110 protein-coding genes, 4 tRNA genes and 1 riboswitch (1 of these 115 cut by a window edge) are annotated in these 112,737 nt (G+C 64.0%); of the genes, 46 read left to right on the top strand and 68 right to left on the bottom strand.

The genetic code is table 11. The annotated features are described in order from the left end of the window. Positions 1-172: 172 nt before the first annotated feature. The 6 genes from JJB99_RS02120 to JJB99_RS02095 all read left to right on the top strand — a co-directional run bounded on the left by JJB99_RS02120 (position 173) and on the right by JJB99_RS02095 (position 8,383). A complete protein-coding gene (locus tag JJB99_RS02120) occupies positions 173-2,326 on the top strand; it encodes an ATP-binding protein (protein ID WP_200497173.1) in 2,154 nt (717 codons plus the stop codon). A 53-nt stretch (positions 2,327-2,379) separates the two neighbouring features. Beyond that, entirely contained in the window at positions 2,380-4,338 is a 1,959-nt protein-coding gene (locus tag JJB99_RS02115) for an ABC transporter ATP-binding protein/permease (protein WP_200497172.1), read from the top strand. A gap of 103 nt (positions 4,339-4,441) precedes the next feature. Beyond that, positions 4,442-5,266, top strand: coding sequence for an FkbM family methyltransferase (locus JJB99_RS02110; protein WP_200497171.1), 825 nt, complete (start codon positions 4,442-4,444; stop codon positions 5,264-5,266). A 24-nt stretch (positions 5,267-5,290) separates the two neighbouring features. Next, positions 5,291-5,677, top strand: a complete 387-nt coding sequence (locus JJB99_RS02105) for a VOC family protein (RefSeq protein WP_200497170.1) — start codon at positions 5,291-5,293, stop codon at positions 5,675-5,677. A gap of 69 nt (positions 5,678-5,746) precedes the next feature. Next, positions 5,747-5,989 (top strand): hypothetical protein, encoded by a 243-nt coding sequence (locus JJB99_RS02100; protein WP_200500015.1) that lies wholly within the window; start codon positions 5,747-5,749, stop codon positions 5,987-5,989. Between the two features lie 186 nt (positions 5,990-6,175). Next, on the top strand, positions 6,176-8,383 hold the full coding sequence (locus tag JJB99_RS02095; protein WP_200497169.1) for an OmpA family protein: 2,208 nt from the start codon (positions 6,176-6,178) through the stop codon (positions 8,381-8,383). Between the two features lie 180 nt (positions 8,384-8,563). Here the strand turns inward: JJB99_RS02095 and argG are convergent, their stop codons facing one another. The 6 genes from argG to JJB99_RS02065 all read right to left on the bottom strand — a co-directional run bounded on the left by argG (position 8,564) and on the right by JJB99_RS02065 (position 14,632). Beyond that, positions 8,564-9,901, bottom strand: a complete 1,338-nt coding sequence (gene argG / locus JJB99_RS02090; protein WP_200497168.1) for an argininosuccinate synthase — start codon at positions 9,899-9,901, stop codon at positions 8,564-8,566. A gap of 94 nt (positions 9,902-9,995) precedes the next feature. Then, positions 9,996-10,772, bottom strand: a complete 777-nt coding sequence (locus JJB99_RS02085) for a phosphatase PAP2 family protein (protein WP_200497167.1) — start codon at positions 10,770-10,772, stop codon at positions 9,996-9,998. Between the two features lie 214 nt (positions 10,773-10,986). Continuing rightward, a complete protein-coding gene (locus JJB99_RS02080; RefSeq protein ID WP_200497166.1) occupies positions 10,987-11,481 on the bottom strand; it encodes a hypothetical protein in 495 nt (164 codons plus the stop codon). Positions 11,482-11,609: 128 nt separating this feature from the next. After that, positions 11,610-12,812 (bottom strand): 23S rRNA (adenine(2503)-C(2))-methyltransferase RlmN, encoded by a 1,203-nt coding sequence (rlmN, locus tag JJB99_RS02075; protein ID WP_200497165.1) that lies wholly within the window; start codon positions 12,810-12,812, stop codon positions 11,610-11,612. A 199-nt stretch (positions 12,813-13,011) separates the two neighbouring features. Continuing rightward, complete coding sequence (locus JJB99_RS02070) at positions 13,012-13,674, bottom strand: invasion associated locus B family protein (RefSeq protein ID WP_200497164.1); 663 nt, start codon at positions 13,672-13,674, stop codon at positions 13,012-13,014. Between the two features lie 118 nt (positions 13,675-13,792). Continuing rightward, complete coding sequence (locus JJB99_RS02065; protein ID WP_200497163.1) at positions 13,793-14,632, bottom strand: SDR family oxidoreductase; 840 nt, start codon at positions 14,630-14,632, stop codon at positions 13,793-13,795. Positions 14,633-14,881: 249 nt separating this feature from the next. Here JJB99_RS02065 and JJB99_RS02060 point away from each other — a divergent pair, with 249 nt between their 5' ends. Further along, positions 14,882-15,856 (top strand): NADPH:quinone oxidoreductase family protein, encoded by a 975-nt coding sequence (locus tag JJB99_RS02060; RefSeq protein WP_200497162.1) that lies wholly within the window; start codon positions 14,882-14,884, stop codon positions 15,854-15,856. A gap of 183 nt (positions 15,857-16,039) precedes the next feature. Here JJB99_RS02060 and JJB99_RS02055 read toward each other — a convergent pair whose 3' ends face one another. Next, on the bottom strand, positions 16,040-16,426 hold the full coding sequence (locus tag JJB99_RS02055) for a YkvA family protein (RefSeq protein ID WP_200497161.1): 387 nt from the start codon (positions 16,424-16,426) through the stop codon (positions 16,040-16,042). 128 nt (positions 16,427-16,554) lie between these two features. Then, complete coding sequence (locus JJB99_RS02050; protein ID WP_200497160.1) at positions 16,555-16,845, bottom strand: 4a-hydroxytetrahydrobiopterin dehydratase; 291 nt, start codon at positions 16,843-16,845, stop codon at positions 16,555-16,557. A gap of 153 nt (positions 16,846-16,998) precedes the next feature. Between JJB99_RS02050 and JJB99_RS02045 the strand changes: the two genes are divergently transcribed. Both JJB99_RS02045 and JJB99_RS02040 read left to right on the top strand, forming a co-directional pair. Continuing rightward, positions 16,999-18,441: a TAXI family TRAP transporter solute-binding subunit gene (locus JJB99_RS02045; protein WP_200497159.1), complete on the top strand. Its 1,443-nt coding sequence runs from the start codon at positions 16,999-17,001 to the stop codon at positions 18,439-18,441. Positions 18,442-18,561: 120 nt separating this feature from the next. Continuing rightward, on the top strand, positions 18,562-20,109 hold the full coding sequence (locus JJB99_RS02040; RefSeq protein WP_200497158.1) for an alkaline phosphatase D family protein: 1,548 nt from the start codon (positions 18,562-18,564) through the stop codon (positions 20,107-20,109). Between the two features lie 24 nt (positions 20,110-20,133). Here the strand turns inward: JJB99_RS02040 and JJB99_RS02035 are convergent, their stop codons facing one another. After that, positions 20,134-20,517, bottom strand: a complete 384-nt coding sequence (locus JJB99_RS02035) for a response regulator (RefSeq protein ID WP_200497157.1) — start codon at positions 20,515-20,517, stop codon at positions 20,134-20,136. 184 nt (positions 20,518-20,701) lie between these two features. Between JJB99_RS02035 and JJB99_RS02030 the strand changes: the two genes are divergently transcribed. Further along, the gene (locus tag JJB99_RS02030; protein WP_200497156.1) at positions 20,702-21,466 is read left to right on the top strand and encodes a Crp/Fnr family transcriptional regulator; all 765 of its coding nucleotides are present in this window, start codon (positions 20,702-20,704) and stop codon (positions 21,464-21,466) included. A 73-nt stretch (positions 21,467-21,539) separates the two neighbouring features. Here the strand turns inward: JJB99_RS02030 and JJB99_RS02025 are convergent, their stop codons facing one another. Beyond that, complete coding sequence (locus JJB99_RS02025; protein WP_200497155.1) at positions 21,540-21,746, bottom strand: hypothetical protein; 207 nt, start codon at positions 21,744-21,746, stop codon at positions 21,540-21,542. A 2-nt stretch (positions 21,747-21,748) separates the two neighbouring features. Between JJB99_RS02025 and typA the strand changes: the two genes are divergently transcribed. Together typA and JJB99_RS02015 are read left to right on the top strand one after the other, a co-directional pair. Continuing rightward, positions 21,749-23,575: a translational GTPase TypA gene (typA, locus tag JJB99_RS02020; protein WP_200497154.1), complete on the top strand. Its 1,827-nt coding sequence runs from the start codon at positions 21,749-21,751 to the stop codon at positions 23,573-23,575. A gap of 241 nt (positions 23,576-23,816) precedes the next feature. Beyond that, positions 23,817-25,064, top strand: a complete 1,248-nt coding sequence (locus JJB99_RS02015; RefSeq protein WP_200497153.1) for a flavin monoamine oxidase family protein — start codon at positions 23,817-23,819, stop codon at positions 25,062-25,064. Here JJB99_RS02015 and JJB99_RS02010 read toward each other — a convergent pair. The 5 genes from JJB99_RS02010 to JJB99_RS01990 form a co-directional block, all read right to left on the bottom strand. Next, a complete protein-coding gene (locus JJB99_RS02010; RefSeq protein WP_200497152.1) occupies positions 25,061-25,960 on the bottom strand; it encodes an HNH endonuclease in 900 nt (299 codons plus the stop codon). The genes JJB99_RS02015 and JJB99_RS02010 overlap by 4 nt on opposite strands. Before the next feature lie 65 nt (positions 25,961-26,025). Continuing rightward, complete coding sequence (locus JJB99_RS02005) at positions 26,026-26,433, bottom strand: thiol-disulfide oxidoreductase DCC family protein (RefSeq protein ID WP_200497151.1); 408 nt, start codon at positions 26,431-26,433, stop codon at positions 26,026-26,028. Then, positions 26,433-27,752 (bottom strand): SDR family oxidoreductase, encoded by a 1,320-nt coding sequence (locus JJB99_RS02000; protein ID WP_200497150.1) that lies wholly within the window; start codon positions 27,750-27,752, stop codon positions 26,433-26,435. Before JJB99_RS02000 ends, JJB99_RS02005 begins: the two co-directional genes overlap by 1 nt. An 8-nt stretch (positions 27,753-27,760) precedes the next feature. After that, the gene (locus JJB99_RS01995; RefSeq protein WP_200497149.1) at positions 27,761-28,228 is read right to left on the bottom strand and encodes a DUF2269 family protein; all 468 of its coding nucleotides are present in this window, start codon (positions 28,226-28,228) and stop codon (positions 27,761-27,763) included. Next, a complete protein-coding gene (locus tag JJB99_RS01990; protein WP_200500014.1) occupies positions 28,225-29,124 on the bottom strand; it encodes a dienelactone hydrolase family protein in 900 nt (299 codons plus the stop codon). The genes JJB99_RS01995 and JJB99_RS01990 overlap by 4 nt, the downstream gene beginning before the upstream one ends. A 268-nt stretch (positions 29,125-29,392) precedes the next feature. Between JJB99_RS01990 and JJB99_RS01985 the strand changes: the two genes are divergently transcribed. Both JJB99_RS01985 and ppa read left to right on the top strand, forming a co-directional pair. After that, positions 29,393-29,902, top strand: a complete 510-nt coding sequence (locus tag JJB99_RS01985) for a GNAT family N-acetyltransferase (RefSeq protein ID WP_200497148.1) — start codon at positions 29,393-29,395, stop codon at positions 29,900-29,902. Between the two features lie 178 nt (positions 29,903-30,080). Further along, complete coding sequence (ppa, locus tag JJB99_RS01980) at positions 30,081-30,617, top strand: inorganic diphosphatase (protein WP_200497147.1); 537 nt, start codon at positions 30,081-30,083, stop codon at positions 30,615-30,617. A gap of 141 nt (positions 30,618-30,758) precedes the next feature. Here the strand turns inward: ppa and folD are convergent, their stop codons facing one another. The 3 genes from folD to JJB99_RS01965 are packed head-to-tail and all read right to left on the bottom strand — an operon-like array spanning position 30,759 to position 32,304. Continuing rightward, positions 30,759-31,643, bottom strand: a complete 885-nt coding sequence (gene folD, locus JJB99_RS01975) for a bifunctional methylenetetrahydrofolate dehydrogenase/methenyltetrahydrofolate cyclohydrolase FolD (RefSeq protein ID WP_200497146.1) — start codon at positions 31,641-31,643, stop codon at positions 30,759-30,761. Positions 31,644-31,653: 10 nt separating this feature from the next. Then, positions 31,654-31,998, bottom strand: coding sequence for a DUF167 domain-containing protein (locus JJB99_RS01970; RefSeq protein ID WP_200497145.1), 345 nt, complete (start codon positions 31,996-31,998; stop codon positions 31,654-31,656). A gap of 15 nt (positions 31,999-32,013) precedes the next feature. Next, the gene (locus JJB99_RS01965; RefSeq protein WP_097660567.1) at positions 32,014-32,304 is read right to left on the bottom strand and encodes a YggT family protein; all 291 of its coding nucleotides are present in this window, start codon (positions 32,302-32,304) and stop codon (positions 32,014-32,016) included. A gap of 202 nt (positions 32,305-32,506) precedes the next feature. Here JJB99_RS01965 and JJB99_RS01960 point away from each other — a divergent pair. Next, positions 32,507-32,582: transfer RNA gene (locus JJB99_RS01960), tRNA-Ala, on the top strand. Positions 32,583-32,688: 106 nt separating this feature from the next. Here JJB99_RS01960 and JJB99_RS01955 read toward each other — a convergent pair. From JJB99_RS01955 to JJB99_RS01925, 7 genes are all read right to left on the bottom strand, one after another. Continuing rightward, positions 32,689-33,501 carry an enoyl-CoA hydratase gene (locus JJB99_RS01955; protein WP_200497144.1) on the bottom strand — a complete coding sequence of 271 codons (813 nt, stop codon included), beginning with the start codon at positions 33,499-33,501 and terminating at the stop codon, positions 32,689-32,691. Between the two features lie 96 nt (positions 33,502-33,597). Then, the gene (locus JJB99_RS01950; protein WP_200497143.1) at positions 33,598-34,392 is read right to left on the bottom strand and encodes a glutamine amidotransferase; all 795 of its coding nucleotides are present in this window, start codon (positions 34,390-34,392) and stop codon (positions 33,598-33,600) included. A gap of 142 nt (positions 34,393-34,534) precedes the next feature. After that, the gene (locus JJB99_RS01945; RefSeq protein WP_200497142.1) at positions 34,535-35,314 is read right to left on the bottom strand and encodes an SDR family NAD(P)-dependent oxidoreductase; all 780 of its coding nucleotides are present in this window, start codon (positions 35,312-35,314) and stop codon (positions 34,535-34,537) included. Positions 35,315-35,569: 255 nt separating this feature from the next. Then, positions 35,570-36,070, bottom strand: a complete 501-nt coding sequence (locus JJB99_RS01940) for a TerB family tellurite resistance protein (RefSeq protein WP_200497141.1) — start codon at positions 36,068-36,070, stop codon at positions 35,570-35,572. Between the two features lie 224 nt (positions 36,071-36,294). After that, positions 36,295-37,704 (bottom strand): adenylate/guanylate cyclase domain-containing protein, encoded by a 1,410-nt coding sequence (locus JJB99_RS01935; RefSeq protein WP_200497140.1) that lies wholly within the window; start codon positions 37,702-37,704, stop codon positions 36,295-36,297. Positions 37,705-37,752: 48 nt separating this feature from the next. Next, positions 37,753-39,120, bottom strand: a complete 1,368-nt coding sequence (locus JJB99_RS01930; RefSeq protein WP_200497139.1) for a cytochrome P450 — start codon at positions 39,118-39,120, stop codon at positions 37,753-37,755. A gap of 33 nt (positions 39,121-39,153) precedes the next feature. Next, the gene (locus JJB99_RS01925) at positions 39,154-40,515 is read right to left on the bottom strand and encodes a hydrolase (protein WP_200497138.1); all 1,362 of its coding nucleotides are present in this window, start codon (positions 40,513-40,515) and stop codon (positions 39,154-39,156) included. A gap of 141 nt (positions 40,516-40,656) precedes the next feature. Here JJB99_RS01925 and JJB99_RS01920 point away from each other — a divergent pair, with 141 nt between their 5' ends. Beyond that, positions 40,657-42,345: an MFS transporter gene (locus tag JJB99_RS01920; protein ID WP_200497137.1), complete on the top strand. Its 1,689-nt coding sequence runs from the start codon at positions 40,657-40,659 to the stop codon at positions 42,343-42,345. A 102-nt stretch (positions 42,346-42,447) separates the two neighbouring features. Here JJB99_RS01920 and JJB99_RS01915 read toward each other — a convergent pair whose 3' ends face one another. Continuing rightward, the gene (locus tag JJB99_RS01915) at positions 42,448-42,663 is read right to left on the bottom strand and encodes a hypothetical protein (RefSeq protein WP_200497136.1); all 216 of its coding nucleotides are present in this window, start codon (positions 42,661-42,663) and stop codon (positions 42,448-42,450) included. A gap of 175 nt (positions 42,664-42,838) precedes the next feature. Next, entirely contained in the window at positions 42,839-43,132 is a 294-nt protein-coding gene (locus JJB99_RS01910) for a hypothetical protein (protein WP_200497135.1), read from the bottom strand. Positions 43,133-43,385: 253 nt separating this feature from the next. Here JJB99_RS01910 and JJB99_RS01905 point away from each other — a divergent pair, with 253 nt between their 5' ends. Further along, positions 43,386-44,447, top strand: coding sequence for a polysaccharide deacetylase family protein (locus tag JJB99_RS01905; protein WP_200497134.1), 1,062 nt, complete (start codon positions 43,386-43,388; stop codon positions 44,445-44,447). 71 nt (positions 44,448-44,518) lie between these two features. Here the strand turns inward: JJB99_RS01905 and JJB99_RS01900 are convergent, their stop codons facing one another. Further along, the gene (locus JJB99_RS01900; protein WP_200497133.1) at positions 44,519-44,917 is read right to left on the bottom strand and encodes a hypothetical protein; all 399 of its coding nucleotides are present in this window, start codon (positions 44,915-44,917) and stop codon (positions 44,519-44,521) included. A gap of 362 nt (positions 44,918-45,279) precedes the next feature. Between JJB99_RS01900 and JJB99_RS01895 the strand changes: the two genes are divergently transcribed. Further along, on the top strand, positions 45,280-46,509 hold the full coding sequence (locus tag JJB99_RS01895; RefSeq protein WP_200497132.1) for a tyrosine-type recombinase/integrase: 1,230 nt from the start codon (positions 45,280-45,282) through the stop codon (positions 46,507-46,509). A 181-nt stretch (positions 46,510-46,690) separates the two neighbouring features. On the opposite strand, the gene JJB99_RS01890 is transcribed toward JJB99_RS01895, so the two are convergent. The 7 genes from JJB99_RS01890 to JJB99_RS01860 form a co-directional block, all read right to left on the bottom strand. After that, the gene (locus tag JJB99_RS01890; protein ID WP_210347637.1) at positions 46,691-47,074 is read right to left on the bottom strand and encodes a hypothetical protein; all 384 of its coding nucleotides are present in this window, start codon (positions 47,072-47,074) and stop codon (positions 46,691-46,693) included. Between the two features lies 1 nt (position 47,075). Next, positions 47,076-48,515, bottom strand: a complete 1,440-nt coding sequence (locus JJB99_RS01885; protein WP_200497130.1) for a virulence-associated E family protein — start codon at positions 48,513-48,515, stop codon at positions 47,076-47,078. Positions 48,516-48,527: 12 nt separating this feature from the next. Then, positions 48,528-49,016 (bottom strand): hypothetical protein, encoded by a 489-nt coding sequence (locus tag JJB99_RS01880; RefSeq protein ID WP_200497129.1) that lies wholly within the window; start codon positions 49,014-49,016, stop codon positions 48,528-48,530. A gap of 652 nt (positions 49,017-49,668) precedes the next feature. Next, the gene (locus JJB99_RS01875; RefSeq protein WP_200497128.1) at positions 49,669-50,121 is read right to left on the bottom strand and encodes a hypothetical protein; all 453 of its coding nucleotides are present in this window, start codon (positions 50,119-50,121) and stop codon (positions 49,669-49,671) included. Next, positions 50,118-50,867 carry a hypothetical protein gene (locus JJB99_RS01870; protein ID WP_200497127.1) on the bottom strand — a complete coding sequence of 250 codons (750 nt, stop codon included), beginning with the start codon at positions 50,865-50,867 and terminating at the stop codon, positions 50,118-50,120. Before JJB99_RS01870 ends, JJB99_RS01875 begins: the two co-directional genes overlap by 4 nt. Positions 50,868-51,028: 161 nt before the next feature. Further along, positions 51,029-51,517, bottom strand: coding sequence for a hypothetical protein (locus JJB99_RS01865; protein WP_200497126.1), 489 nt, complete (start codon positions 51,515-51,517; stop codon positions 51,029-51,031). Between the two features lie 28 nt (positions 51,518-51,545). Next, complete coding sequence (locus JJB99_RS01860) at positions 51,546-51,875, bottom strand: hypothetical protein (protein ID WP_200497125.1); 330 nt, start codon at positions 51,873-51,875, stop codon at positions 51,546-51,548. A 283-nt stretch (positions 51,876-52,158) separates the two neighbouring features. Here JJB99_RS01860 and JJB99_RS01855 point away from each other — a divergent pair, with 283 nt between their 5' ends. Further along, positions 52,159-52,476, top strand: coding sequence for a hypothetical protein (locus JJB99_RS01855; RefSeq protein WP_200497124.1), 318 nt, complete (start codon positions 52,159-52,161; stop codon positions 52,474-52,476). Between the two features lie 23 nt (positions 52,477-52,499). Here the strand turns inward: JJB99_RS01855 and JJB99_RS01850 are convergent, their stop codons facing one another. From JJB99_RS01850 to JJB99_RS35975, 5 genes are all read right to left on the bottom strand, one after another. Next, positions 52,500-52,769, bottom strand: a complete 270-nt coding sequence (locus JJB99_RS01850; RefSeq protein WP_200497123.1) for a cold shock domain-containing protein — start codon at positions 52,767-52,769, stop codon at positions 52,500-52,502. A 444-nt stretch (positions 52,770-53,213) separates the two neighbouring features. Next, on the bottom strand, positions 53,214-53,819 hold the full coding sequence (locus JJB99_RS01845) for a hypothetical protein (RefSeq protein ID WP_200497122.1): 606 nt from the start codon (positions 53,817-53,819) through the stop codon (positions 53,214-53,216). Continuing rightward, positions 53,810-54,052: a helix-turn-helix domain-containing protein gene (locus tag JJB99_RS01840; RefSeq protein WP_200497121.1), complete on the bottom strand. Its 243-nt coding sequence runs from the start codon at positions 54,050-54,052 to the stop codon at positions 53,810-53,812. The genes JJB99_RS01845 and JJB99_RS01840 overlap by 10 nt, the downstream gene beginning before the upstream one ends. Before the next feature lie 1,271 nt (positions 54,053-55,323). Next, positions 55,324-55,962, bottom strand: coding sequence for a hypothetical protein (locus JJB99_RS01835; protein WP_200497120.1), 639 nt, complete (start codon positions 55,960-55,962; stop codon positions 55,324-55,326). A gap of 547 nt (positions 55,963-56,509) precedes the next feature. Then, complete coding sequence (locus JJB99_RS35975) at positions 56,510-56,905, bottom strand: hypothetical protein (protein ID WP_210347636.1); 396 nt, start codon at positions 56,903-56,905, stop codon at positions 56,510-56,512. A gap of 1,265 nt (positions 56,906-58,170) precedes the next feature. Between JJB99_RS35975 and JJB99_RS01825 the strand changes: the two genes are divergently transcribed. From JJB99_RS01825 to JJB99_RS01815, 3 genes are all read left to right on the top strand, one after another. Beyond that, positions 58,171-58,261 (top strand) — tRNA-Thr (locus tag JJB99_RS01825). A gap of 132 nt (positions 58,262-58,393) precedes the next feature. Beyond that, positions 58,394-58,633: a hypothetical protein gene (locus JJB99_RS01820; protein WP_200497119.1), complete on the top strand. Its 240-nt coding sequence runs from the start codon at positions 58,394-58,396 to the stop codon at positions 58,631-58,633. A gap of 367 nt (positions 58,634-59,000) precedes the next feature. Further along, entirely contained in the window at positions 59,001-59,879 is an 879-nt protein-coding gene (locus JJB99_RS01815; protein ID WP_210347635.1) for a hypothetical protein, read from the top strand. A gap of 73 nt (positions 59,880-59,952) precedes the next feature. Here the strand turns inward: JJB99_RS01815 and JJB99_RS01810 are convergent, their stop codons facing one another. From JJB99_RS01810 to JJB99_RS01775, 8 genes are all read right to left on the bottom strand, one after another. Beyond that, positions 59,953-60,579 (bottom strand): hypothetical protein, encoded by a 627-nt coding sequence (locus JJB99_RS01810; protein WP_200497117.1) that lies wholly within the window; start codon positions 60,577-60,579, stop codon positions 59,953-59,955. A 4-nt stretch (positions 60,580-60,583) separates the two neighbouring features. Further along, on the bottom strand, positions 60,584-61,624 hold the full coding sequence (locus tag JJB99_RS01805; RefSeq protein WP_200497116.1) for a ParA family protein: 1,041 nt from the start codon (positions 61,622-61,624) through the stop codon (positions 60,584-60,586). Positions 61,625-61,991: 367 nt separating this feature from the next. Next, positions 61,992-62,363, bottom strand: coding sequence for a hypothetical protein (locus JJB99_RS01800; RefSeq protein WP_200497115.1), 372 nt, complete (start codon positions 62,361-62,363; stop codon positions 61,992-61,994). Continuing rightward, positions 62,360-62,605 (bottom strand): hypothetical protein, encoded by a 246-nt coding sequence (locus JJB99_RS01795; RefSeq protein WP_200497114.1) that lies wholly within the window; start codon positions 62,603-62,605, stop codon positions 62,360-62,362. The genes JJB99_RS01800 and JJB99_RS01795 overlap by 4 nt, the downstream gene beginning before the upstream one ends. 309 nt (positions 62,606-62,914) lie before the next feature. Further along, positions 62,915-62,990: transfer RNA gene (locus JJB99_RS01790), tRNA-Thr, on the bottom strand. 100 nt (positions 62,991-63,090) lie between these two features. Then, positions 63,091-64,881: a heme biosynthesis protein HemY gene (locus JJB99_RS01785; RefSeq protein WP_200497113.1), complete on the bottom strand. Its 1,791-nt coding sequence runs from the start codon at positions 64,879-64,881 to the stop codon at positions 63,091-63,093. Between the two features lie 35 nt (positions 64,882-64,916). Further along, the gene (locus JJB99_RS01780; protein WP_200497112.1) at positions 64,917-66,128 is read right to left on the bottom strand and encodes a COG4223 family protein; all 1,212 of its coding nucleotides are present in this window, start codon (positions 66,126-66,128) and stop codon (positions 64,917-64,919) included. A 64-nt stretch (positions 66,129-66,192) separates the two neighbouring features. Then, positions 66,193-66,939, bottom strand: a complete 747-nt coding sequence (locus JJB99_RS01775; RefSeq protein ID WP_200497111.1) for a uroporphyrinogen-III synthase — start codon at positions 66,937-66,939, stop codon at positions 66,193-66,195. Between the two features lie 142 nt (positions 66,940-67,081). Between JJB99_RS01775 and tsaD the strand changes: the two genes are divergently transcribed. Genes tsaD through JJB99_RS01760 form a run of 3 tightly spaced genes read left to right on the top strand, consistent with a single transcriptional unit; the run spans position 67,082 to position 69,554 of the window. Next, complete coding sequence (gene tsaD / locus JJB99_RS01770; protein WP_200497110.1) at positions 67,082-68,155, top strand: tRNA (adenosine(37)-N6)-threonylcarbamoyltransferase complex transferase subunit TsaD; 1,074 nt, start codon at positions 67,082-67,084, stop codon at positions 68,153-68,155. Positions 68,156-68,157: 2 nt separating this feature from the next. Next, positions 68,158-69,138 carry an NAD(P)H-dependent glycerol-3-phosphate dehydrogenase gene (locus tag JJB99_RS01765; RefSeq protein WP_200497109.1) on the top strand — a complete coding sequence of 327 codons (981 nt, stop codon included), beginning with the start codon at positions 68,158-68,160 and terminating at the stop codon, positions 69,136-69,138. A gap of 2 nt (positions 69,139-69,140) precedes the next feature. Then, positions 69,141-69,554, top strand: coding sequence for an EVE domain-containing protein (locus JJB99_RS01760; protein WP_200497108.1), 414 nt, complete (start codon positions 69,141-69,143; stop codon positions 69,552-69,554). 75 nt (positions 69,555-69,629) lie between these two features. On the opposite strand, the gene JJB99_RS01755 is transcribed toward JJB99_RS01760, so the two are convergent. Further along, positions 69,630-70,724 (bottom strand): adenylate/guanylate cyclase domain-containing protein, encoded by a 1,095-nt coding sequence (locus JJB99_RS01755; protein WP_200500013.1) that lies wholly within the window; start codon positions 70,722-70,724, stop codon positions 69,630-69,632. 101 nt (positions 70,725-70,825) lie between these two features. On the opposite strand from JJB99_RS01755, the gene JJB99_RS01750 reads away from it, so the two are divergent. Further along, complete coding sequence (locus JJB99_RS01750; protein ID WP_200497107.1) at positions 70,826-71,281, top strand: SRPBCC family protein; 456 nt, start codon at positions 70,826-70,828, stop codon at positions 71,279-71,281. Between the two features lie 8 nt (positions 71,282-71,289). Here JJB99_RS01750 and JJB99_RS01745 read toward each other — a convergent pair whose 3' ends face one another. Then, positions 71,290-72,459, bottom strand: coding sequence for a DNA topoisomerase IB (locus JJB99_RS01745; RefSeq protein WP_200497106.1), 1,170 nt, complete (start codon positions 72,457-72,459; stop codon positions 71,290-71,292). A 413-nt stretch (positions 72,460-72,872) separates the two neighbouring features. On the opposite strand from JJB99_RS01745, the gene acs reads away from it, so the two are divergent. After that, positions 72,873-74,819, top strand: coding sequence for an acetate--CoA ligase (gene acs / locus JJB99_RS01740; protein WP_200497105.1), 1,947 nt, complete (start codon positions 72,873-72,875; stop codon positions 74,817-74,819). Positions 74,820-75,235: 416 nt separating this feature from the next. Then, a complete protein-coding gene (locus JJB99_RS01735) occupies positions 75,236-75,751 on the top strand; it encodes a L,D-transpeptidase (RefSeq protein WP_200497104.1) in 516 nt (171 codons plus the stop codon). A gap of 54 nt (positions 75,752-75,805) precedes the next feature. On the opposite strand, the gene JJB99_RS01730 is transcribed toward JJB99_RS01735, so the two are convergent. Together JJB99_RS01730 and JJB99_RS01725 are read right to left on the bottom strand one after the other, a co-directional pair. Continuing rightward, a complete protein-coding gene (locus JJB99_RS01730) occupies positions 75,806-76,396 on the bottom strand; it encodes a thermonuclease family protein (protein ID WP_200497103.1) in 591 nt (196 codons plus the stop codon). Positions 76,397-76,632: 236 nt separating this feature from the next. Next, entirely contained in the window at positions 76,633-77,625 is a 993-nt protein-coding gene (locus JJB99_RS01725) for a methyltransferase domain-containing protein (protein WP_200497102.1), read from the bottom strand. A 789-nt stretch (positions 77,626-78,414) separates the two neighbouring features. Between JJB99_RS01725 and JJB99_RS01720 the strand changes: the two genes are divergently transcribed. The 4 genes from JJB99_RS01720 (at position 78,415) to cysC (ending at position 84,090) form a co-directional block, all read left to right on the top strand. Then, entirely contained in the window at positions 78,415-80,055 is a 1,641-nt protein-coding gene (locus tag JJB99_RS01720; protein WP_433995746.1) for a methyl-accepting chemotaxis protein, read from the top strand. Between the two features lie 152 nt (positions 80,056-80,207). After that, positions 80,208-81,227, top strand: coding sequence for a sulfotransferase family protein (locus JJB99_RS01715; protein ID WP_200497100.1), 1,020 nt, complete (start codon positions 80,208-80,210; stop codon positions 81,225-81,227). 44 nt (positions 81,228-81,271) lie between these two features. Beyond that, positions 81,272-82,195 (top strand): sulfate adenylyltransferase subunit CysD, encoded by a 924-nt coding sequence (cysD, locus tag JJB99_RS01710; RefSeq protein ID WP_246775360.1) that lies wholly within the window; start codon positions 81,272-81,274, stop codon positions 82,193-82,195. Then, a complete protein-coding gene (gene cysC, locus JJB99_RS01705) occupies positions 82,195-84,090 on the top strand; it encodes an adenylyl-sulfate kinase (protein WP_200497098.1) in 1,896 nt (631 codons plus the stop codon). Before cysD ends, cysC begins: the two co-directional genes overlap by 1 nt. A 33-nt stretch (positions 84,091-84,123) precedes the next feature. On the opposite strand, the gene JJB99_RS01700 is transcribed toward cysC, so the two are convergent. Then, positions 84,124-84,315 carry a DUF1674 domain-containing protein gene (locus JJB99_RS01700; RefSeq protein ID WP_200497097.1) on the bottom strand — a complete coding sequence of 64 codons (192 nt, stop codon included), beginning with the start codon at positions 84,313-84,315 and terminating at the stop codon, positions 84,124-84,126. Between the two features lie 189 nt (positions 84,316-84,504). On the opposite strand from JJB99_RS01700, the gene JJB99_RS01695 reads away from it, so the two are divergent. Together JJB99_RS01695 and JJB99_RS01690 are read left to right on the top strand one after the other, a co-directional pair. Next, positions 84,505-85,851, top strand: coding sequence for an RsmB/NOP family class I SAM-dependent RNA methyltransferase (locus JJB99_RS01695; RefSeq protein WP_200497096.1), 1,347 nt, complete (start codon positions 84,505-84,507; stop codon positions 85,849-85,851). Between the two features lie 156 nt (positions 85,852-86,007). Beyond that, positions 86,008-87,726 (top strand): heparinase II/III family protein, encoded by a 1,719-nt coding sequence (locus JJB99_RS01690; protein WP_200500012.1) that lies wholly within the window; start codon positions 86,008-86,010, stop codon positions 87,724-87,726. Positions 87,727-87,847: 121 nt separating this feature from the next. On the opposite strand, the gene JJB99_RS36040 is transcribed toward JJB99_RS01690, so the two are convergent. Further along, the gene (locus JJB99_RS36040) at positions 87,848-88,165 is read right to left on the bottom strand and encodes a hypothetical protein (protein ID WP_246775124.1); all 318 of its coding nucleotides are present in this window, start codon (positions 88,163-88,165) and stop codon (positions 87,848-87,850) included. Here JJB99_RS36040 and JJB99_RS01685 point away from each other — a divergent pair. Together JJB99_RS01685 and purH are read left to right on the top strand one after the other, a co-directional pair. Next, positions 88,146-89,285 (top strand): alpha/beta fold hydrolase, encoded by a 1,140-nt coding sequence (locus JJB99_RS01685; RefSeq protein WP_246775123.1) that lies wholly within the window; start codon positions 88,146-88,148, stop codon positions 89,283-89,285. The two genes, JJB99_RS36040 and JJB99_RS01685, sit on opposite strands and share 20 nt — an antisense overlap. 95 nt (positions 89,286-89,380) lie before the next feature. After that, positions 89,381-89,462, top strand: a riboswitch (ZMP/ZTP riboswitch). Between the two features lie 24 nt (positions 89,463-89,486). Continuing rightward, positions 89,487-91,079 (top strand): bifunctional phosphoribosylaminoimidazolecarboxamide formyltransferase/IMP cyclohydrolase, encoded by a 1,593-nt coding sequence (gene purH / locus JJB99_RS01680; protein WP_200497095.1) that lies wholly within the window; start codon positions 89,487-89,489, stop codon positions 91,077-91,079. 208 nt (positions 91,080-91,287) lie between these two features. Here purH and JJB99_RS01675 read toward each other — a convergent pair whose 3' ends face one another. Further along, positions 91,288-92,673, bottom strand: a complete 1,386-nt coding sequence (locus JJB99_RS01675; RefSeq protein ID WP_200497094.1) for an MFS transporter — start codon at positions 92,671-92,673, stop codon at positions 91,288-91,290. A gap of 103 nt (positions 92,674-92,776) precedes the next feature. Here JJB99_RS01675 and ggt point away from each other — a divergent pair, with 103 nt between their 5' ends. Together ggt and JJB99_RS01665 are read left to right on the top strand one after the other, a co-directional pair. Further along, entirely contained in the window at positions 92,777-94,525 is a 1,749-nt protein-coding gene (gene ggt, locus JJB99_RS01670) for a gamma-glutamyltransferase (protein WP_200497093.1), read from the top strand. Between the two features lie 95 nt (positions 94,526-94,620). Continuing rightward, positions 94,621-95,916, top strand: a complete 1,296-nt coding sequence (locus JJB99_RS01665) for an MFS transporter (RefSeq protein ID WP_200497092.1) — start codon at positions 94,621-94,623, stop codon at positions 95,914-95,916. A 13-nt stretch (positions 95,917-95,929) separates the two neighbouring features. Here JJB99_RS01665 and JJB99_RS01660 read toward each other — a convergent pair whose 3' ends face one another. Continuing rightward, positions 95,930-96,595 (bottom strand): glutathione S-transferase family protein, encoded by a 666-nt coding sequence (locus JJB99_RS01660; protein ID WP_200497091.1) that lies wholly within the window; start codon positions 96,593-96,595, stop codon positions 95,930-95,932. A gap of 167 nt (positions 96,596-96,762) precedes the next feature. Between JJB99_RS01660 and JJB99_RS01655 the strand changes: the two genes are divergently transcribed. The 4 genes from JJB99_RS01655 (at position 96,763) to panE (ending at position 100,487) form a co-directional block, all read left to right on the top strand. After that, complete coding sequence (locus JJB99_RS01655) at positions 96,763-97,344, top strand: DUF2239 family protein (protein WP_200497090.1); 582 nt, start codon at positions 96,763-96,765, stop codon at positions 97,342-97,344. Between the two features lie 82 nt (positions 97,345-97,426). Next, the gene (locus JJB99_RS01650; protein WP_246775122.1) at positions 97,427-98,761 is read left to right on the top strand and encodes an MATE family efflux transporter; all 1,335 of its coding nucleotides are present in this window, start codon (positions 97,427-97,429) and stop codon (positions 98,759-98,761) included. 103 nt (positions 98,762-98,864) lie between these two features. Continuing rightward, positions 98,865-99,473, top strand: coding sequence for a 2-hydroxychromene-2-carboxylate isomerase (locus JJB99_RS01645; RefSeq protein ID WP_200497088.1), 609 nt, complete (start codon positions 98,865-98,867; stop codon positions 99,471-99,473). A 90-nt stretch (positions 99,474-99,563) separates the two neighbouring features. Then, entirely contained in the window at positions 99,564-100,487 is a 924-nt protein-coding gene (gene panE, locus JJB99_RS01640; protein ID WP_200497087.1) for a 2-dehydropantoate 2-reductase, read from the top strand. A 15-nt stretch (positions 100,488-100,502) separates the two neighbouring features. Here panE and JJB99_RS01635 read toward each other — a convergent pair whose 3' ends face one another. The 4 genes from JJB99_RS01635 to JJB99_RS01620 all read right to left on the bottom strand — a co-directional run bounded on the left by JJB99_RS01635 (position 100,503) and on the right by JJB99_RS01620 (position 104,006). Continuing rightward, on the bottom strand, positions 100,503-101,084 hold the full coding sequence (locus JJB99_RS01635; protein ID WP_200497086.1) for a c-type cytochrome: 582 nt from the start codon (positions 101,082-101,084) through the stop codon (positions 100,503-100,505). Positions 101,085-101,267: 183 nt separating this feature from the next. Then, positions 101,268-102,545 carry a PQQ-dependent sugar dehydrogenase gene (locus JJB99_RS01630; RefSeq protein WP_200497085.1) on the bottom strand — a complete coding sequence of 426 codons (1,278 nt, stop codon included), beginning with the start codon at positions 102,543-102,545 and terminating at the stop codon, positions 101,268-101,270. A gap of 323 nt (positions 102,546-102,868) precedes the next feature. Beyond that, positions 102,869-103,855, bottom strand: coding sequence for an NAD-dependent epimerase/dehydratase family protein (locus JJB99_RS01625; protein ID WP_200497084.1), 987 nt, complete (start codon positions 103,853-103,855; stop codon positions 102,869-102,871). 76 nt (positions 103,856-103,931) lie between these two features. Next, positions 103,932-104,006 (bottom strand) — tRNA-Gly (locus JJB99_RS01620). A gap of 274 nt (positions 104,007-104,280) precedes the next feature. On the opposite strand from JJB99_RS01620, the gene trxA reads away from it, so the two are divergent. Continuing rightward, positions 104,281-105,204, top strand: coding sequence for a thioredoxin (trxA, locus tag JJB99_RS01615; RefSeq protein ID WP_200497083.1), 924 nt, complete (start codon positions 104,281-104,283; stop codon positions 105,202-105,204). A gap of 105 nt (positions 105,205-105,309) precedes the next feature. Then, complete coding sequence (locus JJB99_RS01610) at positions 105,310-105,987, top strand: LON peptidase substrate-binding domain-containing protein (protein WP_200497082.1); 678 nt, start codon at positions 105,310-105,312, stop codon at positions 105,985-105,987. A 17-nt stretch (positions 105,988-106,004) separates the two neighbouring features. Here the strand turns inward: JJB99_RS01610 and JJB99_RS01605 are convergent, their stop codons facing one another. The 7 genes from JJB99_RS01605 to JJB99_RS01575 all read right to left on the bottom strand — a co-directional run bounded on the left by JJB99_RS01605 (position 106,005) and on the right by JJB99_RS01575 (position 111,364). Then, positions 106,005-106,424: a hypothetical protein gene (locus JJB99_RS01605; RefSeq protein ID WP_200497081.1), complete on the bottom strand. Its 420-nt coding sequence runs from the start codon at positions 106,422-106,424 to the stop codon at positions 106,005-106,007. Then, positions 106,414-107,229 (bottom strand): FAD:protein FMN transferase, encoded by an 816-nt coding sequence (locus JJB99_RS01600; protein WP_246775121.1) that lies wholly within the window; start codon positions 107,227-107,229, stop codon positions 106,414-106,416. The genes JJB99_RS01605 and JJB99_RS01600 overlap by 11 nt, the downstream gene beginning before the upstream one ends. 70 nt (positions 107,230-107,299) lie before the next feature. Beyond that, on the bottom strand, positions 107,300-107,770 hold the full coding sequence (locus JJB99_RS01595; RefSeq protein ID WP_200497079.1) for an FMN-binding protein: 471 nt from the start codon (positions 107,768-107,770) through the stop codon (positions 107,300-107,302). A gap of 64 nt (positions 107,771-107,834) precedes the next feature. Continuing rightward, positions 107,835-109,373, bottom strand: a complete 1,539-nt coding sequence (locus JJB99_RS01590) for a hypothetical protein (RefSeq protein WP_246775120.1) — start codon at positions 109,371-109,373, stop codon at positions 107,835-107,837. Positions 109,374-109,911: 538 nt separating this feature from the next. Next, the gene (locus tag JJB99_RS01585; protein WP_200497078.1) at positions 109,912-110,505 is read right to left on the bottom strand and encodes a cytochrome b/b6 domain-containing protein; all 594 of its coding nucleotides are present in this window, start codon (positions 110,503-110,505) and stop codon (positions 109,912-109,914) included. A 35-nt stretch (positions 110,506-110,540) separates the two neighbouring features. Next, on the bottom strand, positions 110,541-110,819 hold the full coding sequence (locus tag JJB99_RS01580) for a PepSY domain-containing protein (RefSeq protein ID WP_200497077.1): 279 nt from the start codon (positions 110,817-110,819) through the stop codon (positions 110,541-110,543). Between the two features lie 194 nt (positions 110,820-111,013). Next, positions 111,014-111,364: a hypothetical protein gene (locus tag JJB99_RS01575; RefSeq protein WP_200497076.1), complete on the bottom strand. Its 351-nt coding sequence runs from the start codon at positions 111,362-111,364 to the stop codon at positions 111,014-111,016. A 91-nt stretch (positions 111,365-111,455) separates the two neighbouring features. On the opposite strand from JJB99_RS01575, the gene JJB99_RS01570 reads away from it, so the two are divergent. Together JJB99_RS01570 and JJB99_RS01565 are read left to right on the top strand one after the other, a co-directional pair. Next, a complete protein-coding gene (locus JJB99_RS01570) occupies positions 111,456-111,986 on the top strand; it encodes a TetR/AcrR family transcriptional regulator (protein WP_200497075.1) in 531 nt (176 codons plus the stop codon). A gap of 60 nt (positions 111,987-112,046) precedes the next feature. Then, complete coding sequence (locus JJB99_RS01565; protein ID WP_200497074.1) at positions 112,047-112,244, top strand: Trm112 family protein; 198 nt, start codon at positions 112,047-112,049, stop codon at positions 112,242-112,244. 54 nt (positions 112,245-112,298) lie between these two features. Here the strand turns inward: JJB99_RS01565 and JJB99_RS01560 are convergent, their stop codons facing one another. Beyond that, positions 112,299-112,737 carry the end of a ubiquinone biosynthesis hydroxylase gene (locus tag JJB99_RS01560; protein ID WP_200497073.1) on the bottom strand. The gene runs 782 nt beyond the window's last position, so the window shows 439 of its 1,221 coding nt (coding positions 783-1,221); its start codon lies beyond the right edge, outside the window; it ends in the stop codon at positions 112,299-112,301.

The raw sequence follows: 112,737 nt of genomic DNA, 5'->3' as shown, positions 1-112,737 counted from the left end.
ACCCCGGCCAACGTGGCCGGGGCATTCCACGATCGATCGAAATTTGAGTAGAATTTGCCCCGACCCGCGTTGCGGGCGAATTGACGGAACGCAACCAAAGGTTCCCGTCACAAGCCGCTTCCTTCCCGGCTGGAAATTCAAGTAAGCTCTCCGGCCAGGGACCGGAGCGGCCGTGCAGGGCGCACAACGTAACTCGCTGAGACTGTTGCAGTGGATGATGGCTGCATCCCTGGCGCTTCCGATTGCGCTGTTCGTCTTCGCATCCACGATCTCCTACACATCGACCAGCGACACCGCCGACCGCGAGATCGAGCGCACGCTCGATGTCGCCCATGAGCACGCGCTGAAGGTGTTCGAGACCATCGACCGCAGCCTCGCCGAGATCAACGAGGTCGTGCACGGCCTGTCCGACGACGCCATCCGCGCGCGCGAGCCGGCACTGCACCGGCGCCTGAAGCGCCTCGCCGATTCGCTGCCGCAACTCAAATCGGCATGGATCTTCGATGCGGACGGGCGGTCGCTGGTCAACAGCCTCGTCTCGCCGCCGCCCGAGCAGAGTTTTGCCGATCGTGACTATTTCTACGCACATGTCGACCAGAGCATCGGCACCTTCATCGGCACGCCGCTGACGCCGCGCCAACCCTATCAGGGCGCACGCTTCTTCGGGGTGAGCCGTCGCCGCGAGACCGACGATGGCCGCTTCATTGGCGTGATCCAGGCCTCCGTCCTGCCGGAATATTTCGAGAGCTTTTATGCCAGGATCGGCGCCGATCCCGGCAGCTTCTTCGCCTTGGGGCGCACCGACGGCGTGATGCTGGCCCATTTCCCGCAGCTCGACCGTGACCTCCAGCTCGACCCGGGCGGACCGGTCGGACGGGAGATCGCCGCTCACCCCGCGCACGGGCTCATGACCATCGCCTGGCCGTCGGACGGCATCGAACGCCGCATCGGCTATCGGCGCGTCGCCGAATATCCGATCTATGTCAGCGCGGGCCTCGAGACCTCGGCGATTCGCGCGCGCTGGTACGCCACCATGGGCCAGCATCTGGTGTTCGGCGTGCCCGCCACCGCGCTGCTGTTCGTGCTGCTGGTGTTTGCGTTCCGCCGCACCCAGCATCTCCAGGCCGAGGCCGCCGCGCGGCGCGAAGCCGAGGAGGCGCTGAAGCACAGCCAGCGTCTGGAGGCGCTTGGCCAGCTCACCGGCGGCGTGGCGCACGATTTCAACAATCTGCTGACGGTGATTCGCGCCTCGGTCGACCTGTTGAACCGGCCGCAGCTGACGGAAGAGCGGCGCCAGCGCTACATCACCGCCATCGCGGACGCGGTCGCACGCGCGGCCAAGCTGACCTCGCAGCTGCTCGCCTTTGCGCGGCGGCAGACGCTGAAGCCGGAAGTGTTCGACGTCGGCGAGCGGATGCAATCGCTGCACGACATGCTCGCCACGCTGCTCGGCCCGGCGATCGAGATCGCGATCCGGCTGCCTGCCGAGCCCTGCCTCGTCAACGCCGATGCCAGCCAGTTCGAGACGGCGCTGATCAACATGGCGACCAATGCGCGCGATGCCATGCAGGGCAAAGGCCGGATCAGTTTCTCGGTGCAGGTCGCGACCGGCGTTCCGGACACGCTCGCGCAGCTCACCGACAGCCAGATCTTGAACAATTTTGGTTTTGTCAGCATCGCGGTCAGCGACACCGGCATCGGCATTCCTCCCGCGCAGCTCGGGCGCATCTTCGAGCCGTTCTTCACCACCAAGCAGATCGGCCACGGCACCGGGCTCGGCCTGTCCCAGGTGTTCGGCTTCGCCCGGCAATCCGGCGGCGAGGTGACCGTGATGAGCGAGGTTGGCCAGGGCAGCACCTTTTCGCTTTATCTGCCGCGCGTGCCGCCGGACCTGCTGCCGCAGCGGCAGGCGCCGAACACCGCGCCGGCGCTGACCGGCAGCGGCATGTCGGTGCTGGTGGTCGAGGACAATATCGAGCTCGCCAATTTCGCCGCCGACGGCCTCACCGAGCTCGGCTACAGCATCACCCTGGTCGACAATGCAACCGACGCGCTGGCCGAGCTCGTCGTCGATGCGGAGCGCTTCGACGTCGTGTTCTCGGACGTGGTGATGCCCGGCATGACCGGGCTCGACCTGGCGCGCGCAATCCGCGACCGCAGCATCGGCGTGCCGGTGGTGCTGACGACCGGCTACAGCGAGGCGCTCGCGCAGGAGGGCAGCCTCGGTTTCGAACTCGTGCAAAAGCCCTATTCGATCGAGGAGCTGTCGCAGGTGCTCTACAGGGCTGCGCGGCTGCGCCGGGTGCGCGACGGCGCGGCGGAGTGAGCGGTACCGCGGAACCCGATGGAACCGGTTGATTTCCTTCGCGTTGTCCGCTCATGCAGAAGCCGGCCGCACAGCGCGAACAGGGCGATAAGCCGCCCATCGTCGAGATCACCGGCGAGAACGGCGATGAAGTCGCCCCGCCCCCGCCGGAATCGCTGGAGCCCGATCCCGAGCTATCGCCGGAGGAGGCCGAGCAGGCCCGCAAGGACTATCTGCTGACGCGCTTCTGGATCAGCGCGCGCGGCTTCTGGAGCCGCAATGGCGACCGGCTGGCCTGGCCATTCTCGATCGGCCTCGTCGTGCTGATCGTGCTCACCGTCGGCTTCCAATACGGCATCAATGTCTGGAATCGCGCGATCTTCGACGCCATCGAGACGCGCGATGCGAGCACCGTTTTCCATCTCAGCGCGATGTTCTTCCCGCTCGCGATCGGCAGCATCGTGCTCGGCGTCGCGCAGGTGTTCGCGCGCATGGCCATCCAGCGGCGCTGGCGCGCATGGCTGACCGCAAGCGTGCTGACGCGCTGGCTCAAGAACGGGCGCTACTATCAGCTCAACCTCGTCAGCGGCGACCACAAGAACCCCGAATACAGGATCGCCGAGGATCTGCGCGTCGCGACCGATTCGCCCGTCGATTTCCTCGCCGGCGTGACCGCGGCACTGCTGTCGGCGGCGACCTTCATCGTCGTGCTCTGGACCATCGGCGGTGCGATCACCGTGACGCTCGGCGGCGCCACCATCACCATTCCCGGCTTCCTCGTGATCGCCGCGATCCTCTACGCCGCGATCGCCTCGGGATCGATCGTGGCGATCGGCCGCCGCTTCGTGCAGGTCTCCGAGGACAAGAACCAGGCGGAAGCCGATTTCCGCTACACGCTGACGCGCGTGCGCGAGAACGGCGAGAGCATCGCACTGCTCGGCGGCGAGGAGGAAGAGCGCGACGGCATCGACCGCAACTTCACCAACGTGCTGCGGCAATGGGCGCGTCTCGCCGGGCAACACATGCGTACCACGCTGGTGTCGCAGGGCTCGAGCCTCGTTGCTCCCGTGGTCCCCCTCTTGCTCTGCGCGCCAAAATTCCTCGACGGCAGCATGACACTCGGCCAGGTGATGCAGGCGGCCTCCGCCTTCACGATCGTGCAGAGCGCGTTCGGCTGGCTGGTCGACAATTATCCGCGTCTTGCCGACTGGAACGCCTGCGCCCGCCGCATCGCCTCGCTGATGATGTCGCTCGACGGCCTCGAGCGCGCCGAGCAGGGCGAGGGGATCGGCCGCATCAAGCGCGGCGAGACCGGCAACGAGGCCATGCTTGAGCTGAAGGATCTCTCGGTCACGCTGGATGACGGCACCGCGGTGGTCGGCGAGACCGAAGTGGTGATCGAGCCGGGCGAGCGCCTCCTGGTCGCCGGCGAATCCGGCACAGGCAAGAGCACGCTGGTGCGCGCCATCGCAGGGCTCTGGCCGTGGGGCGGCGGCAGCGTCAACTTCCATCCCGACCGGCGGCTGTTCATGCTGCCGCAGCGGCCCTACGTGCCCTCCGGCTCGCTCCGTCGTGCCGTCGCTTATCCCGGCGCGGCCGAGAATTGGACCGAGGCGGAGATCGGCGAGGCCCTGCACAAGGTCGGTCTCGACCATCTCAAGGAGAAGATCGAGGAGGAGGGACCGTGGGATCAGACGCTGTCGGGCGGCGAGAAGCAGCGCCTCGCTTTCGCGCGGCTGTTGCTGCACAACCCCGACATCGTCGTGCTGGATGAAGCGACCTCCGCGCTCGACGAGAAGAGCCAGGACAAGATGATGCAGATGGTCACCGACGAATTGCCAAAGGCGACCATCGTCAGCGTCGCGCATCGCGCCGAGCTCGAAGCCTTCCACAGCCGCAAGATCGTGCTGGAGCGCCGCAAGGGCGGCGCCAAACTCGTCAGCGACGTCGACCTGATCCCGCGCAAGGGCAGGCACAGGTTGCTCGGCCGCTTCTTGCGCCAGCGGAAGGCCCCGCCGAAGAAGGCGGCGTGACGATCCGTCGTCCCCGCGTTCGCGCGGACGACACCGGTTTGGAGCGTTGGAGTCCCCACCAAAACCGGCTATGCATGCGCCGCTTGCCACGAGGACCGCCTGCTTGACGCCCGACAACGCCCCATCGACCGCGCCGTTCGGCGCGTTTGCGCCGAATGCTGCGCAGGCCGCGATCATTCGCCTCGCGAGCCAATCGGGGCTGAAGCGCGGCGCATTCCGGCCGTGGCTGTCGCGGCTGGTGAACCTTTTGCGCGGCGGTCCGGTCGACGTGCAGTACCAGGGCGCCTCGTTCCGACTCTATCATCTGGGCAGCGCCACCGAGCGCGGCGCGCTGTTCAATCCCGACTACAATCTCGATGAGCTCGATTTCCTGCGCCGGCACACGCCTGAAGGCGGCACCTTCGTCGATGTCGGCGCCAATGTCGGCACCTTTGCGCTGGTGATGGCGAAGCAGGTCGGCACTCATGGCAAGGTGGTGGCGATCGAGCCGCATCCGCTGACGTTCGGACGGCTCGCGTTCAACCATGCCGCATCGAAGGTGGCGCAGGTACGCCTGGTGCAGGCCGCCGCCGGCGATCACGACGGCGAGCTCATGATCGAGAGCGGCGGCGGCAATCTCGGCGCCACCCATGTCGTCACCGGCACAGCCGGTACCGATGCAATCAAGGTGCCGTCGTTGCGCCTGATCCGCATTCTCGACGAGGCCGGCGTGACGCAGGTCGATTCGCTGAAAATCGACGTCGAGGGCTTTGAGGACCGCGTGCTGATCGGCTTCTTCCGCGACGCGCCGCAGACGCTGTGGCCGCGCGCGGTGGTGATCGAGCACCTGTCACAAAACGAATGGCAGCAGGATTGTATGGCCGACATGGTCGCGCGCGGCTTTGCGATCGTGCGCAAGACGCGGAGCAATACGTTCCTGTCGCGCTGACGGGAACGAACAACGGAGGTTACGATGATCGACCATCTGGGTTTCTCCGTCTCCGACTATGAACGCGCCAAGGCGTTCTACACCAAGGCGCTGGCGCCGCTCGGCTACAGCCTGGTCATGGAGGTGACGGCGGAGCAGACCGGCCACGCTGCTGCCGCGGGCTTTGGCGCCAACGGCAAGCCGGATTTCTGGTTTGGGGCCGAAGGCGCGATGAACAAGCCGGTCCATGTCGCCATTGCGGCGAAAGACCGCGCCACGGTCGACGCCTTCTACAAGGCGGCGATGGCGGCCGGCGGCCGCGACAATGGCGCGCCCGGCATCCGGCCGCATTATCACGCGAACTACTATGGCGCCTTCGTGCTCGATCCTGACGGCCACAACATCGAGGCCGTCTGCCACGCGCCGGAATAGGACGGCGCGACGCGGAACATCGGCGCGACATCATCGTTGTCACCCTCTGGACAACCGATCCCGATGCCGATGCCGATCGAACCGCCCGAGATTCCACCGTCGACGCCGGGCACGCCGAGCGAACCGCCGCCGGGAATTCCGCCGGGCAATCCGCAGCCTGAAATCACGCCACCGGTGCGCGAGCCCGGCTCGCCACCGCGACCCGACGAACTGCCGGGTCGTATTCCCGAAGAGATTCCACCACGCGGACCGAACGGGCCGCTCACGCCGAATCCCGCGACCGATGCAAATTCGTCGCGGGACCAGACATGAGACGAACCATCACATGTGAGGCGATTGCAACCAGGGTCTGAATGCGCAATGAACGTCGCCGTAGTGACGTGATTTCCATGCAGAAATAAATCGGGCGGCGGCCGCTTCGCCCGCCACAATCCGGCCTAACGCATAGCCGTTCATCCAAGCACTCCGTCAAAGAACCTTCCGGGGAAATTCACCGCCATGACCAACCTTCGTCTCGTGCTGCTTGCCACCACGGCTCTGACCGCGATGCAATTCGCAAGCTCCGCATCGCATGCGCAAAGCGCGCCGCCGCTCGTGGTCGCGCAGGCGCAGCCACAGCTGCCAGAGAACGACAAATCGAAGCAGCCTTCGAAGGAAGCGCCCAAGGAAGCGCCGAAGGGACCGCCACCGGCTGCGCGTCCGGCCACGCCGCCTCCGCCAGCCGCAGCTCCGCCCGCGCGCCCGACCGCGCCGCCGCCCGCGGCTGCACCGCCGCATCCTCCGGCCGCGCCGCCGCCGGCTGCCGCGCCGTCACGCCCGGCACCACCACCTCCGCCACCTGCAACGCATCAGGCACCGACACCGCCGCCCCCGCCAGCCGCTCCCAAGCAGCCGTCGCCGCCTCCGGCTGCGGCTCCGCAGCAGCATGCGCCCGCGCCAACTCCACCGCCTCCGGCCACGCAGCAGCACACGCCGACACCGCCTCCGGCTGCAGCTCCGCCCGCCGCGCGTCCTGCTCCGACGCCACCGGCAGCAACACCGCCGGCTCCTGCGGCACGCCCAACGCCGGCGCCTTCGCCAACGCCGTCTCCTTCGCCGGCTGCGCCTGCGGCCCGTCCTGGCGCGGCCGCGCCGACCGCAACACCTGCGCCAGCGGCAACACCTGCACCGAGGGCGACACCTGCACCAACGGCAACACCTGCGCCGACCGCAACGCCGGCGCCTGCCGGCACGCCGCCTGCTGGCCGCCCCGGCGCGCCACCGCCCGGCGGGCGTCCCGGCACGCCCCCTCCGGCTGCGGGATCGCCGTCGCCGGCTCCCGGGGCCACGCCCGCTCCGACGGCCACACCCGGCCCTGCAGGCACTCCGACCCCGCCGTCCGGACGCCCCGGCGCGGCCCCGACGCCGACGCCCGGCGCGACCCCGTCGCCGACAGCAACACCGGCGCCCGGCGGCGCTGTGACGTCCCCGCCCGGACGTCAGGGCGGAACGCCTCCTGCGGGCGCACCCGCCGCCGGAGCTCCGCCGGCCTCGCCGCAGGCGGGCGCGCCGGCACGGCCGAACCCTCCCGCCGGCGCCGCGGCGCCGACCGTCGTCCCCGGCTCGCCGGCCGCAGCGCCGCCGCCCAACCGGGCACAATATGCGCCGCCGACGGTTGCACCGGCTTTCCGCGCCGCGCCCACGGTTGCGGCCCCCTTGCCGCCCCCGCCGCGTCCGCAGCAGCGTGACTTGACCCCGCTCGCAATCGGTGCAGGCGTGGTGGCCGGTGCCGTGATCGGCGCCACCATCGCCGACCTCCATAGGGAGCGACGCGAGACCGTCGAAGGCGGCCGCACCGTCTACACCGAGCCGGATCGCATCATCATCCGCGATCCCGGCGGGCAGGCCTACGTCCGCGGCAACGACCTCTATCGCTTCCGCTACGGCGCCCGCGATATCCGCACCGACACCGTCGGCGGCGATACCCGCACGATCGTTGTTCGTCCCGACGGCAGCGAGATCGTCACCGTGGTCGGTCAGGACGGTCGATTGCTGCGACGGATCCGCAGGGATCCCCGCGGGCAAGAGATCATCATCATCGACAACACGTACCGCGATCCGCGGGCGGTCGGCGGCTTCTATGTCGACGTGCCACCGCCGGTCGTGAACATTCCCTATGATCGCTACATCGTCGACGCCGAGGAGGCCTCGCCGGACGTGATCTACCAGACCATGGTGGCACCGCCGGTGCAGCGGATCGATCGGCGTTACTCGCTCGACGAGATCCGCTACAGCCCCAATGTCCGCATGCAGATGCCGAGCATCGACGTCAACACGATCAACTTCGAGACGGGATCGTGGACCATCCCGCCGGACCAGGCGGCCCGGCTGCAGGTGATTGCCGACGGCCTCAACCAGGCGATCCAGCGCAACCCGCGTGAGGTGTTCCTGATCGAGGGACACACCGACGCGGTCGGCAACGATGTCGACAATCTGTCGCTGTCGGACCGCCGTGCGCAGGCCGCGGCCGAATTGCTGACGCAGCAGTTCGGCGTGCCCGCGGAGAACCTGACCTCGCAAGGCTATGGCGAGCAGTATCTGAAGGAGCAGACCGACGGTCCGAGCCGCATCAACCGCCGCGTCACCGTCCGCCGCATCACGCCGCTGCTCAACGGCGGCCAGGCCTCGCTGCCGCCGCCCCCGCCCGGCACCGCGCCGCCGCGCTGAGGCAAAGCACGATGCAAAATGGCCGGGAGCGATCCCGGCCATTTTTGTATGAACGTTCTGGTGCCCCGGACGCAGCGCAAAGCGCTGCAGAGCCGGGGCCCAGAAGCTGCGAATGGTTTATGGGTCCCGGCTCAGCGCCGCAACGCTTGCGCGTTGCAGCTTGTCCGGGACACGAGAGTCTCAGCCTTTATCGCTCCCGAGCCGGAAGATCTGCGAGCCTTCGCTGCCCGACAGCAAACCCGTGTCGCTGTAGAGCTTCAGCTTCGTCCGCGTATCCGCGATATCGAGGTTGCGCATGGTGAGCTGGCCGATGCGGTCGGCCGGGGTGAACGCGGCGTCCTCGACCTTCTCCATGCTGAGCCGCTCCGGCGCATAGGTGAGGTTGGGGCTTTCGGTGTTGAGAATCGAATAGTCGTTGCCCCGACGCAGCTCCAGCGTCACCTCGCCGGTAATGGCGCGCGCGACCCAGCGCTGCGCGGTCTCGCGCAGCATCAGGGCCTGCGAATCGAACCAGCGGCCCTGATAGAGCAGGCGCCCGAGCCGCATGCCGCTGATGCGGTACTGCTCGATGGTGTCCTCGTTGTGGATGCCGGTGACGAGACGCTCATAGGCGATGTGCAGCAGCGCCATGCCGGGCGCTTCATAGATGCCGCGGCTCTTGGCCTCGATGATGCGGTTCTCGATCTGGTCGCTCATGCCGAGGCCGTGGCGACCGCCGACCGCGTTGGCTTCGAGGAACAGCGCGACGGGATCGCTGAAGGTCTGACCGTTCAGCGCGACCGGCTGGCCGTCCTCAAACCGCACCACGACCTTCTCGGCTTTTACGTCGCAGTCGTCGCGCCAGAACGGCACGCCCATGATCGGGTTGACGATCTTGATGCCGCTGTCGAGGCTCTCGAGATCCTTGGCTTCATGCGTGGCGCCGAGCAGATTGCTATCGGTCGAATAGGCCTTCTCGGCGCTCATCTTGTAGGCAAAGCCCTGGGCGGTCATGAACGCCGACATCTCGGCGCGGCCGCCGAGCTCGTCGATGAACTGCTGGTCGAGCCAGGGCTTGTAGATGCGCAACGACGGATTGGTGAGCAGGCCGTAGCGGTAGAAGCGCTCGATGTCGTTGCCCTTGAAGGTCGAGCCGTCGCCCCAGATGTTGACGCCGTCCTCCTTCATCGCCGCGACCAGCATCGTGCCGGTGACGGCGCGCCCCAGCGGCGTGGTGTTGAAATAGGTGATGCCGCCGGTCGAGATGTGGAAGGCGCCGGACTGGATCGCGGCGATGCCTTCATGGACCAGCTGCGTGCGGCAATCGACCAGCACGGCCTTCTCGGCGCCGAACGCTTCCGCCTTGCGCGGAATCTCGTTGTAGTCGGCTTCATCGGGCTGGCCGAGATTGGCGGTATAGGCGTAGCAGCGCGCGCCCTTCTGCTTCATCCAGAGCAGCGCCGCGCTGGTGTCGAGTCCGCCGGAAAACGCGATGCCGACTTTCTCACCCTTGGGCAGGCTTTTCAGGATCGTGGTCATGAGGCTTCCAATCGGGTCTCAAAGGGCTGGTGTCAGGGAGGAGCTTGACCGGGCGAATATCAAATTTCGCACGGCCGGGCACGCATTTAATGCCTCAGACCGAGGGCTCTGGGCCCGTCCTGCGGCCGAACAGTCGCTGGCGGAGCCGGTAGGCCGGCATGTTCAGCCGGGTCAGGGCGGCATCGACCGCCGCGTCCGAGAACCGGGTCCGCGGCCAGCGATAGATCAGCGCGTGGGCAAACCAGATCACCAGGAAGGTCACGAGACCCGCGATCGAGACGTCGGTGAAGAAGTGCCCGCCGAACGCCATGCGCAGGCCGCTGGTGACGAGGCCGAACACAACCGCGCCGGCATAAGCGAGCGGCCGCCATGCCGGGGGCGCGAGCGCAGCCGGCGCCAGCGTCCAGAACGCGGTCGCGCCCTCGCCCGAGAAGAACGAGCAGTTGCGCGTGCAGTCGCCGCGCGGATCCCACCACGGCACGAATTGCTGGTCGCCGGCGAACTGCGTCACCACGACTGGGCGCGGCCGGCCCCAATAGGTCTTGAAAGTGAGATTGGTCAAAATGCCGGCCGACAGCGTCAACGTCACCAGCAGGAAGATGATCGCGCGCCCCGACACCATCAGCGGCCGGTCGGGCCTGATCATCTTGACCACGAGCGCAACCAGCGGGGGTAGCGCGAACGCCCAGGCGATCCACATGGCGGCGTCACGCGCAACGCCGGCCCACTCATTCAGCTTGAGCGGAAACGTCTTCGTCTCGGGGTCGAAGAACAACGCGGCGAGCTTGAGATCGAGCTCGGGGTAAAGGCCGAAAACCACGCCGATCACGAGCCACAACGCCAGGGCGATGAAGAGTCCAGTCCGGTTCATGGCGCGCGGTTTAGCGGAGTGGGAGGGGGATGAAAACCCCAACGGAAGTGCCCATCCTCCCCTGGAGGGGGAGGATCGGTTCGCATGTCGCGAAGCGGAATGCGAACCGAGGTGGGGTGAAGCGACGCGCACCGCCATCGCGGATAGTCCTGTCACCCCCACCCCGCTCGCGCTATGCGCGATCGACCCGCCTCCTCCAGGGGAGGGTAAAGCGTCACCGCACATCCGGCCGCGAATGCGACGGCAGCGGCGGGGGCGGTTTGTGCGGGGGCGGCGGATTGCGCCAGGCGCCGGCGTTGCGGCCGGCGATCAGCCAATAGACGACGCCGGCGACGATACCGGCGCCGGTCATGATTTCCAGGTGCCGCCGCACGATGCCTTCGAACTGCAACGTGTCGGAGTGGAAGGGAATGAGGCCGAGATAGCAGGCGAGCCCGACGATGCCGCCGCCGACGGCGTAGGCCAGCGCGCTGCGGATGTAGAGCGCTTCGGTGATCGCGACGATCACCGCTGCCGGCACCAGCGCAAAGCCGGAGACGAAGATGAAGCCAAAGCCCAGCAAAATGTCGATCGCGCCCTGATCGACGGGACCGGCGCCGAGATCGGCGAATTCCGGAAACAGCAGCGCAACGACCACGATCATGCCGCCAATGAAGCAGGCGGCGAGGAAGCCGACGAAGATGACGATGAGGCGGCCGATCAGGGACATGATGCCAGTTCCGCCGTCATTGCGAGGAGCTCTTGCGACGAAGCAATCCAGATTGTCTCCCCGGAAAGATTCTGGATTGCTTCGCTTCGCTCGCAATGACGAGGAGGCGAGAGCGCGCACATGACAAGCTAATCCGTCATCGCCATGGCGCGCAGCGCCTGGCGTTCACGGGCCGAGAGCTTTTCCGTCTCCGACTTGAGCTGGCCGCAAGCGGCGAGGATGTCGCGGCCGCGGGGGGTGCGCACTGGCGAGGAATAGCCGGCATTGAAGATGTATTCGGAGAACTTTTCGATCTGGTCCCAGTCCGAGCACTCATAGGCCGTGCCGGGCCAGGGATTGAACGGGATCAGATTGATCTTGGCCGGAATGCCCTTGAGCATCTTCACCAGCAGCTTGGCATCGTCGAGCGAATCGTTGACGCCTTTGAGCATCACATATTCGAAGGTGATGCGCCGCGCGTTCGAGGCGCCAGGATAGTCGCGGCAGGCCTGCAGCAGCTCCTTGATCGGGTATTTGCGGTTGAGCGGCACCAGCTCGTTGCGCAGCTCGTCGCGCACCGCATGCAGCGAGATCGCGAGCATGACGCCGATCTCCTCCCCGGCGCGCACGATGTTCGGGACGACGCCGGAGGTCGACAGCGTGATGCGGCGGCGGGAGATGCCGATGCCTTCATTGTCGCCGGCGATCAGGAGCGCATCGCGTACCGCGTCGAAATTGTAGAGCGGCTCGCCCATGCCCATCATCACGATGTTGGTGACGCGGCGCGTGCCGTCCTCGCGGTCGGCCCAGTCGTTGAGACGATCGCGCGCGACCATCACCTGGCCGATGATCTCGCCGGCGGTGAGATTGCGCACCAGGCGCTGCGTGCCGGTGTGGCAGAACGAGCAGTTCAGCGTGCAGCCGACCTGCGAGGAGACGCAGAGCGTGCCGCGATCGGTCTCGGGGATGTAGACGCACTCGACTTCATGCGCCTTCTGGACATTGTCGCCGCTCGGCAGGCGCAGCAGCCATTTGCGGGTGCCGTCGCTGGATATCTGCTCGGCCACGACTTCAGGCCGGTCGACCGTGAAATGCTGGGCGAGATCGGCGCGGATGCCCTTCGAGATCGAGGTCATGTCGTCAAGACTCTGGGCACCGCGGAAATAGATCCAGTGCCACAGCTGCTGCACGCGCATCTTGCGCTGCGCCGGTGCAACGCCGATCTCGCCAAGGCGATCGGCAAGCTCGGCGCGCGACAGCCCGATCAGCGACGGTTTTGCCGGCGGCACATAGATTTCGAGCGGAGTTTTCTCCACCAGTGTTGCGTTGTGCGGCTCGGTCGTCGGTTGCATTGGTTGCCTGAGTAGTTGCTGTCTCGTCATGCCCGGGCTTGTCCCGGGCATCCACGTTCTTTTACGCCTGTGGCTAGCTTTTACGCCTGTGGCTAGCGCGTGGATGGCCGGGTCAAGCCGGCCATGACGACCGAGATTGTGGAACGGCCCTTATATAGCAACCGGAATTGCCGATTGCGACCGCGGCCACTACTTAGCCTTACCGCCTGCAATCCTGGGCGATCTTGTCGAGCGCCTGGGCGAGGCCCTTCAGCGAGAAGGTGTCGGTGGTCTCCGTCCCCTTGGCCGAGGTGCCCTTGACCACGAGATCGGCGGATTTGCGCATGGCCTCGACCATCCGCTCCTCCTCGGCCGCGTTCTTGATCCAGAGGCCGTCGCCCTGCGTGTACATGGCGAAGGCGGCGCCGCCGACCTCGACGGTCGATTCCGAGCCCGGCTTCAGCGCATAGCCGATCATGACCGAGACTTCGTTGTTCACCTTCTCCGCCGGCCGGGTCGAGACGAAGGCATAGGCCGGATCGCGCGGGCGATTCGGCGGATTGGTCTTCGACGACGAGGGTTTTGCCAACGCGAAGCAGACCTTCTTGCCGTTGGGCGTCGCAGAATAGGCGCCCCAGGTGCCGAACTGGCCGATCAGGGTCGGTTCCGCGCCGCCCGCAACCGCAGCGGGCGGGGCCGCCGGTTTGCTCTCTGGCTTTGCAGCCGTTTTGGCATTGGTATGGGCAGTCGGCGCGGGCGGCTTTGGTGCCGCCTCTTTTGGTCCAGCCTTGGGCGCCGGTTGCGCCGTCTGAGCCCGCGCGGAACCGGTCATTCCGACGGCCGCTACGCCAGTCATCAAAGCTAAAGTCAGCACCCGCCACATGCTGGAGTGGTTCCCTCAATATTGTGACTGGAAGATGGCCCGGCCGCGCTTTGTCCCCACGGCAGGGATAGCCGGGAAAGTCCAATTTGGGAAGGCAGTTAGCGGGTCAGCCGGTTCGTCATCCCCGGGATCGCGCGGCGCGTTGCGCGGCCCATTGCGCATCGCTCCAGCCAAGCAAATCCTCGGCGCCGGAACTGCGCAGATGCGCGCCGCCGTCGATCACCACCATCTCGCCATTGATGTAGCCGGCGCGGTCCGAGACCAGGAAGCTGGCGAGATCGGCAAGCTCGCTGTGCTCGCCGGTTCGGCCAAGCGGGTTGCGCGCGGTCCAGCCCTCGTTGCGGGCCTCGGGACGGAGCTGCCCCGATGCGCCGGCGGTCGGGAACGGGCCCGGCGCGATCGCGACGGTGCGGATGCCCTTCGGGCCCCATTCGACTGCGAGGCTCTTGGTCATCGCCAGCATCGCCGACTTCGCCATCGCGGACGGCACAGTGAAGGCGCGGCCGGTGATGGTCGATGTCGAAAGGATCGAGAGCACGACGCCTTTGTGCTGGCCCTCAATCCAGCGCTTGCCGGCGGCGAGCGTGCAATACATCGCGCCGTGCAGGGTCGGTGCGAGGATCGCATCTGCCGCGCGGAACGACAGATGCTCACTCTGTGCGATGAAGGTCGCAGCGGCGTTGTTGACGAGGATGTCGAGCGGCGCCTCGCGCCAGATCGCATCCATCATGCCATCGACGGCGGCGCCGTCGCGAATATCGCAGGCGATCGTCGTAACCTTTCCTCCGCTCTGCGCGCGCATCTCGCGCGCTGTTGCGTCGAGCCGGTCGAGCTTGCGGCCGCAGATGACGAGCTCGGCGCCGAGCGCAAGGAAACGGCGTCCCATCGCAGCGCCGAGGCCCGAGCCTCCGCCGGTGACGAGGATGCGCTTGTCCCTGAGCAGACCTGTTTCAAACATCGTTTGAATCCTTTCTCCGGGGATTCGTCATTGCGAGCGAAGCGAAGCAATCCTGACTATTTCCGCGGGACGGATTCTGGATTGCTCCGCGGAGCCTGTCATCGGGCCGCGCTTCGCGCGGACCCGGTGGCTCGCAATGACGAGGATAGGCCGAACAGGACGACCAGCAAAGAATCCGGATTGTCGCCCGTGTCTAAATCCGGCAAAACCGACCCAACTAATTCCACTCGAAACGCTCAAGGTGCCGCAATGAAAGCCATCCTCTGCTCGCAATATTGCCAGCCCGACGATCTCGTGCTGGCCGATGTGCCGGATCCGGTGGCGGGGCCCGGCGAGGCCGTGATCGCGATCAAGGCGGCGGCGCTGAATTTTTTCGACCTTCTGATGATTCAGGGCAAGTACCAGATCAAGCCGCCGTTCCCGTTCTCGCCGGCCGCGGAAGTTGCCGGCGTGATCGAGAGCGTCGGCCCCGGCGTCACCGATCTGAAAGTCGGCGATCGCGTGGTGGCGTCCTGCGGCCATAACGGCGCGCGCGAGAAGATCGCGCTGCCGGCCGCATCCATCGTGAAGATCCCCGACAATCTCGACTACGACCGCGCGGCCGGCATCATCATCATCTACGGCACCGCGCTGCATGCGCTGGAAGACCGCGCGAGCCCCAAGCCGGGAGAGACGCTCGCGGTGCTGGGCGCGGCCGGAGGCACCGGCCTCGCTGCCTGCGAGCTCGGCAAGCTGATGGGACTCAAGGTGATCGCCTGCGCCTCGTCGGACGAGAAGCTCGAATTCGCCAAGGCGCATGGCGCCGAGCTGACGCTGAACTACGCCAAGGAGGATTTGAAGGAAGGCTTGCGCAAGCTGACAGGCGGCAAGGGCGTCGACATCATCTTCGATCCCGTGGGTGGCGCTTACGCGGAAGCCGCGCTGCGCTCGATCGCCTGGGAGGGCCGCTTTCTCGTGATCGGCTTTGCAGCCGGCGACATTCCGAAGATGCCGCTGAACCTCGCGCTCTTGAAAGGCTGCGACATCCGCGGCGTGTTCTGGGGCGCCTGGACCCGGCTCAACCCGGAGAAGAACCGCGCCAATCTCGAGAAGCTCGTGAGGTGGACCGCGGAAGGAAAGATTTCATCTCATGTCGACCGCACCTTCCCGCTGGCGCAGACGGCGGATGCGCTCAAGGTGCTCGCGGGGCGGCAAGCGATGGGCAAGGTGATCCTGCATCCGTGAGGTGATGCGGGCGACGTCAGCTTTGCCGCGACATGCGCGCAGCACACTCCGCTGTCGTCGCTCGGCTTGACCGGGCGACCCAGTACTCCGTGACGCCGGTGGTCGAATCGAGAGGCCGCGGCGTACTGGATTCCCCGCCTTCGCGGGGAATGACAGCGGAGTATGTGGCTGAGGCCGAGTCGACTACGCCGCTTCCGCCTCCGCCTCATCCACGCCGCGCTTCAGCGCGGCGCGGGCGGCTTCGCGGTGCTCGGTCGTGATGTGGCTGGCGACCATGCGGATGGCGGTGGCGAGCACGGCGGCATCATCGGTGAAGCCGAGGATCGGCATCACGTCGGGAACGAAGTCGAAAGGCAGGATGAAATAGGCGATCGCGCCCAATAGCGAGGCCTGGACATGGCGCGGTGTCTGGCGGTCGAACGCGCAGTAATAGGCCGCGAGCAGATCTTCCGCGAACGGCAGCTGCGCGGCGACGCGCTTCAGCTTGCGCCAGAAGCGGCGGCCAACGCTCTCGCGATCTTCCGCGAGCCGGTCGGCCGGCTCGAAACCCACGCTGTGTTCGGCAGCCATTTCGACAAACTCCCCGCTCAGCCAAGAGCGACGTCAGCAAAGAGCGGCAGATCGCCACATCCCTGCGGATCACAAGATGGGGACTTGGCCAGCTCCGACAAGATGTCAGGCAAATGTCAGCTAGGGTGTCAGCCGGCGATGGCGTTCATCGCCTTGGCGAGCTCGATATCGAGCTTGGTGACGCCGCCGGCGTCATGGGTCGACAGCACCACCTCCACGGTCTTGTAGACGTTCCGCCATTCGGGGTGGTGGTCCATCTTCTCGGCGACCAGCGCGGCGCGGCTCATGAAGCCGAATGCCTCGTTGAAATCCTTGAAGACAAAGGTTTTCCCGATGGCCTCGCGGCCCTGAATCTCGGTCCAGCCCGGTAGTCCGCCCAGCACCTGCTTACGTGCTTCCGCCGTCAGCCGCTCTGCCATGATCGCCTCCGTCGTTCAGGGGAACTTTACCCTAACACCGTGCCTGCGGCCCGGGTTCATCCAGGATTTCGTCCATCCCGCTAACCATGACGGAGATGTAACCCCGCCGAACAAGAATTTTGCTACAATTGCGGGCGTAAATCGCCGGCCAAGATGAAACTGAGCCTCAAGCGCCTGTTCGGGAGATCGATGACCGGGGGATCGGACCTGGCCGAAACGCCCACCTCGTCGCCGCGATCAGCGGCGCGGCGAACGGCGCTCGTCTCGCTTGCATTGGTGCTCGCGATCATCGGCGCGCTCGCGGGCGGCTATTATTTCGCGATGCGCCCGGTGACGTTGAAGATCGCGGTCGGTCCCGCCAACAGCGACGACGTCAAGGTCGTGCAGACCCTGACGCAGGCCTTTGCGCAGAACAAGAGCTATGTGCGGCTGCGGCCGGTCCAGACCGACGGCGCCACCGCGAGCGCGGAGGCACTCGCAGAGAGCAAGGTCGATCTGGCCATCGTGCGCGGCGATCTGGACGTGCCGAAGAACGCACAGGCGGTCGCGACCCTGCGCAAGAACGTGGTGGTGCTGTGGTCGGTGCCCGGCAAGGGCAAGAAGAAGGGCGCCAAGATCACCAAGATCCCGCAGCTCGCCGGCCATCGCGTCGGCGTGGTCGGCAAGACGCAGGCCAATGTCAATCTGCTCAAGGTGATCCTCCAGCAATACGGCGTCGATCCCGCCAAGGTCGAGGTCGTACAATTCCCGGCCAATGAAGCGGCCGAAGCGATCAAGGCCCAGAAGGCCGATGGCTATCTCGCGGCGGGTCCCGTCAACAGCAAGATCACGTCGGATGCGATCGCGGCCTCCGCCAAGGATGGTGGCGCGCCGATCTTCCTTGCGATCGATTCCGCCGATGCGATCGCGCAGAACCACCCGGTCTACGAGGCCTCGGAAATTCCCGCCGGCACTTATGGCGGTTCACCCGATCGCCCCGACGACGAGGTCAAGACCATCAGCTTCTCGCACCATATCGTGGCGCGCAAAGGCGTGTCCGAAACCACCATCGCGGCCTTCACCCGGCAGCTGTTCGCCGTGCGCCAGCAATTGCTGACGGATTTCCCGCAGGCCGCGAAGATCGAGACGCCCGACACCGACAAGGACGCCGCGATCCCCGTGCATCCCGGCGCCGCCGCCTTTGTCGACGGCGAGGAAAAGACCTTCCTCGACAGGTACAGCGATTACATCTGGTGGAGTCTGATGGCGCTCTCCGCCATGGGCTCGCTCGGCGCCTGGTTTGCGGGCTATTTGAAGAAGGACGAACGCGACAGCAACAGCCATCTGCGCGACAGGCTGTTCGACATGATTGCCGCAGCACGCAAGAGCGAGAGCACCGAGGAGCTCGACCAGATGCAGGCCGAGGCGGACGAGATCCTGCGCGATACGCTGCGTTGCTTCGACCAGGGTGTGATTGAACAGGCTGCGCTCACCGCCATCAACATCGTGCTCGACCAGTTCCACGCTGCGGTAGCCGACCGCAAGGCGGTGCTCTTCAGCGTTCCGCAGAACCCGCAACGCTCGGGCCCGCAGTTCAGAGCCGCCGGCAACGCGTGAACGCCTCCGCGCGTAATTGCTGCGTCACATTGCCTCCCTATAGCTTTCGCTATCATTCCGGCTTCGCGCTTCGCGCACTCCGGAATGACAGCGAAAGATGCGCCAGCACGCGAGCCAGCCATGAAACTCAAATTCTCCCGCCGCCGCTTTCTCACCACCAGCGCCGGTGCGCTTGGCGCAATCGCGATGCCGCATCTGTCGCGCGCGGCCGACCGGCCGGCAGTGACGCATGGCGTGCAGTCGGGCGACGTCACCGTCGACGGCGGCGTGGTGTGGGCGCGCACCGATCGGCCCGCGCAGATGCTGGTCGAGGTGGCGACGACCGAGTCGTTCAAGGATGCCCGGGCGCTGCCGCCGATTACGGCGCTGCCCGAGAGCGATTTCACCGCAAAAATGCTGATCGAGAATCTGCCGGGAGGCCAGGACATCTTCTATCGCGTCCGCTTCCGCGATCTCTCGCACAGCGCGATCGAAGGCGAGCCGGTGGTCGGCCGCTTCCGCACCGCGCCGGCCGACCGCCGCGACGTCAGCTTCGTCTGGGGCGGCGACGTCGCAGGACAGGGGTGGGGCATCAATCCCGACGACGGCGGCATGTTCACCTTCTCCGCCATGCGCAAGCATCGGCCGGATTTCTTCCTGCATTCCGGCGACACCATCTATGCCGACGGTCCGATTCAATCCGAGGTCAAATTAGCCGACGGCAGAACCTGGAAGAACATCACCATCCCGGAGAAGGCCAAGGTCGCCGAGACCCTGGACGAGTACCGCGCCGCGCACAAATACAATCTCACCGACGACAATGTCCGCGCCTTCAATGCCGAAGTGCCTGTTTTCGTGCAGTGGGACGACCATGAGGTGACCAACAATTGGTCGCTGTCGAAGGAGCTGCCGGCGTCTTACAAGGTGCGCGACATCAGGCTGCTCGCGGCCCGGGCGGGCCGTGCCTTCCACGAGATGTATCCGATGCGCGAGAGCATCGTTGAGCCCGGCCGGGTCTATCGCCAGATCTCCTACGGCCCGCATCTCGACGTGTTCGTGCTCGACGAGCGCAGCTATCGCGGCCCGAACGGTGCCAATCTCGAAACGGAATATGGTCCCGCCAGCTACTTCCTCGGCCCGGATCAGATCGCCTGGCTCAAGCGCGGCCTGCTGAACTCGCGCGCGACCTGGAAGGTGATCGCGTCCGACATGCCGCTCAGCATCCTCGTCTATGACGATGCCGCAAACAAGAAAGGTTCGGAGGCCTTTGCGCAAGGCGATGGCCCGGTGCGCGGCCGCGAGTTCGAGATCGCCGACCTGCTGCGCTTCATCAAGATGGCACCGGTCGCGAACACGGTTTGGCTGACGGCCGACGTGCACTACGCGGCCGCGCACTACTACAACCCGGACAAGGCGCAGTTCCAGGAATTCGATCCGTTCTGGGAATTCGTCTCGGGCCCCCTGCACGCCGGGACGTTCGGGCCCGGCGAGATGGACAACACGTTTGGACCCGAGGTGCGCTTCGTCAAGGCGCCCGGCCCGGACAAGCAGAACCTGCCGCCGTCGGCCGGCATGCAGTTCTTCGGTCACGTCAAGATCGACGGCGCCTCCGGCCAGATGACGGTGACGTTGCGCGACCGCGCCGACGTTGCGCTGTGGTCGACGACGCTCGATCCGAAGCTTGCCTGACGCCGCGAGAACGCGGACGGGCGATCAGGTGCCGCGCGAGCGTAGCGCAATCTCCAGCGCTTCGCTGGAGCAGGGCTTTTGCAGTCGGGGACGCATCTTGAATTCGGCCGGGATCCGGGTCTCGGCGCCGTAGCCGGTCACGAAGACGAAGGGAATTTGTGCTGCCGCCAGCCGTTCGGCGACGGCAAAGCTTTTCTCGCGGCCCAGCTCGACGTCGAGCAGCGCGAAATCCGGCGCGCGCGCCGAGATCGTGGCCAGTGCCTGCGCGACCGATCCCACGGAGCGCACGCTCGTCACGCCAAATCCGAGCAGGCGATCCTCGAAATCGATTGCGATGATTGGATCGTCCTCGACGATCAAGACATCGCTGGGAATTTCGGCCGAGCCGTCCGGAGAGGCAGGTATCATGGTGCTGGCTATCGAGGCTGGATGTTTGTTCGTTAAGGACAGCCTCAGCCCAATGCCTGCGCCCAGCGCATCGGAGGGTTCCCGGAACGAAACTCACCACAGAAGAGTTTCAACGTCTGTCCAGTTGTGCACACAGCCGACGAGCGGAGCTCGCTAGTGTCGAAAGGAGAGCAGGGGATCGACGATGGACGCGCGCATCAGCAAGGCAACCGAGGTCGACAGCCGGCCGGCCAACAACCTGCTGCGGCGCCTGAGTGCGGCGGATTACGCGCTGCTGGCGCCGCACGTCATCGTTGACGAGGCCGCGGCGAGCGAGCTGCTCTACAGTCCCGGCGACAACGTCCAAATCGTGCACTTCCCCTGCGGGCCGTCGCTTGCGACCTTTCTCGTTCCCAATGAGGACGGCCGCGATGTCGAGACCATTCTGGTCGGCCGCGAGGGCGCAGTCGGCGGCATCGTCAGCGAGGGATTTCTGCCGGCCTATACCCGCATCTGCGTGAAGTTCGGCGGACCGTTTGCGCACATTCATGTCGGCAAGCTCGAAGCGGCCAAGCAGCGCTCGGCCTCGCTGCGCAACATCTTCGCCCGCTACGCCGACTGCATGCTGGCGCAGATCTTCCAGTCCACCGCCTGCAACGCCATCCACTCCATCGAGCAGCGCACGGCCAAATGGATTTTGTCGGCGATGGAGCGCACCGGCGAGGAGACCAGCGTGCCACTGACTCACGAGCAACTCGCGACGCTGCTCGGGGTGGGACGCAGCTACGCCAGCCGCGTGCTTCAATCGTTCAGGGCGGAAGGCGTGCTCGAGACGCGTCGCGGCTCGATCCTGGTCCGCAACCGCGACGGCCTGCGCCTGCGCGCCTGCCTGTGCAATGACGCCGTGAAGATGCACTTCGAGGAGGTGCTGCGGGGGGTCTATCCGACCGAGGAGCAGGAGGCCGGGTAGTGGGTCTTGCTCGAAAGGCCCGGACCGGTCTGGAACGATAGCTAAGCCCCGGGGATTTCCGGACAAAATTCAGTCAACCAGGGCCAAAGAACACATTGTTTTTTGGCGTTTTTTGCTTATATTGCGCCGCAAACGCGTAGGGTGCCCGGTCGATATGGCCGGGCTTCCTTTTTGGGCGAAGCAGGCCCCGTTTTCCACGTTTCAGCGTTGTCCGAAAAGAGGTCCCGGCTTGACCGGCGAGATCGCGCTTAACCCATTGTTCGACCGCAAAGAAGCTCACTCATGAACCTCCGTAACGTCGCCATCATCGCCCACGTCGACCACGGCAAGACGACCCTGGTCGACAAACTCCTCCAGCAATCCGGCACGTTCCGCGAGAACCAGAAGGTGACCGATCGCGCCATGGACTCCAACGACCTGGAGCGCGAGCGCGGCATCACCATCCTGGCCAAGGCGGCCTCGGTGCAGTGGAAGGACACCCGCGTCAACATCGTCGACACCCCCGGCCACGCCGATTTCGGCGGCGAGGTCGAGCGCATCCTGAACATGGTGGATGGCGCGCTGGTGCTGGTCGACGCCGCCGAAGGCCCGCTGCCGCAGACCAAGTTCGTGGTCTCCAAGGCGCTCAAGGTCGGCCTGAAGCCGATCGTCGTCATCAACAAGGTCGACCGCCCCGACGCGCGTCCGACCGAGGTCATCAACGAGGTGTTCGACCTGTTCGCCGCGCTCGATGCCAGCGAGGAGCAGCTCGACTTCCCGATCCTATACGGGTCGGCCAAGCAGGGCTGGATGGCCGAGAGCCCGGAGGGTCCAAAGGACAAGGGCATGGAGCCGCTGTTCGACCTGATCCTGCGCCACGTCGCGCCGCCGAAGGTCGAGGAAGGCCCGTTCCGGATGATCGGCACCATCCTGGAGGCCAACCCCTATCTCGGCCGCATCATCACCGGCCGCATCTCCTCGGGCGTGCTCAAGCCGAACCAGCAGGTCAAGGTGCTCAACGCCGACGGCAAGCTGGTCGAGTCCGGGCGCATCACCAAGATCCTGGCGTTCCGCGGTCTCGAGCGCATCCCGCTCGACGAAGCCGAAGCCGGCGACATCGTCGCGATTGCGGGCCTGACCAAGGGCACCGTCGCCGACACCTTCTGCGACCCGACCGTCGAGGTGCCGCTACCGGCCCAGCCGATCGACCCGCCGACCGTGTCGATGTCCTTCATCGTCAACAACTCCCCGCTCGCCGGCACTGAAGGCGACAAGGTGACGAGCCGCATGATCCGCGACCGTCTGTTGCGCGAAGCCGAGGGCAACGTCGCGTTGCGCGTGGTCGAGGCCGCCGACAAGGACGCGATGGAAGTCTCCGGCCGCGGCGAATTGCAGCTCGCGATCCTGATCGAGACCATGCGCCGCGAGGGCTTTGAGCTCTCGGTGTCGCGCCCGCGCGTCGTGTTCCAGAAAGATGAAGCCACCGGCGCCACCTTGGAGCCGATCGAGGAAGTCGTGATCGACGTCGACGAAGAGCATTCCGGTGTCGTCGTGCAGAAGATGAGCGAGCGCAAATCCGAGCTGATCGAAATGAAGCCGTCGGGCGGCAACCGCCAGCGTCTGGTGTTCTACGCGCCGACCCGCGGCCTGATCGGCTACCAGGGCGAGCTGCTCACCGACACCCGCGGCACCGCGATCATGAACCGCCTGTTCCACGGCTATGCGCCGTACAAGGGCGAGATCCAGGGCCGCCGCAACGGCGTGCTGATCTCGAATGACCAGGGCGAAGCGGTGGCCTACGCCATGTTCAAGCTGGAAGACCGCGGCCCGATGATGATCGAGCCGGGCTGGAAGGTCTACAAGGGCATGATCGTCGGCGAGCACACCCGCGACAACGATCTCGAGATCAACGTGCTCAAGGGCAAGCAGCTCACCAACATCCGCACGACGTCGAAGGACGAAGCCGTGCGCCTGACCCCGCCGATCCGGATGACGCTGGAAAAGGCGCTGGCCTATATCGAGGATGACGAGCTCGTCGAGGTCACGCCGAAGTCGATCCGCCTGCGCAAGAAGCACCTCGACCCGAACGAGCGCAAGCGCGCGGAAAAGTCCAAGGAAGCGGTGGCGTAAGCTACCGCTCTTAACGACTGTCATGCCCCGGCTTGCTGTCTTCGCTGAAGCTTCGCCGGCCGAGCGCCCGTGTAGGCCCGGCGTAGCCTAGCGGAGCCGGGACCGGAGCATCCAGTACGCTGCGGCTTCTCGGTTCTAATCTCGCTGTCTCTGGAATACTGGATCGTCCGGTCAAGCCGGACGATGACAGCTCGGCTTGTGGCGCCTTTAGCACGTATCGCGAACGTGCTAGAGCCCACCCATGAGTTCCCTCCCCTCCTCCGTCGACGTCGCGATCATCGGGGCCGGTGCCGCCGGCCTCGGCGCGGCGCATGCGCTTGATGGCTCCGGCCTCTCCGCGATCGTGCTGGAGGCGCGAGACCGGCTCGGCGGCCGCGCCTGGACCGTGCAGGCGTCGCCCGAGGTCACCTTCGATGTTGGCTGCGGCTGGCTGCATTCGGCCGACAAGAACTCCTTCGTTCCGATCGCAAAACAGCTCAATTTCGAGATCAACACCGACCTGCCGCCCTGGGGCGATCGCGCCTTTGGCGATGCGTTTCCCGAGGCCGAGCGCATGGAGTTCGTGCGCGCGATCGACGAATTCTACGAGCGCCTCTGGGACGCCGCGGAGGAAGGCGAGGATGCACCTGCCGCCCGTTATCTCGAGCCGGGCAATCGCTGGAATCCGATGATCGACGCGATCTCGACCTATGTGAACGGGTGCGAGCTCGACCAGGTCTCGCTGCTCGATATGGGGGCCTATGAGGACACCTATTTCAATTGGCGGGTGCGCGCCGGATACGGAACGCTGATCGCCGCGTATGGCGCGCCGTGCCCGGTCGCGCTGAATTGCGAGGTCACGCTGGTCGACCATTCCGGCAAGCGCATCCGCCTCGAGACGCCGCGAGGGATCATCGAGACCGCGGCCGCGATCGTCACCGTCCCGACCAATCTGATCGCCGATGAGGCCATTCGCTTCTTCCCGGCGCTGCCGGCCAAGCTCGATGCCGCGCGCGGCCTGCCGCTCGGGGTGGACGACAAGGTGGTGCTGGCGCTGGCGGACGCGGACGAATTTCCGGTCGAGGGAAATCTGCGCGGCGCCACCATGCGCACCGCAATGGGCACCTACCACATCCGCCCGTTCGGCCAGCCCTGCATCGACGGCTTTTTCGGCGGCCGGTTTGCCCGCGAGCTGGAGGACGCAGGCGATGGCGCCTTCGCCGCGCAAAGCATCGATGAGATCGCGAGCTTCCTCGGCAACGACATCAGGCGCAAGCTGAGGCCGCTACGCGAATCGCGCTGGGCGCAAGATCCATTCGCCCGCGGCTCCTATTCGCACGCGCTGCCCGGCCATGCCGGAGATCGCGCCGTGCTGGCGGCGCCGGTCGATGGCCGGCTGTTCTTTGCAGGTGAGGCCACTTCGCCGAACTTTTTCTCGACTGCCCATGGCGCGCGGGACAGCGGCGAGCGGGCGGCGAAGGAAGTGCTGGCGGCGATCGGGAAGCGCTAGCCTTTGAATATCTTGTCTCTGTGAAACTTCAGAAAGAGTGCATTTGGGTAGAAGGCCGGGTCAGCCGGGAGATTGATCATCCGGCTTTGATTGAGGAGCCGCAGGGCATCGTCCGGAACGTGGCTCTCCGCAGTTAGGATTTTGTAATCGTCTCCTATCGAGATGAGGCCTCGGTCAAACATCCAGTGCACCGTGCCGGAAAGAGCCAAGCCGTTGCGGACGGAGTCCGGCCCCTTCTCCGCGACGGGTTGAATGTGCGCCGCCTGGACCTCAGGGCGTCCACCTCCATTGATGAGCCGAAGTCCTGTCATCGCGCATCGATTCTCGTACGCGGCGCGAACGTTGTACATAAATGATCTCTCGCGAAATGGCCGCGAAACTGTCATCTCGACAATCGGACGCTCAAAGGCAATGTTCGGCTCAGATATTTCGAATTGAGACGGCTGATGGCGAGGCGTCTCTTCACCAAGAATAGGGGCGAACCCGGCCTTCAAAATCTGGTCAAATTCAGCATCAGGGATCAGCCTAACGGCACGGCCAAAAGCACCCTTGTTAGTACTTCCATCTGCTTTTCTAAGAGCGCTTTCGTAGTAGCGGCTGCCTTCGGCGAAAGGGACGGGTCGATCGAAATCCAAGTAGTCATCCACGAGTGCGTAATAATGATCTGCTTGGTCCCTGTCTTCGATGAGACCTACTACGCGAGCGACTCCAAAGTAGGATTGCCGCCCACCGAAACTCGACAGCTCTACGGTCGTTCGCCTGGGCTCGTAGTAAAGAACATGGTCACCGACCGCCTGCCGAATCTGATTTAGATAGGTGCGAGGAAAATGGTAGCGGACCTCGGGCAGGTCTTTATACCCGGGCATCACTTTCGTAGTAAGAACCGCCTTCGACATTCCTTGACTTTATCGCTCCCGAGGCTTGTCTTTAAGTTGGAGGCAGCCTCTCTGCACAACCAAAATTACTCAATCACCCTTGCCCGCAGATCCGCATCGGGCACGAAGCACGAATCGTACTTGCCGAAGATGCGGTAGCGGTTGCGGGCGATGAGGCTGTAGACGGGGTCGCGCAGCGGCTTCGGCACGGCAAACAGCGCGCGCACGCAGCTCCATCCCGGTAACAGCGACAGCACCGTCAGCGCGGCGTCCGACTTCGTGAACGCCTCACCGCCATGGACGACGGCGTTGGTATCGGGATCGTCGGGGTCGATGCCGAACGTTCGCGCGAGCTCCGCGCCATAGTGCGACTGGATCGGCGTGAACCGAAACCGCTTCGCCGTATCGCGCTCCGCGACGAAGCGGATCCAGCGCGAGCAGAAGATGCAAACGCCGTCATACAGGATCACGTCGTCGTCGGGCCATTTTGGCATCAGCGATTATCCAGCATGAGCAACGCTACGAGCATCAGCACGATCGCCGGCCCGGTCTTCACCAGCGCGCCGAGCGGCTCGATCCAGAGATCGGGCGCGAGGATCGCCGCGCCGAGCATGTAGCCAAGCGAGGCCATGATGCCCGCAACGAGCCCGATCGCCGCGGTGCGGCGAACGGCGATGAGCGCGCCGATGCTGATGTCCATCAGGCTGGTGCCTATGGTGATGGGATCGACCAGCGCCGGCGGGAAATTGTGCGCGGTCAGGATGCCCGCGGCGGCGCGGTAGGACACGAACAGTGCGATGAAGCCGGAGACGAGCCAGAACGCGGCCAGGCTGGCAACAATCAGCGCCTTCATCAAAAACAGCCGGGCGAACCATTTGTCCTGGATGGTGGCGGGATGGCGCCCGATCGTCTCGGCCAGCGTCTTCGGCGCGAGGCCCGTGGTGGCGATCCATGCGGAGGGATCGCCGCTCACGCCGCGGCGCAGCTCGGCGATGGCGGTGGAGCGCATCGGCGGCATCCAACCGAGATAGCTGGCGAGATCGCCGATTTTCGCGCAGAGACCGAGCATGAGGGACGGTATGGCGACATGAGGCCAACCCTCCGTGCCGAAGGCCCGGCGGAATTGCTTGACGACACCGGCCATGGTGACCGGCTCGGCCTGCATCAGATCCCAGGTCACGGCTTTCGCATTCGCATCGTCGACGTCGCGCGCGGCGAGCCAGGCGATGGTCGCCGAAATATCCTCGATCGCCACGAAGTGGAACGGCGTTGCCATCTCCTTCGCAGGCAAGTCGAGCGGGAAGGCGGCGAGCGCGCGCAGCATCGCGCTGCCGCCATAGGCTGATGGCGCGATCACCAAGCCGGGCCGCAGGATGGCGTGGGGAATGCCGGAGGCCGCGATCAGGCGCTCGGCCTCGCGCTTGGTGGTTGCGAAGGCGGTGCGATCGGCCGCTGCGGTGCCCGGAATAGAGATATGGACCAGCCGGATCGCCCGGCCGCTTCCGGCAACAGCTTGAAGCAGCCGCGCGACGAAATCGCGATGTACGGCATTGGTGTCGCTGCCGGGTCCGTCCTGGAGCACGCCGAGGCAATTGACGATGATGTCCACCGCATGCTCGCCGAAGAATCGCGTCAGCGCGGCTGCATCCATCGACATGATCGGCAGCTCGAGATCCAGCGCGCTCATCTTCTGCGCCGGCGACAGGCTGCGCGCGACGCCAACGACGCGAAAGCCCCGCGCGCGAAGATCGTCGGTGACGAAGCGGCCGATCAGGCCGGAGGCGCCGAGCACCAAAATGGTTCGTTGGTTCATTGCGTTTCTCAAAATGGCTTCGCGATCATCAGCCAGAGAATCAGCATTGTCGCGCCGAAGCCTGGGAAGCCGAACGCGAACCAGCGGCGGAACAGGATGAAGTAGCGCTCCGGCAGCGCGCTGCACTGTTCGGCGGCCTTGCGCGCGAGATCGCGCATTTCGATCTGCATGAAGATGACGGGAACCCAGAACAGGCCGGCAAAGACGTAGAGCGCGAGCGAGGCCAGCAGCCAGCGCTCGGTGATCGGCGTCGCCGACAGCATCATCAGCAGGCCGCCCGTAAGCGGCTGGAGCATCACGGCCGACAGCGTGAAGAGCGCGTCCGCGATCACCACCACCGAAGCGGTGCGCGCGATAAACGCGGCGTCATTCGTGCGATGTGCCATCAGCATGAAGAAGGCGATGCCTGTTCCGGTGCCGAGAATGACAACGGCACCGAGCACATGGAAAAATTTGACCAGGAAATAGAACGTCATGGTTTCTTGGTCGCCACAGGCTTTGGCGGGTTCAGGGCGCGCGCGAGCTCGCTGCTTGCAGCATTGACCCCCGCGTCAAGCTCGATCATCCAGTGGCCCTCGCTGCCGACGGCCGGCAGCGTGCGGAAATCGACCTTGCCGCCGCTGCCGCGAAACGCGTCCGCCAATTTTTGCGAAAAATCCGGTGCGAAGTAGCTGTCATTGACCGCAACCAGCCAGGTGACCGGAATCCGCGCGCTCTTGCCGAATTCAGCTGCCGCTGCGAACAACATATGAGGCGCGCAGAACCGGTTCGGCTCATCATTGGCATGGCCGCCGCGCCCGGGCGCAAACGCGATGATCGCGCCGATGGTCCTCGGATCGGCATTGGCCAGCGCCAGCGCACCCCAGGCACCGGCGGAATGGCCGATCACGACCGCTCCATCCTTGCGAATAGAATCCTGCTTTCGCAGGAATTCCAGCGCGCGCGAAATTTGGTCCGCCGTTGCGCGGCCGGCGCGCGCGTAATCCGCTTCGTCACAGCCGCCCTGGTCCTCGACATAGCGGCCGCCCGTCGCGCCATGGCCGAGCCGCTGGGGCACCAGCACGGCAAATCCTCGCACGACGAGAAAGGCTGCTAGCGCGCGGTATTCCGGCTGCGGCATTTGCGCGCGACGCAACACGTTCTGCGTCGAGGCGTGCGCGATGATTGCAAGCCGGAACGGACCGGGGCCTGCGGGGCGAAACAACAGCGCGTGCGCGGCAATACCGGTATCCGATGAGGGCACACGCCATTCCTGCCGGCGAAACGGTTCGCCTTCCTCGCCCCGCGCGCCGAACGTGACCTGAGCACACACCGGCGCCGCGGTCAGCATGGCCAGCACAGGCAGGAGAGCGAGGGCGTTGAAGAGCCGCATGAATTGCCAAAGGCGAACACGGACAGCGAGGGACCACACTAGTAGGAACGAATCATCCTGGGCGGACTTTCTGCGCTGCCATTGCCGTTCATTCGTTGTCGCAAAACAGTTTTGCACCGACGTATTGGCAGTACGACGCCGTTCGAACTGGCGTCTTGTCTTTTTTCGGTACAACATGGCCAAAATACTGATGCACAAAGTCCACAGGTTAACCGATAATTAACGATAGGTCTTGCCGCCGGCGCGGCGACTTGGTTTGATTGCGTCCATGAGCACAACCCTGATCGAGGTCCGGCCGGCCAAGGCTGCAGATGCATCTGCGGTGGCGTCCACCCATGACGAAGCCTGGCGTTCGGCCTATCAGGGCATCATTCCCGGCGCCGAGTTGGAGAAGCTGATCAACCGCCGCGGCCCGCAATGGTGGGATAGCGCGATCCGCAAGGGCAGCCGCGTCAGCGTGCTGGTGTTCGGCGACAAGATCGCAGGCTATGCAAACTACGGCCGCAACCGCGCCCGCAGCCTGCATTTCGACGGCGAGATCTACGAGCTCTATCTGCGCCCCGAATTCCAGGGCCTCGGCTTCGGCCGCCGCCTGTTCACCGCGGCCCGCCGCGATCTGATGCAGAGCGGCCTGAAGAGCATGGTGGTGTGGGCGCTCTCGGACAACGATCCCGCCACCGAGTTCTATCGTGCCCTCGGCGGCCGCATGGTGGCGCGCTCATCAGAGCGGTTCGGGCCGAAGGCGCTCGATAAGGTTGCCTTCGCCTGGACCAATTGAGCTGCTGAAAGCTGAGCTGGTAGCCTTTCCCTCCGCCGATACCGCCAGCCTTTTCCGCCGGTGATCGCCGGATTCATTATTTCACAAAAACGCGATGGATCGGCGGGCCAAGCCCGCGTATGACAGCGCCAAAATCGCTGCCGGGCGCGATTTAACCTCGGCAACAACGGAGCCTTGAATGCGTATCGATGCGGTCTCGATCGGGAAAAACGTCCCCCACGATGTCAACGTCATCATCGAAGTCCCCGTTGGCGGCGAACCGATCAAATACGAGATGGACAAGGAGGCCGGCACGCTGGTTGTCGACCGCTTCCTCTACACGCCGATGCGTTACCCCGGCAATTACGGCTTCATCCCGCATACGCTATCGGACGACGGCGATCCCTGCGACGTGCTGATCATCAACACTCGCGCCATCATCCCCGGCGCCGTCATGAGCGTGCGCCCGGTCGGCGTGCTGTTCATGGAAGACGAGGCTGGCGGCGACGAGAAGATCCTGGCGGTGCCGTCGTCGAAGCTGACGCAGCGCTACGACAAGGTAAAGTCGTATTCCGACCTCCCCGACATCACCCTGCAGCAGATCCAGCACTTCTTCGAGCACTACAAGGATCTCGAGAAGGGCAAATGGGTCAAGATTTTGCGTTGGGGCGGCCCGGAAGACGCGCACAAGCTGATCCTCGAAGGCATCGAGCGCGAGAAGAAGAAGAGGGGCTGAAGCATCCCTGTCCCGGACGCGGCGCGGCATGAAATGACGCGACGCTGAGCCGGGACCCATGGTGCCACTTGCACTGGGCCCCGGCTCAGCAACGCACCGCTAAAGAAGCGCTGCGCTGCGTCCGGGGCACGAGAGCCCGACCTACACCGCCGGCTTCGGCAGCCCCGCGATCGCACAGGCGGCGCGCAGCGTGTTCACCAAAAGGCACGCTACCGTCATCTGGCCGACGCCACCGGGCACCGGCGTCACCGCACCGGCCACGGCCAGCGCTTCCTGATAGGCGATGTCACCGACCAGGCGGGTCTTGCCGTCGTCCTTCGGGATGCGGTTGATGCCGACGTCGATCACGGTTGCGCCCGGCTTCAGCCAGTCACCACGGACCATCTCAGGCTTGCCGACCGCGGCATAGACGAGGTCGGCGCGCTTCACCAGACCGGGCAAGTCGCGCGAGCGCGAATGCGCGATCGTCACCGTGGCGTTCTCGTTCAGCAGCAATTGCACCAGCGGACGGCCGACCAGATTGGAGCGGCCGATGACGATGGCGTTCATGCCTTCGAGCGAGGCGTGTACGCTCTTGGTCAGGATGATGCAGCCGAGCGGCGTGCAGGGCGATAGAGCCTCGAAGCCGCCAGCGAGCCGGCCCGCATTGTTCGGATGCAGGCCGTCGACGTCCTTGGCGGGATCGATGGCGTTGATCACGGCCTCGGTGTTCAGGCCCTTCGGCAGCGGCAGCTGCACCAGAATGCCGTGCACGGCGGGATCGCGATTGAGCTTTCCGATGAGCGCCAGGAGATCCGCTTGCGAGACATCGGCCGGCAGCTTGTGCTCGAACGAGGCCATGCCGGCGCCTTGCGTCTGCGTGTGCTTGGAGCGGACATAAACCTCGCTCGCGGGGTCATTGCCGACCAGCACCACGGCGAGACCCGGCACCAGATTGTGCTCGCGCCTGACGCGGGCGACCTCGTCGGCAACGCGCGCGCGGAGTTCCGCGGCAATGATTTTTCCATCGATGATTTTTGCGGTCATGTCAGTTCTTTCAGTCTTTCGATTGGGCCGAGGCGAGCTTGCGCAGCGCTTCGCCAAGCCGCGCCGGATCGCCGTCGATCGCGATCTGCTTCAGCCGCGAGGTGGCTCCGGATAGCAGCTTGACGCTGGCCGTGGGCACGCCAAGCGATTTCGCCAGCAGCACCAGAACGGCCTTGTTGGCCTCGCCGCCATCGGCGATCGCACGCACCCGCACCTTGAGCACGCTGCGGCCGTCGGCCAATTGCTCGATCCCGTTGATGTCGTCGCGGCCGCCGCGCGGCGTTACCCGCAGCGCGATGCTGATCCCAGCGGCCGAGTAGCGCCAAGGCTCCCTAGAGGCTTCTCTTGCAACCAAGGCGCTCCCGCCTGCTCAGATCACGTTCGGGTAGATGTAGTACAGGATCACCCGCTCGATAAACATGATGAGCAGGATCAGGATAATCGGCGAGATATCGAGGCCGCCGAGACTGGGCAGCAGATTGCGAATCGGCGCCAGCACCGGTTCGGTGATCCGGTACAGGAACTCCGCCACCGCCGACACGAACTGGTTGCGGGTGTTCACGACGTTGAAGGCGATCAGCCAGGACAGGATCGCGGAGGCGATCAGCAGCCAGACGTAGAGGTCGAGCACGATGATGACGATGTCGAGAACGGCACGCATGGCTTTTGCAGACTCTGGCTTTTGAAAACTCTGGCTTCGGTCGGGACTGACGCCGTTGCTAGATATCGGTTCCCCCCGCCCCAAACAAGGGAAGTCGGCGTCCGGAGGGCTAAAACCGGGTTACACCCGTCCTTGACTTGACCTTGGCGGGGACTTAAATGGCGCCCGGTTGTCGGCCGTGTTCACCAGAGCGGCCAGCAAAGGGGCCATAGCTCAGCTGGGAGAGCGCGTCGTTCGCAATGACGAGGTCGGCGGTTCGATCCCGCCTGGCTCCACCAGCCTTCGCTCGCTTCGCGAGCTACGGCTAGGCAAGCCCTCGCGTAGCGAAGGCTGTCCCGCCCGCCATAGCCCGAAGGGCGACGGCGGACCTTCACCATAAATCTTCTACTTCCCCGTAAATCGCGGCGGCCGCTTCTCCATGAAGCTCGCCACCCCCTCGCGGAAGTCACTCCCGTTCAGCGCCACCAGCATCTCGCGATTGGCTTCGATCGTGGCTTCGGCCAGCGTCTGGAACGGCACCTCGTAAAGCTGCCGCTTGATCACCGCCATCGCACTCGGCGAGACGAAATCGGCGAGGTCGCGCGCATAGGCATAGGTTTCCTCGCGCAGCTTCTCGGGCGAGCACAGCCGGTTCACCAATCCGATCCGCAGTGCCTCATCGCTCGAAACACGCCGCGCCGACAGCAAGAGATCCATCGCGTTGGCATGGCCGACGATGCGCGGCAGCATCCAGGAGATTCCATGTTCGGCGATAAGCCCGCGCCGCGCGAAGGCTGTCGTGAACACCGTGTTATCAGCGGCAAAGCGCAGGTCGCAATAGAGCGCGTGGACGAGGCCGATACCCGCCGTCGCACCGTTGAGCATGGCGATGACGGGCTTTCCGATCGACGGATAGAAGCCGTAGCGCGTCTGCCAGTCCGGGCGCCGGTTCATGTCGAACGGCGGCAGGTTCGATGCGCGCCTGACATCGTTGGGATCGAGCCCCTTCAATGCATCCATGTCGGCGCCGGCGCAGAAGGCGCGGCCCGCGCCTGTCAGCACGATGACGCGGACGTTCTCGTCGGCGCTGGATGCTTCCATCGCGTGGCGTACGTCGCGCTCCATGGTCGGCGTCCACGCATTCATGCGGTCGGGGCGATTGAGCGTGATGGTGGCGATCTTGTCGCTCACCTCATAGAGAATGTGTTCGTAGGCCATCGCGCTCTCCCGTTGTTTGCCGGCGCGTTCGCGCGCTCGTTGGCGGCGAGCCTAGCATATTCAGGGATCAGGCAAGGACTTCGTGCGTGTGCGCGATCACTCGGCGGCTTGCGCCAGCACCGGCCGGCGCGCCAGCCAGCCGCCGATGAAATGATCGAGCCAAGCGCGTTCGGCGGCATCGTACACGGCGCGGTCCGCGAAATGGTGATGCCGCTCGCGCGCACCGGGCGCGCTGAGGCCCTCGTAGCCGCGCGTGGTCCAGCAATGCATCATCGCGTAGGTCACGTCGGGATGGAACTGCACGCCGAAGGCATTGCCGGTGCGAAACGCCTGGATCGGAAAATCATCGCCTTCCGCCAGCAGTTCGGCACCGCGCGGCAACTGAAAGCCCTCGCGGTGCCAGTGATAGACCCGCTCGGGCCAGTCCGGGCAGAGCGCGCGGCCCGCCGCGGTCGGTCGGATCGGGTAGTAACCGATCTGAGTCAGCGCATCCGCGTGCGGCGCGACGCGTGCCCCAAGCTGCATCGCGAGCATCTGCGCGCCGAGGCAGATGCCGAGGAATGGCCGCTGTTCGCGGAGCGGAATTTCGATCCAGTCGATCTCGCGGCGGATGTAATCGTCGGGATCGTTGGCGCTCATCGGGCCGCCGAAGACCACGGCGCCGGCATGTCGGTCGAGTGTTTCAGGGAGGGGATCGCCGAAGCGGGGCCGACGGATGTCGAGGCGGTGGCCGAGCGTGCGCAGGGCATTGCCGACGCGGCCGGGTGTCGAGGATTCCTGGTGCAGGACGATCAGAACCGGCAACCGGGCTTCCGAGGCAGCGGCGCCCGGCGCCCTCTTTCGGAAGGGCACCAGTTCTGCGCCACCAAACCTGTCCGTCCGGAACGACATGGCCTTTGCGAGTGCTATCGGTTCAGCTCGCCAGCATAGCTAAGCGAAGGTTAACATCGTGTGAGTTCGCGCACACACGCCCCGAAACTCACGCCAGATGTCGAAGCAAGCTCCGGGCCACTACGGATGTTGGGAGTTTTCTTCAGTGCCGCTGCCGCTGAAACCGGCTGGTGGCGAACAGGATGAAGCCGCGCGGCAAGAAACGCAGCGCGAACGGCACGATCTTGGTGCCGAGGCCGGGCAGCACTGCCCGCTTGTTGGCCATCAGGCCGCGATAGGCTTCACGTGCAACCTCGGCGGCAGAGACATTGAGGAGGGCGGTGTCATGTCCGGAGCCGACGCCGGCGCGCGCCTGGAATTCGGTGGGCACCGGACCCGGGCAAAGCACAGTGACGCGAACGCCGCGCGGTGCGAGCTCCGCCCGCAAGGCTTCGGTGAGGGAAATCACGTAGGCCTTGGACGCGTAATAGACGGCCATGCCCGGGCCGGGCAGGAAGCCGGCGACCGATCCGACATTGAGCAGACCGCCCTTATTCCGGATGAGCTGATCGGCAAAGCGCAGCGACAGGTCGGTCAGCGCCCGGACGTTGACGTCGACGATGCCGACCTGCTCGTCGCGGTCGCGCTCGACGGCATCGCCGAACACGCCGAAGCCGGCATTGTTGACGAGATGATCGAGCTCGACGCCTTCAGCCGCAAGCGCCGCGGCGATCCTGTCGCCGGCGTCCGTTTCCTGAAGATCGCAGGCAATCACGATCGGCTTCTTGCCGCACTTGGACGAAAGCTCGTTCGCGAGCGCCTCCAGCCGGTCAGCCCGGCGCGCCGTCAATGCGAGGCGGTGTCCGTTGGCGGCAAACACGCGCGCCAGCTCCGTGCCTATCCCCGCCGAGGCACCGGTGATCAACGTTACCCGCTCAGTCACGATCCAAGTCTCTTGATCAACGTCTCTTGATCCATGTCTGTTGATTGAAGTGTTTTGGCCCCGCAATGGTGGAACGAGAGCATAGGCCGCGCGCGACATGCAAGCGGCGGTGGCAGCATGGCTGCTTGAACGGGCGACGGGGCCGCAGGAAAGCCGCGGAATTTGCAGGTGAATTCGCCGCCGGCGCGGCCGCGATGACATTAAAGTTTCGTCATGTGCTCGATAAAACGGGCAAGCCGCCGGAGCTGAAACGGCTCAGCGGCCGAGGGCGTCGTCCCTGACCTGACCACCATTCCGGCCACCGGCATGCTCGGCAACGGCATGCTTCAGGTCGATCCGGTCGCGCTGGGAGATGCCGAGCAGGTCGGAGGCGCGCCAGACCACGTTGTCCTCGAACTCGGTGACCTCGCCATCGGCATAGACCAGCTCCCACATCATCCGGACGATGCGCTTGCGGGCTTCTTCATCGAGCGAGCGCATGATGACGCTGGTGAAATGATAGAGATCGACCGCCTCGCCCTCGACCTGAGTGGCATCCGCGATCAGACGATCGGCGGTGCCGCGATCCAATCCAAAATGGCTTTCGATCAGGCTGTGCAGCTTGCGCTGCTCGGCCGCCGTCGGCGCACCATCCAGCGAGACCACGTGGACCAGCAACGCGGTCGCCGCCAGCCGATAGTCGCTCTCGTCGAATGCGCGATTCTGGTCATGCGGGGCGACAATGTCGGCGATGAATTGGCGCAGGCCGTCGAGCATATGGGGTCCTACCGAAATCGATGAAGCCGCGAGACGCGCGGTGGCTACCAGCATTATATGGGCGCGAAACTCAACCGGCGCAACGTGCGTCAGTTCCGCGCGCTGCATTACGTTTCGGCAATCTGGGCGCTGTTGTCGACGTGCAAGTGCCAACCAAGCCCCCGGCTGTCGTCCCCGCCTAGTGCGCAATTGCGCACGGGCGCGGGGACGACAGCGGAAATCCTTCACGGAATCTCGTACACCACCATTTTGTCGGCGATGCCGCGCAGCGCGGCCTGTTTCTGGATCGGTCTGATCTCGCGCTGCTGGAGGATTTCGGCGACCGCGGGCGCATCCAGCACCGGCCCGGTGATGTGGATCTCCTGCGCGGTCGACAGGCTCTGCACGCGCGCGGCGATGTTGACGGTCTGGCCGAAATAATCCTGCCGCTCGTTGAGCATGACCGCGAGGCACGGGCCTTCATGGATGCCGATCTTGAGAACGAGATCGTTGGCGCCACGCTGCTTGTTCAATTCATCCATGGCTGCGCGCATGCGTAGTCCCGCGGTGATTGCGTGCTCAGGTTTGATGAAGGTCGCCATGACGGCATCGCCGATCGTCTTCACAACCGCACCCTTCTCGGCGGCAATGATCTCCAGCAGCGCGCGAAAGTGCGCGCGGACGAGGTCAAAGGCACTGAGATCGCCGACCCGCTCGTACAGCGCCGTCGACCCCTTCAGATCGGTGAAGAGGAAGGTCAGCGACGTGATCTTCAATCGCTGGTCGACATTGAGATTGTCGGCCTTGAAGACATCGCGGAATGTCTGATTGGACAACATCCGCTTGGCGGTCAGGATCGGCTTGCGCTTGCCGATCATCTCATGCAGCGCGTCGGCGGCAATCCAGACCGAGGGCAGTACGCGATTGTCTGATTGATTCTCGAGCGTGAGGCGCAGCGGCCCGGGACGCATCACCGTGGTTCCCGTGGGCGCCTCCAGCTTGTTGAACATGATCGAAAGCTGCTGCCGTTCGCTGGTCGGCTCGCCCTGAACGTCCAGGAAATGAGCAGAATGGGTGACAGGCTCGAAGATGATGATGAACTGGCCGGGCAGGTTCAGCGAGAGGATCGCCTTTTCGCCGGCAGGCAATTCGAGTGCTTCGAGCGTCACTTCGTTGATCAGGCGCGCAAACGATTCCTCGTTGATGTCGACGCCGGAGCTCCAGAACATCTGCCGCACATACTCCCAGATCGGCAGCGTGTCGGGATCGTGAGCCCCGATGCGGCGGACTCGCGGACTGACGGTGAAAGCGACCTCGACCATCTCGTCGACGGACGCCTCGTATCCAGCTGCACAGAGTGCGCAATTGTAATCCTCGTGCTTCAGCGATTTCAACGTCGCATGCGCACCCAAGACTCCGCCGCAGCCGGGACACAGCACGTTCCAGCTCATGTCGAACAGGCCGAGCCGCGAGGCGTGCAGGAATCCGGAAATGACCTTCTCCTGATCGAGCCCGGTACGGTCGGCAAAATCCAGCGCATTGATGCGGTTGAGATCGCGATCATGACCATGGGCGATCAGCTGCGCGATGGCCTCGACGACGGCCGAATCGGCGGTCTGCTTCAGAACGGATAACTGGGCCTGGATGTCGCTCATGACAGGACTCTGCTGGTTGAATCGCGCCATCGACCAGGCGAGCGCCTGTCACCGACGCGTGATGCGGAACATAGGTGAGTGGTCCGGCTGGGTCGTGACGACACCATGCGGGATCACGGGAATGCGGTCGGCCAATTCGACGCGGAACGCACCGATCAGGCGCGCCAGCGCCAGCACGGATTCGGCCTGCGCGAACGGCGCGCCGATGCAGACGCGCGGCCCCGCGCCGAACGGCAGATAGGCGAAGCGGTCGGGCGGCTCCTTCGACATGAAGCGCTTGGGGATGAACGCGTTCGGCTGATCCCACAGCTTCTCGTGCCGGTGTAAGAGCCACGGTGCGATCATGATGATGTCACCCTTGGCGATCTCGACGCCGGCGGCATTGTCCTTCTCGCGCGCGGCCCGCGCGATCAGGAAGGCGGGCGGATAGAGCCGCATGGTCTCATCGATCACGGCACGGGTGAATTTCTGGCGATCGATGTCGGCCATGCTGTCGAGATGCTCGCCGCTTGTCTCGGACGCCACCTCCTCCTGGGTCTCCGGATCGAGCGCGAGCAGATAGAGTGCCCAGAACAGCGCGGTCGCGGTGGTTTCGTGCCCGGCGAGGATCATGGTTGCGACTTCGTCGACGAGCTGCTCGTCGGAAAAGCCCTTGCCGGTCTCGGGATCGCGCGCCTCGTCCATGAGATCGAACAGGTCGCGCGGCGGCGCGCCGTCCTTCTTGCCGACCTTGCGCCGCTCGGCGATCAGCATCGCGACGAATTCGGTCCAGCGCTTGCGGAATCGCGCTCGCGCAAAATCCATCGGGCTCGGCCAGGATACGGGCAGCACCATATCGAGAAAATACGGCCGTCCCAATCGCGCGGCATATTCCATGATGAAGTTGCGCAAGGTCGTGCCATGCCGATCCATGCCGAACGAGAACATGGTGCGCCCGGCGATCTCGAGCGTCATGCGCTGCATGATCTCGCGCAGATCGACCGGGTTGCCTGTTTGCGCATCTAGCTTCGCAATGGTCTCGTCGAGTACGGCCGTCATGTGCGGAACGAGGTTTGCGGTCGCGCGCGGCGTGAAGGCCGGTGCCAGCGTGCGGCGCTGAAACGTCCAGGAATGCCCTTCCGCAATCAGGAGGCCGTCCCCGAGCACCGGACGCAGCATGCGGATGCCGGCCGGCGTGCGCGAATAATTCTCGTAGTTGCTGAGCAGGACATGCCGGATCGCATCCGGCTGGTTCAGAATAAAGCTGTCGCGGAGGAAAAAGCGGCCCTTGATGACCTCTTCCTCATAGGCGCGCTGCCCCCAGGTTGCGATCATGTTGTGCCGGATCACGGCAAGCCGGCCAAAGAACGACATGTCGTCGGGCGCACGCGGCGGTGCCGGAGGGATGATGGGCCGACGCACGCTGGCGATATTCATGGCTCCCTCCCGAGAGGTGACGCAGGCAAATAGCTAGTAAGTCAATTCGGCAACCGCAATCCTGTTCTCGGCGGCCGGCCAGGCGCGGGCCACAATCCGCTCTTCGCCGAACTGAGCCACGATGTTACGCCCGATTTCGCTGGCCGGAAGGCGCAGTGTTGCTGTCGAATCCGTAGGCACGCCCGGCTTGACGTCGGCTGGCTCCTTGCCGTCGAGCAGCACCACATCCCGCGGCAGGCCGAAATAGCCGCGCGGTCGCGACATGATGAGGACCGCACCGGCGTCCTTGTCTGCCGGTCCGAGCGGGCGCGCGGGGCGCAAATGGACGAGGTCGGACGAGCGCGGGAATGGCGAGCGATAGATGTGCGTCGTCGGCGCGTCCGGCGACGTCAGCACGAATTCGAGCGACCAGGAAGGATCGACCTGCACCGGTCCCCAGCGTCCGTCGGCGCCGGTCTTGGCGCTGTGCACCGCGCCGCCATTGCGCTCACCGGTATCAGGGTCGACGCGGAATATTTCGACGGTTGCACCCGCGACCGGACGATTGGTCGGCACGCCGCCGGGCGTGCCCGTGACGAGGCCGCCCAGCCTGACGCTCTGCTCCGGCACGATCGCGATCCGGACGGGCTCACGGCCGGCGATGAATTTGTAGATCTCGCGGAAGGCGCGCGGGTGAAACGCCAGTTCGCGATGGTCGAGCGCGCCGAGCACGAGATTGGTGGCGCCCTTCAGCTCTGGGCCTTCTGCGGTGATGCCGGTCGGCATGCCGGGCTTGCCGATGAAACGGCCGTCGGGTTGTGCATATTTGTCCATGCCGTCGCTGCGCAAGGTGAGGAAGGCAACGCCCGGTGTCACCTCGCTCTCGCCCTCGTTCAGGCCGCGCAGGAACGCGCCGCGACCGTTGAACTCGCTGTTGGGCTGATCGTCGGTTGCGAACACGCCGTGATTGGGCGTGCCGCACAAGACGGCATGGCTGACATCGCCGGCCCCGCCGTTCTTGATGACGTTGCGGATCGCATAGCCGCCGCGCGAGCTGCCGACCAGCGCCACGCGAGGTGCTCCGGTGCGGCGTTTCAATTCCGCGATGGCAGCAGCGAGCTCGCGGCGCTGATCCTCGGTCGAGGAGCGGTTCGCCTCCTCGACCTTGTCGTCCGTCCTGGCAAGAGGATCGGTGAAATTGATCGCCATCATGCGATCTCGTGCGATGGCGTTGGATTCCATCCGCCACAGGGTCGTGATCCAGAGCGCGTCGTAATCGCCATTGCCGTGGACGAACAGGATCGGCGGCACCTCGCCATCCGGCGCCGCCTGGGCCAGCGCGCCCTTCCGCAAGCTCGCAACGGCGAAAGGCAGGCTGCCCGCCCCCTGCAAGATCATCCGTCGCGACAGCTTCATCTGTTCCTCCCGGCGAAACCTTAGGTCTTTGCACCGCTTATACCGGCCTAAGCACTGGACAGCGAAGGACTTTCGCGGGCATCACTGACCTTTGCCGGAATCGCCCAAAACGACGTCTGCCAGCCCAATATGGAAGGGGATATGACCGAGCAGCCGAACCGCCAGAAAATTGCGGCCGACGGCATCACCGCGCCGCTGCGCTACACCGTGTTCCGTCGCATCTGGCTGGCCAGCCTGCTCTCCAATCTTGGCCTCCTGATCCAGGGCGTGGGCGCGGCCTGGGCGATGACGCAGATGGCGGCCTCGGCGGACAAGGTGGCGCTGGTGCAGACCGCGCTGATGCTGCCGATCATGCTGATTTCGATGCCGGCCGGTGCCATCGCCGACATGTATGACCGCCGCATCGTGACGCTGATTTCGCTGCTGATTGCGCTGACCGGCGCAACCGCGCTGACGGTGCTGGCCGGACTCAATCTCATCACGCCGGAGACGCTGCTCGCCTTCTGCTTCGTCGTCGGCAGCGGCAATGCGCTGTTCGGACCGGCCTGGCAATCCTCGGTCAGCGAGCAGGTGCCGCCCGACGCATTGCCGTCGGCCGTCGCGCTGAACGGCATCAGCTACAACATCGCGCGCAGCTTCGGCCCCGCGGTCGGCGGCGTCATCGTCGCCGCACTCGGCGCGGTCGCGGCGTTTGCCTGCAATGCGGTGCTCTATCTGCCGCTGCTGGTGGTGCTGCTGCTCTGGCGGCGCAGCACCGAGCCGTCGCGCCTGCCGCGGGAAAAGCTCAACCGCGCCATGGTGTCCGGCTTCCGCTACATCACCAATTCGCCGCCGATCAAGATCGTGCTGCTGCGCACGCTGGTGATGGGCCTGATCGGCGGCGCCATTATGGCACTGATGCCGCTGGTCGCCCGCGACCTGCTGCATGGCGGCGCGCAGACTTACGGCATCATGCTCGGCGCCTTCGGCATGGGCGCCGTGATCGGTGCGCTCAACATTCACGAGCTGCGCAAGCGCATGAGCGGCGAAGCCGCGATCCGCGCCTGCACCATATCGATGGCGTTCGCGATGGCCGCGCTTGCCGTCAGCAGGGAGCCGGTGCTGACCGCGGCGGCGCTGGTGCTCGCCGGCGCAGTCTGGATGGCGGCGGTGGCGCTGTTCAACATCGGCGTCCAGCTCTCGGCGCCGCGCTGGGTCGCCGGCCGCTCGCTCGCCGCGTTCCAGGCCTCGATTTCAGGCGGCATCGCGATCGGCGCCTGGGGCTGGGGCCATCTCACCGACTACGCCGGCGTCGAGATCGCGCTGCTGGTTGCCGCTGGCTTGATGCTGATCTCGCCGCTACTCGGGATCTGGCTCACGATGCCGCGCGTCGGCGCGCGCAATGAAGATGCCGACGTGCTGGCCGATCCCGAGGTGAAGCTGTCGATCACCGGGCGCAGCGGCCCGCTGGTGGTCGAGATCGAATACCGCGTCGCCCAGGAGAATGCGCGCGCCTTCCACAACGTGATGCAGGACGTGCAGCTCTCAAGACAGCGCAACGGCGCCTATGGTTGGTCGATCGCCCGCGACATCGCCGACCCGGAATTGTGGACCGAGCGCTATCACTGCCCGACCTGGTTCGATTATCTGCGTCAGCGCAACCGCTCGACCCAGTCCGAACGCGCGCTGCATCAGCAGGCGATCGATTTCCACATCGGGCCCGAGCCGGTGCGGATCCGCCGCATGCTGGAGCGTCCGTTCGGCTCGGTGCGCTGGAAGGAAGAGACGCCGGATCGCGCAAGCGCCGAGGTGCTGCCGGTGGTCGCGACCGCGGCGGGAAGCAGCACGTAGGTCTCGGCTGTCGTAGCCCGGACGGAGCGAAGCGCAATCCGGGGCCGCACATGCCGATAGATTCCCCGATTTCGCTGCGCTCCGTCCGGACTACGGGAAATACTACTGCCCGTGCTCCGTCAGCACCTTGTCGCAGGCCTTGCTGAGACGGGAGCGGTTCTGCTTCAGGCAGGCGAGCACCGCGCCATCGCCATTGTTCATCACCGCGCGGCAGTGGCGCGTGACATCGCGCGCACAGGCATCGTGTCCGGGCTGCTGTTGCGCGGACGCAGCCGATGCGCACAGGAGCAAAGGAAGCATGAAAAGAAATCTGGTCATCGCGTAATGCCTCTTACCCGGAAGAATGAGCGGGCGAAGCTAGTGCGACGATCCCTCAGCCGCAACGGCTTTATTGGCAGCAGACATTTTCGCCGCCACGTGGCCCCGGCTTGACGCCGGGGCGCATCGCGAGGGGAGCTCGTCAATCGCAACGCTTGCGGCGTCGCACGGTCTCTTACTGACTGTCCTGCGCGTCAGCGACCTTGCGTGAGGCGCCCTTGGCGAGGTCCTTGTCCATCACCGCGCGGCAGCCGGCGCTCAGGTCCGAACGATGCTTCATCATGCACGCCGTGATCTTCGGGATGTTGGGGATTTCCGACGAGCACAGGCGGAAGGCATCGCCCGTGCACATCTGCTGCGCTTCGGCCGAGAAGGCGAAGCTCGAGGTGGTCGACACGATCGAGACGATGGCGGCAAAGCCCAGCGCCAGGCTGGTGTCACGAATTTTGGCCGAGAAAGATTTGGTCATTTGAAGCTCCCATTGGCACCGCGGAAGGCGGGCCCGTTGTTGATGGGAACTACGATGCTCCGACAAAACAGTTTGCACTGTGATGACGGTCACGGGCCGCTCGTCCTCTGTGACATCGGTCACTTTGGCGCACCCGTCTGAAATTCCTCCGCAACCGCTGTCGCGTTGGTGTCACGTTAACTGTTCCTTCGCATTAATGGCTCGTCGCGCGGGAAATTCCGCAAGTTTGGTTGCGTCATTGGAAAGAGTAGCGATGCGTAATGCGTTGGGCCTGATGCTGGCCAGTGTCCTTGCGGCGGTCGTGATCGCCGCCGGCGGTTGGTTTTATTATTCCTTGCGCGCCGATCAGGGCGCGCCCAAGACAGTTGCCGCCCGTGCCGCCGATCGGCTGCCGGCACCGGCGAAACTCGCCGCCAAGGACGATGTCGAGACCACCGCCACGGTCGCGGCCAAGCCGGCAACGCTTGCTCAAGCAACGGCGCCTGCGCCCGCCCCGGTCATGCCGGTGCAGCCGAAGCAGGCCTGCGCCAATCCGAACGCGCTCGGCGTCTCCCGCGTGGTCGAGATCGACACCACCGGCGGCCCCGGCTTCGGCTTCGATCACTTCAAGCAATTCGACTTCCTCACCGACAAGGAGGTCGTGCTGACCTTCGACGACGGTCCCTGGCCGGTGAACACGCCCGCGGTGCTGAAGGCGCTCGCGGATGAATGCACCAAGGGACTGTTCTTCTCGGTCGGCAAGCATGCGACCTATCATCCGGAAATCCTGCGCCAGGTGCTGGCCCAGGGCCACACGGTCGGCACGCACACCTGGTCGCACGTCAATCTGAACGGCAAGAAGATGACCGAGCAGATGGCCAAGGACGAGGTCGAAAAGGGCATCAGCGCGGTGAAATACGCGCTCGGCACCGACCCGGCGCCGTTCTTCCGCTTCCCGCAGCTTCAACACAATCCTGCGATCGTGACCTATTTCGGCACCCGCAACGTCGCGATGTTCTCGACCGATATCGACTCCTTCGACTTCCGCAAGGGCGCCACGCCGGAGAAGATCATCGAGACCGTGATGGGAAGGCTCGACAAGCTCGGCAAGGGCATCATCCTGATGCACGATTTCCAGAAGCACACCGGCGAAGCCATGCCGGCGCTGCTCGCGCGGCTGAAGGCCGGCGGCTACAAGGTCGTGCAGATCAAGGCCAAGACGACCCTTCAGTCACTGCCGGAATATGACGAGGCGTTGCTGAAGGAGTTGAAGGTGCCGACCGCGAGCACGAGCCTGCGTCCGATATCGAGCGTGGTGCAGACGGTTTCGCAGTAAGCGCGACACCGCTTCAATATGCGCATGGCCGGGCTTTCGCCCGGCCATTTGCTTTTGAGATCGACGATCGCTTACCAGTAGATGCCGTGGCGATGCAGCTCGCTGATGATGCGGCGCTCGGTCGATTCGCGTTTGTGCTTCGCCTTCGTTGCGCTTGCGGTCTTCGCCGGCTTGGTTGTTGCGACTGGAGCTGAGGCCGCCGTGGCCGCGGTCGGAGCGATCGCCGCGGCGGGCGCAGGGGTCGCAACAGGCGTCGTAACAGTGGTGGCAACGGCCGGCGGACGGTCGACATATTTCGGTGCTTCGGTGGCCGGCGCGACTTCGCTAAGCTGTGTGGCCGTGCTCGTTGTCGCGGCCACCTGCGGCGCGGAGGCCTGCTCGCTCACCGCAGACAGCGACAGACTGCGGTCGCCCGCATGGGCAGATACCGAAGCCAGCACCATGGCGGCAACCAGAATGATCTTGCGCATGTGAAATCTCCCCGTGTTTGCGTAACCGGGACATTACGGAGCTTGCGTTGAGGACGATGTGACCGGGATCACTCAGGCTGCGGCGCGATTCGAAGCTGCGCACGTTCCTCCCGGCCGGATGCCCCGGGGCCAAACGGTTTGTAACGATTGGATGATCTGAGCGCTGGTGCCGCAAGAGGGATTCGAACCCCCGACCCCGTCATTACGAAACACGCATTCGGGCCTCTCAGCGTCAAACGGCGGTTAACGATTCTGGGCGATTCTGCTGTGATCACAATAGGTTCGTTCGGTATCGTTTGACAGCGTTGGCCACACCGACTAACGCTTCCGGCAGCGGATTTTCCTACCCCGGACCTACCCTGATGAACCGCCCCAGATTCTTGACCAAGGATACTGCCGCCGAAGCCAAGGGCGATCCGCGCGGCCGTTATGAGATCAGAGATAAGAAGATCATAGGCCTTCGGCTTTCGGTGACACCTACCGACCAGAAATCTTGGGTGCTCCGGTACATGCGCGATGGCCGCTATCGGAAGCTGACGCTGGGCAGATATTCAGAGGCGCTTGGGTTGGCTGAAGCCCAACGCATCGCCAATCGCAAACTGCGGGAGGTCGCAGACGGCGCCGATCCGGCGGCAGAGAAGGCGGAGGCGCGGCGCAAGGCCGCTGCCGGGATCGATGCATCCCAGCTGTTCCCTGCCGCGTGGCAGGCGTGGAAAGACGCCCCGAAGCCGAAGAGCCGCAATCAGAAGGGATGGCGCCAATCCACCGGAGACCGCGTTGATCGGCTGTACGAGACCCGCTTCGGACCTGTGTGGGGCAAGCGCCGGCTCACCGAGATCGCCAAAGCGGACGTAACCACTCTGCTCAACCCGATCGCACGGAAGCACCCGCATAGTGCCGCGCGCATGCTCAGCGTGCTCTCGACGTTCTTCAATTGGTGCGTCTCGCAGGGGCGGTTAGAGCGCTCCCCCTGCGATGGAATCGACAAGGCAAAGGGTAACAAGCGCCGCCGGAAGCTCACCGACAGCGAGTTCAAATGGCTTTGGAAGGCTTGCGATCGCGAGCCGTACCCAATGGGCTATCTGGTCAAGCTTCTGATCCTGACACTGGCGCGACGTACCGAGGGCTCAGCAATGCGCGCCCGGGAAATCCACAAGAGTAATCGCCGCGTGTGGATCATTCCGGCGGAGCGGGCCAAGAACAACCGGGAACACGAAGTTTTCCTAACCGATGCGATGCTCGCGCTTTTGGACGCCATCCCTCGCGTCAAGAACAAGGCGGGCTTCATCTTCTGCACCAACGGTGAGAGCCCATTCACTGGTTACAGCAAGGCGAAGAAACGCCTAGATGCGGCCATGCTGGAGATCGCCCGTGAAGATGATTCAGACATAACCTCAATTCCAAATTGGACGTTGCACGATCTCCGGCGATCCGGCGCAACGCGCATGCAGAAGCTTGGCTTCACCACCGAGACGGTCGACGGTTGCCTGAACCACGCTGACGATGACGCCTATAAGCAGCATGACTTCGAGGACGAGAAGGCTCGCGCCTTCGACGCTTGGTCGCGCGAGGTGCTGCGGCTCGTCACTTGATAATGACGGGCTTATTCTCGACTAGCTTCACGCGGGAATTGTTGAGCTGGATTTTCGAGACCCTTCGGGATCAGCCAGCTCGAACGATGACGCGAAAGTAATAGGGCCGGCCTTGATGCAGTCGGCGCTTCGGGTTTGGGATTGCCCGGCCTTCGCGATATCTCGATCCGGTGCCATTGTCCTAGACCGCGTTAGATAGCGACGTGTCGCCGAACAGGATGGCGTCTAGCTCTGGGTCCTGGTCCGGCCCTTGCAGACGAACCCATGGCTCGTGCTGCAACTCGACTTCACTGGGTCGTGCGCGGCCGTTCATGCGAGAGCTTCGCGCAACGCGGTTATTGAGCGCGCGGGCCAGCGTCGCCGCCGTGTCACGGTCGAGATAGTCGGTGACGGCTTCCAGCGGCGCTTGTTCGATCAACGATGCAAGGAAGGCATCTTCAAATGCAGAGGAGTCCGGATTAGCGCCGTTAGTCGCCTTGTAGGCTTCATAGATCGCGCTATCCAATAGGCTGCAAAGCCATTCGGGCACATCGTAAGAAAAACGGGGGAGGGGGCAACTCCGCATTTCACGCTCCTAGTAGGTCAGAGAGGTCGTCGCGATTTCGCGCGTAGCCACGCTCGACGGACCCGGTCCGCCGGTCTCGCACGGCAACCCAGCCCAACTTGCGCATAGCGGCTGCGATGCCCTTACCGTCGTTTTGGCGACTTGAAGGAACACGATCGGTCACCTGCTTTGCTGAGACCCAAATCTCTGCATCAGTGATGAAGGCGGCGGCCTTGGCTTCGTCGCCGATCGTCAGAAGCTTGCCGCCGTTGTGATCCGCGACCGAGACCTCAGCGCCGTTTGGGGCGACCTTGTCCTGCAACATTTTCAGCGCGGCTGCGTCGACATCTGAGAGGGTATCTGCAAGCGGGTCAACCATCTCGCGTCGAGCCGCTTCGCCACGCGCCTCCACTTCAAGTGCCTTGTCGAGATACAGCGGCATGGCGAGATCGTAGGCGACTACAGCTTCAGCTAACAGTTGATCGCGGTCGCGCTGAAGCGCCGCGATGTCGACATCACCAACGCGGACAGGCCACCATCGGCGCTGATCTCCGGGATTCAGGTATTCGACCAACTCGCCAGTGGTTGCATCAGTGTTGAACGTGCCGATAAAGACGCACGTCCGCGGCTGCTCTGTTACAAAATGAGCATAGGCGGCGCGAGCGCGTTCAGTCTGCTTGGTGACGAAATTTTTCAACGCATATTGATCTGCCTTTCGCAAGCCAGCCAGTTCAGCCAGCTCATAGAACCATTTGCCAGTCGTGAGTTCCTGTTGCTTGCGTTCGTCCTCGCCGAGAATTTTGGATTCCGAAAAGTTTTCGTCCCCGTCAAATGTGCCGTTGGCGAGTATTCGCACCGCGCTCGACTTGCGCGCGCCTTCTGGACCTTCGAGCACGAGCACGTGATCATATTTGGTGCCGGGCTTCATGATACGGGCAACCGCCGCAGTCAGCACGATCGCACCTTGCGCTCGCACAAGCGGCGTATCCTTCACCCCGAGATACGTCGTCAGCCATGTGTCGAGCCGGGGCGTCCCGTCCCAGCGATTGCTTTTCAGGTAGTCTTTAACCGGATGGAATTGGTTCTCTTCGCATTCACGGAGAAGGCCGCTCCGATATGCCTTTTCACTGAGTTCATAACCGGTCATCTGCCAACCGATCTCTACCAGCTTTCGCACAACATGATCCTGAAGCTTCCCGCCGAATTGCGAGAGCGCCGAGCCATTGACGAGATATTCCTGATGAAAGACATCAAGACGGCAATCCAGTCGCAATGCCTGTATGACTGCAACCGCGTTGAGCTGGGAGTTTTTGTCGGGTTTGCCCTTGCCAATGATCACAGGCCAGTTGATCGGCAACGGCTCGATGGGATTAATGCGCGAGCCTTTCGGCACGACGATGGCATTGGCCGCAGCATCAGCCTTGGCCAATTCTTCCTCCGTCGGTCTCTTGCGGCGAGCCATGGGTGCGGTTCCTTACTGGCGGGGGCGCCGGTAGGTCACGCCGCGGAGCGTGACGAGATTCTTGCCGGCACCTTCGTCAGCCTCAGCTTGCCGACGTGACGCGAAATACTTTCGTGTTGAGATTTTGTGTCGGCCTTGCGCCAACTCAAGGGCGGCGCGAGCGTCAAGGAGCTCTCGGGCTGTGATCGCTGTGATGAGTTCGAATTGTGCTTGGTCCACCTCGTCGCGCAGGCGTTTGGCATCCTGGTACCGAGGCGTCTGCTTGCTGAGTTCAAGCTTTCGCAACAGGTGCCACATCCGATCGCGCAGCGCGACCTGATACATCACTTCAGCGTCTTGGCGTTCGAGGCGCCAGTCAGGCAGGCGCGCGCATTGGTCGAGCTTGTCGCCCAGCTTGGCAATCTGAGCCGACGCAAGGGGCGCTGGTGCGTCACAGCAGCGAGGCAACGGCCCCCAAAAATAGAGGTGGCCATTGAGGAGGAGTTTCGATGGTTCACGCATGAGCAGCGCTCCTTGTTGCGAGTGAAGGATGCCGCAGCGGAGGCACATCAAGACGCGCGAAAACATCGCGCCACTGGATCAGCGGCGACGACATTTCGGTTGAATCGAATCTAGTTTTCGTGTATGAGAGCAGCACGTTCAATCCACCGTCTTGAGCGTCACGCCAACGGGCTTCGCGAAAAGCCGCCGCGGCACAAATTCGGACTTCACGAGAGCCCTTACCGGAGATCAGGCCGGTGGGGCTTTTCGTTTGGGTCCAGAATTCCGCTTTCGGAATGAAATGCTGCTCGACCTGCCGCTCTGTGAGCTGGCGCGCGAGGGCCTATACCCGCCCGGCGCATGGTGCGACCGCTGTTGTCCTTATAGTCCGATTTCGGGCGAAAGTCACCTCTGTTACCGCTTGTGGAAAGGAATTTCATTAGATGTCTCATAGTGATACGAGGAATTGTCGCAGATCAGGACAGCCGCTGTATCAAACTGGACATGTGGGCACGCTTCCTAGTTGCGGGGTCAAATCGGACCGAATCTTTAGTTTAATGGGCCGCTCCGGCTTGCAGCGGCGGCCGTGGATTCGTTTTTCGGAGGTCCCGGCTGTCTGGTGAAGGTGCGCCGACGGTCCCTCCGCGGACTCCGCTGAGTCGTGGCGCCCCGGTCATGCTTGCCCTCTGTTCCGGCCGGTAGAGTGCTTCGGGCGCGTCCAAACGATTGGCGCGTCTTCCGACTTTGGCTTCGCGGTGAATTCCGAATCGGACACTGCGCCCGCCCACGCTTCGGCAAGCCGCTCGCGCCACGGTTCGAAGGCCTCGCCTAGACGTTGCGTGACGCACGCGAAAGCCTCGTGCTCGTCGGGTGGCGAAGCCAATCCCATTGCATTAGCAAACTCGCGTGCATTCGCCAGCGCGGGCTCTTGCGTCGCTTCATCGGTCTCGACGAACATGACGAGATAGGCAGTCGGGCCGGCCGCAAGAAACGCTTGTTGCTCTGTCAAGAGAAATTGGCCATTCGGAGCATGCTCTGGCACGATCAGCGATCCGCCCGATGCAGCTGCGTCAGCTTCGTCAGAGTCGGCACCGGGGCTCACGAGGTTATCGAAGAGGTCGGTCATAGAATTTTGACTCCGCCCTCGCGGGGCTGTCCGGGGCCCACGCCGTCTTCAAAGTTGTCGACAGCGCCGGTCGTTCGCACAGGTGCTGAGCGAGTGGCGCCGGGTCCGGCTTTGAGCCTACCTAACAACTCACGCTGTAGCTCGGTCAATCCTTGCGCGGGAGTTGGAGGCGGCGGCGGTTCGGGCTTAGCCTGCACGACCGGTGCGGGCTCTTCCTGCATGACTGGGTCCGGCCCGACTGCTTCGAGTTCGGCGCCGAGCAGGTCGGAGAGATCGTCATCATCTTCATTGTCGACTGGCGATGGCGGTGTGAGCGCGGGCGCTTGCTGCACGACTTCCACCGGGACGGGCGCCTTTGGCTTCGGCTGACCGTATTCGTGGCGAATGACTTTCACGCCTGAAGACTTTTGATTGACCTCAAGCGTGCTTTTCGCTCCCCACGTCCTAGGATATTCCGACGCCAGAAAAGCGAGAACCGCGGCTACCGGAGGCTCGACGTGCTGTGTCTCCTTAATGAAGTTACCTTCTGCGTCCTTGAGATAGCGCGTTAGGATGCCTAGGTCTTCGAGGTCCTGATCCGAAAGATGATCGAGAGCAGGATCGCGGCGATAGATCGTACGTCCTTGGTAACGGCAGACCTCTTCCGTCCCGTGCAAAAGACGGTGCCGGAACCGATCCAAGATGCTCGCGCCGATAAGGCGCGTCGCCTGCTTCGCCGCGACGTGCAGCGGAATGGTTTCACCCATCCACTCGACATCGAATCCGGGCTCCCCTTTGGCGGAGGACGAGAGCCAGCTCCACACCGACGATACCGAGCAACGGCAGACCCTCGCAGCGGCAGCGATCGAGCCAGTCTCTGCGATTGCGGCGACAAGCTCCGCAAAGAACTCGGGACCTCTCTTCGTCATTAGCGAATGCCCCGCACCCGACGCACATTGCCGGTCACATCGCGACCGCCGCGGCGCGGTGCGCCCGCCATGACTTCGTCAAGCTTGCACCGATAAACATGGGCGACCGGTTCAACCACATTGCCGGTCGTAGCGTGCTCAGCGGCACGCCGAAGATGTTCGCGGATCGAATCTTCCACGCTCGGCGGAGCCGATCGGCGAGCGATCTCCTGATGAACATCGGCAAGCACCCTATTGGCCTGCTTATACCTCGCCTTCAGCTCGGCAACCGTTTGTATTTGACTCTGGACGGCGAGCGCTGCAACGGAGATCGCGTGAGCATGATCAACGCGCTGCTTAGGCGCCGGAGGATTGGAGCGCGTGATACCCTTAAGATCGGCGCGCGTAAGCTTCGGGTTCGAAGTCAACTGGCGAGCGACATCGAGACGGGGGAGACCATCTTCAGTCCAGTGATTGTCGTTCGATGGATTTAGATCGGTAAGAGCCATTGCTCAATTTCCTTCAGAACGGAGGACTTCACGAATTCGCGGCGATCACGGCTGCATGAGCTGTGCGGAAGTCCTGTGCGGAGCCCGCCTTCGCAGCGGCAATGGTTGCGGCATCCTCCGCGGCCTGAAACCGACGCAGCTCGCGCTCTGCTTCGTGCAGCTCGTCGCTAATCTCTTCGCAGTCCAGCGCAGCCGCCAAAAACCGGGTAGCGAGGTCTCGCTCTGTCTCGGGAAGAGCCAGAAGCTCTTCCGAGAGCTGATCGTCTCGCCTCACTCGCGATCCTGAAGCGTCGAATATATTTATCATGTTGTTATTCCTCGTTCGGAAGATGGGCGCTCGTTTCAGACAGGAGATCATCGACAGGCGCCGTCAGCGGACCCACCATGAGTTGGGTTCCGCCTACCTTCGAATAGTCCTTGGAGGAACCTTCGCTGCCGCATCGTCACTCCGATTGCGCATGCCGTGAGCCGGCGCGACTTCGGGGCGCGCATCGATCTTGCGAAGCTCCGGATTGCTTGCCACACCTTTCGCACAGACTTGCTCGTGTGCATCCGACAATGGCGGCGCGTAAGGCGACCGCTCCACATCCTGATCCGGTGTGAGCGATGACGGAGCGGCTGATTGGTTTCGGCCGTAGTCGGTGAGCGATATTTTAGCCATCGGTCTGGCTTCCCTGTTTGCGCGCGTTGTACATCGCCGCTTGAAGCGCGCCGCGCTGACGCTTGCTCTTCGGCATCTCGGGATTGAAAAATCCCGGTGCTTCCGTCCCGACGCTCGGCGCATCATGCCGACGAACCGGCGGGCGGCCGTTGCCGCGGCGTTCCTGCCGGGGCGGATTCCGTTTGTGCGACATCAATCGCTCCCTCGAATTGACACCGGATCGAGCACCCCTCGTGCCGATCCGGTGAAATTGGCCGACTATGACGCACGGGGAAGCTACGTCACGACCGGCCTATGATCCGCGCCGCCGTTCGGCGCGGATCAGCCCTTTAGTCGCGCCGCTTTCGAGCGCGACCGTTGTTCCTCAAAGCTCGCTGCACCCACGACCGCGACCCGCGCCGCTCTTGGCTTCAATCCCTTCCGGACGGCGGGCGCGAGATCGAACGCGATCCTTTGACCAACGCCAAGACGAGCCTTCTCGCTCTGGTCGACGAGAAAATCTGAATGCACGAACACATCGAACGCCAGCGCGTCGGGCTTTGCGAAGCCGAACGAGTTTTCCTCAAACCACTTCACGACGGTTCCGATCATGACCAACTCCAGAAGGCGCGATCCGTGCATTGCCACACGAACGGATCGGCCGCTTTGCTGTTGCCCTTGAACGCAACCCCCGTCGCGCCGAGCACGCCAAACTCCAGAAGCGCGGCTCGGTGCTGTTGGAGCGACACCGAGCCGGCTGTGCTCTGGCTGAGACCCTGCTAAGAACTCGCCAGTGCTAGGCCACTAAACGCGCCGACTCTTCACCGCGCCCGGCGCGTTGCGGTCGACGATCGCTGCCGGCGTTACGGTGCCAGCGGCGGAATCTGCATTACGATCGCGACAACCCGGGTTGATCGAGGCAGGCGCGAGAGCCTTGCCACGCGACGGGATGGCGACATTGCCGCCGGGAACGTGGCGCATGTGTGGGTGAGCTGTCGGCGGTGTGGGCGCCTTCGGCGCTCCATCCAACAATGTCGACTTGCGAATAGCCATAGCTCAGCGCCTCAAGGGTTGGCCACCGAGCGTGACGCCCGCCGACTTTGCCATGCTGACAGCCATTTTTGACGACATCCGGATGATCGAAGTCTGGGCCGCGATCCGATCGCCCTTGAACGACTCATGCCACGGGTTGTTGCGGGTCTCTGCGGTCGGCTTTTCGTCGCGATCTTTCTTTGCGGCAACGGAGCCGGGGCGTTTGCCGGGTTTCAAGCTTACGCCGTCGCTACCCCATCGCTCAGCCATTTCGAGAAACGCCGCGTGAGACCCCAGCTCTTTCGCGAGCTGACCGCGTGCGGTCAACGACGGATGCTCACCGAAAGCGGCTTCAGCGAGGACCGCAATCTCGTCAGCTTCAGCGTAGAAATAATGCGGTCGGGTTTGCTTCAGCGTCGCGATGGCTTCTTCGAGGCTCAAGCCTTTCCACGCAGGATCGCTCCCGCGATAGACCAACTCGCTCGACTCGCTCGCAGCGTCGTAGACGTGAACGAATTGGGGAGCGTGCTGATCGAGGAATTCGAGCGCCGCGCTGGGGCGCACTCCGGCGTCTCGCAGCTGTGCCTCAGCTTCGACGCGTGCATCACGATAGGTGTGCTCTACTGGCATTGGTCTTCCTTTCGTGCGCGCGGCGTGCGCGATTTGGGGGGCTGTCGCGGCTTCCAATGTTTGCGAACCCACTCCGCAAGATCGGCCGTCAACACGCGCACCGCGACGCCGCGTTGATAGGCCGGCAGCTCGTGCGAGCGGACCGCGTTCAGGACGTGGCGCTCGTGCACGCCGAGTAGTTCGGCCGCCTGCAAGAGACTCACTGCGATGGGTTGTGTTTCAACTTTGATCATGTCACCATTTTACATCCGCACGCTTGATGCGAACAACTGGCAGTTCCCGGCTGAATTACCCACCGGTTAGCCAGGCGTTCAGAGCTATAATTTAAGGGGGTTCCGTGCAAGACAGCCGGCATTCGCCGGCCGTTGGTCGTTGCGCCGCGAAGCGTTTCAGGCTCCCCGCAGCGGACATTCCGCAGTGGCGAACCTAGGTCAGGCGGTTCGAGAACTATTGCTCTGACAAGGGGGCGGTGTTGGGTTAAAAGCCGACATTGCAGCGGAGGCCGCGATAGGTCTGCTAAGGGCCAGAAGCTGACTTAATGATCTGCAAACCCTAATCGTCGGAGAGCTGCCAGCTAAGAGAGTCCTCGTGCGACTTTAGCGGGTATGTCGCCTTTCACCATTCGTTCCACCCTTATACTCATCCTCGTCGTCGGGGGCACGTCAAACGCCTACATGTTCCTCGGCCTCAGCCTCGTCGTGGTACTGATAGCGTTGAGCCTAGCCTGCCTTGTGTACGTTCCGGTCGCTAAGCGCTACGGATGGGGCAATGAGGGGCGTCTCACGAGACATCTCAGTCGTCCGCCATTCGAAGACGAAAGCCGCAGAGCCAGTTAAGCGCGAGAGCGTACGTACCTGAAGGAACAGCGATGACTGTTTCAGAGGAAGTCCGAGTTTGGCGGTTTCGAGTGCGAGGCTTTGCGGTTGCTGGAGCTGTATGTCTCGTCCTGATTTTCTTGCTGAAGATTCTCGATCCAACCGAGTTCGTGAAAAGCTTCATTCGTCCGCTTGTTCTGCTTGTGGTCTTCCTTTGGCTGTGCGGGCTATATTGCACGTACCGGTATTGGAAAGATTTTAGAGAAGATGAAATACGGCGCGGCGGATCAGAGGAAACCGCTCGCGCAAAATGGCATAAACTGCACCCGCCCCCCGGCTAGATGCTGGGTGGGCTGCTTTGGGTCAATCGCGTCCGTTTGTCCCTCAGCCAAGCACTTCAGGTCTGCCCCAGATCGCGCACTTGATCTTAATCGAAGCAGCTTCAGAAATTCCGTTAGTCACGTAAATCAGTTCCTCCGAGCAGAGCCGGTTGATGCACAACGTGCTTGTGAGAACTCCGGGCGCTTTTGCCACGCAGGTGTTGCCCACCGGCACTGAGACCGCTTTGGGTCAAAAGCGGGGCTTGAGGCAGGCGTCGTGGGGCGTCCGGTCTACTGCCGAAAGCCGACATCACACTAGGATCAGCATGGTTCGGCTAAGGGCCAAAAGTTGACTTACGCAGACCGCACTTATCGGGACATGGCGTGGTTCAGCTGGTGTGAGTTCAGCTCCAAGATGATACGCGCGAATTGATCAGAATTCCTGAAACCATAAAATCCGATCAGTGGCGGCCAGCTCCAAGGTAACGAGAGCCAGGCCGTACCGTGGCCATTCGCTGCGATCAAATCGATGGGTGCTCGCGCTCGCGTCTCTCGGCGTCGGTCCAAGTATACGCTGCCATAGTTAGGACCGTACGTTGCCACTCGTACGCTCTTGATGTCGTGTATGGGAACGCAGAGATGCCACGCTTCCATGCCAAATGGCCTAAATCGAATGCCGACGTCCGTGCGAGTTGCAACAAAGGTCAACCCTGTTGCGACCAGCAAAACCACCACAAGAAAGAGCAGAAGCAGCATGCTATCGATCAGCAAGGTGAGCTTCACCAGAAAGATCAATGAGACGTGTTTAAAAAAATATAGGCTCAAGACCTGCACGACATTGAGGCAAAGTATGAGTAAGACGACGATCCTCGTGGCTTCGAGGCTGTAAAGGATCACATTTGGCTTTTCGTAAAATGTGACCACGTCATCCGCTGAGAGCGGGGCGCGTTGGTCCAGCACTAATGTCGTCATCGTTCCCGCGTCTACCCTGGCGTTGGCCTTAGTCACTCATCAGTACGCCCCACTCGCTAAGGTTTGGTATTTGAAAGCACTCAATTTAGTAGGCTGCATCGGAGCGAAACAATAAGTTGGATCGAAAGTCCGTTCAGGGTCAAAAGCCGACCTCGTCCCAGTAGTTCGAAGCCGTCCGCTCGGGAGCTAAGAGCCGACGTTGCGGCCCGGGCCACGCGCGGCTAGTAAGCCGCAATGAAGTTGATTCCGAATTGGTTCCGCCGGGCGGATGTCGGGCTGCGACCGAACGACGGCACTGCGGTCGATGTGCAACCGTTATCGGACCGGGGCCGTGCCTGGCTGAAGCAGAACCTGTTTCGCTTCCCGGGCGCCGTGTGGTCTCGCAAGCGTGAATGTCTGGAGCTGTCAGATGGCGACGTGATCGCGCTGCATCTCGTGGTCGAGCGCATCACGTCGGCCGGGCTGAAGGTGCGGTTCTCCGGGCGCCTTCGAGGCTGGGACGGCAGCTCGCCTGTCTGGACCATGCTGGCGCGCGCCAAGCGCCAAGCCATCAGCTTAGAAGGCGGGCGGCGGGCGAGCTGCTTCAGCGCGATGCCGGTCGTTTGTCTGCCATCTTGCATTTGCTGCACACAAGCCGGCCGGCAAGGTCGTGGATGAATGTCGTCGATGGCCTCTTCAACTCGGCAAGGTCGACGGTGCGCGCCGTGCGGCATCGGGAGCACTCAATCTCGAGCAAGGGGTAGCCGCCGTTAAGGGCCTGCGTGATGTAAGGGCTGGGATCAACCGGACCGCCTTTGCTCCACATCCGTTCATTCCAGCTTTGGCAAAGCAGGTTATCGGCCTCACGGATCAGACGCTCGCCTTGCTCTCGCAGTTCGGCGGATCGCGCCGCGTAGATCGTAGTCATGGCCTCGGAGCGACGCAGCTCTTTGGCTACGGCCTTCCTGTCACCGCCGCTGAGAGGCGTGGGTCGCTTCATGCCTGTGAGGGTAGCCGGGCTGAGGGACGTGGTCGAGCGGATCACTGCGGCCGTGACGCCGTGACGGCTGTGACACCTATCTCTACAGAGGCTCAAACGAAAAATGGCATGACGATAGGGAAACGCAGTAGGCGTCTGGGAAATGGGGGTCACAGGTGTCACAGCCGTCACAAGGGCTGGCCGCACTATGGTTTTCGGACGAAATGGAGTGCTAAAATCGGCGATCGGCCGGCCGGGCAGGGTCAAAACGGGGCGCCAGAGGGCCGTTAACCTTTACAATTAACCATATTCAACCGTTAACACCACATCTGCGGGTGGCCTGCTTGCAATCCCCATATATTGGGGTCCCGTCGCGACGTTAACCCCAAGGAATCAGCGTTAACGGCCGTGCTCGGCCTTCCAACAATTTGAATTAATTACACTACTTCGGATGGCCCGAACACGCGTGCATGCTTCGATATTGCCGAATTCCGCCGAGGCCCTTCGTATGCACACGACGCAACCTGCGCGAGCGTTAACGAATCACTAATGCGCCGGGCACATGGCTTCGGCCCTTTCGCTGGAGCTATGCATTTGCCCACGAAAGAGGCTGGCACGCGACTTGCGCGACCTCGAAAAGATTCCATAACGGGTGCTATGCGAACCCGGTTAACCACGATCGGCCATGCTGCCCATCGCTTGCGCAAGATCATGGTGAAGAAAGCGTTGACGCGAACGAACAGCGATCTCGGATCGGGAACGGTGCGCGGCGGTGGAGGACGGAGGGACGCGAGCGCGAGTGAATGGAGCTACCGGGTAGGACCCTAAATCGCGGGGAGTGCCTAACTCGCTATGGGCCTCCGGACGCGCTCGCGCTCGGAGCTGAAAATCCGCTTTCTGAAAACTAGAAGAGCCGGGGAGAACCTAAAACTTGGCCGGGATGAAATCGCCTCCGTGACCGCGTGCAGTGGACCTAGCGGTGGAGATAAAGAAAGAGAGATCTGTGAATAGCGAGCAAGGCGACTTTCGACCGAAGCAAGCGCGTATTTCTAAGGACGGAATTCCTCAGCACTTGCCATTAGTTAGCTCCACAGCAGGCGTGCGCTCGCCCCCAATTATCCCCCACAATCCACCATATTTAGTATTTGATTCAGCTGCTCGGACTAGTCCTTGACCCGGCAGGACGAGGCAACCTAAGTTCGTCGGGTGTTCGCAAGGTCGAGTCGCCGCGCGAATCGAAAACGCCCCAACCTTTCGGAAGGGGCGCTCTCAAAACTAGAAGCTTAGGGGACGTAGCTGAACTGGAAGACCGCCAAGTCGCACAGCACCCGATTTGTAATCGGGAGAATGTGGGTTCGAGTCCCACCGGCCCCGCCAAACCTCAGGGCTCCCTCGTAAGAGGGGGCCCTTTTTCTTTACACGGCTAGACTCGCATAAGTCGAATCACTTGGCAAGAAAATTGTACATCGATGTACATCGCCAGCTACTTTGATGTACTTTGGTTGGCGCATGGCTAAGAGCAAAACAGGATCGCGGTTTAACTTAGGGGAACCCTATTCGGGGCTTCTGAGGGATTTCTGCGAAGCGAACTATGGCGCGCCAGAAACGCGGATTATCCGTGAGGCGATCAAGTTTTTCATTGAGCACCAACTGGCCGCTGAACCGCGTTTAAAAGCACGGTTCGATGAGGCGAGAGAAAAACGTTTGGCCGCTCAGGCGGCCCCGGTCCGAATGGTCTCGGGCAATTAGGCTGATCAAGAGGTCGCTTGCGCCCAACTTGTAACCTTCCGAAAACTGAATTCGCTTATGTTCGGGTCTCGCAGGAGCGCATGTCCGAACTTAAAAATCAGCGCACAGGAGAAGCACATCCGTGCCGAGTTAGATCGCGCCGCACGAGCGGAGACTGCTCGCAAAAAGAAAGAGCGAGCAAATGCACTTGCGGACGCGCTCAAAGCCATCGAGTTTGGGGAGCCACCCCCTGAACTGGAGGCCAGGATCGCGAAAGTCCAAGCTATAAGAGTGCCGCGTCCATTATTGCCTGAAGCGCGGACGAAGAAAGCAAAAACGAGTCGCTAAGCGCCTGAGACGATCGCCAGACAGGGAAGAGAGAAAGAGAGTGAGCGGACCATTGAAGCTGAAAAAAGCAAACCCGCAGCGCCTTCGATCGCTTGGGCTGAGCGAGGCATGGCTGCAGCAGCAAATTGCCGCCGACCCCACGTTGCTCGGTCTCGGTGACTTGACCGTTTTTCAGCGCGAGAAAACACAGCCTACCGGCGGTCGTATCGACTTCATCATGTCCGACGCGCTCAACGAAACGCGGTACGAAATCGAGATCATGCTTGGCGCGACCGATCCGAGCCATATCATTCGCACTATTGAGTACTGGGATATGGAGCGGCAGCGTGCGCCGACGATCGAGCACCGCGCAGTGATCGTCGCGGAAGAGATCACGAGCAGATTCTTCAACGTGATTCGGCTGCTCAACCGCGCTGTCCCGTTGATCGCAATCCAATTAAGTGCGTTTCAGTTTGGCGACGAGGTCGTACTTCAATTCGTTCGCGTGCTCGATACATACGAATTTGGCGGTGACGAAGAGGAGGAGAGCGGCGCGACCGAACAAACGGATCGCCCATACTGGGAGAAGCGGACCCCCGCAGAGGCGCTGTCTGCCGTGGATGCAATTGTCTCATTGATCGCAGCAGGCGGGAGCGAGCCGAAAGTCACATACAATCGAACCCACATCGCAGTGGGTACATCGGGATACTACTTCGGATGGTTTTTCCCACGCAAAATCGCGACGCACTGCCCGGTTCGTTTCAAAGTAGGACCCGATCAACGGGCCGCGCTCGTCACCAAGCTTGAAGAGGCTGGCCTCGAAGCCGAGAACAAGGGTCAGAGCTCGATACAAATGTTTCTGAAGCCCGAGCAGGTGAAGCAAAACCCCGGGCCGATTGGTGAGCTTCTAAAGGCCGCTGAGCAGTGGTCGCATCGCTAGCAACGGAGCCTTCTCTCGTGAAGGTAACCTGTTTGGCGGTTCTGACGGTCAGCCTCTCGCTACTGCACATGCGTTAAACGACTGAGTCGATCGCGCGCACGATAGACTCAATGTCCGTCGCGACGACGCGCAGATCACCCTGAGAGATCGGCCATGGCTGACGTGGAATGGTGGGTTGCAGGTCGCCTTCGTGCGCTATCTTGTTGCGCCGCTCGAATGCTAGGGATAGGCCTTTCTTTATCAACTTTGCTTGCGCAATTTTATTTGACTGATTGGCACCCAGCACAAGTGCTACCTCGTTCCATAGCTCGACTTCTGAGACCAGTCTGACGCCTTCTGCGATTTTTTCCGGGTGCTGATAGGTAACTGTGCTCAACTGGCTTCGTATCTCTAGATCAAACGCCGCGAGCTTTGCCGCCGCGTTGGTTGAGCTGTTGATCCGCGACACTGTTTCGTTGGAGATTTGGAATCGAAGATAGGCAGGCGTGGGTGTGCGACGTCCCTCAAAAATTTCTACCATGCCTTGAAAAACAAGTTCATGAATATAGAGGTCGAGCGCACTGAACCGCGAGACCCATTCGACGCGCAATAGTTCATCGGCGTGGAACGCTGCGGCTACGTTGTTGGCGACGTAGGCCTGAATATCGGTCAGGTGAGCGCAGCGAGACCACACGTCGTTGAAATGAGCGATGGGTGTCACAATATCACTTGGTCAGCGCAAATACCTTATCTGCACAATCAGAGAACGCTTGCTCAAAGATCGTCATGTTTTCCTTAGTCTGCTTCCAAACCGCACCAGCCTGATCAATCTGCTCCGCCGTCAGCGCGTAGATCGGAGTCTGGTGCTCTTGCGACAAGGCGATCAAGCTATTGAAGTCGGCTACTTCGAGAATCGGCGTCCACGGCTCGGTCTGAGTAGCCTTTACAAAGGACTTAACGTCAAGCATTCCCGCCCTTTCGAGCGCGGGGCATAGCGTATTCTTCAGGCCCTCGACGAGTTGATCAATCCATCGCTGAAACGCACTACTCGCGCGGCCGCTGCGCGGTCGGTACTTTTGAATCACGGCGCCAATGAACTTCGAGTGCGGCTGCGGGAATGGATAGTCGGCTTTTATCAACGCTTCAATGCTATGAGCAGTGTGTGCCCATGCGTTCCACCGCGGAAGCGTCGCAGCCAATGAATCGAGCGCCATTGATGAGAAGTAATCAGGATGGAGTGGTACGATGAAGTAATCACTTGTCGTCAGCAGATTTTGATTAAGTGGCCCTAGGCTGGGGCTCATGTCGACGAGAATATAGTCGGCCCTGTTGGCCTTGGCTGTTTCTTCGAGTAGAAAGCGAAGCGATCCGGGAAGATTACGTAATGCAAGCAGCGAGCCGCTCAGCTCTTGCGCGATACCCAGGGTGGTTTCGTACTCAGCAAGTCGAATATGGCCCGGCAAAAGAAGAAGGTTGTCGTTACCAACGACCTCCACGCACTTCACAGCCACGATGCCGCGCGGTTGAGATTCAAAAGCGGGTAGGAGACCATCTCGGACGTTGTTCGGTGGATCGGCGCTATACATGCCGGCAAGGTCTTCGGCACCTCTGAAGCCCATCACCATGCCGGTCAAATTACACTGAGGGTCGAAATCGGCGAGGATCACCCGCGCCCCCTTAGACGCCATCATCCATCCCAGATTGAAGGCGGTCGTTGTCTTGCTGACACCGCCCTTATGGTTGAAGAGGCATACAATTCGTGTCACGTCCGCTGGACCTTCATCGCTTAATCGGCGCCCAGCCAGAAAAGTGCCGCCGCGCGGTGCGACGGGCGCGGCGCCACGCCTCAACCTCCGCAGCAAGCGCCCGTATAGTACGCTCGCCTTGGCGCGGCGACTGAGCGATCATGGCACGAAGGTATTCTGCGGCAAAGGCGTCGCTATCGCCGCCTTGGCGCTCGATCTCACCAGCGATCTGTTGAATGCGGCGCTCGCGCACCGCTCTATCGGCTTGGCCCATGCCCGCCAACGTAGAGCAGCGCGATACGCAGTCAAGTGAAAGCCGGCCCAACTAAAGAAGTACGGGTCGGCCCCCGGTACAGTACCTATGGCGACTGCTTGGCGGCGCTCAACATCAGCTCCGTGAATTCGGCGATGGCAGATGGTCGAAAATCCGCCTCAACGAACGCATCGTCGATCGATTCAGATGCAGGCGTGTAGAGTTTCTTTCCCACGCGCCTCGACGAAACGACACAATGTTCAATCGGCCGTTAGCGTCGCCCTGCACGTTGAAGACCTTCGGGCCATCCCATATTTCGAGAAGGTCGCGGCCATAGAGCAGCTGCCGATAGGAGATTTTTAGCCCGTTAACGGTTGCTGACTTCGTCGGGATGCGGATGAGTCTCCCTCGCTTTCCAGCGGTCGTGATGCAGTCGATACCGGTGCGATCGATCACGTCCAGCGCGGCGTTTCGAATGGTGTTGGCGGTCAGGAGACGGGCGCTCATGAGTGCACCGCCTTCTTAGCGGCTCGCACGCGGCGCATGTCATGTGTCGCGCGTTCTTTAGGTGCTTTGATCCGTTGCTTTTCCCACATAACGAGATCGCGCTCGCGCCAAAAACGCTGGCCACCGAAATAGGCGGGTTCGGGGAAGCCATCATCTCGCATGCGGCGAATGATCCACATGTCAGACGCCCCGCCGTAGCGGGCACGGACTTGAGCGCTCTTCAGATAGAGTTCTTCGGACATAGCAATGGGCTCCGAGTTCGGAGTTGCCCTTGCCTTGCATGTGCTCTGGCCTTGGTCCCGTGCCGAGGGGGAGCGGCATCTCGGGAGGCGCCGCGCGGCCCTGATCGCCACTTACCGGCTAAACCGGCATCTCGACGTAGCGGCCTCTTAAATCTGAGGCTTACGGCGAGCACTAGGAGGGCGGGGCGCGCGAATTGGCTTTGTTAGATCGCGGTCGAGACGGTTTGTCTAGTGCGCTTAGCCGCGATCAGCGCCTACCCCGGACCTACCCCAGCGCATTTAAGGGCCGTACCGACGTCAGCTAAGTGCTGGTGCCGCAAGAGGGATTCGAACCCCCGACCCCGTCATTACGAATGACGTGCTCTACCGACTGAGCTATTGCGGCGAACCCTGCCGGGACGCAGGCGATGCTGGTCCCGATACGCGCGCTCCTGATATCGGGCATGGCCCGAATTGGCAAGAACAAGCCGGAGGCGAAATGCGCCTCACGCGCCCCAGCGGGACCAGAATCCGCGCCAGCCGCCGGCCTGGGCCTTTGCGTGGGCCCGGGGCGTGCCGATTTGTTCCGTAAATTCATCGCTCGGCCCCTCGTCATCGACCCCGGGATCATCAGGGGCGCGGACAATCGGGATGACGGCCTGGATCGGCACTGGCGCAGGCTTGCCAAGGTCGGCCCGGGTCCGGAACACCGGCGTTTCCGCAACCGGCGATGCTTCGGCGGTGTCGGCCGGCTTGACCGGCTCCGCGGGCGGGACCGCCGGCTCATCCTTGGCGACGTCCTTGGGCGCCTCCTTAGGCGTTTCCTTGACGACTTCCTTGGCTTCAGGGGGCGAATTATCCTGGGCGGCCGGCGCCGGAACCGGGGCGGCGGGCGGTTCCACCGGGCTTTCGGCCGGCGCCGCCGTCACCCGCTTCGGCGGCGGGGCGGCCAGCATGGCCTCCTCGAAGGCCGAGGATTCGATCGTGGCGCCCTTGTCGGAGGGAAGGCTCGCGACCGGCGTTTGCCACTGGAAGGCGTCGAGGCGGCCGGTGACCGGCGAGACCGGACGCCAGCGCTCGCTGACATAGCCATCCGCAGTCCAGGCTGGGTCGTGGCGGGCACGCACCGCGCGCAAGGTCCAGGCGCGGGCGCGGCCGCCGTCGCCATGCTCGGTGCGCTCGAGCTCGGCCATCAGCAGCGCCACACGCTGAGTGGGGTCGTTGACGTAGGGCGCGAGCACCTCGCGCGCGCGGGCAAACTCGGACGCGTCGATCGCGGCGCGCGCGATGGCGAGCTGGCCCTCGATATGGCCGGGCCTGTCGGCAGGCGTTTTCGCCGCAAGCGTCTCGACCCGCTGCAAGCGCTGCCGCGCGGAATCGCCCAGCTTCACATGCGCGTAAGCGTCGGCGAGGTCAGGATGCGGATTGGCGAGCCAGGCGGCCTCGACCAGCTTCATGGCGCGGCGCACCTGATGCGCCTCGCTCTCGAACTTCGCGGCGAGCACGGCGGCCGGCACCAGGGTTGGCGCCAGCTTGACCGCCTCCATCACGCTCTCGCGCGCGAGATCGCGGTCCATGGTCTCCAGTTCCAGCGCGCGCGCGGTGAGCAGCACGCCCCGCTGCCGGCGGTAGGCCGACTTGTCAATCAGACCCGCGGACAGATTTGAATCGAGGATCGCGAGCGCGCCGCTCCAGTCGCCGCGGGCGCAGCGGAAACCGAGCACCGCATGCGAAGCCCAGGTCGAGGACGGCGACAGCTCGAGCGCCTCCTCCGCGATCATGACGGCGCCGACCGCATCGTCGGCGCGCTGCGCCTCGATGAACAGGCCGCGCAGGCCGAGCAGGCGCGTATCCTCGCGCTCGGCCATAGCGCGGAAGACGCGCTGGGCCTCGTCGCGATCGCCTTCGAGCTGGGCCGACTGCGCGTGCAGCAGCAGCGCGAGCGGATCGTTCGGGGCAAGCCGCCGCGCCGATTCGGCGTGACGGCGGGCAAGGCCAATGTCGCCATGGCCGATCGCGAGCAGGCCGTGGGTGATGGCGTGGCGGCCGCGCGCGTGACGCTTTTCACGGCTGCGGCGGCGCAGGCGTCCCGGCGCGCGCCAGATCATCGTCAGGATGCTCCAGACCAGCACGACCGCTGCGGCGAAGACGCCAAGCAAGAACACAAACCGCGGCAGCGTCGTTGTAGCGCGGAAACCGCCCGCGGTCAGGACGAGATCGCCGGGCTGGTCGGCAACCCAGGCCGCGCCGGCCGCTGCCAGCGCAATCAGGACGAGGAAGAGGACGATGCGAAGCATGGCGATCCCTATACGCGCCGATTGTTGCGCGAACCTTATTGAGCAGGCTTGCCCGGACCAGATTTGGCGAGATCCGCCATGGCGTCGTCAGCGAATTTGCGTGAGGCCGCGAGCGCGGCGTCGCGCGCATCGGTCTTGTCGAGCCAAGCCTGTGCCGGCGCACGATCGGCTTCAGCCAGCGTCTTCAGCTCGCGCCGCGCCTCGACGAAATCGTTGCGGAGCGCCGCGGCCGTGACCCGCGCAACGATCGCGCCGCGATCGTTGCCGACCCCGTCGGTGCGCTCGATGCGGACCAGCTTCGATGCTCCGGCCTGGAGGCGCTCGACGATACCGGCACTGGCGGCCGGCGCCTCCGCCGGCGGCGAGAGCTTTGGCACGATGTTGAGCAGCTCGCGGCTCAGCGCGACCGGCGTCGGGATGCCTGTCGCTGCAAAAGTGTCGAGCGGCTTCAGCATGTCGGGCTTGGCGGTGAGCGATCGCGCTGCGGACAGCTGCGACTGATAGGGATCACCGTGACGAACGGCGACATCGAGCAGGGCCGCCGCCACGACGTAGCGCAGCGGCTTGTCGTCCAGCGCCTTGGCATCGGCGATCTTCTCGCCTTGCTGCGCGAGCTCGGCCCGTTCGGTCCTGCTGGCGCGCTCGAGCTGCGTGATGCGCTCGTTGAGCGCGGCAAGATCGGCCCCGGCAGTGCTAGGCGCAGATTTGGCGTCGTTCATCGCGCTCGCGGTCTTGTCGAACTGGGCGTGCAGATTGGCGATGTCGCTACGCAAAGTGCCTGCAGATTTTTCCAGCGCGTCGATCCGCGCCACCAGGGCCGGATCGGCGGCGGGCTTGCCTGCCTTCGCTTCGACCGCGGCAACACGACCCGAGAGCGCATCGACGGTCGCGCTCGTCACTTGCGGCGCAGCGGGCGGCGCCTGCACGGCGGGCCAGCCCAGCAGCCAGCCGACCGCGATCACGAGTGCAGCGGCGACAGCACCAGAGAACGGCGCAATGACCCAGGGCGAAATCGGCGGCGAGGGGGAAGCGGACGCGACCGCGGCTTCCGCCTCAGTGTGCGCCAGCTCAGATTTTGCCTGCTCGGGCTCGGCGTGCTCCGGCGCCGGTTCAGCCTCGGGCTCACTCGCCACATCCTGCGGCTGGGTCGAGACGTCAGTCGCCTCAAGGTCGATGGTCGGCGGGGTGCGCTTGGCACGGCCGGACTCGGGAGCCAATCCTGTATCTTCAGGCTTGTCGTCGGCCATCGTGACGGTTCCTCACACTTCCATACCAGAGCGGACCCGATTGCGTCGGATTCGGCCCGACCTCTTACGCCAAACGGGTGCGCAAAGCACGCTCCAAGGTTTCAAATAAGGCATTTTCGTCCGGCGTCGCAGCAACCAGAACCTGCGACGCACCCGCATCGCGCAGCACCGCGGCCACGTTCTCGGACAGGCAGCATTGCGGGATCGCCAGCGCCGAAATTTCGACGCCTTCGTTCCGCGCCGCATCCAGGAACGCCCGCGCGCTGCGCCGGGAGTAATGCAGCACCGCCTCGATCCCGTGGGCGGCAAAGCCCTCGCAGACCTCGCGCGGGAAAATCTTGATCGGTGCCATGCGATAGGCCGTCTGCGTGACCACGCTAAAGCCCTCCGCGCCGAGCTCGCCACCGAGATCACGCGACAGATCCGCACCCGCGAGATAAAGCAGCGTGCTTTTTGTCTTCAGCAATTTGTCGCGCGCACTCTGCACCACCTTGTCGCGCAAGGACGCGGCATCGCCGCCGGCGACGATCACCTCCGTGAAGCCAGCATCGCGCGCCACGTTGGCGGTGTGCTCGCCGACCGCAAACAGCGGCAGCTCCAATAGGCCAAGGTCGCGCAATTGCGGCGCGACGGCACGGATCGCATTGGCGGATGTCACGATGACGGCGCCATAACCCACCTCGCTCTCGTCATGGAACGCCACCGGTTCGAACTTGAGCACCGGCGCGAGCAGCACCGCATGTCCCCGCGCGCGCAAATTGTCCGCGGTCTCCTCGTTGTCGGGATCCGGCCGTGTGACAAGAATGGACATCGCTGGTGTTCCCGAACCACGGCGCATTGACGAGGATGGCTGCGCGTGACGATTGCGCAAGCCGACCCCGGAATGCTACCGCGTTACCAGAACTCTGCTTTCCGGATGAGCGCAAGGGCGCAAATTGGATAACAATTCGCCAATGCTGGTACTGGGCATCGAAACCACCTGCGACGAGACCGCCGCGGCCGTGATCGCGCGCGCGCCTGACGGTACCGGCAAGATCCTGTCCAACATCGTGCGCTCGCAGGTCGAGGAGCACGCCCGCTTCGGCGGCGTCGTGCCGGAGATCGCCGCTCGCGCGCATGTCGACCTGCTCGACGGCATCATCGACCGCGCCATGAGCGACGCCGGCATCGGCTTCGCCGAGCTCGACGGCGTGGCAGCGGCCGCGGGACCGGGGCTGATCGGCGGGGTCATCGTCGGGCTCACCACCGCGAAGGCGATCGCGATGGTGCACGACACGCCGCTGGTCGCGGTGAACCATCTGGAGGCGCATGCGCTGACGCCGCGCCTCACCGATGGGATCGATTTTCCCTACTGCCTCTTTCTCGCCTCGGGCGGCCATACCCAGATCGTCGCCATCACCGGCGTCGGCCAGTATGTGCGGCTCGGCACCACCGTCGACGACGCGATCGGCGAGGCCTTCGACAAGGTCGCGAAGATGCTGGGCCTGCCCTATCCCGGCGGCCCGCAGGTCGAGCGTGCGGCGGCGAACGGCGATGCAACGCGCTTTGCGTTTCCAAGGCCGATGCAGGGACGTCCCGACGCCAATTTCTCGCTGTCGGGATTGAAGACGGCGGTGAGGACCGAGGCGAGCCGGCTGGCCGAAATCACGCCGCAGGACATCAGCGACCTCTGCGCCAGCTTCCAGGCCGCTGTGCTCGACTCGACCGCCGACCGCTTGAGCGTCGGCCTGAAGCTCTTCCGCGAGCAGTTCGGTGCGCCGCGCGCGCTCGTGGCGGCCGGCGGCGTCGCCGCCAATCAGGCGATCCGCGGCGCCCTGCACGATGTCGCGCAGCAGGCCGGAACGCAGCTGATCATGCCGCCGCCCGCGCTCTGCACCGACAACGGCGCGATGATCGCCTGGGCCGGCGCCGAGCGCCTCGCGCTCGGCCTGACCGACACGATGGAAGCCCAGCCGCGCGCGCGTTGGCTGCTGGATGCGAACGCGACGGCACCGGCGGGTTACGGCAAGACACGGGCGGGATATTAGCCATGACCGCGTTCCAGTCCGTCGCAGTGATCGGGGCGGGTGCCTGGGGCACGGCGCTCGCGACTGTGGCCGCGCGCGCCGGGCGGAACGTGACGCTGTGGGCACGCAATGCCGAGCATGCGGCACGGATCGCATCGACCCGCGACAATCCGCGGCTGCCCGGCATGCGGCTGGCGCCGGAGATCATCGTCACGCACCAGCTCGCCGAGGCCGCACGTGCCGACATGATCCTGATCGCGACCCCGGCGCAGCATCTGCGCGGCGCGGTCAACATGCTGGCTTCGCATCTGGCAAAGCCGGTGCCGGTCATCGCCTGCGCCAAGGGCATCGAGCACGGCACCCACAAATTCATGACCGACATCATCGCAGAGGCCGCGCCGCACGCGCAGCCGGCAATCCTGTCGGGCCCGAGCTTTGCCGAAGACGTCGCCCGCGGCCTGCCGACCGCGGTGACGCTGGCGGCGAAGGACGAAGCCTTGGCAAGCGCGCTGGTGCTGGCGCTGGGCTCGCCGACCTTCCGTCCCTATCACTCTACCGACATCCGCGGCGTCGAGATCGGCGGCGCCGCCAAGAACGTGCTGGCGATTGCGGTTGGCATCGCGGTCGGGCGCAAGCTTGGCGCCTCCGCCCAGGCCGCCCTGACGACCCGCGGCTTTGCCGAACTCACGCGGCTCGGCCGCGCCCTCGGCGCGCGCAGCGAGACGCTCACCGGCCTGTCCGGCCTCGGCGATCTGATCCTGACCTGCGCAAGTCTGCAATCGCGCAATTTTGCGCTGGGCCTTGCGCTCGGGCGCGGCGAGCAGCCGCCCGCCGGTAAGCTTGCTGAAGGCGAGTTCACAGCCCCGGTGCTGATCGAGCTGGCAGCTTCGCAAAAGATCGAGATGCCGGTATCAGAGGCGGTCGCGGCGATCCTGAGCGGCCGAAGCACGATCGACGCCGCGATCTCGGGGCTGTTGACGCGCCCGCTCAAGGCAGAGGAATGAACATGGCGTACTGGCTGGTGAAATCCGAACCTTCGGTGTGGTCCTGGGACCAGCAGGTGGCGAAGGGCGCGAAAGGCGAGGCCTGGACCGGCGTGCGCAATTTCACCGCGCGCCAGAACCTCGTGGCCATGAAGAAGGGCGATAAGGCGTTCTTCTATCATTCCAACGAGGGCAAGGAGATCGTCGGCATCGCTGAGGTCATCAAGGAGGCCTATCCCGATCCGACCGACAAGACCGGAAAATTCGTCTGCGTCGACATCAAGTCCGACAAGCCGCTGAAGACGCCGGTGACGATGGCCGCGATCAAGGCCGAGAAGAAACTCGCGGACATGGCGCTAGTGAAATATTCGCGCCTCTCGGTGCAGCCGGTGACGGCCGAGGAGTGGAAGCTGGTTTGCAAGATGGGCGGGTTGTAGGAGCTGCGGTAGCCCGGATGAGCGTAGCGACATCCGCGACCGCTTCGGCTCCGCGTGTCGTCTCGCTCGCGCGGGCTACGATCTCCGAGCTTGCGTCTCCCGGAGCGTGAACACCTCGCACGGCGCGGCAATGCCGCGCAGCGCATGCGAGCCGAGTGCGACGAGCGGCATGTCCGTTTCCGCGGCAAGCGCGCCCGACACCAGCACGGTGCGGCCAAGCGGCTTGCACAATCCTTCGAGCCGGCTGGCGAGATTGACGGCGGGACCGATCGCGGTGAAATCGAGCCGGTTGGCGGCGCCGATATTGCCCCACAGCATCTCGCCGAGATGCAGCGCGGCGCCGAACGCCAGCGCCGGCAGCCCTTGAGCGGCGCGCTCCGCGTTGAGATAGGCCATCCCGGCTTCGGCTGCGCCTGCGGCACGCAGCGCGGCATCGCACGCGTGGCGCGGTGATGCCTCGACCACCGGAAAGATCGCGAGCACGCCGTCGCCGATGAATTTCAGCACCTCGCCGCCAAAGGCATGAACGGCACCGGCGATCCGGTCGAACCAGGCATCGAGCGCGGCGATGACATCGGCGGCCGGACTGGTTTCCGACAGGGGCGTGAAGTTGCGTAAGTCTGCATAGAGCAGCGCGGCCTGAATGGTCTCGCCGAGATCGCGCCGCAGCGGCGCCGCCAGCACGCGCTCCGCGCTGCGCTTGCCGAGATAGGCCTCCAGCGTCGCGCGCAAGGTGGCGCGGGCTGCGAGCACGGCAAGCGGCGTCGCGGCGAAACGCCCGGCCTCGCGCAGTTGCGCGATTTCGCCTGATGTGAACGGCCGCGGTCCGATCCAGCCGAGCAACGGTCCGTCTTGCCGTCCCACGACGTCTTCGTGCACCTCGCCGCCCGCGATGCCGCGCAGCCAGCGGCGGCCGGCATCGTTGGGCGGATCCGGTGCCAATCCGCCGGGTGCAAAGCCGAGAGCTTCGATCACCCGGCCGTTCTCCGCACGCCACAACCAGGTCCGCTTTGCGATCAGCGGATGCGGCACCTCCAGCGTCAGGCAGCCTGCCGCAAGCGGCAGACCGTCGGCGACCAGGTGGGCGCCGAGCTCGGCGAGCAGGCGGTCGGCCCCGGGACTGTCCGAGGCGGCATCGACGAGCCAGGCAAGGGTCGGGGAGATTTGCATCGCCCGATGATGGCGAAAGCGGACCGTCCTTGTCACGGGCAATCCTTGACGGGGGGCGCGGGCGCCGCCATGTCCCAAGCTCAGCCTAGGGATGATCGCCGATGACCAAGTCGTTCGTTGTGCAGCGCGAGACCCAGATCGCAGCCCCGCGTGCCACTGTTTTCGCATATTTGACCGACCCCGAGAAAATCCTGAGCTGGATGGGCTCGGATGCCACCACGGAGCCGCATCCGGGCGGGCTCTATCTGCTCAAAGGGGTCGGCCCGCGCGGCGGCGGCGCCCGCGGCACCTTTCGCGAAGTCGTGCCGGTGCATCGTCTGGCCTACACCTTCGGCTGGGAGGGGGGCCAGGAGGTGCCGCCCGGCTCCAGCCTGATCGAGATCGACCTGATCGAACGCGACGGCGGCACGCTGCTGCGCATGACCCATAGCGGCCTGCCGACCGAGGAACAGGCCGCCGCGCATGCGAAGGGATGGGTGCATTATCTGGAACGGCTCACGATCGCGGCCGCTGGCGGCGATCCCGGTCCGGATAAGGGTGTATCGGCCAAGGTCTAGTGCGGCGGTTACACCGCCGCGGTCGCCACCACCTGCGCCAGCAGCTGCTCGCGCCGCGCCTGCGAGCGTTGGCCCTTCATCGTCGCGGCGAAGCGTTCGAGGATGCCATCCTCGAAGGCCGTGACGATGGTGTCGTGGACGTAGCTCTTGCGGCAGATCGCCGGCGTGTTGGAGAGCTGGTCGGCCGCGGCACGGATCGCATCCAGCACCTGCTTCTTGCGGCCGCGCTGGCTGGTCGCCGGCGTGATCCGCGACAGCGATTCCACGACGACGGCGGAGGCCATCAGCGTGCGGAAATCCTTCAGCGAGATCTTGATGCCGGCGATCTCGCGCAAGAACGCATTCACCTGCGTGGTGTTGACTGCGCGGACGATGCCGTAGGCATCCCGGTACTGGAACATGCGCTTGCCGGGAACGCCGTGCAAAATGCCGATGGCGCGCACCAGCTTGGCCGCGTCGCACTCCTTCCGCACTGCCTTGCCACCTTTCGCCTTGAAGGTCAGCACCAAGCTGTCGTCTTCCAGCGTGACGTTGGACTTCAGCAGCGTGGTGGCGCCGCGGGTGCCGTTGAGGCGGGCGTAGGATTCATTGCCGGGACGGATCGCGGTGCGCGCGATCAGCTCGATCACGGCCGAGAGCGCGAATTCGCGCGTCGGCTCGTCGCCTGACAGGAATGCCGAAACCTTGCGCCGGATCTTTGGCAGCGCACCGACGAGCTTCTCCAGGCGATGCGCCTTGCGATGCTCGCGGACCTTCTCCCAATCGGCGTGATAGCGGTATTGCAGCCGGCCCGCGGCATCGCGTCCCACCGCCTGGAGATGCGAGCTCGGATCGGCCGAGTAGCGCACCTCGCGATAGGCCGGCGGCACTGCCATGGCGTGCAGGCGGCGGATGGTGCGGGCGTCGCGTATATGCGCGCCGTTGGGGCGGACGAAGGAATAGCCCTTGCCGCGCCGGATGCGGCGGATGGTCAGCTCGTTCTGGTCGCCGAGCCGCAGGCCGAGCTCCCTGGCGAGGGCCTCGACCGTCGCCGCCGGCGCCTTGTCGAAGACCTTTTTCGGGCTGGGACGGCCGGAACCGGCTGGTTTCGGCCATTGTCCGAGGGCCTTGGCCAGCGCAATGGCAGCAGGATCGGCTGAAGCGGGCCGCATCGTCCCGAGATTCTGCTGATCCATCATAGCCTTATGCCTTAGCCCTGTTTGTTGTCGGTCAATGCCGCCGTTCTGATTTTTGTTCCAAGGGTCGCCTGGAAGGTCTCTTGGGACCCGGGTTAGCCACTTAGGGTGTTCCGAACCGCATTGCGAGTCCCGAATCAGTGACGGACGGTTTCTAAATACCGCCTGCGACGCATGGGCGCCCTGCACGGGCCTGTTCCGGAGATTTGGGTAAAGAGCCAAAAGCACCTGCCTGGGGGCTATTTCAGGTTTGCGACAGCCGACCCGCGGAGCTTGATTCTCCGCATGGCGGATCGCTCGCCGAAGGTCCAGCTTGTGCGGCTTGTCGGGGCCGGTTAGGCGGACGCATAATCGGTTCAACGATCAGGTCGGCTTGCCAGTCGCATGAGTTCGGCTTGCCGTAGGTGGAGGGAAACATGTCCGAGAAGATCTACGACGTCCCTGCGGAGTGGGCCAAGCGCGCCTGGATCGACCAGGCCAAGTACAAGGAGATGTACGCCCGCTCGATCTCGGACCCGAACCATTTTTGGGCCGAGCAGGCCAAGCGCATCGACTGGATGAAGGCACCGACAAAAATCGAGAACGTCTCGTTCGCGCCGGGCAACATCTCAATCAAATGGTTCGAGGACGGCATCCTCAACGTCGCCCATAATTGCATCGACCGGCATCTTCACAAGCGCGCCAACCAGACCGCGATCATCTGGGAAGGCGACGATCCCTCGCAATCCCGGCACATCACCTATAAGGAGCTGCATGACGAGGTCTGCCGGATGGCCAACATCCTGCGCACCCGCAACGTCAAGAAAGGCGACCGCGTCACCATCTACCTGCCGATGATTCCGGAAGCGGCCTACGCGATGCTGGCCTGCGCGCGCATCGGCGCGATCCACTCCGTGGTGTTCGCCGGCTTCTCGCCGGACAGCCTCGCCCAGCGCATCAATGACTGCCAGTCCAAGGTCATCATCACCGCGGACGAAGGCCTGCGCGGCGGCAAGAAGGTGCCGCTGAAGGCCAATGTCGACGCGGCACTGGCCAAGACCGACGGCGTCGACTGGGTCGTCGTGGTCAAGCGCACCGGCGGCAAGATCGACATGAACCCGACACGCGACCTCTGGTATCACGAGGCCGCCGCGATGGTGACGACGGAATGCCCGGCCGAGCACATGCACGCCGAGGATCCGCTGTTCATCCTCTACACCTCGGGCTCGACCGGCCAGCCCAAAGGCGTGCTGCACACTTCGGGCGGCTATCTCGTGTTCGCCGCGATGACGCATCAATACGTCTTCGACTATCACGACGGCGACATCTACTGGTGCACCGCCGACGTCGGCTGGGTCACCGGCCACAGCTACATTCTCTACGGACCGCTGGCGAACGGCGCGACCACGCTGATGTTCGAAGGCGTGCCGAACTATCCTGATAATTCGCGGTTCTGGCAGGTCATCGACAAGCACAAGGTCAACATCTTCTACACCGCGCCGACCGCGATCCGCGCCTTGATGCAGGCCGGCGACGAGCCCGTGAAGAAGACCTCGCGCGCCTCGCTCCGACTGCTCGGCTCGGTCGGCGAGCCGATCAACCCGGAGGCCTGGGAGTGGTATCACCGCGTCGTCGGCGACGACCGCTGCCCGATCGTCGACACCTGGTGGCAGACCGAGACTGGCGGCATTTTGATCACGCCGCTGCCGGGCGCGATCAAGCTCAAGCCGGGCTCGGCGACGCAGCCGTTCTTCGGCGTGGTGCCTGAAATCGTCGATGCCGACGGCAAGGTGCTGGAAGGCGAGACCACTGGGAATCTCTGCCTCACTCGCTCCTGGCCGGGACAGATGCGCACCGTCTATGGCGATCACGCCCGTTTCGAGCAGACCTATTTCTCGACCTACAAGGGCAAGTATTTTACCGGCGACGGCTGCCGGCGCGATGCCGACGGCTATTACTGGATCACCGGCCGCGTCGACGACGTCATCAACGTCTCCGGCCACCGCATGGGCACCGCGGAGGTCGAGAGCGCGCTGGTAGCGCATGAGAAGGTCTCGGAAGCCGCCGTCGTAGGCTTCCCGCACGACATCAAGGGCCAGGGCATCTACGCCTATGTCACCCTGATGGCGGGGGTCGAGCCGACCGACGATCTGCGCAAGGAGCTCGTCGCCTGGGTGCGCAAGGAGATCGGCCCGATCGCCTCGCCCGACCAGATCCAGTTCGCCCCTAGCCTGCCCAAGACCCGCTCCGGCAAGATCATGCGCCGCATCCTGCGCAAGATCGCCGAGGACGAACCGGGCAGCTTGGGGGACACCTCGACCCTGGCCGATCCCGCCGTGGTCGACGACCTCGTCAAGAACCGGCAGAACAGGAAGTCGGCGTAACGCACTGCCGTGCCCCGGACGCAGCGCAGCGCGCACTTCGCGGTGCGCTGCTGAGCCGGGGCCCATCGGTCCAACGTCACCCTTTGCGAGGTGGGTCCCGGCTCTGCGGAGCAGCGTTACACGCTGCACCGCGTCCGGGACATGAGACCAACTGCAGCTCGGAATGACGGCGGTTCACATCCTCACGCTCTTGTCAGCGCGCAGAATGTCGCGCGTGCATCTTTCCCGCCTAGTGTTGTTTTCAGGTCATTTACTTTATTTCGAACATTTCCTTTGTTTCCCCTGCTGGCGGGCCCTCGGCGGCCGTGCGTGGAAACCATCCGGTTAACGGGCGCGGTTAGGAATGTCTGGGCAAGCTGGCGATTGCCGGTTTTGCATGGATTTCGACGATCCGTTCGGGGGCGAGGGAAAATTCGATGTCGATGAGGATTGCTGTGGCGCTGGCCGCCACCATCGGGGCTGGGGTCTTGATGTCGACGGCGGCCGAGGCGCGGCCGGAAATGGTGGGGGCGCACCTCGCCGACTATTCGCCGGGCACCATCGTGGTCAAGACCAGCGAGCGGCGACTCTATTTCATCCTCGATAGCGGCCACGCGGTGCGCTACCCGGTCGGCGTCGGCAAATCCGGCAAGCAGTGGGCCGGCACCACCCGCATTGACGGCAAATACCGCAACCCGGCCTGGGCGCCACCCGCCGAGGTGAAGCGCGACAAGCCCAACATACCGGACGTCATCCCGGGCGGCTCGCCGCGCAATCCGATGGGCGTGGCGGCGATGACGCTTTCCGGCGGCGAATACGCGATCCACGGCACCAACGTGCCGGGCTCGATCGGCGGCTTCGTTTCTTATGGCTGCATCCGCATGCTCAACGACGACATTACCGATCTCTACGGCCGCGTCTCCGTCGGTACCACGGTGATCGTGACGCGCTGATCGAACAGAACAGGACAGACAACCAAAGCCGCGTCATCTGACGCGGCTTTTTTGTTACCAGAAACGCCAGCTGCGCGCGCACCAGCCGTCACGATGGCCGCCATCGTAGCTCCGCGCATAACCGCCGGCGAGCAACGCCGCCGAGACGTTGGCAGTTCGCCTGGTCGCAACGTCGGCGAGAACGCGGCCATATTTGTCGGGCCCGAGATTGGTGATCGTCACGCCGCCCTGGCCGAGCAGATCACGCAGCGCCCGGGCCGCGGCTTCGGCCTTGTCCAGCTCCTCCTGGCAGGCCGCCTTCAGCTCGGGCGCATCGATGCCGCGCAGCCGAACACGCACGACGAGATCGCGGCCGTCGCGCTGATGCAGGCGCGCGAGGAAGGTGTCGCCGTCGATGGTGCGAAGGACGTCGACCGCTTCGCGACTATCGGGACGGCCTGCCTGCCGGAGAACGATCTCGGCGTCCCGCCTGCGCTCGCCATCGGCGTGCAGGATGGGCCACATCGTCCCGTGACGGAAGGCAAGCACGACAGCCAGCGCGACGCCGGCCACGAACATCCACGGCAGCAGCCCGGAGAAGCGACGGCCGAACGGCGAGCCGCCGAACTGCGGCCGATAGGCATGGGGACGATCGTGGAAACGCATCGGGCCACGCTAGGACTGAGTCGGGGAAACCGGCAAGGCTTGAAACCGACAAGGCCTGAAACCGACAAGGCTTGGTCGCGCACCCGAGGAGACGAGTCGTCGCTTGGTCGCAAGCCGTTGGCCCGGATCGCTGTCTGCGAAAATTCGCACCTATGCGCGGCGCGCTATTCCAAGCGGTCTCCTACCGAGGCGAGAGGCATCGACGGATAAGGCAGCCACAACGCTCCCGTCATCGATTATTTCACCCGCTCTATGCGCGCTGCATCTCCGATCGAGTTGGTTTTACGCCAAGCTGCATCGAGCTTTACGACGAGCCGATCGCAAGCTTCGAGGGTGACGCCCGTGGCTAGGGTGCTCATATGCTCTGCCGTCCACAGCAGATGGCTGTCGGACCAGAGTTCTTGTGTCCAAAGGATGGCATTGCATAAGCCCGGCGCGACAAGGTCCAGGCTCAACTCGTTTGGATAAGGTGCCGCTTGCGCCTCAGCACCGTAATTAATGTCGGCAACCTGGCTTTCTCTGCTCAGTTTGCGGAATGCGCCGCGCAGATAACGATAACCTCCACTTCCCCACGATGGAGACCATTCGTAGTCAGCGCTGATGCGCGGGCGCGCCATCGTGTGCTGTAACTCCATGCGTGCCGTCTCGAACAGCGTCTTCAAGCTAAGCTGATACCGCCTTTCCATATCGGAAATGGTGCGGCGCAGATCGTCCAGTTCGGTACCGGCGTCGACACCGGGCCATTCACAAGCGACACCGGAATAGCGAACCCGGTCCGGTATGATTATGCAATTCGGCCTGCCGAATTGCTCGCGCAAAGCGTAAACAAGCGTTGAGCGAGCCTCGTCGACGATGAGATGATTCGTATAGACGAAGGCGATAATGGCATCGAAGCCGCCATTGAGCGTGTCGCGCGACTGGGTCGTGAGATCGCCTTCGACGAAGCGGATCTGGTTTGAAAGACCATTCTCCTCTGCCAGGGCGCGCGCGAGCTCCACGTTCTCGCGATCGATCGCAACGACCTCCGAAGCGCCCGCCTTCGCAGCCAGGAACGACATGAGCCCGGTACCGCAGCCGGCGTCGAGCACGCGCATTCCGGGTCGGATGAGCCGTTGGATGGCGCGTGCAACGGCCATGGTGCGGTCGACTCGTGCGAGCAGTCTGACATGAGTGATACTGGAGAACAGTGGGTTGTGAAAGGAATGGGCAGGTTTCGTGGCTTTCGACATCGGCGGAAGTCCGGATGTTATGGTTGAATTTCGCTCTCAATTCGGGTGTTAGCGTTGCTCTCGGGGACCGACGCTAAGCCGAAATTCTCACAACGCTAGCGACGGAAGATCCGGTGCCGGCGGTTCAGATCGCAAGTTTCAATCGTCTGCGTGAGTAGTTCCGACAGCTCGAGGGCGCGGTGTCTGGAACCGGTCGTCCGGCTCCGCTCAAGATTCTTTCACCTGCTCGTAGGCTATTGCTATCTTAGGATGTGTCAACGACATTCAATGCATGTACCCGTTTAAGTAGGTTCATGTCCGCCGTCGCAATGGCCCCCGGCACAGAGCACCGCTCAGCAAGTTACTGGTTCGGATCAGGGCATTGCGGCGGATGGTTTGCGTTTACGAACGTCAAATCCGCTCCACTAGCGTGGCGGATCAGAAGTTCGCCAAGCGGGTGCTGCGAAATGTGGGCGACTATCATCCCCGATGGCTCGCCGCGCGGCCGGATGGGCGCGGCCGCGACAAGCCTTGCCGAAGGCGAATGCGCGATTCACGTCACCAACAGGCCCGGATGGGTCGGCGACGATTGGCTGAAGCAACGCGACCCCGTAATTCTACTACCAGATGTGGCGATCTTTCCGTGCCTACTTTGCATAAAGTTGCAATTCGTTTACGCGAATTTCAATTTTTGGTTGCCAACTGGCCCGGGTAATTCTGGGACTGGGGTTCACGATGGCATCCTTCAAATTTCGTATCGGCACAAAGCTCGGCATCGTCTCAGCGATCAGCATTCTGCTGGTCGGTGGCATGCTGGTCAATCAGGCGCTGGGTAACCGGTCGATTGTGGCATCCAACGGCTTGTTGATTCTCAACTATCTCAACAAAGGCAATGCGCAGTCGGCGCAGACAGCGATAGCGCGCGCGGAGACAACCGCTCTCGAGATCGCGTCCGCGCAGTCGGTCGCAAGAATCGACGAGCTCCTTCAGGTTCTCCGCGCCAGGGTGACCGAAGCCGAGACAGAGATTGATGCCGCGCGCGATCGGGCCAAACAGCAATTTACAAAGGATGCCTACCAGGCGGCTCGGAACTCTGTGGATGCCTATCTGACCAGCGCCATCGAGCTTGCGGAGGCGCAAAAGCGCGTCATTGGCGCCGATGGAGGGGCCAAGGCCGAGGCGGAAGCGGCGAAGGCCCGCGTTCTTAACGAGCGTACGTTCCCGGCGGCAGGGCAAGTCAACACTGCCATCGATAAAGGAGTGGGCATCGCCAACGAATACGCGGCCAAGCGTAAGAGCCAGGTGCTGGAGGAATTGAATTCTACCGCGAATTTCGCGCTCATAGTCGGCGTGGCCGTCATGTTGACGTTAATCGGTTCCGCCGCATTTTCGGTGCTGAGCATTGCCCGCCCGGTCCGGCGCATTGGCGAAGTGCTGCTCGAACTGGCCAGCGGCAACAAGGCGGTCGAGATTCCCTTTATCGGCCGAGTTGACGAAATCGGCGACAACGCCCGTGCGGCGAACACCTTCAAGGAAAATCTGATCCGCATCGAACAAATGGAGGCGGCGCAGAAGGATTCCGAAGCGGCCGCCGCCGCGGCCCGCAAGGCCGCCATGCTCAAGTTGGCCGACGAGTTCCAGGCCGCGATCGGCGGCATCGTCAACACGGTGTCGTCGGCGTCCGCGCAGCTCGAAAGCGCCGCGAGCACCCTGACGTCCACGGCGGACAGCACAAAGCAGCTGGCCGGCATGGTCGCCGCCGCCTCCGAGGAGGCCTCCACCAATGTCGGCGCGGTCGCCGCCGCCACCGAGGAGATGAGCGCGTCCGTGGTCGAGATCGGGCGTCAGGTCCAGGACTCCAGCCGCATTGCCGGCGAAGCGGTGAAGCAGGCCGAAAAAACCGACGCCCGTATCACCGAACTGTCACAAGCGGCGAGCCGGATCGGCGATGTCGTGAAATTGATCACGGCGATCGCCGAGCAGACCAATCTGCTCGCGCTCAACGCCACCATCGAGGCCGCGCGTGCGGGCGACGCCGGCCGCGGCTTCGCCGTGGTCGCAAGCGAGGTCAAGGCACTCGCCGCACAGACCGCCAAGGCGACCGACGAGATTGCGACCCAGATTGCAGGCATGCAGGTCGCGACGCAGGAGTCGGTCAGTGCGATCAAGGAGATCAGCGACACGATCGGCCGGATCTCCGAGATCGCGCAAACCATCGCCGCGACGCTGGAAGAACAAGCCGGCGTGACGACGGAAATCGCGCGCAATGTCGGCGAGGCCGCCAAGGGCACGGTGGAGGTTGCCGACAAAATCACCGAAGTCAATCGCGGCACCAGCGCCACCGGCGCTGCGTCCGGACAGGTGCTGACGTCGGCGCGCTCGCTCTCCAGCGAGAGCGGACTCCTGAAAGCCGAGGTCGAAAAGTTCCTCGACACGGTGCGCGCGGCCTGATTTGCAGCGAAGCGGCGAGCTTCGCGTCGATGCTCGCTGCTCGCAACCCCGGTAAATCACGGGTTTGACGACAACCGAAAAACAACTGTAGGTAGGAGTCTCGAAAAGCGCGATCAACATCGCCAGCGGTATCTGTTCCAGGGAGTCCCAACATGAACAACAACCAGGCTTCCGCCGATTCCCTGCAACGAATGGCCGATCTGATACGCCAGCAGCATAGCTTGCTCGACACCATGCCGCTTTCGCCAGTTGGCGAATTCCAAACCAGAGCAGTCAGTCTCGGGACTTTGATGCAGGAAGTCACTGAGTGCCTTTCCGCAAGCTTTCGGCAGCGGCCGGCGGACGATTTTCCCATGCTGCATTTCGCATGGGGGAAATGCCGCGTTGGATCGACGGCGCTGACCAACCTGTTTGGCACGATGGGAATGCCCTCATACTACCAGCCGGTCAAAGCCATCCTGCGCGATGCAATGGTGGGCAGCTCATTGAGACCTTGGATCGTGCCCTCAGCCAGCATTAGCCCGAATATCTTCAGCAAGGAGACGATGGGGCCCTATGTGCTCGCGGAAAGTCTGTTCAATCCGCTACAGCTATTGATTGACGCGGGCTATCCGCGACACCGGCTCCATTGCATCATGCTCGATCGCGAACCGGCAAGTTCACTGGCGTCGTGGATCGAAAAATGGTCGGGCCGCGCTTCTGAAAAAACGCTGGTCCACAATTACGTCGCCGCCGCGCTCAACGCCGAGCGAGTGGAGAACTATGCCAGGCGACACGGCATTCCGGTCACCCGTTACGTGTATGAAGTGAGCAAGGAGCCCGTATCATCGGTGCGCATCCTCTTCGACCGGCTTGGTCTTTCAAACAGCTTTGCCGAAAAGGCGGTGACGTGCTGGCGGGAGACAGGACTGGAACAAGCGGAGAACGCACGAGTCATATGGCCCAGTGAGGCGACTATTTACGACGTCCCCAATCTGCATACCTCCGACACAGCCTACCGCTACCAGCGCCGCGCGACGTCCGCGCTGAGCCAAACGGTGCTGGACGTTCTTGAGCGTTGCGGCGTCAATGACGTCTATCGCGCTTCAGTCGCGGCCTGCGTTCGCGATCTCGACCTCACTCCGGCGATGTCGGCGAAGTTGTTTGGCGATTGGTTCGCTGCGGCCGCATGACCATGTTGGAAGTGCCCGCGACCGAGGCGCCAGCCGTCCCCGGCATGGCCGACGGCAAGCAGCTCCGTATCACCACCAGCCATCTGCAGCGGCTGGAAGCCGAGAGCATCTACATCCTGCGCGAGGCGGCCGCCGAGTTCCGCAAGCCGGTCATGCTCTACTCGATCGGCAAGGACTCCTCGGTGCTGCTGCATCTGGCGATGAAAGCGTTTCATCCCGGCAAGCCGCCGTTTCCGCTGCTGCATGTCGATACAACCTGGAAATTCCGCGAGATGATCGCGTTTCGCGACTGCCGCGCGCATGAGCTCGGCCTCGACCTGATCGTTCACACCAACAGTGACGGATTGAGCCAGGGCATCACCCCCTTCACCCACGGCTCGGCGCGCTACACCGACGTCATGAAGACGCAGGCGTTGCGGCAGGCGCTGGACCGCCACGGCTTCGACGCCGCGATCGGCGGCGCGCGGCGCGACGAGGAGAAGTCGCGCGCCAAGGAGCGCGTGTTCTCGCACCGGAGCGCGGCACATCGCTGGGATCCGAAGAACCAGCGGCCGGAGCTGTGGAGCCTGTACAACACGATGCTCGCGCCGGGCGAGAGCATGCGGGTGTTTCCGCTGTCGAACTGGACCGAGCTCGACATTTGGGACTACATCCTGGCCGAGAACATCCCGATCGTTCCGCTCTATCTGGCAGCAAAGCGCCCGGTGGTCGAGCGCGACGGCGCGCTGATCATGGTGGATGACGAACGGATGCCGCTGGGCCCGGAAGAAGCGCCGCGCTGGCGCTCCGTCAGGTTTCGTACCCTCGGCTGCTATCCCCTCACCGGTGCAACGATGTCGACGGCGGCAACCCTGCCGGAGATCGTGCGGGAGATGATGGCGTCACGCACCTCCGAACGGCAAGGACGCATGATCGACCGGGACAGCCCCGCATCGATGGAGCGCAAGAAGGCGGAGGGCTATTTCTGATGTCCTATCACGAGGCCCCCACGATCGCCACCGCCGGTGCGCCGCAGCTCGAGCACGATGATCGTCCGACGCTGCGCTTCGTCACCTGCGGCAGCGTCGACGATGGTAAGAGCACGCTGGTCGGCCGCCTGCTCTACGATTCCAAGACGCTGCTCGACGACCAGATCGAGGCGCTCGCGTCCGAGAGCAAGACCGCGGGCACCACCGGCGGCGATCTCGATTTCGCGCTGCTGGTCGACGGCTTGCAGGCCGAGCGCGAGCAGGGCATCACGATCGACGTCGCCTATCGGTTCTTCGCCACCAAGCTGCGCCGCTTCATCGTCGCCGACACGCCCGGGCATGCGCAGTACACCCGCAACATGGCGACCGGCGCCTCCAATGCCGATCTCGCCGTGGTGCTGGTCGATGCCCGCAAGGGCGTGATCACGCAGACCCGGCGCCACAGCCATATCCTGTCGCTGCTCGGCATCCGCCACGTCGTGCTCGCCGTGAACAAGATGGATCTGATCGGCTTCGGCGGCGACCGCTTCGCGGCGATCACCGCCGAATATCTGACGCTGGCCGGACAGCTCGGAATCTCCGAGGTCCAGTGCATCCCGGTCGTTGCGCCCGACGGCGACAACATCGTGGCCGCGAGCGCGCGCATGCCCTGGTACACCGGGCCGACCGTCACGTCGTATCTGGAATCGGTGGACGTATCCGGCGACCTTTCGCAGTGTCCGTTGCGCCTCCCGGTGCAATGGGTCAACCGACCGCATGCGGAGTTTCGCGGTTTTTGCGGACGGATCGCGAGCGGCACGATCGCGACCGGCGAAACCATCACCGTACAGCCGTCAGGCCGCCGCACGCGCGTCGCCCGCATTCTCGCAAGCGGCGGCGAGCGCGAGCGGGCCCTCGCGGGCGAATCGGTGACGCTGACATTGGCGGATGAGATCGACGTCAGCCGCGGCGACGTGCTGACGGCAGGAACGCCGCCGCAGGTTTCGGATCAGCTTGCCGCTCATCTCGTCTGGTTCGACGACAAATCCATGGTCGCGGGCCGGCGCTATTTGCTCAAATGCGGCACCGCCTCGACCGGCGCGGTGATCACGACGCTCAAGCACCGCATCGCCATCGACACCATGGCGCAGGAGAGCGCGACGACGCTCGACGCCAACGAGATCGGCTACGTCCATCTCAGCCTCGACCGGGCGCTGGTGTTCGAGGCCTATCGCGACCACCGCGACATGGGCAGCTTCATTCTCGTCGATCCGATCAGCCACCGCACGGCCGCCGCGGGAATGATCGACCTGTCGCTCTGCCGGGCCACCAATGTCCATTGGCAGCAGCTCGCGGTCGACAAGTCGGTGCGGGCGCGGCTGAAGCAGCAGCGGCCCTGCGTGCTCTGGTTCACGGGCCTGAGCGGTGCCGGCAAGTCCACGATCGCCGATCGCCTCGACCGGCGGCTTGCCGAACTAGGCCGCCATGCCGCCCTGCTCGACGGCGACAATCTCCGCCACGGCATCAACCGCGATCTCGGCTTTTCCAGCGCGGACAGGGTGGAGAACGTCAGGCGCGCCGCGGAGATCGCGGCCTTGTTCGTCGATGCCGGCATGATCGCGCTGGTGGCGCTGATCTCACCGTTCCGCAGCGAACGCGCGCTGGCGCGCCAGCGGGTCGAGCCGGGCGAGTTCATCGAGATCCATGCCGCGACCCCGCTCGCCGAATGCGAGCGTCGCGATCCCAAGGGGCTCTATCGCAAGGCACGGGCGGGAGAGCTGCTGGCCTTCACCGGTATCGACCATCCCTACGAGGCGCCGCAGGCGCCGGAGATCACCATCGACACCTCGGAAATGTCGACCGACGCAGCCTGCGAACGGATCATCCGCTACTTGCAGGAGCATCATTATCTGTAAATCTGTAACGGCTGGTCCGACCGGCCTTACGGCTCAAAAGTCGGAGGCGATGCCCTTGGTTTCCCAGTCGCCATAGCGGGTGGGCTCGGGTCCTTTCGGCCCCTGAAGCTCCTTCGGCCGCGCCTCGGCCTTGGCGGCCTGCCGGCGCGCCTCGGCTTCGGCCAGTGCGCGCTGGGCGGCCGGCGTGAGCTGCTTGCGATCGGGAACGGGAGGCTGGTCACTCATCGCCAAGCCTTCTAGCGCAGGACGGGCAACGGCGCGATATCCAATCACGCATTCCTGAAATCGGGCCCGGAGGGCTGAAAAAGCCGGAAGCGATTCTTACATTTGGCATATTCGCGTGCCAGAGACCGACTCCTCAAGGCATGCGCCGATTACGGCGGAACTGCCGCTTGCTCAGAACCTTGCTTCCGCATGCCGTCTCAACGTTTCGCCCCTCCGTCCGAAGTGCCAGGTCTTGCGGCGCGGCGGATCGCCGCCGACATCGTCGACGGTGTCCTGCACAAGCACCGCACGCTCGACGACCAGCTCGACGGCAGTGGCGCCCATCCCGGGCTGAAGGCGCTGGCCGACCGCGACCGCGCGCTGATGCGGCGCCTGGTCGCCACCGTGCTGCGCCGGCTCGGCACGCTCGGTCATGTGCTGTCCCGCTTGCTCGACAAGGGCATTCCCTCCGACGCGCCGCGCGCGCAGAGCGCGCTGCTGATCGGCGCTGCGCAGATCCTCTGGATGGACGTGCCCGATCACGCCGCGGTCGATCTCTCCGTTCGCCTCGTGCAATCCGACCGGCGCGCTGCGCGGTATGCCGGCCTCGTGAATGCCGTGCTGCGCCGCTGTGCGCGCGAGGGCAAGGCGCTGGTCGAGGAAGTCGCGACGCAATCGCTGGACCTGCCGCCCTGGCTGCTGGCGCGCTGGAGCGCGCATTATGGCGAGGCGACCGCAAGGGACATGGCGCTGGCGCTCGGCCACGAGCCCTCGCTCGATCTCACCGTGAAATCTGATGCCGCGCAATGGGCGAACCGCCTGCACGGCGAGACGCTGCCGACCGGCACGGTGCGGATGCTGCTGCACGGGTCGGTGACCATGCTGCCGGGCTTTGCCGAAGGACAGTGGTGGGTGCAGGACGCCGCCGCCGCGTTGCCGGCCCGCCTGTTCGGCGACATCGAGGGCAAATCCATTGCCGACCTCTGCGCCGCCCCCGGCGGCAAGACCGCACAGCTGGCGCTATCAGGCGCGCATGTCACGGCGATCGACCGCTCGCCCGCCCGGGTGGCGCGTCTGCGCGAAAACCTGACGCGGCTGTCGCTCCAAGCCGAGACCGTCGTCGCCGACGCCGTGGAATGGGCCGGCCCGAATGAGAGTTTCGACGGCATCCTGATCGATGCGCCCTGCACCTCGACCGGCACGATCCGCCGTCATCCCGACGTCGCCTGGCTCCGGCAGGAATCCGACATCGCCGCGCTGACCGCGCTCCAGCAGCGGCTGCTGAAGAAATCCGTCTCGTTGCTGAAGCCGGGCGGGATGCTGATCTATTGCACCTGTTCGCTGGAACCCGAGGAGGGCGAGCAGGCGATCGCCACCCTGCTCCAGTCCGAGGCCGGCCTGCGCCGCGTGTCGATCGCGGCGTCCGAGGTGTCGGGACTGAGCGAGATCGTCACCGCCGACGGCGACCTGCGCACCTTGCCCAGCCATCTGCCGAACCCCGATCCCAAGCTCGGCGGGCTCGATGGATTTTACGCGGCCCGACTCGTTAAATCCTGATTTTGCACCGGATTTTGCGGGCACGAGACTGATTTGCGCACCTTCAAGGTGGTGTCAGCCGTCCGATTTTGGGATTAATAAGGATTCGTCGCTAATCCTCTCCCCTCAAGGCAAGGCGTGTCGGTCGCTCAACGCAGACGTATCTCGACGCTGGTGATGAACCGCTTCGCGCGGAACATGCTCGCGCGCGCGAGCGGCGGTTCGGTTGCGTTGTCGCGGGTCTGGCCCGGCCGCACCGACCGGCTGATCATCGCGCCGCACGATTTGCGCACCGCGGATGCGACCCGCGCCGCCGAGATCTATGCCGGACGCTTCGTCTTCGCCGGCAAGATCGTCAATTGCCACGGCCGCTCGATCTTCGACCTCGAGCCGCCGTCGGAGGATTGGGAGGTCGCACTGCTCGGCTTCGGCTGGCTGCGTCATTTGCGCGCTGCCGACACCGCGCTGACGCGGGCCAATGCGCGCGCGCTGGTCGAGGACTGGATCGCCAACCCCGCCAACAAGCGCCGCCCCGTCGGGCGCCGCGCCGACGTGCTGGCCCGGCGCGTGATCTCGCTGCTGTCGCAGGCGCCACTGGTGCTCAATGACACCGACAACAAATTCTATCGCCGCTACCTGCGCGCGCTGGCCCGCGAGATCCGTCTCCTGCGCTACACCATGGTCAACATCCCGGACGGGGTGCCGAAGCTCCAGGTGCTGATCGCGCTGTGCTATACGGCGCTGTGCCTCGCCAATCAGGCCAGTCACATCCGCAGCGCCTCGAAAAAGCTTTCGGACGAATTGCAGCGGCAGATCCTGCCCGACGGCGGCCACATCTCCCGCAATCCGGGCGCGCTGATCGAGCTCCTGATCGACCTCTTGCCGCTGCGGCAGACTTTTGCCGCGCGCAACATCGCGCCGCCGCCGGCGCTGCTCAATGCAATCGACCGCATGATGCCGATGCTGCGCTTCTTCCGGCACGGCGACGGCAATTTCGCGCTGTTCAACGGCATGAGCGCGACCTCGTCGGACCTGCTCGCGACGCTGCTCGCCTATGACGACACCCATGGCGCGCCGATGGCGAACATGCCGCATACCGGCTTCCAGCGCCTCGATGCCGGCCAGACCACCGTGATCATCGACACCGGCCCGCCGCCGCCGGCCGGCGTCAGCCACGACGCCCATGCCGGCTGCCTGTCGTTCGAACTCTCCTCCGGGATCAGCCGCATCGTCACCAATTGCGGCATGCCGACCACGGGCCGCGACAATTGGCGGCCGTTCGCGCGCGGCACCGCGGCGCATTCGACGCTGACCTATCACGACACCTCGTCGTGCCAGTTCGTGGAGATGTCGGCGATGAAGCGGCTGCTGCACGGCTCGCCCGTCACCAGCGGCCCCGTCGAGGTCGAGAGCTATCGCGAGGTAGTGCCGAACGGCACGGTGCTGACGGCCTCGCATGACGGCTATCTCGCCAAGTTTGGCGCGATCCATCGCCGCGTGCTGATGATCGCCAATGACGGCGCGCGCATCGACGGCGAAGACACGCTGTCGCCGCCGCAGGGCGGACGCTTCAAGGGCGCGGATGCCGATTTCGCGCTGCGCTTCCATCTGCATCCCGCGGTGAAGGCGAGCCGGCTGTCCGATGCCCGCGGCGTCATGCTGGTGTTGCCGAACCGCGACGTCTGGACCTTTGAAGCACTGGACGACAAGGTCGATCTCGAGGACAGCGTGTTCCTGGCCGGCAATGACGGCCCGCGCCGCACCGCCCAGATCGTGATCCGCCAGGACGCCCGCCAGGCGCCCTCGATCCGCTGGAGCTTTGTCCGCTCCACCGCCTCCCCGGCGGTCACCAATGCCCGCCGCAATGCGCGCCGCGAGCCGGAACTTCCGCTGTAGAAGAGCGCCCTCCGCCCATCCCGGAGGTGAAGCGTCCTACCAACGGACCGTCCTCTTTCAGTTGCTCCGCCCGGTCGCTGCGTGCCATGGTAGCAGCGCAAAAACTCTATCGAGGGGGACGTCAATGCAACGCCGGCTTGCGGCAGTGCTGGCTGCGGATGTGGTCGGCTACAGCCGCTTGATGGGAGCCGACGAGGTCGGCACGCTGACTTCGCTCAAGTCGCACCGACGGGAGCTGGTCAATCCAGCTATCACCGAATACCGCGGCCGTATCGTCAAGACCACCGGCGACGGCATGCTTCTCGAATTCGCCAGCGTAGTGGATGCGGTCGCGTTTGCCGTCAATGTGCAGCGCGGGATGCTGAAGCGCAACGCAGCCATTCCCGATGACAAACGGATCGTGTTCCGGATTGGAATCAATGTCGGTGATATCCATCATCGATGGCGACGACATCTTCGGCGATGGAGTCAACATTGCCGCGCGGCTCGAAGCCTTGTGCGAACCGGGAGGCGTCTGCATCTCGCGCGCGGCCAACGAGCAGATCAGGGACAAGCTCTCGCTGTCCTTCGCCGATCTCGGCGAGCAGGCGGTGAAGAACATTGCGCGCGCCGTCGGCGTGTATGGACTTGCCGCCACCGACATCATGTCGCTGCCGGACGGCGCGGCTGTGGGGACGCCGGAGACGACGCGGCCGGCGGCTGCCGAGGAGCAGAACATCCAATTCTGCCAGACACGGGACGGCGTGCAACTGGCCTATGCCAAAACCGGGCAGGGGCCGCCGATCATCAAGACCGGCAACTGGATGACCCATCTTGAATTCGACCTCGAAAGCCCGATCTGGCGGCATCTCTACCGCGAGCTGTCGGAGGAGCACACGCTGATCCGCTACGACGCACGGGGCAATGGTCTGTCCGACCGTGACGTGCCCGACGTCACCTTCGATCACTTCGTCGACGATCTGGAAACCGTGGTCGATGCCGCGGGCATCGACCGTTTCGCACTGCTCGGTGTCTCGCAAGGCTGCTCGGTGTCGATCGCATACGCGGTCAGGCATCCGGAACGGGTCTCCCACCTCGTGCTGTTCGGCGGTTACGCCGTGGGCTGGAGGAAGCGGGCGAGGACGCAGTCCGAGAAAGAGACCGGTGAAGCGATGCTCACGCTGGTGCGCCTCGGGTGGGGGCAGGAGAATCCAGCGTTCCGCCAGCTCTTCACCTCGCAATTCATTCCGGGCGGCACCAAGGAGCAGGCTGACTGGTTCAACGAGTTGCAGCGAGTTTCGGCGTCGCCCGAGGATGCGGTCCGCAATCTCATGGCGACTGGCGAAACCGACGTCACGGCGCTGCTTGCCAAGGTCAATGTGCCGACGCTGGTGATGCATTCGCGCCATGACACGAGAGTGCCCTTCGAATCCGGCCGACGGATGGCGGCGGGCATTCCGGGAGCTCGTTTCGTTCCGCTCGAAAGCCGCAATCACCTGATCCTCGAGGACGAGCCCGCTTTCCCGCGCTTTCTCGAAGAGATCAAATCATTCTTGAAGTCTGAGGTCGCAGGTCGATGAATTTCGGACAGATATAGGAGAGGGGCAAACGCCGCGACAAGTTTGCGAGTACACGTTCTGGTCGTTGTGAAACGCGCCAAAAGCTGCTATCGAGCCCTCGCTCGCGCGACTGGCGACCTTGGATGGAGCACCATCGGGAAGCGCGACAGATATCCGCCGCGCGCCTGGGCATAGACACTCCCTTACCAGAGGATCTTGCTCATGACTGACCATCCCCGCCGCGTCACCCGCGCCCTGCTCTCCGTTTCCGACAAAACCGGTCTGATCGAATTCGCCAAGGCGCTTGCCGCCCACGATGTCGAGCTGGTCTCGACCGGCGGCACCGCGAAAGCGATCACCGCCGCCGGCCTGAAGGTGAAGGACGTTTCCGACCTCACCGGTTTCCCCGAGATGATGGACGGCCGCGTCAAGACGCTGCACCCGAAGGTGCATGGCGGCCTGCTCGCGATCCGCGACAACAAGGACCACGCGGAGGCGATGAAGGCGCACGGCATCGCGCCGATCGACCTGCTCGTCGTCAACCTCTATCCGTTCGAGACGACCGTGGACAAAGGCGCCGGCTTCGAGGATTGCATCGAGAACATCGACATCGGCGGCCCCGCGATGATCCGCGCCGCCGCCAAGAACCATGATGATGTCGCCGTCGTGGTCGAGGCCGAGGACTACAAGGCCGTGCTCGACGAGCTCGCCGCCAACGACGGCGCGACCACGCTGAAGCTGCGCCGGCGGCTTGCCGCGAAGGCCTATGCGCGCACCGCGGCTTACGATGCCGCGATCTCGAACTGGTTCAACCGTCAGCTCGAGATCGACGCGCCTGATTTCCGCGCCTTCGGCGGCCGGCTGATCCAGTCGCTGCGCTATGGCGAGAACCCGCACCAGACCGCGGCGTTCTATGCGACCCCCGACAAGCGCCCGGGCGTCTCCACCGCACGGCAGCTCCAGGGCAAGGAGCTCTCCTACAACAACATCAACGACACCGATGCGGCCTATGAATGCATCGGCGAGTTCGACGCCAGGCGCACCGCGGCCTGCGTCATTGTCAAGCATGCCAATCCCTGCGGCGTCGCGGAAGGCGCGAACCTCGTCGACGCCTATCGCAAGGCGCTGGCCTGCGATTCCACGTCCGCCTTCGGCGGCATCATCGCGATGAACCGTGCGCTCGATGCCGATACTGCGCGCGAGATCACGAAGATCTTCACCGAGGTAATCATCGCGCCCGACGCCAGCGAAGAGGCCATCTCTATCATCGGCGCGCGCAAGAATTTGCGCCTGCTGCTCGCCGGCAGCCTGCCCGATCCGCGCGCGCCCGGCCTCACCGCCAAGACGGTGGCGGGCGGCCTGCTGGTGCAGAGCCGCGACAATGCGGTGGTCGACGACATGACCTTCAAGGTCGTGACCAAGCGTGCACCGACTGACTCCGAAATGCGCGACCTGAAGTTCGCCTTCCGGGTCGCAAAACACGTCAAGTCCAACACCATCATCTACGCCAGGGATCTCGCCACCGTCGGCATCGGCGCCGGCCAGATGAGCCGGGTGGATTCCGCGCGGATCGCGGCGCGCAAGGCACAGGATGCGGCGAACGAGCTGAAGCTCGCCGAACCGCTGACCAAGGGCTCGGTCGTGGCCTCGGATGCGTTCTTCCCATTCGCCGACGGCATGCTTGCCTGCATCGAGGCCGGCGCCACCGCGGTGGTCCAACCCGGCGGCTCGATGCGCGACGACGAGGTGATCAAGGCCGCCGACGAGCACGGCATCGCCATGGTGTTCACGGCCACGCGGCATTTCAGGCATTAAAGCGCGATGAGATTTGGATGAATCGCCATCGCGCTTTAGGTTGTCGTTTGGGCATGATCTTTTCGGAAAACCGCTGCGCACTTTTCCGGATCATGCTTTAGCCCAGCAACGAGAGCGCAGCCCGGATGGAGCGCAGCGAAATTCGGGCTACGCAACCCACAACGACTGTCCCGGATTGCGCTTCGCTCCGTCCGGGCGACGAACCGCGCTAGTCCCTCACTCGCATCAACAGCACCAGCCCGGTCACGAAAAACACCACCAGCACGGCCATGCCAGCCTTCTGGCTCGCCGTCGCTGCCGTGATCATGCCGATCAGCAGCGGGCCGATGAAGGACGTCACCTTTCCCGTCAGAGCGAACAAGCCAAAATACTGCGCGATGCGGTCCTTCGGCGCGAGATGGATCAGCAGCGTGCGCGAGGCGGCCTGGAGGGGACCGCCGGCCGCGCCGATCAGGCAGCCCAGCACGAGATAGGCGCGCTCGGCCGCGCTGGAGAACAGGGGCGCGCCGGCTTGCGGCGGCGCGACCCTGACGAACAGGACGCTGTCCTTGTCGACCAGAAGGATCGCCGCCACCGCCAGCAGCAGGATCAGCAGGCTGCCGGCGATCACGCGCTTGGGCCCGAGACGATCATCCAGCTTGCCGCCCAGCCACGCACCGAACGTGCCGGCGATCGCAAGTATGATGCCGAAGGTGCCGATCTGGATCGTGTGCCAGCCGAACGTGCCCGCGGCATAGATGCCGCCGAACGCAAACAGCGACACTAGGCCGTCGGTGTAGATCATGTTGGCAAGCAGGAAGGCGGCGAGCGATTTCTGCTGCGGCAGACTCGTGATCGACTGCTTCAGCTCCAGCAGGCCTTCGCGCAGCGCCTTGCCTAACGGCCGCTTCGCCGGATAGTCCGGCGTGAACAGGAACATTGGCGTCACGAAGATGATGAACCACATCCCGGTCAGCGGCCCCGCGGCGCGGTCGCCCTGGTGGGTTGCGGGATCGAGGCCGAACAGCGGCGTGAAGCCGAGCATCGTGCGCCCGGTCTCGGGATTGGCCGCGAGGAAGCCGAGCACGATGATCAGGCTGACAATGCCGCCGACATAGCCGGTGGCCCAGCCGGTGCCAGAGAGCCGGCCGATGCGGTCCGGCGGCACCAGCGTCGGCATCATCGCGTTGTTGAAGACGGTGGCGAATTCCGCACCGACGCTGGCCAGCGCGACCGCGGTGAGCAGCGGCGGGATGATAGAGGGATCGCCGGGTTTTCCGATCCACAGCGTGCAGGAGGCCAGCACCAGCACGGCACCGAACCCTGCGATCCACGGCTTCCGGCGGCCCGATGCATCGGCGATGGCGCCCAGCACTGGCGAGAGCAGCGCGATGGCAAGGCCGGCAGAGGCCATCGCAAAGCCCCATAGCGATTGGCCGGTGGCAGCATCTGGCGCCACGCTGGTGGCGAAATAAGGCGCGAACACGAAGGTCGTGATCAGCGTGAAGTAAGGCTGCGCGGCCCAGTCGAAGAAGATCCAGCTGACGACGGCGGCGCGCGGCGGATAGGTCCGCGGCACGCCGGCCATGCGCGCATCCTCGGCGATCGTCGTCATCACGCAGTCCTCATCACGAACAGTTTTGCCTCTCCGGACGCAAACCGTATAGCATTACCGTGGCGTGTGTGAACTGGCCCGAAGCCGCGGCGGAAATTTGATCATGTCGTCACATTCGACACGGCGGATGTTTTTCGCCTTCATTGCCATTCTGGCGTTTGGTCTTGCGCCTGCGGCCGCGCAGGATGCGCGGCGGGCCTATGTTCCGCCGGCACTCGACACGGTGCATGCCGTCCCTGCCGAGCACGGCATGGTGGTGGTGCAGGAGAAAATCTCTGCGCATATCGGCGCCGACATCCTGCGACGCGGCGGCAATGCGGTCGATGCCGCAGTCGCGACCGGCTTTGCGATGGCGGTGACCTATCCCCGCGCCGGCAATATCGGCGGCGGCGGCTTCATGGTGATCCATTCGACCGAACGCAACGAAGACGTCACGATTGACTACCGCGAGACGGCACCGGCAGCGACGACGCCGCAAATCTTCCTCGGGCCCGACGGCAAGCCTGATCCGGCCAAGTCGCGCGATTCCGCGCTGGGCGTCGGCGTGCCCGGCACGGTGGCGGGCCTGGCGCTCGCACTGGAGAAATACGGCTCGGGCCACTTCACGCTGGCGCAGCTGCTCGAGCCCGCCGTCGCGCTTGCCCGCGACGGGTTCATCATCAGCGACGACATCGCCGACAGCCTGCCGGGCTGGCACCGGCGGCTCGCGCGCTGGCCGGCTTCGGCCCGGATTTTCTCGCGACCTGACGGCAGCTCGCTCGGCGAAGGCGATCGGCTGGTGCAGAGCGATCTCGCCGAAACGCTTTCGGCCGTCGCCGCCCAAGGTCCGCGCGGCTTCTATGAAGGCCCGGTCGCAGACAAGATCGCCGAGGCTCTGGCCGAAGCCGGCGGCATCATGACGTCGGCCGATCTGAAGGCCTATCAGCCAGTGATCCGCGCGCCGGTGCGCGGCACCTATCGTGGCTACGACATCGTCTCGATGCCGCTGCCATCGTCCGGCGGCGTGGTGCTGGTGGAGACGCTCAACATCCTCGAGGGCTTTCAGCTCGCCGATCTGAAGCAGGGCTCGCCGGCATCGCTGCATCTGCTGATCGAGGCGATGAAGCGCGCCTATGCTGACCGCGCGCGCTATCTCGGCGATCCCGCCTTCGTCAACGCACCGATCGAGACGCTCACCGCGAAGGACTACGCCGCCAAGCTGCGCGCGGGCATCTCCACCGATCGCGCTACGCCATCGAAACAGCTCGTGTCCGCTGCCACTTCGCCGCGCGAGGGCAGCAACACCACGCATTACTCGGTCGTCGATGACCGCGGCAACGCGGTCAGCAACACTTATACCCTGAACTTCAGCTACGGCGTCGGCCTCGTTGCCGAGGGCACCGGCGTGCTGCTCAACAACGAGCTCGACGATTTCACTGCGGCGGTCGGCGCATCCAATGCCTATGGCCTCGTCGGCTTCGAGGCCAATCTGCCCGGACCCGGCAAGCGGCCGCTGTCCTCGATGTCGCCGACCATCGTGCTCAAGGATGGCAAGCCGGTTCTGGTGACGGGCTCGCCTGGCGGCAGCCGCATCATCTCGACTGTGCTCCAAGTGATCGTGAACGTCCTCGACTACAAGATGGATGTTGCGGCTGCCGTTGCCGCACCGCGGCTGCATCATCAATGGCTGCCGGATGAAGTGCGCGTCGAGAGCGGCTTTCCGGAAAATGTGCTGTCCGAGTTGAGGGCGATGGACCACGTCATCGTCGAGCCGATGGGGCAGACGTCCGCCAATTCGATTCTGGTGACGGCCAACGGGCCGCTCGGCGCGCCCGATCCGCGCACGCGAGGCGCGGAGGCAGCAGGACAGTAATTCTGCCCTGCATGGCGCAAAGGCCTGCTCCCGGCTTGCGCAAGCCGCCGCGCGTGCTACCACCGCCGGCCAGGGAAACTGCCCGGGAAACGCACATGACCATCGCCGATCCGAATCAGCGCATCGAACGCGCGGAGATCGAGGACACCAGCCTTCTCGCCTTCTACCGCGACATGAACGGCGCCGAACGCCAGACCTTCTGGGCCTGCGCGGCGGGCTGGGCGCTCGACGGCATGGACTTCATGATCTATCCGCTGGTGATCGGCACGATCATCGCGCTGTGGAAGGTCGACGCGGCCTCGGCGGGTCTTGCCGGCACGGTCACGTTGCTCGCTTCCGCGATCGGCGGCTGGCTTGGCGGCTATCTGTCCGATCACATCGGGCGGGTTAGAACGCTCCAGATCACCATCATCTGGTTCTCGTTCTTCTCGCTGGTGTGTGCGGTCGTGCAGAATTTCGACCAGCTCCTGATCGCGCGCGCCGTGCTCGGCCTCGGCTTTGGCGGCGAATGGGCCGCAGGCGCGGTGCTGATGGGCGAGGCGATCCGGCCGCAATATCGCGGGCGCGCGGTCGGCTCGGTGCAGTCGGGCTGGGCGGTCGGCTGGGGCCTTGCGGTGCTGTCGCAGGCGATCCTGTTTTCGCTGATGCCGGCCGAGACGGCGTGGCGCTGGATGTTCGTGATCGGCGCGCTGCCGGCGCTCTTGGTGTTCTACATCCGCCGTTCCGTGACCGAGCCTGAGATCGCGGCCGAAGCCCGCGCCAGGCAGGCCGCGAGCGGCCATCGTCCCGCGCTGTGGGAGATTTTTTCGGGCCCGATCCTGAAGACGACGATCCTGGCCTCGCTAATGGCGACAGGCTGTCAAGGCGGCTACTACGCCGTCACCTTCTGGGTGCCGCAGTTTTTGACGAAGGAGCGGCATCTATCGATCGTCGGCTCGACCGGCTATCTCTCGACGCTGATCATCGGCTCCTTCATCGGCTATCTCACCGGCGCCTGGCTCGCCGACCGGATCGGGCGGCGCAATTTGTTCCTGATCTTCTCGGTCGGCGCGATGGCCGTGGTGCTGCTCTACACGCAGCTGCCGCTGACCAACGAGATCCTGTGGGTGCTGGGATTCCCGCTCGGCTTCTTCGCCTCGGGCTATTTCTCGGGGATCGGCGCGTTCCTGACTGAACTCTACCCGACGCGGCTGCGCGGCTCCGGCCAGGGTTTTTGCTATAATTTCGGCCGCGGCATCGGCGCGCTGTTTCCGTTCCTCGTTGGCGCGCTATCGGCGACGACGTCGCTGGCCAATGCGATCGCGATCTTCGCGGTGGTGGCCTACGCGGTGTTCTTCATCGCCGCCTTTGCGCTGCCGGAGACGCGCGGCCGCGTGCTGCACGCGGATTGATTGGCGGAGAGGCTTACCGCCCCACCTCATACGGCCCGCCCTTTTCCAGCGCGCGCGCATAGGCCGGCCGCGCATGGATGCACTCCAGGAACGCCATCGCCTTCGGATGGCCCTGCTCCAGCCCGCCGCGCGCTTGCGCAGCTTCGAGCGGGAAGCTCATCTGGATGTCTGCGGCGGTGAACTCGTTGCCGGCGAACCATTCGCTCTTGCCGAGCTCGCTCTCCCAATAATCCATGTGCTGCTTGAGCTGCGGATTGACCAGCGCCGTCAGCGCCTGGTTCGAGACCTTGCGCACCAGCGGGCGCAGTAGCGCGGGCGCGCGCTTCGGCATCAGCGTGAACAGCAGCTTCAGGAGCAGCGGCTGCATCGCAGACCCTTCCGCGTAGTGCAGCCAATAGGTAAAGCGCAGCCGCTCCGGCGTGTTCGGCGGCGGGATCAGCCGGCCGTTGCCGTAGGTGGCGATGAGATATTCGATGATCGCGCCTGATTCGGCGATGGTGTTGCCGTTGTCGGTGATGACAGGCGACTTGCCGAGCGGATGGATCGCGCGCAGCTCCTTCGGCGCGCGCATGTCTGGCTGGCGCTGATAGCGCACGATCTCGTAGGGCACGCCCAACTCCTCGAGCAGCCACAGCACGCGCTGCGAGCGGGAATTGTTGAGATGATGAACGGTCAGCATTGCGAGGTCCCCAAGGCTAGGCGTGGTCAGGCGGCGGCGCCGTTGGTGCCAGTCCGGGAACGCCGTGTCGATCCATCCCGAGGGATATTTTCACCCGGGTATATTGACCTCGATAATTTACCCGGGTATTAAATGCGCCAAAGGTCGTCGATCTGGCAATGATTCCAATGCAAAAAGCTTTCACCGCCTTCCAGGGGCAACGTCGTCTGGTGTCCGGGCCGGCTGGAGAGGTCGCACTCGTCGTCAAGCGGGTGGCGCCGCGGCCGGACGAGCCCATCATCATCTTCGAGGACGCTACGGGCCGACCAATCGACTTCGATCTGCGCGGCGGCGATCGCGAGGTGCTGGCGCGCCTGGCGAAGCTGGTCCCGCCTTCGGTTGAGGAGACCGCAGCACCGGCCGAGCCGCGCGGGCGCGGCCGGCCGAAGCTCGGCGTGGTCGCGCGCGAGGTGACGCTGCTGCCGCGGCACTGGGAGTGGCTCAACGCGCAAGCAGGCGGCGCCTCGGTCGCTTTGCGAAAACTGGTCGAGGAGGCGCGGCGTGCGAGCGGCGACAAGGACCGCGAGCGGCAGGCGCGCGATGCGGCCTATCACTTCATGTCGACCATGGCGGGCAATTTGCCGCAGTTCGAGGAAGCGTCGCGCGCCCTGTTCGCGGATGACCGGCGCCGCTTCACCGCACTGATTGCGGACTGGCCGCCTGATATCCGCGACCACATCGTCAAGCTCGCCTACAGCGACCGCACCTAAGGCGCGCTCTCGCAACCCCATCGCCGGCCGAGCCGCGCATCGCGCGGCAACGGTTTTGCGCGCCCTGATGAAAGGCAACTCCATGTCGATGCCCGTGCCCCTCTGGACAACCTTCCTCCGCTTCCTCGCGCCGTTGATGCTGAGCAACGCGTTGCAATCGCTGTTCGGCACCGTCAGCAATGTCTATCTCGGCCAGATGATCGGCATCGATGCACTCGCGGCGGCTTCGACATTCTTCCCGGTGTTCTTCTTCCTGTTCGCCTTCGTCATGGGCCTGAGCACCGGCGCCACCGTGCTGATCGGCCAGGCCTTTGGCGCAGGCAAGCACGACAGGATCAAGATCGTCGCAGGCACGACGCTCGCGGTCGGTCTGCTGCTCGCGATATCAGTCGCGTTGGCTGGTGGCCTGCTCAGCCGGCAATTGATGATGGCGCTCGCAACGCCTGCGGACATTCTCGACCAGGCCAGCGCCTATGCGCGCATCATGCTGCTGACGATGCCGCTCGGCTTCACCTTCCTGCTGATGACGGCGATGATCCGAGGCGTCGGCGATGCCGTGACACCGCTGCTGGCGCTGGCCTTATCGACGGCGATCGGTCTGATCCTGACGCCGATGCTGATCCGTGGCGCGGTCGGCATCACCAGTCCGGCCTGGGCGGCTGCGATCTCAAACGCGGTAACGCTGATCGCGCTGGCCTTCTACTTGCTGCGGAAGAAGCACGCACTCGCGCCGGATGTTGGACTGTTGCGCCATGTACGCCTCAACGGCGCCATGCTCCGAAAAATTCTCGGCATCGGATTGCCGAGCGCAATCGGCATGGTCGTGATGGCGATCGCCGAACTGGTGCTGCTCGGCCTCGTCAATGGCTACGGATCCGAGGCCACCGCCGCCTATGGCGCGGTCAACCAGGTGATGGGCTATACGCAGTTCACGGCGATGTCGATTTCAATCGCGGTCTCGATCCTCGGGGCGCAGGCGGTCGGCGGCGGCGACAGGGGGCGGCTCGACGCCATCGTTCGCACCGGCCTCGCGCTCAACCTTTTCTTGACCGGCGGGCTGGTGGCGTTGATTTACCTCGCGCCGCGCGCCGTGCTCGGCCTCTTCATCACTGACGGCGCCGTGCTCGAGCTGGCGAAGGGACTGCTCTATGTCGCCCTGTGGAGTTCGGTGCCATTCGGCCTCGCCACCGTATTTTCCGGCGCGATGCGTGCCGCCGGCGTGGCGCTGACGCCGATGCTGTTGTCGATCTTCGCCATCGTCGCGATCGAGCTGCCTTCCGCAGTGATCCTGAGCCGTACGATCGGCCTTGCGGGTGTGTGGGCGGCCTATCCAATCGTGTTCTGCGCCATGCTCGTTCTGCAGATGGGCTATTACCTCCTGGTCTGGCGCAGGACGGCGATCCGGCGTCTGGAGTGACCGTCAAGATATTATGACCATCATTAAACGGTGGACCTGTGGCGCGCCCTGCGCCACAATGGATGAAAAGCCAGATCAGAAAGTTCGGTCAGGGAGAACGAATTTGACCCGCACAGCCCCGCAATTCCTGTTCGATTTCGGCAGCCCGAACGCCTATCTCAGCCATCTCGCCATCCCCGCAATCGAACAGCGCATCGGCGTCAAGTTCGAATATGTTCCGATCCTGCTCGGCGGCATCTTCAAATCGACCAACAACAGATCGCCGGCCGAGACGCTCGCCGGCATCAAGAACAAGCGCGAATTCCAGCAGATTGAGACCGAGCGCTTCATCAAGCGCTTCAAGGTTCAGCCCTACGTCTTCAATCCCAACTTCCCCGTCAACACGCTGAACCTGATGCGCGCTGCGATCGCGGCGCAGCTGGAGGGCGTGTTCGAGACATATGTCGACGCCGCCTTCTATCACATGTGGCGCGAGCCGAAGAAGATGGACGATCCTGAAGTGGCGGCGAAGGCGCTGGCGTCCTCGGGGCTCGATGCCCAAAAGCTGTTCGCCCGCGCGCAGGAGCCGGAGGTGAAGGGCAAGCTGATCAGGAACACCGAGGAGGCGGTGGCACGGGGCGCGTTCGGCTCGCCGACCTTCTTCGTCGGTGACGAGATGTTTTTCGGTAAGGAGCAGCTGCGCGAGGTCGAGGAGATGGTGCTGGAGAAGTGATTCCCGCACCGCACGGAAAGCGAGTAGTCTCCTCGCTGTCGTCCTGGCGGAAAGCCAAGACCCATAAGAAGCAACAATAAGGACTTCCCCATGCGTATCCTCGTGGTCGGCGCCGGCGCGATCGGCGGCTATTTCGGCGGCAGGCTGTTGCAGGCCGGCCGCGATGTCACCTTCCTGGTCCGGCCGCGCCGCGCCAGCGAGCTCGCCAGCGCCGGCCTCGTCATCAGAAGCCCGAATGGCGACGTGACCCTGAAGAATCCGCCGACCGTGCAGGCGGACGCACTCAAGGACAAGTTCGACGTCGTGCTGCTCAGCTGCAAGGCGTTCGACCTCGACGACGCCATCATCTCGTTCACCCCGGCGGTCGGGCCGAACACCGCGATCATCCCCATGCTCAACGGCATGAAGCAGCTCGACACGCTCGACCAGAAGTTCGGTAGGGATCGCGTGCTCGGCGGCCTCTGCGCCATCGCCGCGACCCTCAACGAGAAGCGGGAAGTGGTGCAGCTCCAGCCGATGCAGTCGCTTAGTTACGGCGAACGCGACGGCAAACTGTCGGACCGCATCAAGGCGATCGACGAGACGTTCAAGGGCGCCATCGATGGCGCCGCCGCCAGCCAGAACATCATGCAGGACATGTGGGAGAAGTGGGTGTTCCTGTCCTCGCTGGCCGCAAGCACCTGCCTGATGCGCACCTCCGTCGGCAACATCCTGGCCGCGCCCGGCGGCCGGGACTTCCTGCTCGGCATGCTCGATGAGACCAGCGCGATCGCCACGGCTTCCGGCTACACGCCAGGCGGCCCGTTCTTCGAGCGCGTGAAGGGCAATCTGACGACGGAGGGTTCACCGATGACCGCCTCGATGTTCCGCGACATCAAGGCCGGCCTGCCGGTCGAGGCCGATCACGTGATCGGCGACCTCATCGCCCGCGCCGATTCAGCGAAGGTGCCGGTGCCGAAGCTGCGCATCGCGTATACGCATCTGAAGGCGTATGAGAAGCAGCGCGTGAGCTGACCGCACATTCCGCCACTATTTGAAGTACGCGAGATAGTGCGACACAGCGGTGATCTCCTCATCGCTCATGTGATAGGCGACATCGGCCATCGCGGCGACGCCGCCGCCGACGCGCCCGCCGGCCTTGTAGTCGTGCAGCGCCTTAACCAGATATTCCTCGCGTTGACCCGCAAGCCGGGCGACGGCCTTGGTGCCGGCAAAGCTCTCCGTATGGCATGAGGCGCAGCGGCGGCCGGCGGCGACCTGCGCGCCTTTTTTCGACAGGTCAGGGTCCTTGTCTTCCTCTGCCTTCCGCGGCGTCATCTGCGCGAAATAAGCGCCGAAATTGCGGATGTCCTCGTTGGCGATCTCCTCGGCGATCGGCTGCATCTGCTCGTTCTTGCGCGAGCCGGCGCGGAAGAACACCAGCTGCCATTGGATGAATTGATCCGGCTGGCCGGCCAGCGAAGGGATGTTCTCGGTCTGCGAGATGCCGTTCTCGCCGTGGCAGCCGGAGCAGACGGCGGCCTTCTCCTTGATGGCGGTATCGTCGGCGGCCTGGGCCGCCGGCGCGAGCAGGAGTGCCGCAGACAGAATTCCAAACCGAACGACCCGCATGGCTCAATCTCCGACTGTCATTGCCGGGCTCGACCTGGCAATCCATCCCGTTTGCAAAGAGTTTCTCGTTTGATGGATGCCCGGATCAAGTCCGGCATGACGAACGCGTTCCGCTGCGAGCCTGTCGCATCAAACAAAAGAGGCTGCGGCCATCAACCGGACGCAGCCTCATCTCGTGTCGGGCTAGTTCTTGCTGTAGCTGATGCGATAGATCGCGCCGGCCCAGTCGTCCGCGACGAGGATCGAGCCGTCCTTGGCGAGGACGATGTCATCGGGACGGCCGAGATAGCCCTGGTCGCCCTCGAGCCAGCCGGATGCGAACACCTCCTCCTTGGCGTTCTTGCCGTCCGGATCGACGATCACGCGCACGATCCGCGCGCCCTGGTACTTGTGACGATTCCAGGAGCCGTGCTCGGCGATCAGGATGTTGTTCTTGTACTCGGGCGGAAACTGGTCGCCGGTATAGAACTTCATGCCGAGCGGAGCGACATGCGCGCCGAGGTTGAGCACGGGCGGCGTGAACTCGGAGCATTTGTGGCCCATCGCGAACTTCGGATCGGGAAGGTCGCCCTGGTGGCAGTAGGGGTAGCCGAAATGCTCGCCGATCTTGTTGATCATGTTCAGCTTGTCCGAGGGCAGATCATCGCTGACCCAGTCGCGGGCATTTTCGGTGAACCAGTATTTGCCGGTGCGCGGATCGACGTCGCCGCCGACCGAGTTGCGAACGCCGAGCGCCCAGATTTCGGCATTGCCGGTCTTGGGATCGACGCGCCGGATCTGCGAGACGCTGGTCGGGGGAATGCCGACGTTGAAGGGCGGTCCGAACGGCAGGAAGAACCAGCCGTCCTTGTCGACCGCGATGTACTTCCAGCCATGCGCGGCATAGGACGGCATGTCGTCGTAGACGACCTTGCCCTCGCCGGGATTGTCGAGCTTGTTTTCGATGTCGTCGTAGCGGATCAGCTTGTCGACGGCGATGACGTAGAGCGCGCCGTCCTTGACGGCGAGACCCGTGGGCATGTTCAGCCCCTTGAGGATGGTCTTGACCTCCTTCTTGCCGTTGCTGTCCTTGATGGCATAGACGTTGCCGAGGCCGAACGAGCCGACGAACAGCGTGCCCTTGTCACCCCAGGCCATCTGCCGCGCGGCCAGCACGCCCGAGGCGTAGACCTCCATCTTGAAGCCCGGCGGCAGCTTGACCTTGTTGACGATGGTGGCGAGCTCGGCGTCGGACGCGCCGGTCGGCGGACCCGAGGGCGGCGCGAGGCCCTTCTGCGCCTCGGTCTCATCGCCGAGGAACCAGTCATCCGGCGGATGGGTCCAGAATTCCTTGGTGCCGGATTCGTACTTCTTCAGCGTCCTGTTCTTGTCCTGCTGCTGCTGCGCATTGCCGGCGCTGGTTCCCGCAAGAAGGGCCACGGCCGCAAGCGCCAACACGGATCGATGGAACATCGATGTCATCGCGTCACTCCCCTAAGGCAGCCGTCAGGGCTGCACATTATTTTGTTTTGGCTAGTCGAGAGGCGAAGTTTTCATTCCGCCAAGAGGCGGACGCAAAAAGGTTAGCACATCTGCGAGCCGTGAGAAGCGCGTCGCGCCGACGACGATGATCTCGCTGCAACGCGGAATCAAAATGGTAGGTGGCGCATTTGCAGGCAGCAGGAGAGGCGGATCGTACCAAACCGCGAAAACAACCCCATGCACAGTAGAACAGTCAGGGCCACGATGCGCCCGCTGACATCACGCAGACATTTGATGCGTCGCGCGAAACGACAAAGGCGGCGCTACGGAACGACCGGGTAGGGTCCGCCGTCAAACGCCGTGTCATGATAGCCTTTCGAGCCGACCTCACGCGCCAGCGTACTGCGAAAATCCTGTCCCGCACCCAGGCTCTGCAGCACATGTGCGAAGTCGAACTCCGGCCGCCAGCCCAGTTCGCGCCGGGCGCGTTCGTTGACATAGACGGGGTCGATCGCAGGGAAGAGCCGCCAGCCGCGCGCCGCATAGAGCTCAATGCAATCCGGATAGAGCTCGCGCACGACACCGGCTGCATCGCGCGCAAGTGCCGCGAGATGGCGCGGCTCGAACGGGCTGGTGGCCGAGACGATGTACCGGGCGAAACCGAGCTTTGGCGCGCGCTCGACAGCGAGCAGATGGGCGCTCACCGCGTCCGCGATATCCAGCCGGCGATAGAGCAGCTCATTGGCCTGCGCGTTGTCCAGCGGGTAGGCCGACCGCATCGCGGGATCGTCATCGTCTTCCGGAAAGAAGCGCGAGGTCCGCAGCACGACGACCGGCAAACCGCGCTCGCGAAAGAACAGCTCGCACAGAGTCTCCGCCATCAGCTTTGTGGTGCCATAGATGTTCTTCGGCACCGGCGGCAGATCCTCGGTGACCCACACCGCAGTCTGTCCGGCCTCACGGCGAAGCTGCGAGCCGAACGCACTGGTGGTGCTGGTGAAGACGAAGCTGCGCACGCCGACGGCGGCGGCCGCCTCGAGCAGGTTGAGCGTGCCGGTGACGTTGGTGTCGACAAAATCCTGCTTGCTGTGGGTCGCCACGTGCGGCTTGTGCAGCGTCGCGGTGTGGATCACGGCGGTGACGCCGTCCATCTGGCGCCGCACGAAGCCCGGGTCGACGATCGAGCCGACGGCGTCGGTGAAGGGGGATCGCTTCAGGTCGATCCCGCGCGCCGCGGAACCGCGCCCGCGGAGCGTTCGGAGGATGGCCTCGCCAAGGTGGCCCGCGCTGCCCGTAACCAGAACTGTCATGTGAGACCCGATACAGCCGTCAGCGGCGTGAAAAACCACGGCCGAAGGCGGTTTGGCTGGATGCTCTGGGAAAAACTGGAGCGGGCGAAGGGGCTCGAACCCTCGACCCCGACCTTGGCAAGGTCGTGCTCTACCACTGAGCTACACCCGCATCCTGTGTCGGTCGCATGACGCGCCGGCAACGGCTGTCGTATGCCAAAAGCGGACGGCGAATGCAACAGCTAGCGGCGGGATAGATTCGGTTTCGGGGCGGCATATGGGCCTCCGATCGCGGCCAAATCGGCCAAAAACAACCTGGAACGGCCAAATCGGTCTTAACGGATTGAAATTCGGCCCATTCGGCCCAATTTAGGAGCCGACAGCGAAGCATATGGATTGGCGACGTGCTAAAGGACCCGCCATTCCAGACATGACGAGGGGATCCCGTGACGATCATCGACCAGGGTAACGGAGCCGCAGTCCCGGCTGCGGCCGATCTGATCAAGGACACCACCACCCAGACCTTCGTGAAGGACGTCATCGAGGAATCGAAGCGCCAGCCGGTGCTGATCGACTTCTGGGCGGAGTGGTGCGGCCCCTGCAAGCAGCTCACCCCCGTGCTGGAAAAGGCGGTCAAGGCGGCCAAGGGCAAGGTCAAGCTGGTGAAGATGAACATCGACCAGCACCCGGCGATCCCGGGCCAGATGGGCATCCAGTCGATCCCGGCCGTGATCGCCTTCGTCAACGGCCAGCCTGCCGACGGTTTCATGGGTGCGGTGCCGGAAAGTCAGGTCAACGCCTTTATCGAGCGGTTGACCAAGGGCGTCACCGCGCCCGGCGAGGTCAATGTCGCCGAGATCGTGCAGGAGGCCGAAGCGGCGCTCGCCGAGGGCGATGCCGCGGCCGCCGCGCAGATCTACGCCGAGGCGCTCCAGCACGATTCGACCAACATCGCCGCCCTGGCCGGCCTTGCGAAATGCTATGCCGTCTCCGGCGCAATGGAGCAGGCCAAGCAGACGCTGGCCATGGTGCCGGAATCCAAGCGCAACGACCCCGCGGTGAAAGCCGTGCAGACCACGATCGATCTGGCCGAGCAGGCGGAGCAGCTCGGGCCGGTCACTGAACTGGAACAGAAAGTCGCCGCAAACCCGCTCGATCATCAGGCGCGATTCGACCTTGCGACCGCGCTGAATGCGCAGGGCAACCGGGCGGCAGCCACCGAGCAGCTGCTCGAGATCATCAAGCGCGACCGCAAGTGGAACGATGACGGCGCCCGCAAGCAGCTGGTGCAGTTCTTCGAGGCCTGGGGCGGCACGGATGATGCAACCATCGAGGGGCGCAAGCGCTTGTCGACGATCCTGTTTTCATAGGGAAGACGCACGGTTATTGTTTGCGCATGATCTTATCGGAAAACCGCTGCGCACTTTGCGCCAGCGCGGTCCTTCGGATCCGGATCATGCTCTAGCGGGGACCAGATGCCGATCAACATCGAATATCGCGGGCCCGGCGACCTTCCGGAGATCATTCCGATGTTTCCGCTGCCCGGCGCGCTCTTGCTGCCGCGCGGCCAGATGCCGCTCAACATTTTCGAACCGCGCTATCTCGCGATGGTCGACGATGCCCTCCGCGACGGCCATCGCCTGATCGGCATGATCCAGCCTGACGTGGCGCACTCGCCGAAGGATTCGGACAAGCCGGCGCTGTTCCGCGTCGGCTGTGTCGGCCGCATCACCCAGCTCGCCGAATCCGGTGACGGCCGCTATATCCTCGAGCTCACCGGCGTCTCGCGCTTCAAGGTGGTCGAGGAGCTCGAGGTGCTCACCGCCTACCGGCAATGCAAGGTGGATTTCTTCGCCTTCGTCGACGATTTCACCGCGCGCATGGGCGAAGACGACGTCGATCGCGAGGCGCTGCTTTCCGTGCTGGCAGACTTCCTGAAGGCCAACAACCTCAAGGTCGATTGGGAAGGCGTCGAAAGCGCGCCCAACGAGGCGCTGGTCAACGCGCTGGCGATGATGTCGCCCTATGGCCCGGCGGAAAAGCAGGCCATGCTGGAAGCACCGGATCTCAAGACCCGCGCCGAGATCCTGATCGCCGTCACCGAAATGGACCTCGCCAAGAAGCGCACCAGCGGCGATCCGCCGTTGCAGTGACGGCACCCGACTGAAAGCTAGCTTCGCTCCCGCCGGCCAAGCCAGATGTGAAGCGGAAACAGCAAGGCCAGGGAGAAACCGCCGCCCAAGTGGATCCAGCTCATCCAGGGCCGAACCGCGTCCGATCCCAGATAATAGAGACCGAATGCGGTCACGATCAGTACGGCATTGAACGCCGCCATGAATGATCCCGACACCAGATTCTTGCCGCTGCGCCACGATCGCCGCAGGTGCACCGGAATGAGGGCGCCCAGCAGCAACAGCGTCACCATCGCGGTGCCGCCATGCACCATCAGCATGTTGGCGGCGATCTGCTGCCAGAGCTCATCGCCGGCGACGTCCTTCTGCCAGTCGGCCAGGAGCCAACCGGCGCCGGTGAGGACCAGCGCGGCGAACGCCGTGTAGAGCGAATAGCGAAACGATGTCCTAAGCCGCAAGGTGCACCGCGTGATGCCAGTCGGACGTGATTTGAACGCCGCCGTCCGTGGAGATCAGCAGGGCATCCGCGCGATAGGACTCGAGCAGTTCGCCTGCATCGGTCCCGGAGATCATGACAACCTTGGTCAAGGCGTCGGCAACCATGCAGGAGCGCGCCCGAACCGTGACGCCGTCGATCAGGCTCACCGGCCTCTGAGTTGCAGGATCAATGACCGCCGAACTGCCCGACCCGCCGCCGTCGACCAGGTCGACGCGGCGCGCCGTTGAGGCCAACGCCTCATCTGTCACCTCGATACGGCAGATCGATCGGCTCGGATGGCGGGGATTGCGGATGTGAACGGTGTGCGTCTGAGCGCCAAAGGCCCGAAGGTCGCCGCCGGCGTTCACCATGCCGCGGGGAATGCCGAGGTCGCGCAGCACGACCACCGCGCGGTCGACGGCAAAACCCTTCGCGATGCCGCCAAGGTCAATTGCGACATCCGTCGAGCGAAAGCGAACCTCCCGCTCCGGAAGCAGCTCGATCGCGTCGGGAGAGCGCAATATCGGCGCCGACTTGTCCTTCAGCGGCGGCAACAAGCCGATGGCCTGCAACGCCGGTGCGATGGCGATGTCAAAACACCCGCCAGAGCATCGATGCAGCTCGACGGCCGTCTCGAGCACCCGAAACGTCCACGCATGAACGCTCACGGGGCGTGTGCCGGCTTCGCGGTTGAGCCGACTGACATCGCTATCCGGCTCATGAAAGCTCATCAGTCGATGCACCTGCGCCACGGCATCGAATGCGGCGCCGATGGCGCTCTCCATCTCGGATCTGGGAGCGCCCGCAACCTCGATCTCCACGAAGGTGCCGAGCAGCGGCCTCGCGCGACGGATGCTATCGGAGACGATTGCCATAGGCCGCCAATATTCTTTTCACACCTTCGGTGACATGGGTCGACGACAGCGTCGCCCCGGCGATATTCCTGATGTCGCCGTTGATCTTGAGCGCGCTGCCGGCGGTCTTGCCGACGAACTGCGCGAGCCAGCTCGGGCTCCTGATGTCGCCGCCATACGATTCCCGATATTCCAGGATCTCGACCTTGTGGACGGCCCCCGCCGGCGTCAGTGCCACCGCGTAGTCGATGAAAAGGTGCTTGCCGACGACCCGGTCGAACACGAAGAAGCCGACGACCTTGCCGCCGGCTTCGGCCTTCCAGACGCGGCCCGCCTGGACCTCGGAAAAATGTGTCGCGGACGGAAAAGCCTCCTTCTGGGCTTCCTCGATCGACAGATACCGAACAGCATAAGCGGGAGAGGCGGCAGACAAGATCGCCGCCGCCGGCAGGGTATATCGAACCCAGTTCATGGTCACCTCGCTCCTTGGTCCTGTATCAGATCTTGCAACGTTGTCCCAGGCGCGCCTGTCCGCATCAGAAGAAGAAGCCGACGCCGCCGAGGAACGAGTCCGAGAGCGCGCCGGTGGCGCTCTTGTCGATCACATGCTGATAGGTCGCCTTCAGCACAATCTTCGGGGATGGAAAGACTGCAAAGCCGGCCGTGTGGTACTGCCGCTGACCCTGGCCAGTCGGCAGATTGGCATCGGTGCCGGCGAAGCCGCCCGTCTGCAGGTTCTGATAAGTGTAGCGGTAGAACGGCACGGCCTCCCACTCGCTGCCCAGAATTGTACCGAGCGGCACGTGGTAGGCAATCTCGCCGGAGTAGCCGTACATCGACTTGCCGACATTGTTGGTCGGATCCGAGTCGTTATTCGCGCGCAGATTTTCCGGGTGCCCGAACTGAGCGCGGACATATTCGCCCCGAAGCTCAAGACCTGTGTCGGGCACCCTGTAGCGGAATTCGGCGTCAAACATCGCGAGACTAGACCTGCCGAGGAAGTTACCGAAATCGTCATGAGCGCCGCGCGGCGTCGTGTTCGGCGAGTAATACGTGCTGACGCTTCCGGCGAACCCTGGCAAGAATGTCGGCGTGAAGTCGAGCCGGCCGGACACGGCCGTGGCGTTGTTGAGTTGCTGGAAGTCGCCGAGCGGGGCCCTCGAGAAACCGAGCGCGTTTACACCGTCAATGCCCGCGGCGTAGGCGGTGCCGGGAAGCGGGACGGTCTTTGCCTCAGTGCGATTGTCGAAGGAGTCGCCGAAATCCTCGTTGCTGGTGCTGACCATCACCTGATATTTGAGGTCCTCGGTGATCGTCCCGTAGACGCTGGTGGATGGGACCTTCCACGTCGACGGAATCAGGCCGTTGTAGAGTTCGGGCCGGCCAACACTATAAAATTGGGTCGGCTCGTGGTGCTGGTTGATATAGCCGATCGGCACGAGATCGACGCCGGGCGAGCGCCAGTTGAACTGATCGATGATCTTGAAGTCGATCCAGACTTGCTCGATCTCGGCGGTGCCGTGCAGCTTGTCGTCATTGTCGAATCCGGAGCCGGCGTGCTCGAATTCAATCTCGGCGTTGAAGATGATATTCGGGGTGATCGCGTAGGTCGGCAGGAGCACGAATCTCTGCGCATCGAACCCTTTCTGCCACTGGCCGCCGGCAGCGGGATTTTGCATCGTGCCGAACTTGATCTCGCCATAGGCTCCGATGCTGAGACCGGGGACCGGAGAATCGGCGACGCCAAGGATGGGTTTGTCCGATGCCGACGGGAGGGGCGGCAGGGCAATGAAGTCTTTCGATTTCGACTTGGCCGATTTCTCGGACGGTTGGACTTCGGGCTTAGCTGGTGCGTCCTTTGATTCATTTGGTTCAGCGGATGGCGCGGCCGCGTTGGCGCTCCTGACCGTTGCTGATTTCGCGCCCGGCTTTGCGCCTGCATCGGGCGTCTGACGATCCTGTTTCTGCTTCAGCTCGGCCTCGAGCTGCTGGATACGCTGCTCCATCTTCTCGAGCTTCTTCAGCAGCAATCCATTGGCGTCGCCATCCGCTGCCGAAGCCGCGCCAGAACTCACGACCGCTACCGCGGTCGCCGCGAGCAAGATCGATCTGCGGTGATGCCAACGGCGTTCGAACCGTGACGTAAATGAACCGGCGGAAACATCCGATGACATGTGAGCCCCCAAAGAGTTGCGACATCCGGCCGCAGGAGAAGCTGGCAGGTGCGCTCTTGGGAAGCAGAAACGTTCAGAAGCGCTTCTAGAATCGCTCCACATTAGAATTAAAATAAGTCAAAAGACCTTATGTCGCCCGTTGTCGCCCCACGAGCACGCCATACCCGACCTAACGACGGAGCTGAAATCCCGATCAGGGTGACGACGTGGACCCGCCAACAAGCGCACCAGCGGCGATCCCGCGTTGCAATGATCTTGCGACTGAGCTTCCGCGAATACGGTGCGCTCCCTCTCTCGCTTGCGGGAGAGGGTCGGGGAGAGGGTGCTTCCTCAAGCGAGAACCCCCAGGACGAGAGAGCCCTCACCCGGCACTTTGCGCCGAGCCCTCCCGCAAGCGGGAGAGGTGACCGGGTCTGCGGCTCAGCCCTTCCAACTCAACTCACTGATGATGCCGGATACGCTTGCGGCCGGTGATCATCGCGCGGATCAGGTTCTCGCGCTGGAGCAGGCTCATCAGCACCACGCCCAGAACGTGGAGCACCACCAGCACCATGACCGCGTCCGATGAATAGTGGTGGGTGTCCTCGACCCACCACACGCCGAAGAAGGTCACGGTCACCGACATCGCGCCTGTGATGGCAGAGACGGCAATCGACAGCAGCAGCGCTACCAGCATCAAGGTGCCGGCGGGATTGAGCCCGATATAGCGGCCCGTGATGCCGCGGCGCAGATTCAGGAGATAGCCTGGCGCGGCACGCAGCCTGACGCCGATCATGCGGAAGCGCGAATAGCGGCTGCCGCAAAACCCCCAGACCAGGCGGAAGGCGACGAAGGCGAGCACCGTATAGCCGAGGATGCGATGAAGTCGGTCATAGACGGTGGGGGTGAACCACGCGGCCAGGATGCTGGCCGCGAGAGCCCAGTGCCACAGGCGCAGCGGGAGGTCCCAGACGGCGACCGTCCGCGATGCAATTCGATCCACGGGGGTCCTGTCGGACGCCCCGCGCGTGTCTGGCACCGCTTCGTCGATCAAGCCGGGACCACTCCTGAATGATTACTTTGCGCAGATCATTTGGCGATCGTGTGCTTCAGGCTCAGATCTTCCGGGCTGTAGAACAGCTCGTAGAGCTTGCCTTCCTTGACGCCGTAGACCTCATAGCACGAGCCTTCGATCTTGGAGCGCCGCACCTCGTAGCCGGCCGCCTTGGCCTTGGCTTCGGCTTCGCTGGCCGGCTTCCATGACGCCTTATCGATCTTGGTGCAGTTCTTGAAACCGTCGGCCATCGCCGCCGAGCTCATGCCGATCCCGACCGTCAGTGCAATGGCAACAACACGAATGACCTTCACGAACGTCTCCTCCTCTGTCGTGGGCGCTGCGCGGAGCCGCGAAGCGAACCGAAGGAAGCAAAGGGGGAGGTGAAGTCAATCCGGTCCGGGCTGGTCGGCCTTAGATTTACTCTAACGATCCGAAAAAGATCAGCGCGCTCTGCATGCGTCGGCGCCGCTGCGGCCTTACGCCTCACGAAGCCAATGCGCGCTACCTAATAGCCCGCGACCGCGAGCGCGACAACGGTGGTGAGCATCATCCAGCCGAAGTGGCGGCCGCGCGTGGCCCATGCGTTGGCGAAAGCGGAGAAGCCGAACACGCAGGCCATGGTGACCACGATCCAGTGGCGCGCGGGCTCGGAGCCCATCCAAGGCGTTGCGATCAGCAGCACGCCGCCGCCGATCCAGGCGACGGTCGAGGCCTGCCAGACCAGGCGGATCAGGGTGCGCAGCCGCTCCGGCTCGATGCGGGCGCGGGCGAACACCTTGGCTTCGCCGAGATAGCCGTGGATGAGGGCCACGGCAATGGTCAGGACGCCGGCGCATTGGAGCAAGAGATCACGCATCGATGTCTCCATACAGTTGTGTATGGTTGATTAAGCGCTGGCTGATCGCCTGTCAATACACTAGTGTATGGCGGACTTTTGGAACCCCGACATGGCCGAGCAGCTTTCCGCCGACGACTGGATCAATCAGGGCCTCAAGGCACTCGCCAAAAGCGGCTTCACCGCACTGAAGGCCGATCCGCTGGCGAAAGCCATGGGCGTGTCGCGCGGCAGTTTCTATTGGCATTTCGCCGATCTCGGCGCGTTCCACGCCGCCATTCTGAAGCGCTGGCGCGAGATCGCGGCCGAGCAGATCATCGCCGATGTTGAGGCCGCCAGCGGCGAGCCGCTCAAGGCGCTGCTGCGAAGGTCCTTTGGCGCGCGGCTCGACCTCGAGCGGGCCGTGCGCAACTGGGCCGCGTTCGATGCGGCCGCGCAAGCCGCGGTCCGCGCGATCGACCGCCGCAGGATCGACTATATCGAGGCCTTGCTCGCAAAGCGCGGGCTCGCACCCGCGCCGGCGCAGGCGCGCGCGCAGATCCTGTACTGGACATTTCTCGGCTTTGCCCTGTCGGGCACGCCGGTGCCGGCGGCGCGGCTCCAGGGCCTGATCGACGAGCTGCTGCGGATGGTTTCCGCCTGAACGGTGAGAATGGGCGAGCACAATTTTCTGTGCTAGAGGCAACCGATCCCGGAGACCGAAATGAACGCGCCCACCGAACGCCCCGAACCCAGTGTCGATCCCAAATTGCTGGAGATCCTGGTCTGCCCGCTGACCAAGGGTCCGCTGGAGTTTGACGCCGCAAAGCAGGAACTGATCTCGCGCAGCGCCAAGCTCGCTTATCCGATCCGCGACGGCATTCCGATCATGCTGCCGGAAGAGGCCAGGAAGATCGATTGAGGGTGGCGAATAGGGAATGGCGAGTGGACCTACTCGCTATTCACCATTGGCCCCTTACAACGCCTCGCCCTTCAACAGCCTTGGCACCTCGCCCGTCAGCCCGGCGGCCTGGCGGATGAAGAGATTTTTCAGCGGAGGCGCGCGGTCGACGAGGCCGAGGCCGATGTCGCGGACGGTGCGCAGCAAGGTCGACTGATTGGAGAACAGGAAGTTCAGCGAGTTGGTGGCAACGCCCATCGCCATGGTGTCGAAACGGCGCCAGCGCTGATAGCGCTCGAGCACGTCGGCACCGCCGAGATCCATGCCGAGCCGCGCGGCATCGACGACGACTTCCGCCAGCGCGGCGACGTCCTTCAGCCCCATGTTGAGGCCCTGGCCCGCAATGGGGTGAATGACATGGGCGGAATCGCCGACCAGCGCCAGGCGCTCGGCGATGAAGGAGCGTGCAACGAAATAGGACAGCGGGAATGCGCGCGGCTTGTCGAGCGCTTTG

Source organism: Bradyrhizobium diazoefficiens, from assembly GCF_016616235.1.
Taxonomy (GTDB): Bacteria; Pseudomonadota; Alphaproteobacteria; order Rhizobiales; family Xanthobacteraceae; genus Bradyrhizobium; species Bradyrhizobium diazoefficiens_H.
This window is presented reverse-complemented; position numbering and strand designations above follow the sequence as displayed.

Bases quoted from the DNA above. Each gene is read 5' to 3' on its own strand.
- JJB99_RS02115 (WP_200497172.1), top strand. From the start codon at position 2,380: ATGCAGAAGCCGGCCGCACAGCGCGAACAGGGCGATAAGCCGCCCATC.
- JJB99_RS02105 (WP_200497170.1), top strand. From the start codon at position 5,291: ATGATCGACCATCTGGGTTTCTCCGTCTCCGACTATGAACGCGCCAAG.
- JJB99_RS02100 (WP_200500015.1), top strand. From the start codon at position 5,747: ATGCCGATCGAACCGCCCGAGATTCCACCGTCGACGCCGGGCACGCCG.
- JJB99_RS02095 (WP_200497169.1), top strand. From the start codon at position 6,176: ATGACCAACCTTCGTCTCGTGCTGCTTGCCACCACGGCTCTGACCGCG.
- argG (WP_200497168.1), bottom strand. From the start codon at position 9,901: ATGACCACGATCCTGAAAAGCCTGCCCAAGGGTGAGAAAGTCGGCATC.
- JJB99_RS02085 (WP_200497167.1), bottom strand. From the start codon at position 10,772: ATGAACCGGACTGGACTCTTCATCGCCCTGGCGTTGTGGCTCGTGATC.
- JJB99_RS02080 (WP_200497166.1), bottom strand. From the start codon at position 11,481: ATGTCCCTGATCGGCCGCCTCATCGTCATCTTCGTCGGCTTCCTCGCC.
- rlmN (WP_200497165.1), bottom strand. From the start codon at position 12,812: ATGCAACCGACGACCGAGCCGCACAACGCAACACTGGTGGAGAAAACT.
- JJB99_RS02070 (WP_200497164.1), bottom strand. From the start codon at position 13,674: ATGTGGCGGGTGCTGACTTTAGCTTTGATGACTGGCGTAGCGGCCGTC.
- JJB99_RS02065 (WP_200497163.1), bottom strand. From the start codon at position 14,632: ATGTTTGAAACAGGTCTGCTCAGGGACAAGCGCATCCTCGTCACCGGC.
- JJB99_RS02060 (WP_200497162.1), top strand. From the start codon at position 14,882: ATGAAAGCCATCCTCTGCTCGCAATATTGCCAGCCCGACGATCTCGTG.
- JJB99_RS02055 (WP_200497161.1), bottom strand. From the start codon at position 16,426: ATGGCTGCCGAACACAGCGTGGGTTTCGAGCCGGCCGACCGGCTCGCG.
- JJB99_RS02050 (WP_200497160.1), bottom strand. From the start codon at position 16,845: ATGGCAGAGCGGCTGACGGCGGAAGCACGTAAGCAGGTGCTGGGCGGA.
- JJB99_RS02045 (WP_200497159.1), top strand. From the start codon at position 16,999: ATGAAACTGAGCCTCAAGCGCCTGTTCGGGAGATCGATGACCGGGGGA.
- JJB99_RS02040 (WP_200497158.1), top strand. From the start codon at position 18,562: ATGAAACTCAAATTCTCCCGCCGCCGCTTTCTCACCACCAGCGCCGGT.
- JJB99_RS02035 (WP_200497157.1), bottom strand. From the start codon at position 20,517: ATGATACCTGCCTCTCCGGACGGCTCGGCCGAAATTCCCAGCGATGTC.
- JJB99_RS02030 (WP_200497156.1), top strand. From the start codon at position 20,702: ATGGACGCGCGCATCAGCAAGGCAACCGAGGTCGACAGCCGGCCGGCC.
- typA (WP_200497154.1), top strand. From the start codon at position 21,749: ATGAACCTCCGTAACGTCGCCATCATCGCCCACGTCGACCACGGCAAG.
- JJB99_RS02015 (WP_200497153.1), top strand. From the start codon at position 23,817: ATGAGTTCCCTCCCCTCCTCCGTCGACGTCGCGATCATCGGGGCCGGT.
- JJB99_RS02010 (WP_200497152.1), bottom strand. From the start codon at position 25,960: ATGTCGAAGGCGGTTCTTACTACGAAAGTGATGCCCGGGTATAAAGAC.
- JJB99_RS02005 (WP_200497151.1), bottom strand. From the start codon at position 26,433: ATGCCAAAATGGCCCGACGACGACGTGATCCTGTATGACGGCGTTTGC.
- JJB99_RS02000 (WP_200497150.1), bottom strand. From the start codon at position 27,752: ATGAACCAACGAACCATTTTGGTGCTCGGCGCCTCCGGCCTGATCGGC.
- JJB99_RS01995 (WP_200497149.1), bottom strand. From the start codon at position 28,228: ATGACGTTCTATTTCCTGGTCAAATTTTTCCATGTGCTCGGTGCCGTT.
- JJB99_RS01990 (WP_200500014.1), bottom strand. From the start codon at position 29,124: ATGCGGCTCTTCAACGCCCTCGCTCTCCTGCCTGTGCTGGCCATGCTG.
- JJB99_RS01985 (WP_200497148.1), top strand. From the start codon at position 29,393: ATGAGCACAACCCTGATCGAGGTCCGGCCGGCCAAGGCTGCAGATGCA.
- ppa (WP_200497147.1), top strand. From the start codon at position 30,081: ATGCGTATCGATGCGGTCTCGATCGGGAAAAACGTCCCCCACGATGTC.
- folD (WP_200497146.1), bottom strand. From the start codon at position 31,643: ATGACCGCAAAAATCATCGATGGAAAAATCATTGCCGCGGAACTCCGC.
- JJB99_RS01965 (WP_097660567.1), bottom strand. From the start codon at position 32,304: ATGCGTGCCGTTCTCGACATCGTCATCATCGTGCTCGACCTCTACGTC.
- JJB99_RS01955 (WP_200497144.1), bottom strand. From the start codon at position 33,501: ATGGCCTACGAACACATTCTCTATGAGGTGAGCGACAAGATCGCCACC.
- JJB99_RS01950 (WP_200497143.1), bottom strand. From the start codon at position 34,392: ATGTCGTTCCGGACGGACAGGTTTGGTGGCGCAGAACTGGTGCCCTTC.
- JJB99_RS01940 (WP_200497141.1), bottom strand. From the start codon at position 36,070: ATGCTCGACGGCCTGCGCCAATTCATCGCCGACATTGTCGCCCCGCAT.
- JJB99_RS01935 (WP_200497140.1), bottom strand. From the start codon at position 37,704: ATGAGCGACATCCAGGCCCAGTTATCCGTTCTGAAGCAGACCGCCGAT.
- JJB99_RS01930 (WP_200497139.1), bottom strand. From the start codon at position 39,120: ATGAATATCGCCAGCGTGCGTCGGCCCATCATCCCTCCGGCACCGCCG.
- JJB99_RS01925 (WP_200497138.1), bottom strand. From the start codon at position 40,515: ATGAAGCTGTCGCGACGGATGATCTTGCAGGGGGCGGGCAGCCTGCCT.
- JJB99_RS01920 (WP_200497137.1), top strand. From the start codon at position 40,657: ATGACCGAGCAGCCGAACCGCCAGAAAATTGCGGCCGACGGCATCACC.
- JJB99_RS01915 (WP_200497136.1), bottom strand. From the start codon at position 42,663: ATGACCAGATTTCTTTTCATGCTTCCTTTGCTCCTGTGCGCATCGGCT.
- JJB99_RS01910 (WP_200497135.1), bottom strand. From the start codon at position 43,132: ATGACCAAATCTTTCTCGGCCAAAATTCGTGACACCAGCCTGGCGCTG.
- JJB99_RS01905 (WP_200497134.1), top strand. From the start codon at position 43,386: ATGCGTAATGCGTTGGGCCTGATGCTGGCCAGTGTCCTTGCGGCGGTC.
- JJB99_RS01900 (WP_200497133.1), bottom strand. From the start codon at position 44,917: ATGCGCAAGATCATTCTGGTTGCCGCCATGGTGCTGGCTTCGGTATCT.
- JJB99_RS01895 (WP_200497132.1), top strand. From the start codon at position 45,280: ATGAACCGCCCCAGATTCTTGACCAAGGATACTGCCGCCGAAGCCAAG.
- JJB99_RS01890 (WP_210347637.1), bottom strand. From the start codon at position 47,074: ATGCGGAGTTGCCCCCTCCCCCGTTTTTCTTACGATGTGCCCGAATGG.
- JJB99_RS01885 (WP_200497130.1), bottom strand. From the start codon at position 48,515: ATGGCTCGCCGCAAGAGACCGACGGAGGAAGAATTGGCCAAGGCTGAT.
- JJB99_RS01880 (WP_200497129.1), bottom strand. From the start codon at position 49,016: ATGCGTGAACCATCGAAACTCCTCCTCAATGGCCACCTCTATTTTTGG.
- JJB99_RS01875 (WP_200497128.1), bottom strand. From the start codon at position 50,121: ATGACCGACCTCTTCGATAACCTCGTGAGCCCCGGTGCCGACTCTGAC.
- JJB99_RS01870 (WP_200497127.1), bottom strand. From the start codon at position 50,867: ATGGGTGAAACCATTCCGCTGCACGTCGCGGCGAAGCAGGCGACGCGC.
- JJB99_RS01865 (WP_200497126.1), bottom strand. From the start codon at position 51,517: ATGGCTCTTACCGATCTAAATCCATCGAACGACAATCACTGGACTGAA.
- JJB99_RS01860 (WP_200497125.1), bottom strand. From the start codon at position 51,875: ATGATCTCCTGTCTGAAACGAGCGCCCATCTTCCGAACGAGGAATAAC.
- JJB99_RS01850 (WP_200497123.1), bottom strand. From the start codon at position 52,769: ATGATCGGAACCGTCGTGAAGTGGTTTGAGGAAAACTCGTTCGGCTTC.
- JJB99_RS01845 (WP_200497122.1), bottom strand. From the start codon at position 53,819: ATGCCAGTAGAGCACACCTATCGTGATGCACGCGTCGAAGCTGAGGCA.
- JJB99_RS01840 (WP_200497121.1), bottom strand. From the start codon at position 54,052: ATGATCAAAGTTGAAACACAACCCATCGCAGTGAGTCTCTTGCAGGCG.
- JJB99_RS35975 (WP_210347636.1), bottom strand. From the start codon at position 56,905: ATGAAGCGACCCACGCCTCTCAGCGGCGGTGACAGGAAGGCCGTAGCC.
- JJB99_RS01820 (WP_200497119.1), top strand. From the start codon at position 58,394: ATGGCTAAGAGCAAAACAGGATCGCGGTTTAACTTAGGGGAACCCTAT.
- JJB99_RS01800 (WP_200497115.1), bottom strand. From the start codon at position 62,363: ATGAGCGCCCGTCTCCTGACCGCCAACACCATTCGAAACGCCGCGCTG.
- JJB99_RS01795 (WP_200497114.1), bottom strand. From the start codon at position 62,605: ATGTCCGAAGAACTCTATCTGAAGAGCGCTCAAGTCCGTGCCCGCTAC.
- JJB99_RS01785 (WP_200497113.1), bottom strand. From the start codon at position 64,881: ATGCTTCGCATCGTCCTCTTCCTCGTCCTGATTGCGCTGGCAGCGGCC.
- JJB99_RS01780 (WP_200497112.1), bottom strand. From the start codon at position 66,128: ATGGCCGACGACAAGCCTGAAGATACAGGATTGGCTCCCGAGTCCGGC.
- JJB99_RS01775 (WP_200497111.1), bottom strand. From the start codon at position 66,939: ATGTCCATTCTTGTCACACGGCCGGATCCCGACAACGAGGAGACCGCG.
- tsaD (WP_200497110.1), top strand. From the start codon at position 67,082: ATGCTGGTACTGGGCATCGAAACCACCTGCGACGAGACCGCCGCGGCC.
- JJB99_RS01765 (WP_200497109.1), top strand. From the start codon at position 68,158: ATGACCGCGTTCCAGTCCGTCGCAGTGATCGGGGCGGGTGCCTGGGGC.
- JJB99_RS01760 (WP_200497108.1), top strand. From the start codon at position 69,141: ATGGCGTACTGGCTGGTGAAATCCGAACCTTCGGTGTGGTCCTGGGAC.
- JJB99_RS01755 (WP_200500013.1), bottom strand. From the start codon at position 70,724: ATGCAAATCTCCCCGACCCTTGCCTGGCTCGTCGATGCCGCCTCGGAC.
- JJB99_RS01750 (WP_200497107.1), top strand. From the start codon at position 70,826: ATGACCAAGTCGTTCGTTGTGCAGCGCGAGACCCAGATCGCAGCCCCG.
- JJB99_RS01745 (WP_200497106.1), bottom strand. From the start codon at position 72,459: ATGATGGATCAGCAGAATCTCGGGACGATGCGGCCCGCTTCAGCCGAT.
- acs (WP_200497105.1), top strand. From the start codon at position 72,873: ATGTCCGAGAAGATCTACGACGTCCCTGCGGAGTGGGCCAAGCGCGCC.
- JJB99_RS01735 (WP_200497104.1), top strand. From the start codon at position 75,236: ATGTCGATGAGGATTGCTGTGGCGCTGGCCGCCACCATCGGGGCTGGG.
- JJB99_RS01730 (WP_200497103.1), bottom strand. From the start codon at position 76,396: ATGCGTTTCCACGATCGTCCCCATGCCTATCGGCCGCAGTTCGGCGGC.
- JJB99_RS01725 (WP_200497102.1), bottom strand. From the start codon at position 77,625: ATGTCGAAAGCCACGAAACCTGCCCATTCCTTTCACAACCCACTGTTC.
- JJB99_RS01720 (WP_433995746.1), top strand. From the start codon at position 78,415: ATGCTGGTCAATCAGGCGCTGGGTAACCGGTCGATTGTGGCATCCAAC.
- JJB99_RS01715 (WP_200497100.1), top strand. From the start codon at position 80,208: ATGAACAACAACCAGGCTTCCGCCGATTCCCTGCAACGAATGGCCGAT.
- cysD (WP_246775360.1), top strand. From the start codon at position 81,272: ATGGCCGACGGCAAGCAGCTCCGTATCACCACCAGCCATCTGCAGCGG.
- cysC (WP_200497098.1), top strand. From the start codon at position 82,195: ATGTCCTATCACGAGGCCCCCACGATCGCCACCGCCGGTGCGCCGCAG.
- JJB99_RS01700 (WP_200497097.1), bottom strand. From the start codon at position 84,315: ATGAGTGACCAGCCTCCCGTTCCCGATCGCAAGCAGCTCACGCCGGCC.
- JJB99_RS01695 (WP_200497096.1), top strand. From the start codon at position 84,505: ATGCCGTCTCAACGTTTCGCCCCTCCGTCCGAAGTGCCAGGTCTTGCG.
- JJB99_RS01690 (WP_200500012.1), top strand. From the start codon at position 86,008: ATGAACCGCTTCGCGCGGAACATGCTCGCGCGCGCGAGCGGCGGTTCG.
- JJB99_RS01685 (WP_246775123.1), top strand. From the start codon at position 88,146: ATGTCGGTGATATCCATCATCGATGGCGACGACATCTTCGGCGATGGA.
- JJB99_RS36040 (WP_246775124.1), bottom strand. From the start codon at position 88,165: ATGATGGATATCACCGACATTGATTCCAATCCGGAACACGATCCGTTT.
- purH (WP_200497095.1), top strand. From the start codon at position 89,487: ATGACTGACCATCCCCGCCGCGTCACCCGCGCCCTGCTCTCCGTTTCC.
- JJB99_RS01675 (WP_200497094.1), bottom strand. From the start codon at position 92,673: ATGACGACGATCGCCGAGGATGCGCGCATGGCCGGCGTGCCGCGGACC.
- ggt (WP_200497093.1), top strand. From the start codon at position 92,777: ATGTCGTCACATTCGACACGGCGGATGTTTTTCGCCTTCATTGCCATT.
- JJB99_RS01665 (WP_200497092.1), top strand. From the start codon at position 94,621: ATGACCATCGCCGATCCGAATCAGCGCATCGAACGCGCGGAGATCGAG.
- JJB99_RS01660 (WP_200497091.1), bottom strand. From the start codon at position 96,595: ATGCTGACCGTTCATCATCTCAACAATTCCCGCTCGCAGCGCGTGCTG.
- JJB99_RS01655 (WP_200497090.1), top strand. From the start codon at position 96,763: ATGCAAAAAGCTTTCACCGCCTTCCAGGGGCAACGTCGTCTGGTGTCC.
- JJB99_RS01650 (WP_246775122.1), top strand. From the start codon at position 97,427: ATGTCGATGCCCGTGCCCCTCTGGACAACCTTCCTCCGCTTCCTCGCG.
- panE (WP_200497087.1), top strand. From the start codon at position 99,564: ATGCGTATCCTCGTGGTCGGCGCCGGCGCGATCGGCGGCTATTTCGGC.
- JJB99_RS01635 (WP_200497086.1), bottom strand. From the start codon at position 101,084: ATGCGGGTCGTTCGGTTTGGAATTCTGTCTGCGGCACTCCTGCTCGCG.
- JJB99_RS01630 (WP_200497085.1), bottom strand. From the start codon at position 102,545: ATGACATCGATGTTCCATCGATCCGTGTTGGCGCTTGCGGCCGTGGCC.
- JJB99_RS01625 (WP_200497084.1), bottom strand. From the start codon at position 103,855: ATGACAGTTCTGGTTACGGGCAGCGCGGGCCACCTTGGCGAGGCCATC.
- JJB99_RS01610 (WP_200497082.1), top strand. From the start codon at position 105,310: ATGCCGATCAACATCGAATATCGCGGGCCCGGCGACCTTCCGGAGATC.
- JJB99_RS01600 (WP_246775121.1), bottom strand. From the start codon at position 107,229: ATGGAGAGCGCCATCGGCGCCGCATTCGATGCCGTGGCGCAGGTGCAT.
- JJB99_RS01595 (WP_200497079.1), bottom strand. From the start codon at position 107,770: ATGAACTGGGTTCGATATACCCTGCCGGCGGCGGCGATCTTGTCTGCC.
- JJB99_RS01575 (WP_200497076.1), bottom strand. From the start codon at position 111,364: ATGCGTGATCTCTTGCTCCAATGCGCCGGCGTCCTGACCATTGCCGTG.
- JJB99_RS01570 (WP_200497075.1), top strand. From the start codon at position 111,456: ATGGCCGAGCAGCTTTCCGCCGACGACTGGATCAATCAGGGCCTCAAG.
- JJB99_RS01565 (WP_200497074.1), top strand. From the start codon at position 112,047: ATGAACGCGCCCACCGAACGCCCCGAACCCAGTGTCGATCCCAAATTG.